Raw genomic sequence first — 110,698 nt, 5'->3', positions numbered from 1 at the left:
CAATGTGCGCCCGCAAGCGATGGCGCGGCTCGGCCTCGACTACGAGACGCTGGCCGCGATCAACCCATCGCTCGTCTATGTCGGCGCCTTCGGCTACGGCCAGTCCGGTCCCTACGCCGCAAAGCCCGCCTATGACGATCTGATCCAGGGCGCCGCCACCATTCCGACGTTGCTCGCCGCCGCCGGCGACGGCACGCCGCGCTACGTCCCGGTCACCATCGCCGACCGCATCGTCGGGCTGATGATGGTCAACGCGATTCTGGGCGGGCTGATGCACCAGCAGCGTACCGGTATCGGCCAGCGCATCGACGTACCCATGTTCGAATCGATGACGGAGTTCGTGCTGGTCGATCATCTGGGCGGACTCACCTATGATCCGCCGCTCGACCATGGCGGCTACGCCCGCCTGCTGTCGCGCTATCGAAAACCCTACAAGACCAGCGACGGCTATCTCTGCGTCCTCATCTACAACGACAAGCACTGGCGCAGCTTCTTCGAGGCGATCGGGCAATCGGAATTCCTCGACCAGCCGCGCTTTGCCAACCACGCGTCACGCACGAGGCATATCGACGAGATCTACGAGGAGATCGGCCACATCTTCCTCACACGCAGCACCGCGGAATGGCGCGAGCTCTTGGAGCGCGCCGACATTCCGGTGATGCCGATGCATACGCTGGAGACGATCCTGGACGATCCGCATCTGGATGCGGTCGGCTTCTTCAAGACGGTCGACCACCCCGTCGAAGGCCGTATCCGCCAGATGCGCGTGCCCTCGACCTGGAGCGTGACGCAGCCGGAAGCCGCCGGCCCCGCGCCGACGCTCGGCCAGCACGGCCGCGACATCCTGCACGAGGCCGGCTTCTCGACCGCAGAAATCGACCGGCTCGCAGAGCAGAAAGCAGTTCACCTGGCCGCGCCGCCTTGAGCGCGGGCGCAAGCCAAATCGCACGAGACAAAGGGAGGAAACCGCGATGGCCGGACTTTATTTCGAAGACTTTTCCGTGGGCCAGGAGTTCAGGCATCCGCTGACCCGGACCGTCACGGAAATGGACAACACCATGTTCAGCCTGCTGACGCTCAATCCGCAGCCGCTGCACATCGACGCGCATTTCGCCGAAAAGACCGAGTTCGGCCAGCGCATTTTCAACAGCCTTTACACCCTCGGCATCATGATCGGCATGACGGTCTATGATACGACCATGGGCACCACCGTTGCCAATCTCGGCATGACCGACGTCACGTTTCCAAAACCGGTCTTCCATGGCGACACCTTGCGGGCGACGACGAAGGTGCTTTCGTTGAGGGACTCCAAATCGCGCCCGAGGGCTGGCATCGTCGAGTTCGAGCACCACGCCCTGAACCAGAACGACGAGATCGTCGGAAAATGCCGCCGCATGGCGATGATGCACAAGAGGCCGGTCTGATGCGTTCGATGCTGTTCGTGCCGGGTGATTCCCCGCGCAAATTCGAGAAGGCGAGCGAAGGCAAGGCCGACGCGCTGATCATCGATCTCGAGGACTCCGTCGTCACCGAGAAGAAGGCGGAGGCGCGCGGGCTCACGCTCTCGATGCTGAAGAGCCGCCCCGGTCCGCACCAGCTCTATGTCCGCGTCAACGCGCTCGACACCGGCATGACGCTGGCCGACCTCGCCGCGGTGCTGCCCGGCAAGCCCGACGGGATCGTGCTGCCTAAATCGCAAGGCGGCGACGACGTGCGCCAGGTCGCGACCTGGCTCGAAGCCTTGGAAGCTGCGGCCGGCATCGCGGTCGGCACGACCCGTATCGTCTGCGTGGCGACGGAAACCGCAGGCTCGATCTTCGGCCTCGGCAGCTACAAGGGCTGCTCTCCCCGGCTCGCCGGATTGATGTGGGGTGCGGAAGACCTCTCGGCCTCGCTCGGCGCCACCGAAAAGGCCTCAGGCGGCGTGTTCCACAGCCCCTATCGCCTCGCGCGCGATCTCTGCCTGATGGCGGCGGCCGCGGCCGAGGTTGCGCCGATCGACACGGTCTATACCGACATCGACAATCTCGCCGGCCTCGAGCAGGAGACGCGCGCGGCGCGCCGCGACGGCTTTTCCGCCAAGGCACTGATCCATCCCAAGCACGTCGACATCGTCAATGCGGCGTTCGCGCCGACCGACGCCGAACGGAGCTGGGCGGAGAAGGTGATCGCGGCGTTCGCGAGCAATCCCAATTCCGGCACGCTGCGGCTTGACGGCCAGATGATCGACAAGCCGCATCTTCGCGCCGCGAAGAAGATCCTCGGCCAGCCCTAGGAAGGACGCAAAGCCCGCCATGATCGTTCGCCAAGCCGCAAACGTCCTGGAGATCATGGAATTCTTCGCGCAATCGAGGAAGCCGGCGACGCTTGCGGAGATCGCCGATCATTTCGGCTGGCCGCGCTCCTCGACCTTCAACCTGCTCGCGACGCTGTCGGAGAAGGGCTATCTCTATGAGCCGCGGCCGCGCGCCGGCTTCTATCCGACGCCGCGCTGGCTTGCGATGGCGCGGATGATCTCCGAGGTCGAGCCGCTGCCGCCATGGACGCACCAGCTGATCTCCGATCTCTCGGCCGAGACCGGCGAGACCGCCTCGATCGTGGCGCCGGCCGGCGTGATGGCCGTGTTCATCGACGTCGTCGAATCCGCGGCCGCGATCCGCTATTTCGCCACCATCGGCCACCGCGTGCCGATCCATGCGACGGCCAGCGGCCGCGCGCTGCTGCTGCAATATTCGCAGGAAGAGCGCGATTCCGTCTATCGCAAGATCGAGTTCAAGCAATACGGCCCGTCGACGCCGATCAGCATCGAGGCGGTCGAGACCGAGCTGCGCAATTCGATCGCGCGCGGCTATTGCCAGAGTTTTGGCGATTACAGCCGCGACCTCGCCGGCGCCGCGATCCCCTTGCCGATCGGCGACCGCCGCCTCTCGGTCGTCGTCGCCGGCCCGGAATTCCGCATCGGCCCCAAGGTCGGCGAGGTCGCCGCGCTGATCGCCCGCACGGTCGATCGGCTGCGGCCTAAGGCGTCGGCTTGAGGCTGCGGTCTCAGTCGAAGCCCTGAACCGGCGGTGTCGGGGCTTGCGCCGTGGCGGCAGGCGCAGCTTGAACCGGCGGAGCCTGAGTGCCGGCAGCTCTCATCGGACCGTTGGCATTCATGGCCTGCCGCGTGCGCGCTGGGCCGCCGGTCGCGGCCGCGCGCCGCGGCTGCCGGTGTCCTGCCGACCGCGAACCTCGCACGCCCCAGGACCGGGCGATCGAAGGCCCGGCGGTGTAGCCGATCAAGGCGCCGGCGACCGCACCGACCGGTCCCAGCACGACCGCACCGGATACCGCGCCAAGCGCCGCATCGCCTGCGCGCTCCTGCGCGAGCGCGCTCACGGGCACACAGGCCAGCATTGCGACAGCAGTGATCAGAGCTTTGGTCATCGGAGCGCCTCCCTCACGGGAAATCACTCGTGCTCAAATATGGCCACAGGAGGTTCGCTTGCCGGCCAACAAATGGCAATCGGCAGGTGGAACCCAGAAGCGACGATGGCAACCCGCTTCCCGTGTGGGTTACCGCACATGCTTTGCGGCGGCGCCTTGCCGCACGCCTCGTCCTTCGAGACGACCGCTTCGCGGCCCCTCAGCATGAGGCTAAGCGGCGTCCGCGCTCGTTGAAACGAGTGCCGCGCAGCCGGACCTCATCCTGAGGGCCCGCCAGCGGGGGGGCGTCTCGAAGGATGGCGACGGGCGAGATCACTCGCATATGCGATTGCTTCCCCGCGAGCGGGGAGAGGCAAAGAGCTACACGATCTTGATCGACATGTCCGGCAGGCCCTCGAGCTTGCACAGCAGCACGTCGCCCTTCACGACGGGGCCGACATTCTCAGGCGTGCCGGAATAGATGATGTCGCCGGCCTTCAATTCGAACGCTTCCGACAGCTTTGCGATCTGCTCGGCCACGCTCCAGATCATCTTGCTGAGATCCGAGTTCTGCTTCACCGTGCCGTTGACCGCCAGCGAGATCGCGCCCTTCTCGAAATGGCCGGTCTTGCTCGCCGGATGAATCGGACCGAGCACCGCGGCATGGTCAAAGCTCTTGCCGATCTCCCAGGGCTTCTTCTCCGCAGCCATGCCGTTCTGGAGATCGCGCCGCGTCATGTCGAGGCCGAGCGCGTAGCCATAGACATGGTCGAGCGCCTTATCGACCGGGATGTTGGTGCCCCCGGACTTCAGCGCCGCGACCAGTTCGACCTCATGATGATAGTTCTTGGTCAGTGACGGATAGGGATGGTCGGCGACCTCGCCGACCGCGACGTTCTGGATCGCGTCCGTCGGCTTCTGGAAGAAGAACGGCGGCTCGCGGTTCGGATCGGAGCCGCGCTCGATCGCATGTGCCGCATAGTTGCGGCCTATGCAGTAGATGCGCCGGACCTGGAACACCTGGGTCTCGCCGACGATCGGGATCGTCACCATCGGCACCGGAAAGATCGGCTTGGGTCCGGCCTGCGCCGCGGCCGGAGCGACCTCGGCCATGGAAACTGCGGTGGCGGCCACTGCGGTTGCGAGCAGATCGCGTCGCGTCGGTGAGGTCCGTTTCATCTCATGGGCTCCCTTCCTTGTCATTGGGCCGCGTCAAGCGCGCCAAGCCGGCTGATAGTCGATCTTCAGCGTGCCAGCAACAGAAACGGCTACGGTGCGAGCTTCGAGGATCTTGACACCGGTTTCGCGCTGAATATTTTTTCGGTCGAGAAGCACTTTCTCACCCCTAGAAATCAAAGGATCCAACGCGACCGTCTGGAGAGACGACGATGCTCGATGAGAATCTGGCCCGCATACGTGCGCACCGCAACAACATTCACCGCTACCGGCGCCTGCTGAAGACAAGGCTGTCGCAGCTGGAGCGCAATTTCATCGAGAGACGCCTGGCGGAGGAGAAGTCGGCGCTCGATGCGCTGACCGCGGCGACCTTCCCCCTTGACTTCCATGTCTCCGGAGTGCCGGCCGAGGCGATGGGGGTGGCGCGATGAACCGGCAACGGGAACTGCTCATCCGCGGCAGCGAGAAGGTGATCGGCCACTACGAGCTCCTGCTTGCAAGCGCGAAGACCGAGCATGAGCGCGAGCTTTATCGGCAACGCATCGAGCGCGAGCGTCGGCTGATCCGTGACCTTCAGGGCTATGCGGACCACCGCGCCGCCTGAGCCGGTAGCGAGCTTATAGTCAATCACCATTGCGAGGGGCGAACCGCCGTTCGCGAGCCGCCCCCGCATTCGATCTAGCGAACTAGGCGCTGAGGAGCTTCCAGCGCACCGCTGGATTGGGTCGCCGGCGCCACGCGCACGGTCGCGGTGAGCGGCGCGCCGTTGCGCAGCAGCGTGAGCCTCACCTCCTCGCCGACGCGCGCAAGGCCGATCGTGTTGCGAAGCTGAGCGGCGGTGCGGATCGGACGCTCATCGGCTGCCGTCACGACGTCCCCCTTGCGCAGGCCCGCCCTTTCGGCGGGCGAGTCTGCTGCGATCTCGGCGATGACGGCGCCTTGGTTAAGTCCCTTGTTGACCGACGGATGCAGGTCCTTCAGCGAGACGCCGATGCGGCCGCGCTCGACGCGGCCGCTCGCGATGATCTGCTCCATCACCTTGCGCGCCATGTTGACCGGAATGGCGAAGCCGATGCCGACATTGCCGCCGGCGGGCGAGATGATCGCCGAGTTGATGCCGACCAGTTCGCCGCGCAGGCTCACCAACGCTCCGCCGGAATTGCCCGGATTGATCGCGGCATCGGTCTGGATGAAATCCTCATAGCCCTGCTTGCCCAGGCCGGTGCGGCCCAGCGCACTGACGAGGCCGGACGTCACGGTCTGGCCGAGGCCGAAGGGATTGCCGATCGCGAGCACGAAATCGCCGACATCGAGCGCATCGCTGTCGCCGAAGGGGAGCGCCTTGAGGCCGGCCGGGTTCTGGATCTGGAGCACGGCAACGTCGGTCGGCGGATCGCGCCCGATGACCTTGGCGGAGAATTGCCGGCCGTCCTTGGTCGTGATCTGAACGACGGAGGTGCCTTCGACCACATGATTGTTGGTCAGCACGTAGCCGCGCTCGGCATCGACGATCACGCCGGAGCCGGTCGCGTTGACCTCCTTTTCGATCTGCCGGGGAACGTCGAAGAACTCGCGGAATAGCGGGTCGCGATAGAGCGGGTTGTCCTCCCGCACGCGGCCGTGCACGGAAATGTTGACCACGGCGGGCGTCACCCGGCGCACCAGAGGCGCCAGGGTCGGCACCGAGCCGCCGGTCTTCATGTCGGGGATTTGGCCGGCGGCAGGCTGTGACGCTGTCAGCGTCAGTACCAGCATCGCCAGCAAGAGCGGACGCACAGCATTCATCTTTCTTCCTGCCGCTTTGAAGGGATATCGGAGAACGGAGTGGCTTCAACCGCCGCGTGACGCGACGATCCAGCCTTGCATGGCCAGGAACGGAGCGGCGAAGACCGCCGAGGCCTGACCGAGCAGCACGAGTCCCAGAACAGTCTGCGTGAGCATCATGGGCTTCGCCCCTCTGCGGCGGCCCAGGGCCGCCGCAGCCGCATCGGCACGCCGCCGCCGCGCGGCGGATCGTCATCGTCGTTGTCGCCGTCGAGCTTGCGCAGCGCGGCCAGGATGTCGGCGAGCCGGACCGTGTGGCTCATCCCGGGAATCTCACGCAATCCGGGACAGGATTCGACCGCGTACATGTCGGACGCCCAGGACGACAGGATGATCCGCTTCTCCGGCGGAGAGAGCTCCGTCGCGTTCAGGACCTCGACGGGCGAGTCGTAATGGGCGGCGGGATGAAACAGCGGGTTGAGAGTGCCGCTATTGGAATTGACGTTGGTCATTGTTGGACCTCCCCTCATGCTCCTTTCCAAGGGACGGGCTTGTTGACGATGGGACGGCGACTCCGACCGCCGCCGTCCCTTTTGATGTCAGTGCGTGTTGATCGCGATGCGCTTGACGCCTTCACGCGCTTTCTCGGATTTCGGCAGCGACACGGTCAGAACGCCGTTCTTGAACGAGGCCTCGGCCTTGTCCTCCTCGACGCCCTCCAGCGGAATCTGCCGCTCGAACGCGCCGTAGTAGCGCTCGGTGAAGTATCTGCCCTCGCCGTTGCGCTCGGCCTTCTTCTCGCCGCGGAGTGTCAGCACGCCATTGGCGATCTCGACCTGGACGTCCTTCTCGCTGAGGCCGGGAAGCTCGGCCGAGACGGTCAGCGTCTTGTCGGTTTCGCTGAGCTCCACCTTCGGCCAGCCGAAGCGGCCCTCCATCAGCGGCGACAGGCTGGTCGGCCCGAAGCCGCGGAAGACGTCGTCGAACAGACGGTTCATCTCGCGATGAAGCGTCAGGAAGGGATCGAAATTGTCGCGCGCAGGCGCAAGCTCCTGTTTCCCTGACCAGGGAATGAGATCACGAAAACCCATGGCTCTCTCCTCCATGCATCGGGGAAGCGCGGCCCGCGCATCGCGCGCCGCGCTCCACTATCTCGCTTGCTCGAAAGCTCAAGCCGCTTTCTTCTGTTCGATCTGCGACGCCGCAGGCGCGGCACCCGCAATCGGGATCCTGCGCGGCTTCATCGCTTCCGGAACCTCGCGGACGAGGTCGATGATCAGGAGACCGTCCTGGAACGACGCCTGCTTCACCTGGACATAGTCGGCGAGGTTGAACACGCGCCGGAACGGCCGGGCGGCGATGCCCTGGTACAGATATTCCCGCGCGGCGGTCTCGGGTTTCCTGCCCTCGATCGTGAGCGCGTTCTGTTCGGCCGTCACCGTGATGTCGCTGGAGCCGAAGCCCGCCACCGCAAGGCTGATCCGGTAGTGGTCCTCGCCGGAGCGTTCGATGTTGTAGGGGGGATAATTGTCCTCGGTCGCCTGGCGCAGCGTGCTGTCGACGAGGTCGGCCAGATGATCGAAGCCGATGGTGGAGCGCCACAGGGGCGCGAAGTCGAAACTGGTCCTCATAACCAAGTCCTCCTGAGAGCAAGATGGATACGAAGGAGCGCAGGACTGGGTATCAGACAGGGTCCGAAGACCGGCCCGGCGCCCGTACCGGACCCGATCTGGCGTCCGGCACACCGCTCTCGCGGCGTAAAACGACTTAGAAAACCGAAAAACGCTTTCAAGGGGCCGGTTCGAAAAATTTTGAGGGCTGCTCGCAGGCGCGGGACACGTGTTGGAGTCAACCGCTGCCGTCCCCGCCATTCGTTATTGACAAACTAATTCGCCTATATCTAATTTACCTCCAGAGTGACCAGCCGCGCCTTGCGGCCAATAACAGAGAGGAAACAACCATGAGAGGGCTTCTGGCCTGCGCCATGCTCGCGGCCATGACGTCGGCTGCCATAACCACACTCGCGAGCGCGCAAGTCTCCGACGATGCGGTGCGGATCGGCGTGCTGACGGATCTGTCGAGCTGGGGCCGCGACAACTCGGGGCCTGGCTCCGTCGAAGCGGCCAAGATGGCGGTGGAGGAATTCGGGCCGACCGTGCTCGGCAAGCCGATCGAGATCATCAGCGCCGACCACCAGATGAAGACCGACGTCGGCGTGCAGATCGTGCGCGGCTGGTTCGACAACGGCAAGGTCGACGCCGTCGTCGACATCCCCAATTCCGGCATCGCGATCGCCGTGCACAACATGGTGCGCGAGCGCAACAAGATCGCTCTGCTGTCCGGCCCCGGCGCGAGCTCGCTGACCGACGAGCTGTGCAGCCCGAACACCGTGCATTTCACCTACGACACCTACGCGCTGTCGAAGGTGACGGCCTCCGCCGTGATCAAGGAAGGCGGAAAGTCCTGGTACTTCATCACCGCGGACTACGCCTTCGGCCAGCAGCTCGAGAAGGACGCGACGCGCTTCATCAACGAGATGGGCGGCAAGGTGCTCGGCGGCGTCAAGCATCCGACCAACACCGCGGACTTCTCCTCCTTCGCGCTGCAGGCGCAGAGCTCGAAATCCGACGTCGTCGCCTTCGCCAATGCCGGCCAGGACACCGACAACGCGATCAAGCAGTCCGGCGAGTTCGGCCTGGTCCAGGGCGGCCAGAAGCTGGTCGGCCTGCTGATGTTCGACACCGACGTGCACGCGGTCGGCCTCAAGGCCGCGCAGGGCACCTACATGACCACGGCGTCGTACTGGAACATGGACGAGGCGACGCGTGCCTGGTCGAAAAAATTCTACGAGCGCACCAAGGTGATGCCGACCATGATCCAGACCGGCGTCTACGGCTCGGTGCTGCATTATCTGAAGGGCATCAAGGCCGCCGGCACCGACGATCCGGCCAAGGTGATGGCCAAGATGCGCGAGCTGCCGATTGAGGATATCTTCGTTCACGGCGGCAAGCTGCGCGAGGACGGCCGCGTGATCCGCGACATGTATCTCGCCAAGGTGAAGTCGCCCGAGCAGTCGAAGGAGGCGTGGGACTATCTGGATATCGTCAAGACGGTGAAGGGCGAGGACGCCTTCCGTCCGGTTTCCGAGTCCAAATGCCCGCTCCTGAAGAAGTGAGGTGAACGATGACCGGCAACGAGCATAGCGCAATTGAGACTTACGAGTGCGACGTGCTCGTGGCCGGATCGGGTTGCTCCGGCATGTCTGCCGCGATCACCGCGCGCCATCGCGGCCTCGACGTGCTGATCGTCGAGAAAGAGCCGCGCTTCGGCGGCACCACCGCGCGCTCCGGCGGCTGGCTCTGGATTCCCGGCACTTCGCTGGCGAAGGCCTACGGCATCGCGGAGACGCCGGACCAGGCCCGCACGTATCTGCGGCACGAAGCCGGCAACAATTACGACGCGGCGCGGGTCGATGCGTTCCTGAGCGCCGGCCCCGAGGCGGTCGATTTCTTCACCACCAAGACGGCGCTCCGCTTCGACATGCCGCTGGTATTCCCGGACTATCATGCCGAAGCGCCCGGCGGCGCGCAGGGCGGCCGCTCCATGGTGACGCGCCCGTTCGACGGCCGCGAGCTCGGCGACCTCGTCAAGACGCTCGGCATGCCCCTGCCCGAGCTCACCGTGTTCGGCATGATGCTGGGCTCCGGCAAGGAGATCATCCATTTCATGCGGGTGACGAAGTCGCTGACGTCGGCGGTCTACGTCGCCAAGCGACTGTCGCGGCATCTCATGGACGTGCTGCGCCATGGCCGCGGCATGACGCTGACCAACGGCAATGCGCTGGCCGGACGCCTCGCCAAATCCGCGCTCGACCTGAAGATTCCGATGTGGCTGTCTTCGCCGGTGCGCGAGCTGACGATCGAGAACGGCACCGTCACCGGCGCCATCGTGTCGCGCGAGGGACGCGACGTCCGCGTCAAGGCGCGCCAGGGCGTCGTGCTCGCCTGCGGCGGCTTTCCGCATGACGTCGAGCGGCGCCGAAGGATGTTTCCGCACGCGCCGACCGGCGTTGAGCATTTTTCACCGGGTCCGACCGGCAACACCGGCGACGGTCTGCGGCTCGCAGAATCCGCCGGCGGCCACGTTGAGGATCGCCTGCCCAACGCGGCGGCCTGGGTGCCGGTGTCGCTGACGACGCGCAAGGACGGCTCGAAGGGCGTGATGCCGCACTTCATCGACCGCGCCAAGCCCGGCGTGATCGCGGTGATGCGTGACGGCAAGCGCTTTGCCAATGAGGGCAATTCCTACCACGACTTCGTCCAGGCCATGGTCAAGGCCTCCAAGCCTGGCGAGGAGATCGCGGCCTATCTCGTCTGCGATCACAAGACGCTGCGCAAATACGGCCTCGGTTGCGTGCCGCCGTTTCCGATGCCGCTCGGTCACCACCTCGATACCGGCTATCTCATGCGCGGCGACACGCTGGAGGCGCTGGCAGCGAAGGCCGGCATCGATGCGAAAGCGTTCGCCGAGACCGTCAGGCAGTTCAATGCGACGGCGCCGCTCGGACACGATGCCGCCTTCGGCAAGGGCTCGAAGGCCTATAACCGCTATCAGGGCGACGCCATGCACGGCCCCAATCCCTGCATCGCGCCGATCGAGAACGGGCCGTTCTACGCCATCAAGATGGTGATCGGCGATCTCGGCACCTATGCCGGCATCGTCACCGACGAGAATGCGCGGGCGCTGGACGCCGAGGGCCGGGTCATCCCCGGCCTCTATGCCGCCGGCAATGACATGGCGAGCATCATGGGGGGCAACTACCCCGGCGCCGGCATCACGCTTGGGCCGGCGCTGACCTTCGGCTACATTGCCGGCCGTCATCTCGCCGACAGCGCCGCCAAGCGCGACGCGGCGTAGCGCGATCGGAGGCGCATGAAGAGGGAAAGCCGCGGCATCCAGTCGATCGAGGTCGGCGGAGAACTGCTTCGCGCGCTTGCAAGGTGCGGCGAGCCGATGATGCTGCGCGATCTCGCGCGCGAGGCCGGCATGACGCCGGCCAAGGCGCACCCCTATCTCGCCAGCTTCTCGCGCATCGGGCTGATCGAGCAGGACGAGACCACCGGCCGCTACGAGATCGGCGCGCTGGCGCTGGAGCTCGGCCTCATCAGCCTGCGCCGGCTCTCCGGCGTGCGCATCGCAAGGCCGAAGATCGCCGCGCTCGCGAGCCAGATCGGACATGCAGTGTCTCTCGCGGTCTGGGGCACGCACGGCCCGACCGTGGTGCAACTCGAAGAGCCGGCTCAACCCGTCCACATCGTCATGCGCGCCGGCTCGGTGATGGCGCTGCTGGAGACCGCGACGGGCCGGGCCTTTGCGGCCTTCCTGCCGGAAAAGACGATCAACGCCGCGCTCGAGGGCGGCCTCGACCGTCACGGCGTCGGCTACAATCCGAGGCGCACCGTGAAGGGCGCCAAGCTCGCCGAGATGCTCGACGAGGCCCGCAAGCACGGCCTCGCCCGCGCGCTCGGCGATCCCCTGCCCGGCGTCAACGCGTTCTCGGCCCCGGTGTTCGACCATTCCGGCCATGTCGCGCTGGTCATCACTGCGATGGGGCCCGAAGGCACGTTCGACGCGCGCTGGGACAGCCCGATCGCGCACGCCTTGCGGGACTGCGCCGGCGGGATCTCGAAGCGGCTGGGTCACGGGATGACGGTCGCGGCGGAGTGAGCGCCCTACTTCTCCTTCACCGGCACCGTGTAGTTCAGGATCAGCCGGCCGCCATCCGGATAGATCGTCTGCCCCGTGATGTAGGACGCATCGTCGCTGGCGAGGAAAGCGACGACCGACGCCACCTCGCTCGGCTCGCCGCCGCGGCCGGCCGGCGTACGCGACATCACGGTCCTGCGGGCATCCTCGGAGGTGTAGATGGACGACGCCACCATATCGGTCAGGATCGTGCCCGGCCCGACCGCGACGACGCGGATGTTGTGGGGGGCGAGCGCGACGGCGGCCACTGATGTGAGCTGCTTCATGCCGCCCTTGGACATCGCATAGGTCGCCAGCGCCGGAATCGCCAGCAGCGCGTTCACCGAGGACATGTTGATGATGACCCCGCCGCCGCCTTGCGCGATCATCTGCCTGGCGGCGGCCTGCACACCGAAGAACGCGCCTTTCAGATTGATGCCGATGATCTCGTCGAATTCCTCTTCGGTGATGTCCAGGATGTCCCGGTTGCGGGCGACGCCGGCATTGTTGACCATGATGTCGAGCCGGCCGAACTCCTTCACGGCGGTGGCAACGAGCTCATCGACATCAGCACGCTTGGCGACATTGCCGACGACGGTGCGCAAGGCATCGGGACGCCCGAGCTCGGCGGCCGTCGCGGCGAGGCCCTCGGCATCGACGTCCGAGATCACGACCTTGACGCCGTCATCGAGCAATCTCTTCGCGCAGGCCTTGCCGATGCCGCGTGCCGCGCCGGTGATGGCGGCAACCTTACCGGATAGTTTCATGGGTTCGCTCCAGGACTTGTGACGATCTCATGGACGCGTTCACGCAAACACGCGCGGGCGCAGTCCGGCATGAAACCAGGTGATCATGGAATAGATGTCGTAAACCGGCAGCCCCACCTCGGCCTGGAGCGCGGCCGCGTAGGGCGGCATGTTGGTGCATTCAAGCACGATCGCGCCGACGTCGGGATTCTTGGCGACGAGCTGCTTGCCGGCCTCGACCACGTCACGCTCGGCCTGCGCGATGTCCATGTCGTCCTTCTCGGCCTTGATCAGGACGCGGAAAAACTCCTTGCCGTTCTCGGTGCCGACCAGCGGCGTGTCGAGCGGCACGCCGGCACCTTCCAGATGGGCCGGCGTCAAGGTCGAGCCCGACACCGTGACGAGGCCGACGCGCTTGCCCGGCGGCAGAGTTGCCTGCACCCATGGCACCTGCATCAGCGACGAGGTCGCGACGGGCACGCCGACGGCCGCTGCGATCTCCTTCTGGAACAGCGAGAGGAAGCCGCAATTGGTGGTGATGGCCTCGGCGCCGAGCCGCACCAGATCCTTGGCCGCATCGATGAAATCAGGCAGCAGTCCCGCCGCGCCCTTCAGCACCACCTTCTCGGGCGAGGCGCCGCTCACCACGCGATAGAGCACGGGGAACGGCCAGGTCGTGCCGTTGCCCATGTCACCGGGAATGCGGGGGAAGCGCGCTTCCAGCATCAAAATGCCGAGCGGCGCACCATAGATGGCCTTGCCGCCACGGGCGATGCGGGAGGGCGAATGGGCTGAGCTGGTCATGCTGCGATCTCAGAGGAAACGTTCGGGCGCGAAGGGCAGAAGCGGAATCTCGGGCTGCTTGCCGCTGAGGAGCTGCGCGACGAGCCGGCCGGTACGGGCCGAGCCGACCAGGCCGACATGGCCGTGGCCGAAAGCATAGACGATATCGCGCGAGGCGCGCGCATAGCCGATGCAGGGACGTCCGTCCGGCATGCTCGGCCGATGCCCGAACCAGGCTTTTATGCGCGAGGCGGGAATGTCCTTCGGCAGTTTCGGAAACATGCCGATGAGATGGTCACGCAGGATCTCGGCGCGTTTCCAGTTCGGTGCCGCCTCGAGACCCGCGATCTCGACCGTGCCGGCCGCGCGCAGGCCCTTGTTGGTCCAGTTCACCACCATCTTGGCGTCGGAGGCCATCATCGAGCTGCGCGGGCCGACTTCCGGATTCTCGATCATGACGTGATAGCCGCGCTCGGTCTCCAGCGGCAGGGGATCGCCGACCGATGCCGTGAGCTGCTTCGAGCGGGCACCGGCGGCAACCACGGCGGCATCGCAGGCGATCTCGCCGGTCTCGGTGACGACGGCGACGAGCTTGTCGCCGCTCAGCCTCAAGCCGGTCGCCTTGGCCCGCACATGTGTGACGCCACTGGCAATGGCATGATTGGCGAGCGCCGCGACATAGGCGCCGGGATCGCGACAGCGCCCGGCCTCCTCCACCACGACGCCAAAGGTGTAGCGCGGATGCAGGTCCGGCTCACGCTGGCGCATCTCGTCGGCGTTGAGCTCCAGCCATTCGACGCCGACCTTCTTGCGCAGGCGCCAGCCGAGATCGTTGTCGAAATTGCCGCGCGAGGGAAACACGTGCATCACACCGTTGCGCTCGATCAATTCGGGGACGCCAGCCTCTTCCGCGAGCTTCCGATGCAGCAGCGGCGCGTCCTTCAGGAGATCGCGCAGCGCAAACGCTGTCTTCTCGACGCGCGCGGGGGTCCAGCCCGAGAGCAGGTACCTGATCAGCCAGGGCAGCGCCTTCGGCAGATAAGACCAGCGGATCGCGAGCGGACCGAGCGGGTCCATCAGATAACCCGGCACCTTCTTCCAGATGCCCGGCTCGGCCGGAGGAATCACCGAATGCGAGGAGAGCCAGCCGGCATTGCCGTAGCTCGCCGCCTGTTCGCCGCCGGGCTCGCCGGGATCGATCAGCGTGACGCGATGACCCTCGCGCAGCGCCTCGATGGCGCTGATGACCCCGACCGCGCCGGCTCCGATGATCGCAACGTGGCGGCCGGTCGCCATCGCCCTACGCCTTCACCGCGGGCGTGAAATCCTTGCCGACAGAGATCGCGCGCGGGTCGATGATGCAATGGAGGATCGCCGGCTTGCCCGAGGCCAGCGCGCGCTCGAAAGCGGGTGCGAACTCTTCGGTGCGTTCGACGCGCTCGCCATGACCGCCGAACGCCTTGGCGTACATCGCAAAGTCCGGGTTCTTGAGCTGGGTGCCGACGACGCGGCCGGGATAATCACGCTCCTGATGCATGCGGATGGTGCCGTATTGCGAATTGTCGACGACGATGACGACCAGCGGCGCGTCGTATTGCACGGCGGTCGCGAACTCCTGGCCGTTCATCAGGAAGCAGCCGTCGCCGGCGAAGGCGACGACGACGCGATCCGGATATTGCCGCTTGGCCAGCACGCCCGCAGGCACGCCGTAACCCATTGAGCCCGAGGTCGGCGCGAGCTGCGCCGCGAAACTGTGGAAGCGGTGATGGCGATGGATCCAGCCGGCATAATTGCCGGCACCGTTGCAGACGATCGCGTCCTTCGGCAGCCGGTCGCGCAGCCAGGTCATGACCTGGCCGTACTGGAACGTGCCCGGCAGCTCGCGCGCCTTGTCGGTCCAGGCGAGATAATCGGCATGGGCCTTGGCGGCCTCACCCTTCCAGGCAACGGCGCCGGAAGGCTTCAACGTCTCGACGGCGGCGGCGAACGCGGCGGGCGTCGCCTGGATCGCCAGATCGGGCTGATAGATGCGGCCGAGCTCTTCGGAGCCGGGGTGAACGTGAACGAGCTTCTGCTTCGGATTGGGGATGTCGAGCAGCGTATAGGACGAGGACGGCATCTCCGACATGCGGCCGCCGATCAGCAGGATGACATCGGCATTGTCGATGCGCGCCTTCAGGCCCGGGCTCGGCCCGATGCCGAGATCGCCGGCATAGTGCGAATGGTCGGCGTCGATCAGCGAGGCCCGGCGGAACGACGTCGCGACCGGCAGGTCGAAGCGCTCGGCAAAGCGCGCGATGCTCTTGGTCGCCTCATCGGTCCAGCGCGAGCCGCCGAGGATGACGAGCGGCGCCTTGGCGCCCGCGAGCATGGTGCCGAGCTTCTCGATATCGGAAGGCGCGGGCCAGCTCACCGCCGGCTCGATGCGCATAGCGTCGGCAACGGCGGCGGTCTCGGTCAGCATGTTCTCCGGCAGCGCGATCACGACGGGACCGGGACGGCCCTGCATGGCGACGCGGAAGGCGCGCGCCACCAGCTCAGGGATGCGGTCGGGACGATCGATCTCGACCGCCCATTTCGCCATGGAGCCGAACACAGCCTTGTAGTCGAGCTCCTGGAACGCCTCGCGCTCGCGCATGCCGGTGTCGACCTGGCCGACGAACAGGATCATCGGCGTCGAATCCTGCATCGCGATGTGGACGCCATGGCTGGCATTGGTGGCGCCGGGGCCGCGGGTGACGAAGCAGACACCGGGCCGTCCCGTGAGCTTGCCATAGGCTTCCGCCATCATGGCAGCACCGCCTTCGGCACGGCAGATCACGACGTCGATCGGGCTGTCATGCAGCGCATCGAGCGCCGCCAGATAGCTCTCGCCCGGCACGCAGGTGACGCGCTCGACGCCTTGGGCGACGAGCTGATCGATCAGGATCTGGCCCCCGGTGCGGGTGTTGCGGATGGTCATGTCGGCTCCCTCAGGGATCTGGCGATGCGTCTATATTCGGAGACTGCGTAGGACAGGCCGAGAGGGCGCGCAAGATCGAAAGGCTTCTCGCAGCCTGCGCAGACGTCATGCCCGCCGGTGCCGTTTGCACGCCCGCCCGTTTGTCGGGCTTGATGGAATGATCGCCGTCGACATGATGCTACCACGATGTCCCGGATGGCTGGATCGCCCGCGTCAAACGCGCAATGACCGAATGTTTGCGGCGGACACGGTGCCGGAGGGTGGGCGAGGCGCGCTTGCGCCGTGCCCACGATCTCCCTCCATGAGCAACAGGTGCGTGGGCACGCTGCGCTTTGTCCATCCTACGAAGTCGGAGGTTGTGACTCGCAGATATGCCTTCACCTTCTCGCGGCGCTTCCGCCCGAGTTTTGCTCTCCTCTTCGCGCCCTCTAACAGAAAGGGCGCAGGGAAGGCCGGGCGCCGGCTGGCACCCGCAAGACCCCCGTGCGAAAACATTGCACACGCAATGCACGAGGGAGACACAGGGCAGCCGCAACATCCGGCCTTCCCTGCGCGATGTTTGACGGCGTATGGCGCGCTCTCCCCGGAGACGAGTTCCTGCTTGCCTCCGTCACCCCGCGAATTGACGGCGCGCTTTGCCCGGTCGGGCTCGGCGCACCTCCGCAGGGCTTGGCTGTAGCAACGACAGCCAGGACCACGCGATTTGGCCGTACGCTTCAGCGCCGTTCGTCCGCACGAAGCCTTGAGCTCACGGGGTTCATCCCGCCCTGCTCCCGCCTCCCGTGCACGACGCTGATAGCGTCCACCGCTCCCCGATCCGCGGCTCGTTGCGACGTACGACCGCCCCTTTCGCCGGATCAGGATGGGCAACACATACGCCGAAACCGAATTTCGGTAAAGTGGAATATTTTTGGTGGGCGCGATTGACAGGCCCGCGAAACAGGGACGTCGGCGACCATCGTCTTTGCCGTCATTCCGGGGCACGCCACTCGGCGCGAGCCCCGAATCCATTTGACCGCATAGCGCGCTGCTCGATGGATTTCGGGCTCGCGCTTCGCGCGCGCCGGAATGACCTAGACTGTTGCGTCTTGACATCCACTCCGCTTCCACGGCTGGTAGCCCTGCCGGACCACCGAACCTTCCACGGGGACTCTCTTATGCGATCAACATCGGTCGGCGTCTTCAAGGTCGCCACCAAGGGCCCTGGCGACGTCTCCGGCCTCATCAGCCTGATCGTTTCAGGCGCGATCGATCCAGCCGCAATCCTGGCGATCCTCGGCAAGACCGAGGGCAATGGCGGCGTCAACGACTTCACGCGGGAATATGCCGTTGCGGCGCTGTGCACTGCCCTCGCGCCGAAGCTCGGCCTGACGCCACATGAGGTCGAGCAGCGCATTGCGTTCGTGATGTCGGGCGGCACCGAGGGCGTGCTCAGCCCGCACATCACGGTGTTTACCCGCGCGGAGATCCGTAGTCCGCCCGGCATCTCAGGCAAGCGCCTGAGCATCGGCATGGCGCAGACCCGGGATTTCCTACCTGAAGAGCTTGGCCGCTCGGCGCAGATCGCCGAGACCGCCAAGGCCGTGAAGGCCGCGATGGCGGATGCCGGCATCAGCGATCCCGCCGACGTCCATTTCGTGCAGATCAAGTGCCCGCTGCTCACCAGCGAGCGCGTCGAGGCGGCGGCCGCGCGCGGCAACAAGACCGCGACGACCAGCTCTTACAGCTCGATGGCCTATTCGCGCGGCGCCTCCGCGCTCGGGGTTGCGGTCGCGCTCGGCGAGGTCACATCCGACATCCGCGACGAGGACGTGCTGCGGCGCCATGATCTGTTCTCGAAGGTCGCCTCGACCTCGTCCGGAATCGAGCTGATGCATAACGTCGTCATCGTGCTCGGCAATTCGGACACTTCAGCCAGCGCGTTCGAGATCGGGCATGCCGTGATGAACGACGCGATCGACGCGCCCGCGGTGGTCTCGGCATTGCAGAGCGTCGGGCTCGAGGTCGCGCCGCAGGCAAAAGCGGGCCGCGAGCTCGTCAACATCTTCGCCAAGGCCGAGGCTTCGCCCGATGGCAGCGTGCGCGGCTTCCGTCACACCATGCTGGAAGATACCGACATCAGCTCGACACGTCATGCCCGCGCTGCGGTCGGCGGCCTGATCGCGGGCCTTGCCGGCACCGGAATGGTCTATGTCTCCGGCGGCGCCGAGCATCAGGGGCCGGCCGGCGGCGGCCCGGTTGCGGCGATCGCGCGACTGTTCTAATGACGCCGACCTCTCCGCCCGGCGCAACCCTGCCCCTCGTGCCGGCTCAGTTGATTCACGCGGGACCTTGCTCAAAAGCTGACGCCGCACCTCAAGGGATTTGACTTCATGACTTTGCCGATGAGCTGGACGGAATGGGCGCAGCACGATGGCGTCGCGCTGGCGGGACGGGTCCGCAAGGGCGAGCTGACGGCGAAGGAGCTGGCGCGGCAGGCCGCCGCCGGCGTCGCCAAGGTCAATCCGGCGCTGTCGGGCGTGGTCGAGCTGTTCGAGGACGTGATCGCCGATCCCGCCAAGGACGGCGCCAATCTCGCAGGTCCCTTCGCCGGCCTGCCGTTCCTGATGAAGGATCTCGGGCCGACCATGAAAGGCCGGCTGCAGGAGATGGGCTCGCTCTTGATGCGCGGCAACCGCGCCGCGGCCGATACCTTCCTCACCGGTAAATTCCGCCAGGCGGGGCTCAACCTGATCGGACGCACCACGACGCCGGAATTCGGCGTGTGCTCTTCGGCCGACAATCCCGCCGTGTACGTCACCCGCAATCCCTGGAATACCGACTACACCACCTGCGGCTCGTCGGCGGGCAGCGCGGCGATGGTCGCCGCCGGCGTGGTGCCGATCGCGCATGCCACCGATGGCGGCGGCTCGATCCGCATTCCCGCCGGCGTCAACGGCAATATCGGATTGAAGGTCTCGCGCGGCGTGTTCTCGCTCGCGCCCCACATGTCCGACCTTACCGGCCTCGTCTCGATCCAGGGCTGCCAGTCGCGCAGCGTGCGCGACACCGCCGCCTTCGTCGATCACGCCCGCGGCCCTGCGCCCGGCGAGTTCATGCCGTTCTGGACCACGGCGCAGCCTTATTCGGAGATGATCAAGCGCGATCCGGGCAAGCTGCGCATCGCGTTGTCTCACACCTGGGGCGACTACACCGCGACGCCTGAACTCGCAGCCGAGCTGGAGAAGACCGGCCGCTTCCTCGAAGGCCTCGGCCATCATGTCGACTACGCGCTGCCGGAGCTGGATTTCCGCGCCGCGTTCGAGGCACAGACGATGTGCTACATCTCGAACTTCGCAGTGGTGATCTCCAACATGCTCGCCGCGCGCGGGCTGGAAAAGCCGCCCGAAGACCTGATCGAGCCGATGAACATCCGGATCTGGGAAGCCGGCCGGCACACGACATTCGCCGAGCGCGCGAAGATGCAGGGCGTGTTCAACACCACCTCGCGTGGCTTCGGCGCCTTCTTCGAGCAGTGGGACGTGATCCTGACGCCGATCACCGCGCTGCCGACGCCCAAGGTCGGCACCAGGGAATATCTCACCATCTCCGACAATCCCGATGTGCTCGACTGGTTCGGCAATCTCTGGCGCTTCTTCGCCTTCACCCCGCTCGCCAATCTCTGCGGCATGCCCGCAATCTCGATGCCGATGGCGAGCCAGGACCACGGCCTGCCGCTCGGCATCCAGGCCATCGCCAAGCAGGCCAATGACGGCCTCTTGCTGCAACTCGCCGCCCAGATCGAGCGCGCGCTCGACGGCAAGTGGAACGGCGGCAAGAAGCCGAAGGTGCATGTGATGAACGGGTGAGCGGAGGCCCGATCAGGGCTTCGGCTTGGGACTCTCGGTCGGCGGCCAGGTGCCGGTCGCCTTCGTGTATTCGCTCTTCATCCGGTCGTATGTCTGGGCCCCGATCATTCCGTCGGGCGTCAGGTTCTGCGCGGTTTGAAAGTCGACGATCGCTTTGAAATAGGCTTCGTTCGCCTCGTCGTCGATCGCACCTTGATAGGTGCCGATACGTGACAAGATCGTCTTGCCCTGCCGCACCGGTACAAACCCGGGCACGCCGAGGAAGCTGGGGAGCGTTTTCGGATTGGCCGCCAGCTTGGCGATCTTCTCCGAGTTGAACTGGTTGATCAGCCCTGCCTCGACCAGGAATTTGAGATTTTGTGCGGCCTCGTCCTTGGTGGGGGCTGTCAACGCCTTCGCGATCAGGGAAAACTCGAACTTCTCGCGCTCGAGCCTGGTATTCCAGAAACCTTGCAGGACGGCGCCGGTACCCGTTCCGATCAGGCCGACCACGGCCAGCACCAAGGGAGACGTGAGCCAGGCTGGCGCGACAGATCTGCCTTCCGCATCCGCCATGAGAATTCTCCAGTCCGCGTGTCTTGCCGCGAGACTAGCGCAGGCCGGGAGGCAACGGTAGTGGCCTTGCCATGCTGCACGCTCTCGATGTCCCGTCGCGTGCCGTGGCCCGATGACGGGTTCGCGGAAGTCTCGAACCATGAGGGCCGAACACGATCTCCCAAAAGCGAGATCTCAGTTCTTCACTGCCGGGATGTCCTCCGCCGGCGGTTGCTGCTGGCCCTGCTGGTACATCGCCAGCGCCTTGTCGAGGGCTTCGCGCAATGCCAGCGCGGCGGCGACGCTGCAGCGCAGATGCGCGGTCTGGACCACGTCGACCCTGACGGCGGCACCGACCGGCATCAACAGGTTGGCGGCGAGCTCGATCTGGATCGCGCCGTTGTGATGGCCGAAGCACGACGCGCCGTCGAAATAGATGATCGGCGCCCGCTCCGAGCTGGAGCTCGAAATGATGACGGGCCCCTGATTGGCGGCGGGCGTTTCGGGGTCGGCCATGGGCGCTCCTTGCAGTTCGTCGACGAACGAAGCGCCCACCATCGGCGCTTCGGTCCGCCCTGTCGAGGCCAAACCGGCCCGCGCGGGACCTATCCGGGGTTTTGCGCGGCGCCCGACTGGTCTAGAACCTCCCCATGAGCACCACACCAACCACGCTTGCCTTCGAGGAACTCGCGGAGGCGATCAAGGGCCGCCGCTCCGACTACGGCCACATCAGCGGGCTCCAGCTCGACCGCTTCGCGCCCAGCGAAGCCTGGTCCAGCCTGCCCTATCGTCCCGTCTTCGTCGGCGACACCGAGACCGGCGTGCTGCATGGCGGCGTCGTCACCGCGATGCTGGACGAGAGCTGCGGCATGGCCGTGCAGCTTGCGCTCGACGGCACCCGCGCGATCGCGACGCTCGACCTGCGCATCGACTACCAGAAGCCGGCGACGCCCGGCCTCGACATCAAGGCGCATTCGGTCTGCTACCGCACCACGCGCTCGATCGCTTTCGTGCGCTCCACCGCCTATCAGGAATCCGAGGACGATCCGGTGGCGACCGCGACCGCCTGCTTCATGGTCGGCGCCAACCGCACCAACATGCTCGCCGATCGCCGGATGAGTGCGCTGGATATACCGGCGCTGGAGGCGCCGGAGGATCCCGCTGGGCCGTTCGCACGCAGCCCCTTTGCGCGCTGGCTCGGCATCCGCGTCAACGACGATGGCACGCTGACGATGCCGTTCTCACCAAAGATCATCGGCAATCCGATCCTGCCCGCGATCCATGGCGGCATGACCGGGGCCTTCCTCGAAACCACCGCCGTCATCGGCGTCGGGCGCGAGCTCGCCACGGCCGCGCCGCCCAAGCCGATTGGGCTCACCGTCAACTATTTGCGCTCCGGCCGCGCGCTCGACACGTTCGCCGACGTCTCGATCGTGAAGCAGGGCCGCCGCATCGTCGCCTTCGAGGCGCGCGCCTGGCAGGACGATGCGGACAAGCCGATCGCCACCGCTTTCGGTCATTTCATGCTGCGCCCGACGCCGGGACATGACGAGGAATGAGCGCATTTTGACTTGACGGCCGCGGCTCCGGCCACAACGATAGTACGTCTCCGCGAGAGGTATTGGATTGCGGCATCCGCTCGACATCGTTGCCATGTTCGCCGCGCTGTGGCTGCTGGCCTCGATGATGCTCGACGCGTTGACGCCGAAGGAGCTGACCGCGATCATGATCGCGGTGGCAATCGGCCCCGCGATCGTCATCACCGCCGTGTTCTATTACCTGCGCTGCCCGCGCACCGACTTCGCGGTGATCTTCGCGGCGCTGTGGCTGATCTCGGACATCGCCATCGCCTTCGTCTCACCGACGCAGCTGCCGCATTTCCTGATCGTGCTCGGCTTCCTGCCGGCCCTGGTGATCGGCGCCGTGCTGCACTGGCAGCGCTTCCAGCGCCGCCACGAGCAGCTGCCCGCGCCGTCGGTGAAGCGCAGCTAACGCGGCAAGAGGTTCGTCTTCGCAAGATCCAGCACCTCGTCGCCGCGGCCGTTCATCACCGCGCGCAGCACCCAGAGGCTGAAGCCCTTGACCTGCTCGGCCGTGATGGTCGGCGGCATCGACAGCTCCTGCTTGGCGGTGACGACGTCGAGCAGCGCCGGCCCGTCGTGCGCCAGCATCTCCTTGACGGCACCGGGGAGCTCGCCGGGATCCTCGACACGCCTTGCAAAGATGCCCATCGCGCGCGCCATCGCCGCGAAATCAGGGTTCTGCAGGTCGACATTGGTGTCGACGAAGCCCGCGGCCTTCATCTCCAGCGCGACGAAACCGAGCACGCCGTTGTTGAAGACGACCACCTTCACCGGCAGCTTCTCCTGCGTCAGCGTGATGAGATCGCCCATCAGCATGGTGAAGCCGCCGTCGCCCGACAGCGAGATCACCTGGCGGCCGGGCTGCGCGGCCTGCGCGCCGATCGCCTGCGGCATCGCATTGGCCATCGAGCCGTGCACGAAGGAGCCGATCAGCCGGCGACGGCCGTTCATGCCGAGATAGCGTGCGGCCCACACCGTCGGCGTGCCGACATCGGCGGTGAAGACCGCATCGTCGGAGGCATGGTCGCTGATCACCTTCGCGAGATATTGCGGATGGATCGGTTTGCTGCCAGGCGTGCCCTTCGCCAGTGAATCCAGTCCCTCTCGCGCCTTCTTGTAATGCGCAACGGCATCGTCGAGATGCTTGCGCTGCGCCTTCGCCTTCAGCAGCGGCAGCAGGGCCTCGATGGTCAGCTTGACGTCGCCGACGAGGCCGAGATCGATCTTGCAGCGCCGTCCGAGACTTTCGGGGCGGATGTCGACCTGTGCGACCTTCGCGTCAACAGGGAAGAACTGCTTGTAGGGAAAGTCGGTGCCGAGCATCACCAGCGTGTCGCAGGCATGCATGGCGGCATAGCCGGAGGAGAAGCCGATGAAGCCGGTCATGCCGACGTCGTAGGGGTTGTCGTATTCGACATGCTCCTTGCCGCCGAGCGCATGCACGATCGGGCTCTTCAGCGTCTCGGCGAGCTGCATCAGCGGCGCATGCGCGCCGGCGCAGCCGCGGCCGCAGAACAGGGTGACGCGGTCGGCGCTGTTGAGGAGATCGGCCAGCGCCCGCAGCTCATCGGCATGCGGCACCACCTTCGGCGCGGCCACGCTGAGGCCGCGCGTCGTCGACAGCGCGCGCTTCGGCGGGCTGCGGAAGGCGACGTCCCCGGGCATGGCGACGACCGCGACACCGCGCAGGCCCACCGCCGCGCGGATCGCGTTCTCCAGCACGAAAGGAAGCTGGCTCGGATCGGAGACCAGCTCGCAATAATGGCTGCATTCGCGGAACAGGTTCTGCGGATGCGTCTCCTGGAAATAGCCGCCGCCGATCTCGGCAGTCGGGATCTGCGCGGCGATCGCCAGCACGGGAACGCGGCTGCGATGGGCGTCGAACAGCCCGTTGATCAGATGCAGGTTGCCGGGGCCGCAGGAGCCGGCGCACACCGCAAGGCTGCCGGTCATCTCGGCTTCGCCGGCGGCGGCGAAGGCGGCGACCTCCTCGTGGCGGACATGGACCCATTCGATCGTGCCGCGGCGGCGCAGCGCCTCGGTCAGGGCGTTCAGGCTGTCGCCGACGATGCCGTAGATGCGCTTGACGCCGGCCTGCTCGAGCGTTTCCACGAACAGATCGGCCACGTTGTTGATCGCCATGTCGGTCTCCTGATGCGCCGGTCACACTGCGCGATGTATCAACATCAGCATCGCGGCAATATGAGGCACAATAGGCTATGACAGGTTCACGGCTAGTTTATTGACGGATCAGTCTTTCGCAATTGCCCGATCATAGGCGGTGATCGTCGCCTTCGCGCGCGATGCGACGTCGGCGGCGCTCATGCCGGGCTTGTAGAGGCTGGAGCCAAGCCCGAAGGCGGTGACGCCGCCCTTGATGTATTCGGCAAAGTTCTGGTCGGAGACGCCGCCGACCGCGGCGATCATCACGCCAGCCGGCAGCACGGCGCGGATCGCGGCGATGCCGGAGGCGCCGAGCACGCTCGCCGGAAAGAATTTCAGGCCCGATGCGCCCGAGCGCGCGGCGAGCAGCGCCTCGGTCGGCGAGAACACGCCGGGCAGCGTGATCATGGCGTATTGATGCGCACGCGCGAGCACCTGCGTATCCACGTTCGGCGAGACCATCAGTCTGCCGCCGACGTCATTGAGACGATCGACATCCGCGGTGGTCAGCACCGTGCCGGCGCCGATCAGCACGCCTGGAGCTGCCTGCTTCACGGCCATTGCGATGGAGCGGAACGGATCGGGCGAGTTCAGGGGAATCTCGATCGCGGTCAAGCCGGCCTCGATCAGGACGCCGACGATGGCTTCGGTCTCCTCGGGCTTGACGCCGCGCAGGATCGCAACCAGCGGACGCTTCATCGGCGGAAAGACAACGCTCATCTCAAAGATCCCTTGACTTCGTCCAGATCGCGGCAGCCGCCATCGACAAGCCGCGGCGGACGGCTTCATCCGCATCGACCGGCTGCACGGTGACTGACAAGGCGTCGAAAGCGTGGCGGTACAGCGCGGCCAGCCGGCCCGATGCGATCAGGGTGACGCCCGCTCTCGGCACGACGCCGGAGAGCCCTGCCGCGAGCTCCACGCCGATCAACGTGCCCGACAACGTCTCGCGCGCGGCACTCGGCGTGCCGCCGAACAGCAGCTGGCGCGAGCGTGCCGTGAACAGGAGATTGGCGGCGAAGGCCGGCGCTGCATAGGCGGCTTTCACGGCGGCCTTGAAGCTCGCGACGTCCTCGGCCTCGTCGGCGCCGGCGACCGCGAACGACAAAATGGTCTCGCGCGAGACCACGCTGAACAGCTCGCCGGTCATGAAGGTGGAGAAACCCTCGACGATGCCGCCCCTGGCGCGCACCCATTTCGAATGCGTGCCGGGCATGCAGACCAGCGCCTCGCCCGCGACTTCAAAGCCGAGCGCGCCGAGCAGCTGCGTTTCCTCGCCGCGCATGACATCCGGCGCGGCTGCATCGCGCTGCGCGATGCCGGGCAGGATGCGGATGTCGCGCGCCTCGCCGGGCACGCGCACGGCCTGCTTCAGGACGGCCGCGAGCGGCGCCGGCGTGTCGACATAGCCGGCCTCGACCCAGCCGGTCCTGGCGCCAGCCATGCCGCAGACGAGAACCGGCAGATGATCCGGCGCTTCGACTGCCGCAAGATGCGATCGCAGCACGGCGGGAAAGCCGGTCTTCGCCGCCGCCAGCATGCCCTCATCGCTGCGGCGCTGGGCCAGCACCTCCCCGGCGCGATCGACCAGCCACAGGCGAAAGCTGCTGGTGCCCCAGTCCACCGCGGCATAAGCGGGTTCGGTCATGCGAAACTGTCCTCGTCTCACGGCCGAGACGCCGTCTCGCGACAATGAGACGACGACGCGGACATCTGCCCCGGGATATCGGCTCTTGCCGCTCCAAACCAGCCCTTTCTCGCAAGTTCGGACACGTCTCGCGCTGGCACACCGCTTGCTGAAGCTCTCCCACTCACATCCGTGAACCGCGCGACAAGACGCGTCAATTATGGAGAGGAAACCCATGGAGATCGGCTATTTCACGATGCCTTCGCATCCGCCGGAGTGCGGCCTGAAGGAAGGACATGATTGGGACCTGCAGGTCCTGCGCTGGCTCGACGAGCTCGGCTATCAGGAGGCCTGGATCGGCGAGCACCACACCGCGCCCTGGGAACCCAATCCCACGCCGGACCTCTTGATCGCGCAGGCCTTGATGCAGACCAAGAAGCTGCGCATCGGACCGGGCGGCTTCCTTTTGCCCTATCACCACCCTGCCGAGCTCGCCAACCGCGTCGCGATGCTCGACCATCTCTCCGAGGGAAGGCTCAATTTCGGCGTCGCCGCGAGCGGCCTGCCGAGCGACTGGGCAATGTTCAACGTCGACGGCATGAGCGGGCAGAACCGCGACATGACCCGTGAGGCGCTCGAGATCATCCTGAAGATGTGGAGCGATCCCGCGCCCTGGACCTACAAGGGCAAGTTCTGGACGGTGACCAAGCCGGACACGATGTTCGACTTCCTCAAGCCCCACATCAAGCCGCTGCAGGCGCCGCATCCGCCGATCGGAGTCGCCGGGCTTTCGAAGAACTCGGACACGCTGAAGCTTGCCGGCGAGCGCGGCTTCATTCCGATGAGCCTCAACCTCAACCCGGCCTATGTCGGCAGCCACTGGGACTCGGTCGAGATCGGCGCCGCCAAGACCGGGCGCAAGCCGAACCGTGCCGACTGGCGCCTCGTGCGCGAGGTGTTCGTCGCCGACACCGACGAGGAGGCGTGGAGGCTCTCGACCGGCGACATGATGGGCCGGATGATGAGCGAGTACTTCCTGCCGCTGCTCGGCCATTTCGGCTTCAAGGACTATCTGAAGCACGCGCCCGACGTGCCCGACAGCGATGTCACCGTCGAATATTGCGCCAAGCGGAACTGGATCGTCGGCTCGCCGGCGACGGTCGCCGAGAAGATCGAGAAGATCTACGACGAGGTCGGCGGCTTCGGCGTGCTCTGCGTGTTCGGCTTCGACTACAAGCACAAGCCGGAAGCCTGGCACCACTCGCTCTCGCTGCTCAAGAACGAGGTGATGCCGCGCGTTGCGCATCTCGGCTCCGCGAAGAAGGCGGCTTGACGCATCGCGGGTGCGGCGCGAATCTGCCGCACCCGCTTCTATCTCGGAGATTTCCGCGTGACGGTCGACGGCAGTCCTCTGGACGCAAAGGATTTCAAGCAGGCGATGCGGCAGTGCGCCGGCGCCGTGGCACTGGTGACGGTCGGGGCCGAGCACGGCAAGCGCACCGGATTGACGGTGACCTCGGCCTGCTCGCTGTCGGACAAGCCGCCCTCGCTGATCGTCTGTGTCAACCGCAATGCCAGCGCTCATGCGCGCATCCGCGAGGAAGGCGCGTTCGCGATCAACTTCCTGCACGAGGATCACGCAATGCTGGCGCTGACCTTCAGCGGCCAGAAAGGCGTCAACGGCGACGACCGCTTTGCGTTCGGACAGTGGACGCGCGGCATAACGGGCGCACCGGTGCTGACCGATGCGGTCGCCGCGTTCGACTGCGTTCTGGCGCAGGAGTTCGAGACGACGACGCATTCGATCTTCGTCGGCGAGGTGCGCAGCGTCTCGCACGGCGCGGAATCGACCCCGCTGATCTATCTCCGCAGCAGCTTCCACACGCCGCGCGAGATGCGCGGCACCGTCACGGTTGGCGATCTCGACTCGCGGCATCTGAGCTGGAGCGATTTTTCGTAAAGGCGGCGACTTTGCAGGGTGGGCAAAGGCGCAGTTGCGCCGCGCCCACGATCTCTCGCGATGGCAAAAAACGCGTGGGCACGTTTCGCTCTGCCCACCCTACGATATCAGCGGTCGCGGCAGAGACTTCTAACCTCTCTTGCCGCATGCCATCGACACTACTGCGCCGTCTCGATCTTCAACTGCTTGATCTTCCGGTACAGCGTCGCGCGGCTCAACTTCAGCGCGCGGGCAGCTTCAGTGACGCGGCCGCCATGCTTGCGCAGGGCCTCGACGATGGTGGCGCGCTCGGAGGCTTCGAGGTCGGGCTCGGTCCGCCCGCCGAACGGCGGCAGATCAAGATCCGCATCGGTGATCACCCCATTCTCCGCCGTGCAGCCGGCGAGCCGCAGCACGTGGCGGAGCTGGCGCATGTTGCCGGGGTAAGGATAGGCCGCAAGCTGCGCCCAGGCTTCGCTGGAGAGCCGGCAGCCCGGCGCCTCCTCGCGCGCGATCTGGCGGATGATATCGTCGCGGTCGGCGCGGTCGCGCAGGGCCGGGAGCCGCACCTCCATGCCGCGCAGGCGGAAATAGAGATCGGCGCGGAATGCGCCCTCTTCCGCCATGCGGCCGAGGTCGCGGTGGGTGGCGCTGATCAGGCGGATGTCGACGGCGACAGGCTTGAGCGCGCCGAGCGGCCAGACCTCGCGGTTCTCCAGCACGCGGAGCAGCCGCGTCTGCAGGGCGATCGGCATGTCGCCGATCTCGTCGAGGAACAGCGTGCCGCCATGGGCCTGCACGATCAGGCCCTTCGAGCCGTCGCGGCGCGCGCCGGTGAAGGCACCGGCCTCGTAGCCGAACAGTTCGGCATCGATCAGGCTCTCCGGCATCGCGGCGCAGTTCAGCGCGACGTAATCGTTGCGCGCACGATTGCTGGCGGCGTGAATGGCGCGCGCAAACACGTCCTTGCCCACGCCTGTCTCGCCCTGCAGCAGCACCGGCAGATCGTGATCGATGACCGCGCCGAGCCGCTTCACGCTCTTGACCATCGCGGGATCGTGGCCGGCGAGCCGATGCAACGCGTCGAAGCGGCCGACGGGCGCCTCGCGGCGCGGCGCCATCGACTTCGCGCGCAGCGGCGGGGCAACATGGCTCCGCCCGACCGGCCGGCCATCGGCACGGCGCAGCTCGACGAGTTCATCCACGCCGCGCGAATGATCGAACTTGACGTAGCGCGACAGGTCGATCCCGGATGCGATCAAGCCGTCGGTGAGGCCCAGCAGTGCGCGCGCCGAACGGCAGGCGCCGACGATGCGGCGATCGTCGTCATAGGCAAGCAGACCGCTGCCGCCGTCGCCCGGCACGGTCGCGATCCAGGCGTTGCGGAAATGATCGCGGAAGATCGCCCCTTCCATGCGCCGGGTCGCCTCCATCGTCACCGCGAGCGCGAGCTGATGCGCAGCGCGCTCGAGATCCTCTCGGCAAGAGGTGATGTTGATGGCTCCGGCGAGGTGGCCGGCATGGTCGAACAGCGGCGCGACCGCGCAGGAGAACATGTGCCACTGCGCGCGAAAATGCTCGTCGCGATGCACCAGGATCGGCTTCTGCTCGGCGAGGCAGGTGCCCAGACCGTTGGTGCCCTCGCAGGCCTCGGCAAAATTCGAGCCGGTGTAGATCTTCCAGTCCATGAACAGGCGCGCATCCGCCTCGCCGGGCAGGCGGCTGAACAGCATGGTGGCGTTGGCGTCAGCGAGATTGACGCAATAGCCGGCGTCACGCAGCACGCGGGCGAGGTCATCGAGTTCAGGCGTTGCGAGCCTGATCGTCTCTTCCATCGGCCCGGCAACGTGCCGGATTTCGGCTTCGGTCAACGTCTGCGGCGGTCCCTGCCGGGCCGGATCGAGCTTGTGATTGACCAGGCACCGCCGCCAGGAATTGGCGATCCGCGAAGAGGCATCGACGTCGGCCACATGATTGGCGACGGACAAGACACGGGCGACATGGTTCGAGGCCGAAAGGCTGGCCATCGCGGACGTCTCCACCCTGTATTATTGTGCAAAGTCTGGCACCACAGGCGGGGATGTCAATCGGGAACCGGTCGCAGGCAGATGGCACACTGTCTCAGTGTCGTCATCGCCGAGCATAGCCGGCCGAAGGACGGCGTCGCGTCCGCTCGCCTATGTCCCGGCCATCCACGCATTGCCGCGCGTGCGAAAGAACGTGGATGCCCGGGACAAGCCCGGGCATGACGATGTGGACACAGCTCGCTTCGACGGCCGGACGCGGAATTGCTGCACCGCACTTACCAGGTGTCGAAGCAGAGCCCTTCTCCTTGTCCACTCCGGGGACAGGCGCGGCCGTTTCGCTGGTCTCCGTGGTCCTACGGAAGATCGCTCCCACGGGGTCGCCCCATCCTCGGTGAAGTACGGACGCGATATTCAGCCCGGCTTAACCGCGGCAATTAGAAACTATGTGGGCGCCGGTCAATCTGAAATTCAGAAGGAGGCCCGCGCAACACCGAAGCCCACTGCAGACGCTGTTCGGCAACCGGAGGACACATGAACGCTCTTTCCCGCTTTCGCGTGCTCACCAAAATTCTGGCCGTGATCACGATGCTGTCGACGATCGCGGCAATGCTCGCCTGGTTCGGCGCCAGCTCACTGGCCCAGCTCAACGAGGGCGCCGACAACATGGCAAAAGCCGCACGCCGGTCGCTTCTCGCCGCGCGCGCCAACCAGAATGCTCGTGACTTCAACCGCGCGGAGCTGCGTGGCGCGCTCGACACCAGCGAAGCGAGCCGTCAAGCGGTCCTGAAGATGATCGACGACCAGCTCAAGCAGTTTGATGAGCGACTCGACGAGGTCGGCAAGACGCGCGACGAGAGGGCCCAGCAGCTGCTCGCCAACGTTCGCCAATCCTACGCGGACTACAAGGTCCAGCTCGGTCAGACGCGCGCACTGCTGGCGCAGGCAAAGGAAGAGAAGAAGAGCGCTCAGGGCGACGAACTGACGGCCGCCGTGATGAAGAGCTGGTCTGCTTCGGAGAAGCTTCAGGCTTCGATCAAGGTGGTCGCCGACCGCCTGAACGACCGCGTCGAGGAATTCGCCAAGGCCGCAAGCGACGAATACCAGTCGAAGTCGCGCCTCATGGTCGGCCTCGCAGGATTTGGCATCATTTCCGGCCTGCTGCTCGGCTTCGTCATCGGTCAGTTCGGCATCGCCAAACCGATGCGAAGCCTCGTCGGATTGCTGCAAAGGATGGCCAAGGGCGATATCGTGGACATGATCGGTACCGAACGCAGGGACGAGATCGGCCAGACCGCCCGCGCGGTCGAGGAAATCAAGTTGATGCTCGCGGAGAAGGCACGCCAGGAAGCCGCTACGAAAGCCGAACAGGACCGTCTCCAGGCCGAACTGCGGCGTCAGGAGATGCACCGCCTCGCCGGTGAATTCGAGGGAACGGTCGGCGAGATCGTTCACACGGTCTCTTCAGCCTCGACGGAGCTGGAAGCATCCGCAGGTACCCTCACGACCACGGCGGAACAGACGCAAACCATCAGTGCGGCGGTGGCGGCGGCGTCCGAAGAGGCCTCAACAAATGTGCAATCTGTCGCCTCGGCAAGTGAGGAGCTGAGCTCGTCGGTCAACGAAATCGGCCGTCAAGTGCAGGAGTCCTCGCGCATCGCCAGTGAGGCCGTTCAGCAGGCGACCAGGACGAACGGAGACATCGCCCGTCTCGCCGAAGCCGCAGGGCGCATCGGGGATGTCATCGAGCTGATCAATAACATCGCCGCTCAGACCAACCTACTTGCGCTGAACGCAACAATCGAGGCCGCACGCGCCGGAGAAGCCGGACGCGGCTTCGCGGTCGTCGCATCTGAAGTGAAGGCGCTCGCCGAGCAGACCGCGAAGGCTACCGAGGAAATCAGCCGCCACGTCTCGGGCATGCAATCGGCAACCGACAACTCCGTGGCTGCGATCCAGGGCATAGGTGACACCATTACACGTATGTCGGAAATCGCCTCCGCGATCGCTTCCGCCGTGGAGGAACAGGGCGCCGCCACCCAGGAGATCTCGCGCAACATTCAGCACGCGGCCAAGGGCGCCGAGGAGGTCAGCTCCGGTATTACCAGCGTACAGCGCAATGCCGCCGAAACCGGCTCTGCGTCCGTTCAGGTCTTGTCCTCAGCCCAGATGCTGTCGCGTGACAGCACACGCCTCAAGGACGAGGTCAGCAGATTCCTCGGCTCCGTAAGAGCGGCCTGATCGCGGCCTATTTGGCAACGCGCAACGCGCCCGATGGGCCCCTGGCCGTGCACGCCCAGGGGGCAGCGCCGCGACTCCTCACCATGTATCGATGCACGGCCGCTTCTTCCCCGTCCTCGGCTCAGGCTTAGGCACGGACCGCAGGCCCGCCATGATCCAGCGCCGGGTCTCGGCGGGGTCGATGACGTTGTCGATCTCGAACACCGAGGCGATCGAGACGGCCTTGCCGTTGGCGTAGAGCTCGGCGACCTTGTTGCGGTAATAGGTCTCGCGCTCCTCGGGGTCGGCGATCGCCTCCATCTCCTTGCGGAAACCGAGCCGGACATAGCCTTCCAGGCCCATGCCGCCGAACTCGCCGGTCGGCCAGGCCGCGGTGAAGAAGGAGGCGTGGAAGCCGCCGCCGATCATCGACTGCGCCCCTAAGCCATAGCCCTTGCGCAGCACGATGCCGAACAGCGGCACGGTGAGGCTGGCGCCGGTGACGAACATGCGCGAGACGTGGCGCACGATCGCGGTCTTTTCGGCTTCGGGGCCGACCATGAAGCCGGGCGTGTCGCAGAGCGAGACCACGGGCAGATCGAAGGCATCGCACAGCTGCAGGAAGCGCGCGGCCTTGTCGCCGGCATCGGCGTCGATGGCGCCGCCGAGATGGCGCGGGTTGTTGGCAATCAGGCCGAACGGCTTGCCCTCGATGCGGATCAGCGCGGTGATCATGCCGACACCGTAGTCGCGGCGCAGCTCGAGCACGCTGTCCTTGTCGGCGACGAGATCGATCACGCTGCGGATATCGTAGACGCGCAGCCGGTTCTCGGGGATGGCCCGGCGCAGCAGGCGCTGATCGGCGGCCTGCCACTCCGTCACCGTGCCCTGGAAATAGGACAGGTATTTTTGCGCGACGGATGTCGCCTCTTCTTCGTCCTCGACCAGGATGTCGATGACGCCGTTCGGCGACTGGAACGAAACAGGGCCGACCTCGGCGGGGTGATAGACGCCGAGCCCGCCGCCTTCGATCATGGCGGGGCCGCCCATGCCGATCGAGGCGTTCTTGGTGGCGATGATGACGTCGCAGCAGCCGAGCATCGCGGCGTTGCCGGCGAAGCAATAGCCGGAGACAACGCCGATGACCGGCACGAGGCCGGAGAGCCGTGCGAACTGCACGAAGGACGGGCCGTCGAGGCCGGTCATGCCGAGCCTATCGGTGTCGCCGGGCCGGCCGCCGCCGCCCTCGGCGTAGAACACCAGCGGCACGCGCCAGTCTTCCGCCAAGGTCAGCATGCGGTCGATCTTCTTGTGGTTCATGTGGCCCTGCGTGCCCGCGAGCACGGTGTAGTCGTAGGCCACGACGATGCAGCGCGCGCCCTCGGGCCCGAACTTCTCGCCGTTCACGGTGGCGACGCCCATGACGAGGCCGTCGGCCGGCGTGTTCTTGATGAGGTCATCGAGCTTGCGGCGGCGACGCTGCGCCGCGATCGCAAGGCTGCCGTACTCCATGAACGAGCCGTCGTCGACGAGCTGGGCGACGTTCTCGCGCGCGGTGCGCTGGTTGGTGTTGCGGCGGCGTTCGACCGAGGCCGGGCGGTTCGCATCCAGCGTGTTGGCCTGGCGCGCGATCAGCTCGGCAAGATCGGGGCGAATATGGTCGAGATCGACATCGGCTTCCGCCGCCGTGCTGTCGGCCGCGACGTCGAGCGGCTCGAGATACATGATCGGCTCGCCATGCAGCAGCGTGACGCCATCGCCAGCCACGAGCTTCATGACGCGGCCGCCCTGCTCGGCCATCACCAGATGCTCCATCTTCATGGACTCGATCACGGCAAGCTGCTGGCCCGGGCGCACGATCTCGCCCTCCCTGACCTGGATGGTGACGATGGTGCCTTGCAAGGGCGCCGCAACCATCACCGTGCCCTCGGGCACGATCTGTGCGACGTGCGCCTCGGTGCCGTGAGCACCACTGTGCTCCGTCGCCGCGAAGTAGAGAGGCTTGGCGGCACCATCGGCGGCTTCGACCAGCTTTGCGATGTTGCGATCGATGAAGTCGGTCGCGATGCGGTTGATCCTGAAATCGGGATGCGCCAGCACCGCCTGGAGGAAGGCGATGTTGGTGACGACGCCGTCGATGCGGAATTCGCGCAAGGCGCGCGAGGCTTTCGCGACCACGTCGTGCCAGGCTTCGCCCGGCGTGTGCACGATGACCTTTGCGAGCAGCGAGTCGAAGGCCGCGCTGGTCTTGTAACCGGCGTAGCCGAAACTATCGACGCGGACGCCGGGACCCGACGGCGGCTCGAACACCGCGAGCACACCGCCGGTCGGATGCGTCGCGCCTGACACGTCCAGCGTCTCCATGTTGACGCGCAGCTGCATGGCATAGCCGCGCGGCTTCGGGATCGATCCCTGCGCCAGGCCAAGCGAGGCCAGCGAAGCTCCCGCAGCGACCGCGAGCTGGGCGCGGACGAGATCGAGGCCGAGCACCTCTTCCGTCACGGTGTGCTCGACCTGCAGCCGCGGATTGGCCTCGATGAAGGCAAAACTGTCCTCGGCGGTGCCGTCGACCAGGAACTCGAAGGTGCCGAGATTGTCGTAAGAGGCCGCCGTCGCAAGCTGCTTCGCCGCCTCGATGATGCGGCCGCGCAGGGGATCGCTCAGCGACGGGCTCGGGGCGACCTCGACCAGCTTCTGGTGCCGGCGCTGGATGGTGCATTCGCGCTCCCAGAGATGGGAAATCGCGCCGTGCTTGTCGCCGATGATCTGCACCTCGATATGGCGCGCCTGCCGGATCAGCCGCTCTGCATAGACGCCGTCGAAGCCGAACGCGGCCTTGGCCTCCGACTGGCAGCGCGCATAGGCTTCCGCGAGATCGGATGCGTTCTCGACCACGCGCATGCCGCGCCCGCCGCCGCCGGCCATCGCCTTGATCACGATCGCCGCGTTGCTGCCGAGCGATGTGAAGAATGCCGTGATCTCCTCCATCGAGGAAGGCCCGCTGGTGCCGGCGATGATCGGCACGCCGCAACGTTTCGCCAATTGCCGGGCCGCCACCTTGTCGCCGAACAGTTCGAGCGCCGCCGGTTTCGGCCCGACGAAAGTGAGGCCTGCGTCAGCGCAGGCCTTTGCAAACGCCGCATTCTCGCTGAGGAAGCCATAGCCGGGATGCACGGCATCGCAGCCGACGCTCTTCGCCGCCTTCACCACTGCCTCGATGTCGAGATAGGCCCGCGCGCCGCGGCCGGCGATTTCGACGGCGTCATCGGCCACGCGCACGTGCAGCGACAGCGCATCGTCGGCGGGATGGATCGCCACCGTCGCAATGCCGGCGTCGGCCGCAGCACGCGCGATACGGATGGCGATCTCGCCGCGATTGGCGATCAGGAGTTTCTTGAACGACATCGTCTCTCTCACTCAGACAGCAGCAGGCGCATTGGGATCGAGATCCTGCTTCTTCACCTTGCCCGTCGCCGTCAGCGGCAGGGCCTCGATCATACGCACTTCCGGAACCTTGTAGACGGCCATGCGCTCGGCGCACCAGGCGCGAATATCCGCGGCGGTCACGGTGCCGACCGCTTCCGGCTTGAGCTGGATATAGGCCACCGGCACCTGGCCCTTGTCCGCGTCGTCGCGCCCGACCACGCCCGAGCCCAGCACCTTCGGATGCTGTCCGAGCAGCGCCTCGATCTCCGGCGGAAACACGCTCATGCCCTTGACCTTCAGCATCTCCTTGCGGCGGCCGAGGAAGTGCAGGAATCCGTCCTTGTCGATCGTGCCGATGTCGCCGGTGCGCAGCCAGCCGTCGATCAGCGATTCCGCGGTTGCTTCGGGCTTGTTCCAGTAGCTCTTGAGCAGCGAGGGCGTCCGCACGCGGATCTCGCCCTCGGCGCCGAGCGGCAGCAGCGCGCCGGTCTCGAAATCGGTGATCTTGAACTCGGCGCCGGGCACCGGCAGGCCGACGAAGATCGGCTGGTTGTTGAGATCGAAATCGTCGTCCTGGAAGCCTGACGTGAAGGTGTTGGAGGTGTGGGTCTCGGTCATGCCCCAGGCCGCCTCCATCAGGATCGTGCCGGTGAGATCCTTCCAGCGCTTGCGGTAATCGGCATTGAGCTTCTTGACGAAGGAGACGACGCGCACCTGCCTCAAGGACGACAGGTCGAATTCGCGCCAGCGCGGATGATCCATCAGCTCGACCGCGCCGTCGACCGGCATCGCGGTGATCGTGACCTTGTACTTGTCGATCGCCGCCATCGCGCCGACGGCGTCCCAACGCGCCAGCAGCACCAGCGTGCCACCCGAGAACAGCGGGAAGATCAGGCCGAAATTCTCGCCGGCGATCCAGAACTCCGGGAAGAACGACAGGAACACGCTGCTCTCGTCCGACAGCACCGAGATGTTGTAGTTGGCGGCGGCGGTGTAGACCATGTCGCGGTGGGTGTGAACGCAACCCTTGGGCATGCCGGTGGTGCCGCCGGTGTAGTTGAGCGCGGCGACGTCATCGAGGCGGGGCGGCGGCAGCGGCGTTGGCGCGGGCTGCGCGGCAAGCGCCGGCAGCAGATCGGTCGCGCCTGCGACCGCAACGCGTGGCGTGCGGATCGAGTCCGGCGCGGGAAAGGCAGGTGAAGCCGGAACGACGTCGGCAAAGCTGGTGACGATGATCTCGCGCAGGCGCACCTCGCCGCGGACCTGCTCGACGACGGGGATGAGCTGGTCGAGCGCCACGATGATTTCTGCCTGGGTGTCGTTGAGCTCGTAGGACAGCTCGAACGCGCGCGACAGCGGGCTGACCGGGACATGGACGGCGCCGAGCTTCAAAATGCCGAAGAACACGATGTGGAATTGCGGACAGTTCGGCAGGAACACGGCGACGCGATCGCCCTTGCGCACGCCCTTGGCGGCCAGCAGCGCCGCAAAGCGGTCGCTCTGTTGGTCGAGCTCCGCATAGGTCGTGACGTGTCCGTAGAAGATCACCGCGGGACGATCGGGGCTCCGCTTCGCCCAGGCGCGCAGATATTCCGTCAAGGGAACTTCGCCGTGCAGATAGTTCGGCGAGCGCGGCACGCCCTGCGGCCAGGCCTTGTCCCACAGACCGCGCAAAGTGGCGAGGTAGCTGTTCTCGTCGAGACCCGCGTTCATGGCGTCTTTCCCGTGCTGCTTTTCTCGTCGCGACGGCACGCAATGTGGCGTCGCGCGACGTCGTTACACGTCGAGCACGGCAGAGGTCATGTCAAGGAAAACAGTTTTCCGCGGCGCGGCCGATGCCGCGGCGCGGAAAAATCACGCTACGCCTCAACGAGGCGAATGATCCGCCGCACGGCTGACGGGATCGGCGTGATGACCGGCACGGCGAACATCGGCTGAAGCTCGCGTGCCGCTTCACCCAGCGGCCCGCCGCCGATGATGACCGCCTCCGCTCGGTCCTGCGCGATGCAGGCCTCGACTGCGCCGGCAAGAGCCGTGCGCAGCTGCGCCGGATTGCGCAGAAGCTCAAGCGGATCGCCGTCGGCAAAGCGCGTGCCGGTGTAGAGCGATCGCAACCCCAGCGCATCAGGCAATGCATCGATCTTCGCATTGAGCAGCGGCGTCGTGGTCGCCACGCCGAACCGGCGACCGTCCCCGGCAGCTTCCAGCATCGCGGATTCGCCGATGCCGACGGCGGGCAGCTTCATCGCGGCCTTTATCGCAGCGAGCCCGGGATCGCCAAATGCCGATACGATGATGCCGTCGCACTGACAGCTGTTGACCCGCGCGATCTCCTCAACCTCCGGCGCTGCCGCCTCCAGCGCATCCGCCGAGAGAATCATCGCGGGCGCACGCTTCGCGGTGGCGCCGACAATGTCGAAACCATCGGCGGCAGCTGACCTCGCAATCGCCACCATCATCGTGGTGGTCGCCTCATTGCTGTTCGGATTGATCAGGAGGATGCGCCGGCCGGTCATGCTATCCGCCCGCCCGCGCCCGTGCGCCGATCTCCTGGAAGATTGCGGTGAGCTCGTCGACCTCGTCTTCACCTTCCTTCGGCCGGATCCGTTGCTCCATCTCCTCTATGTGATGACGCATGGCGTGGATCGCACCGGCCTTGTCGCGGGCGAGGATCAACGCGCCGATATCGGGATGCGCATCGGGCGAGCAATCCGGCTCGCCCGGCTGCTCGAAGGTCGCGATCGCCAGCGATGTTCGCAGCATCAGCTCGCGCGACATCTCCAGCAGCACACGGTTGCCCGCAAGCTTGGCGACCAAGACGTGGAATTCCGCCGTCAGCGACAGCGAGGCCCAGCGGTCGTTGCGATCGTGGCGCGCTTCACGATCCATATGCGCCTTCAGCTCGGCCCTGCCGGCTTTGTCCAGCCGGTCGATCGCGGCGCTCACAGCCGCGGTCTCGATGATGCGGCGCGCGGCAAAGATGTCCTGCGCCTCCTCCCAGCTCGGCCGATACACGAAGGCGCCGCGGTTGGGAATCTGCATCACGACCTTGCGCGAGGCGAGATAGGCCAGCGCCTGGCGGATGTGAATCCGCGTGGTGCCGAACGCCGCCGCGAGCTTGTCCTCGCCGAGCTTGGCACCCGGCTTGAGCCGCTTCTGGCTGATCGCGGTCAGGATACCCTGAACCACCGGATCGTCGTCGATGCTGCGCGGATCGACGGCCTCCGGCTCCCTGTGCTTCGGCTCGGAGCGCTTCGGCTTGCGCTTGAGGGTACGGGTTCGCTTCATGTCTCGCTTTTACAGGATTCTGGCAGGCCGCCGCAGCCCATTTTTCATACAAACCTGCCGTATATTTGTTCACAATACATACATCAAATTGGCGCCAATTATTGGCGCCAATATATTGCAGCAACGTTTCCAAGGCCTTAGCAAGCGAGCCGCGCTGGCACGGCGATTGCTACCCCCCTCGCGCAGGACAGCGCGAAGGATGGAGCTGGCGTTGAGTGACGTGCGCGGACATTCGCTTGATCTGAAAGGCATCGGCCACGCCTTTGGCGCGACGGTTGCGCTGGACGAAATCAATCTCACCGTCGCTGCCGGCGAGCTGATCGCGCTGCTCGGGCCCTCCGGCTGCGGCAAGACCACGATGCTTCAGATCATCGCAGGCTTCCTGCGTCCATCCAGGGGCGAAGTCCGCTTCGATGGCGCGCGGGTCGAGCACATCCCCGCCAATCGCCGCCGCATCGGCATGGTGTTCCAGAACTATGCGCTGTTTCCGCATCTGTCCGTGTTCGAGAACGTCGCCTACGGACTGCGCGCACGCAAACGGCCTAACGCCGAGATCGCGGCGAAGGTCGAGCAGATGCTCGGCCTCGCCCAGATGGCGACCTACGCACGACGGCTTCCGGGGGAACTCTCCGGCGGACAGCAGCAACGCGTCGCACTGGCGCGGGCGCTTGCAATCGATCCGGGCCTCGTCCTGCTCGACGAGCCGTTCTCGGCCCTCGACAAGAATCTGCGCCTGGACATGCAGATCGAGATCAAGAGCCTTTTGAAGACGTTCGGCGTCACCTCCATCATCGTCACGCACGACCAGGAGGAAGCGCTGTCGATGGCCGACCGCATCGTCGTCCTCAACAAGGGGCGCATCGAGCAGATCGACAGCCCGGATGCGCTCTACGACCGCCCGGCGAGCCTGTTCATCTCGAGCTTCATCGGCCACACCAATCTCCTTCGCGGCACCGTCACCGACGCCGACCGCGTGCAGCTGGACGCCGGCCCCGAGATCGATCTCGGCCGTTCGGTTCAGCGCAGGCGCGGCACGCCGGTGACGCTCTCCGTCCGGCCTGAAAACATCGCGTTCGGCGCCGAACGGACCGGCGCCATCCCCGTCACGATCCGCGCCACCGTGCCGCTCGGCGCCATCAGCGTCACCGAAGGCGTCACCGCGAGCGGGGAGGCCGTGAAGATCAGTCAGGCCCGCGCAGCCGGCACTGCAAGAGCGCGGGCCGGAGAGACGGCCTGGCTCGCGATCTCCGATGTCTCGCGCGTCAGCATCTTCAGCACGCCGGTCGACGACGTTTCCAAGCATCAGCAAAGGAGTGTTTGATATGAGCCTGTCCCGTAGATCGCTGCTCACCTCGGGTTCGGCCGCGCTTGCGGCGGCAGGCCTGGGATGGCCGACATCGTTGCGCGCCGCCACTTCGATCGTGGCGACGACCTATCCCGGCAGCTTCGACGAAGCCTTCCGTTCGGTGGTCGGGCCGGCCTTCAAGAAGACCGGCGACGGCGGCGTCACCTTCACACCGCTCTTGGGTGTCGACCAGATCGGCAAGATCCAGGCCTCGCGCAACGCCCCGCCGTTCGACGTGGTGCTGTTCGACGAGGGCCCGCTGATCCCGGCGATCGCGAGCGGTGTGCTGGAGAAATTCCCGGCCGAGCAGTCGAAATCCCTTGCCGACATTCCGAGCGCGTTCCGCCATCCCGACGGTTACGCGCCTGTCATCACCTGTCAGTTGATCGGCATCGCCTACAATCCGAAGAAGATCACGACGCCGCCGACCTCGTGGGAGGATCTGTGGAAGCCGGAATACAAGGGCCGCGTTGGCATCACCGGGCTCGGCTCCAGCCTCGGCACCGCCTTCATGGTCGAGATCGCCAAGCTCAACGGCGGCTCCGAGACCAATATCGAGCCGGCCTTCGAGGCCATGAAAAAGCTGCTGCCGAATGTCGGGGCGATCGCCGCGTCGCCCGGCGCGCTGGCGGCGCTGTTCCAGCAGGGCGAGATCGATATCGCCTTCAATTTCTGGAACAACGTCGCGCTGCTCGCCGCCAAGGGCGTCGACATCGCCTTCGCCAAGCCGAAGTCCGGTGCTGTCGTGATCCGCACCAGCGCGCAGATCGTCAAGAACAACCAGGATCCGAAGGCGGTGCTCGACTATCTCGACACGGTGATGTCGGTCGAGACGCAGAAGGGCCTGGAGGCAGCGCCCTGGATGATGATGCCGACCAACGGCAAGGTGGCGCTGACCGGCGCCAACCTCACGGTGGCCAAGAGCGTCGACGACCTCGTCGCCAACAACGTGCTGCTCGACTGGACCAAGTTCCAGCCGCTGCGCGGCGAATGGATCACCCGCTTCAGCAAGGAAGTGAAGATCTAGATGTCGTCAGCCAGCGCGAATGCATCGAGACAATTGTTGCCGGTGATCCCGCTGGCAGCGCTGTTCTTCGCAGCCTTCGTGCTGCCGCTGGCCGCACTCGTGCTGGTCAGCCTGTTCCGCGATCCGCAATTCTCGGGCCTATCGCTGGCCCAATATTTGCGATTCCTGTCTGATCCGTTCAGCCTCAAGGTGCTGTCGGACACGCTTTGGTTGGGAGCGGAGGTCGCGCTGGCGACGCTGATCCTCGCCTACCCGCTCGCGCTCGTCTATGTCGCGAGCGGCCCGTTCATGCGCACCCTGATCACCTTCCTGATCATGCTGCCGCTGTTGACCAGTACGGTGGTGCGAACCTTTGCCTGGATCGTCATCCTCGGCCGCGACGGCATCGTCAATTCCGCCATGCTGTCGCTGGGACTGTGGCAGGCCCCGGCACGCCTGCTTTACTCTTGGGAGGGCATGGTCCTGGCGCTGACGCAAATCCAGCTTCCCCTGATGGCGCTGCCTGTGATCAACAGCCTGCTGCGGCTCGACGGCAATCTGACGCGCGCGGCAGAGGGGCTGGGCGCGAGCCGCGCCCGGATCTTCATGACCGTCATCCTGCCGCTGACGCTGCCGGGCGCCATCGCCGGCTGGCTGCTCGTCTTCGCTGCCGCCGCGACCGCCTTCATCACCCAGACATTGGTCGGCGGCGGACGCATCATTTTGATGCCGTCCTATATCTACCAGCAGGCCGTCGGCGTGCAGGACTGGCCGTTCTCGGCCGCGCTGTCGCTGATCTTCACGCTGGCAGTGACCGGAATCGTGTTTGCCATCGGTGCCCTGTCCCGCCGCTTCGTCCGAGGCGTCGATGCAGCGTAGTCTCGTTGACCGGATCTACTCCGCCGTCGTCGGTACAATCACCGGCTTCGGCATGCTGCTCTTGCTGGGGCCGACGCTGGTCGTGCTGATCATTTCCTTCACCGGCGGCATCACGCTGAAATTCCCGCCGCCGAGCTGGTCGCTGCGCTGGTATGTCGAGCTGCTCCAGTCGCAGGAGATCGTCGAGCCCGCGCTGACCAGTCTCAAGGTCGCCGCGGCCGCGACGATCCTCTCCGCCGTTTTGGGCGGCGCCGCGGCGCTCGGGCTTGCGCGGAGCAAGTTGAAGATGGCGCGGTTCCTTGATGCGCTGTTCATGTCGCCGATGGTGCTGCCCGCGATGGCGTTCGGCCTGTCGCTGCTGCTGGTCTTCAATCTGCTCGGCATCCGCCTGTCAGCGGCGACGCTGGTGCTTGGCCATACCATCATCTGCGTGCCCTTCGTGATCCGGATGGTCGGAGCGTCGGTGCAGCAGCTCAATCCGGTGCTGATCACCTGCTCGCTCAGCCTTGGCGCCAGCCGCTGGTACACTTTCCGCCGCGTCACGTTGCCGCTGATCCGCCGCGGCATCGTCGCGAGCTGTTTTGTTGCGTTTCTCACTTCATTCGACAACGTCCCGGTGTCACTGTTCCTGGCCGATGCGCGCACCGAGGTGTTGCCGATCAAGCTCTGGGCCATCCTCGAAGGCAGCCTCGACGTGCGCGTCGCCGCCGTCTCCGGCGTCATCGTGCTGCTGACTCTGGCAGGTCTCGTCTGCGCCGAAATTTTCGGCGGCGTCAGCCGCCAGATCGGAAGCCGCTGACCATGCCGATCGAGCGCGATCTTCGCGGATATGGAAGAGCACGACCCGATATCGTCTGGCCCAACGGCGCCCGCGTCGCGGTGTCGCTGGTGGTGAATTTCGAGGAAGGCGCCGAGCTCGCGATCGAGCAGGGCGATGCCGAGACGGAGCGCTATGGCGAGGTCGCCTCGACATCACCGCCGGGCGTTCGCGATCTCGCCCAGGAGCAGGTGTTCGACTACGGCCTGCGCGCGGGCCTGTGGCGCTTCCTCGACGTCTTCACTGACGCGAACATCCGCTCCACCTTCATGATGTGCGGCCGCGCCGTCGAGCGCGTGCCGGATCTTGCCCGTGCCGTGGCCGAGGCTGGGCACGAGCCGGCGGTGCATGGCTGGCGCTGGCTGCCGCACGCGCTCTATGGCGATGCCGAAACCGAGCGTCGCGAGATCGAGAAGACGCGCGACGTCATCGCCCGCGCGACCGGCGTCACGCCGGTCGGCTTCATGTCGCGCGGCAGCCAGAGCATCTGGACACGCGATCTGCTGACCCAGCTCGGCTTTGCCTATGATTCCAATGCACTCGACGACGATCTGCCGTATTGGAGCCGGTCGCCATGGGGATCCATGCTGGTCCTGCCCTACGGCTTCGACACCAACGACATGAAGTTCTTCCACCCGAACGGTTTCGTGCAGCCGGAGGATTTTTCGAACTACGTTGGCGCCGCGCTTGCGACGCTGGCCGAGGAGGCCGAGCGCGGCCGATCCTCGATGCTGTCGATCGGCTTTCACCTTCGCATATGCGGCCGGCCCGCACGCTTCCGTGCCGTGCGCGCCATTCTGGCCCAGCTGGCGCAACTGGAGGGCCGGGTCTGGGTTGCAACGCGCGCCGACATCGCGAAGCATTTTCGCGATGTCGCAGAGAAGAAGTCGCGCTAGGCCGCGCGCACGCCTGCGACTTCACTTCGCTCGCCTCCCGGCCGGGCCCCCCCCCCGCGTCCGAACATCGAACGCTTCAAATCTAGAAGCCCTCGATATCGCCCCTGCCCGCGTTGACTTGGAGAGGGCTCTGGCAGAACGATCGATGCACACATCCAGCGCCGGCGATGGCGCACGCGCTGCAGAGGCCAGAGGCTCCATGCATCCATCGACACATCACGAAACGCTCGACCTGCCGGCGCTGAGCGCCGCGGAACGGCTGTTCATCTGGGGATTCCGGGCCAAGGCGCGCAGCGGAGGCGCGGTTCCGACCGCAGCCGATATCCAGCAAGTGTACGACCATTTTCGCGTGGGCGATGCCGTGCTCTCGCTGGAATCCATCATCGAGATCTTCGCCTGCACCGCCCATACCGCCATCGAAGTGCACTGTCCGACTTGTCCGCGCATGTCGGACAGCGAGCACGGAATTCTGCACGCCATCGCCGCGGCACAGCAGGATCGCATCGACATCGTGCGCGAGCGGTTCGAGAGCTGGCTGCCGCCAGTCGGCGCCGATTGGGCGCTCGCGCCGGTGCGCGGTCTCGCCACGATCTTCCGCATGGCGGGCCTCATCCTGCCCGACCGGCAGGTGCGGTCCTTCGAGCATGACCGCACCATGGCGATGAAGAGCTGGCTGGTCGGAAGCCCGACATTGCACTGACGAGATCGTTGATGACCCCGGATATTTGCGGTTCTGTGACGGTCCCGGACGCCGGCCAGCCGCGGCTTTGTCCGCTCCAGGCCGCGCTTGCGGCGCGTCCCGGCGTCGAGAGCTACGATGATTTCTGCCGCGTCGCGCTGTCGCTGTTCCGCTTCATCGGCGCGGCCTATTCGACCGGCGCGTCCGATTGCTGGGAAGCGGCCTATCGCTTCGCCGACGAGGCGCCTGATATTGCCGACAGTCCGCTGCTGGTGGCACGGGCTGCAGCGCTGGTCCGAATCCTGCGCAGCGGCCGGCCATGCGAGCTGTGCTTCATGCCGCCGTCGTGCCGGCGCCTGTCCAAGGACGAGGCTGAATTGATGCGCCTCTTGACGGTCGCGCGCCGCAACCAGCCGGGCGAGCTCGAATCCATCGTCGGCCAGTTCGTCGGCTCCGGCAAGGAAGATGCGGCGACACGGGCGGTCAACGCGCTCGCGTTGTGCTGAGAGCTGTTGTTTGCGCATGATCTTTCCGGAAAACCGCTTCACACTTTTCCGGATCATGCGCTACCTCCCTTCCTGCCGAGCACGAGATCGATCGTGTGCCCGGCGATCTTGCGCAATTGCGGCTCGTCACCGAAGGCGCGTTCGAGCACGGCGAGGCCGCGCGTCACCGTGATGATGTGCAGCGCCGCGGCCGCGGGATTGCCGTCGAATTCGCCGCGCGCCGCACCCGCCGCCAACGTGTCCTGCACCAGTGCGGTGATGCGCGAGATCAAGCTTGCAAACGCCTCGCGTGCGTCTTCATCCAGCCCCTCGCCTTCGGCAGCGCCGAGCTCCATCAGCCCGCGCGTGGTCGGACATCCCCGCGGCGGCGTGCCCGAGCGGAAATTGGTGATGGTGAGATCGAAGAATGCGGTGAGGCGCTTGCGCAGGGAGCCTGTGCCGAGCGCCTTTTGCAGCGCTGCGAGATAATCCCCCGCATAGCGTTCATAGGCCTGCAGGAACAGCGCCTCCTTGCTGCCGAACGCATTGTAGAGGCTGCCGCGCTGCACGCCGGCATCGCGCGCGATGTCCGACAGCGAGGTGCCGCGCACCCCCTTGCGCCAGAACTGGTCGAACGCGATGCGCAGGACATCGTCGTGGTCGAACTCGCGCGGCCTCAAATCCCGCCTCTCAAAATATTTGACACAGTGTCAAGAACATGCTTTCTCGACATCGTGTCAAAAACTGATCGGGATTGATAGCCCGTTTCGTCAATGAGCCGACGGCCGGCGCGGATGATGCGCCTGGCTGATCGAGCCTGCATGCAGAGGGACGTACGATGCCTCTCCTCCACATCTCCATGCGCGAAGGAAAGCCCGACGTCTATCGCCAGGCCATCCTCGACAGTCTCTACCGCGCCATGCGCGAGGCGCTGAACGTGCCCGAGGGCGACGAGTTCATGACCATCAGCGAGCTTTCGCCCGCAAACTTCCGCTGCGGCAATGCCTACGGCGTCGACCGCAGCGAGGATGCCGTGCTGATCCAGATCACCGTGTTCGCCTCGCGCACCACCGAGCAGAAAAAAGCGCTGTACCGGCGCATCGCAGACCTGCTCGGCGAAAGTCCGGGCATCCGGCCCGAGGACGTGTTCATCAACGTGCTCGACGCTCCCGCGGAGAACTGGTCGGTCGGACACGGCGTCGCCCAATTCGCGTGAGCTTGGCGGATCTGCCGATCCCCTCTTGAGAATTGCCGGCCGGAAGGGTCTGATAGGCGCGGGAGTACACTCTGCCCCACGCAGCCCAGGGACCTGAACGGCATGACAATGTCGGTCGAGCAATTGTGGAGCCTGCCGGAAACCGCGCTGGTGGGCGCCTATGCGGAAGCGCGGCGCCGCTACGCGGAGAGGAAATTCGAGCGAGACACCCAGCGGGCGCGGCTCGAATGGATGCGGGCAAAGCTGTTCGTCAACACGCAGGGCAACGTGACGGAACGCAAGATGGCGGTCGACGTCTCCGAGGAGCTGGCGCGCAAGGGCCAGGAGGTGCGCGAGATGACGCGCGATCTCGACATGCTGAAGATCGAGGTCGACGTGATCGACACCATGATCCGGCTGCGCGGCGCACACGGCGCTCCGGCGGTCCACGCCGAGGAGGCCGCCGAGAAGCCCGCCGAGCCGGAGGGGGAATGAGATGGCCGCATTCCGCGGAAGCTGCCTGTGCGGCGAGGTCGCGTTCGAGGTCGAGGGTCCGTTCGACCGCTTCCTCAACTGCCATTGCTCGCGCTGCCGCAAGGCGACCGGCACCGCGCATTCCTGCGAGGTGATCGTGAAGGCGGGCGCGCTGCGCTGGCTGCGCGGGGAAACATCCGTGCGACGCTTCGACCTGCCGAACGCGCGCAGCTTTGCCACCGCGTTCTGCGGGACTTGCGGCAGCCCGATGCCGCATCTCACGCGCAGCGGGCGCGAAGCCATCATCCATGCCGGCGCGTTCGACCAGCCGCTGGGCGCGACACCCGACCGGCATGTGCATTGGGCGTCGCGCGCGGAATGGTATGCGCACGGCGACGGATTGGCGGTCGAGGATTGAGGCTGCGCCCGATCTGATCTGGCACGCCTGCAATTGGCGCGAACCACTCTAGCTGCCGGCAACACAAGCCTCCATGATCGCGTCGAGCTCCGCCTTCGAGAGCACACCGAGCTCGGCGATGAAGACGATCCGCGCGCGCGGCGCGCCTGCCGCCGGCGCATCATCGCCAGGGGCCAGCGTGGCGCGGCCGGCGGCGAATTGAAACACCATCTGGCGGCCGGGCTGCTCGATCGTCTCGAACAGGCCCTTTGCGCGCGCAAGTTTTGGTGCCAGCTTGCCGATCGCCTGCTGCAGACGCGGCAGCGAGAGCGGCCGGTCCGAGGTCCAGCTCAGCGTCTCGAAGCGGTCCTCTGCCGGGCGCTTTGGCCCCGGCGCGCGCGGCGCGGGGGCGCGCGCAACATGCGCGGGAAACAGCAGGGCCGACGGAATTGCGCCGTGCTTCGCATCGACCACCACGGCAGGGACGCGTTGCGCGCGGATGGCCTCGCGCATCCGCACGCCTGCGCCCTCGTCCGCGAGATCGAGCTTGCTCAGCGCGACGATGTCGGCGACGCGGAGCTGCGAACGATGCAGCGCGTCATCCAGCGCGGACGGCGGTGTCGCCGCGTCCATCACGCAGAGCACCGTCTCCAGCGGCGCCTCGCGCAGGATCACGGGGTCCATGAGGTTGCGCACGATGTCGGCGGGATCGGCGACGCCACTGGTCTCGATGACGATATAGTCCGGCTTCGGATCGCGCCGCAGCAGCGTCGACAGCGTGCGCAGCAGATCGCCTTCGAGCGAACAGCAGATGCAGCCATTGGCAAGGCTCACGACGCCGTCGCTGGCACCCGCGATCAGCTCGGCGTCGATGTTGATCGCGCCGAAATCGTTGACCACGGCGGCGATCCGCCGCCCCTCCGCATGCGCCAGCAGCCGGTTCACGACCGTGGTCTTGCCGGCCCCCAGAAAACCCGTGACCAGGAGAATGGGGACCGGCATCGATCAGCTCGCGACGACCGGACGGCGCACCGGCTTGCCGGGCCGCGCGTCCACGTCGAGGATGCCGTCGCTGATCAGCGGCTGGCCGCTGACGACGAGATGCCGCACGCCTTCGGATGGACGGTTCATCGCCGTGAACGTGGCGCGATCCGAGAGCTTTTCGTAGTCGAACACGACGATGTCGGCGTCCGCATCTTTCGCAAGCCGGCCCTTGGCGCGCATCGCAGGCGTGCTCTGCGACAGGATTTCCGCCGGGATCAGCGCGCATTTGCGCACGCCTTCCAGCAGCGACACGGTCTTGCGCTCGCGCACCCATTCGCGGATGAACTTGGTGAAGCAGCCGGCCGAGCGCGGATGGGAGGTGGCATCGTCGGGCAGCGGCCAGGCATCGCCGGTGTAGGTCTTGCCGTCCGACGTCGTCCACGGCATCGCATCGGAGGCGATGGCGCCGCCGGGATACAGCACCGACATGTCCAAGAGGTCACGGTGATGCGCGTTGTGCTCGGTGTCGAGGATGTGCCAGAGCACCAGCGAGGACGGCTCTTCCGCCTGCGCCTTCAGGAGCTCCTCGCGGTCGTGGAAGCGATAGCCGTCGGTCACGCGCTGCACGGAATCATAGCCGGTGCCGTTGCGTTCGACGAATTCGGGATCGCTGAAGAAGGCGGCGGCCAGCACGGTCGAGCCGGTGCCGTAAGGATAGGCCTCGACCGTGATGGGCAGGCCCTGCGCCTGCGCCTTCTCGATCAGCCCGCGGCAGCGTTCGACGTCGGTCTTGCTCGACGAGTTGAAATGGCAGATGTGCATATGCGCGCCGGTGGCGCCGGCATAGCCGATCAGGCGAACATAGGCCTCCACCGCGCTCTCGGGGTCGATCCGCGACATGAACGCGACATGGGTGAAGGTCGGCACGTCCTTGGCCGCCGCGAGCTGGCACACCGCGGTCAGTTCCTGCACGCCGGCACCCGGCGCGTAGGCGTTGAGGATGCCGATACCGATGCCGCCTTCGTTCAGGCCGCGCGAAAGCCGTTCGAGAATGCCGGATACCTCCGCATCGGTCGCGACGTTGTCCATCCAGCGGCGATCGCGCATCGCATTGCCGAACGCCTCCAGGGAGCTCTCGGCATTCGAGCCCGTCATCGCGCCGATGCGCGCGAACGCCCAGTTGGTGGCGGCGCCGTAGTTCAGCACGCGGCCTTTCCTGGCCTGCCGCTCATACCACGACCCGACCGGCAGCACGCCGGCCTCGAGATCGAGCGTGGTGGTGACGCCGTCGAATGCCTGCATGCGGTCGGCCGGGATCGACTGGCCATGGGCATGCAGGTCGATGAAGCCGGGCGCGACCACCAGCCCGGTGGCGTCGATCACCCGCTCGGCCCCGCCGAGGCCCGTGCCGACCGCGGCGATCCTGCCGTCCACCACCGCCACGTCGCCGATCGCGTCCATCCCGCTCGCGGGATCCACCACCCGACCGCCGCTGATTACCAAACCGCTCATATCGTCACCCCGAAAAACGATTGCCAAAACCCCCAAAGGCCCGGCAGCAGCTTTGGAGGCGGAGACCGGCCGCATCGCGTGCCGTCCCGGCGCGCATAGAGGCAGATTTTCGGGGGAGCGACTACCGCCGCCAATGCCGACGCATCATGCGGAATCGCGCGCGCCGTCAGAGCCCGTCAAACCAGGTTTTCCACTTCGGCACGGCCGTCGCGAAGGTGCCGCGATGGCTGGTGCTGCCGGTCGAGACCGCCTCCACGGCCTGGTTGCCGCTGCCGATCGCGCGCTGATAGGTCATGGCGAGCTGGCCCAGCCCGACGCTGATGGCTTCGTCGCTCTCGCCGTAATAGTTGCGGACCGGGCTCTTGACGATCCAGCGATACGCCTGCGTCTGCGCGACCAGGCGCCCGTAGGCCGATGCCGCAAAGAACTGCGGATCGAAATAGTCGGCGCGGATCAGCTTGTGCAGGTCGGTGGGGACGTCGGCCGGATTGAAGGGTTCGCGCATGTAGGCCTTGCGCGATACGTCGTAATAGGCATCCGCGATCAGCGAGCGCGCAAGCCCCGGCACGCCGTAATAATTCTCGAAGGAGAACGCCGTCAGGATGAACAGCGAATTCACCCAGCTCGCATCGTTCTTGCGCGGGAAATTGAGAAAGCCGTTGAGCGCCACGAACGCGTCGACCGGCGCGCTCGCGGTGGCGACCGCATCGACCTTGACGCCCGATTGCTCGAGCTTCTCGAGCATGGCCATGGTCACGAACCCGCCCTGCGACCAGCCGGCGAGAAACAGTTTCGTCGTGGTGAGCTTGAGATGATCGAGCACGGCGCGGCTCGCCGTCAGCATGTCGGAGGTCGCCTGCTGGTGGCTCGCCTTCACCATGTAGCCTTCCGGCTCCGACGACGTGCCCAGCCCGAAATAGTCGGCGCCGATCACGACGTAACCCTGGCCGGCGAACTGGGCGATCATCAATTGCGTTTCCGGCGACTGCTGCGGAAACGAGGGGACCTCCTGCTTCCCGTAGACGGTGCCGTGCTGATACGACACCATCGGAAATGAGGTGCCGCTGTCCTCGGGGATCGCGAGCAGTCCGGAGGCGGTCGTCGGCTTGTTGCCGCGCTCGGGCACGACGGACGAATAGGTCACGCGATAGAGCTGGACGGCGTTGCGCGCCGGGCTGTAGGCCGTGGTGATCCCGGCGAAGGCAGGCGTGTCGACCTGCAGGATCTTGTTGAGCTGATCGGCATCCCAGCGCGCGATGCGCTGATATTCGATGCTGGCCGACAATTTGACGATTTGGCCTTCCTGCCCATGGGCGGAGCCCCCCGCGAGAAGCTGGACGAGAAGCAGGAGAGAGAAACGCCAAGCCGATGTCATGCAGGAGACCCGTCGCAAAAGACTTTGGAATGAACAGGCGACAGGCCTAAGCCGGTTCGGTTGAGATTGTGTTGCACCTGGCCTCGCGCCGGGCTGGAACCGGCCCGTCGAACCGTGCGCGATTGTCGCAGGTCGGTTTGAGGCACGCGGTCGCGGTCTCGCAGCAATGATTTGCCCGAGTTGTGCTCCTCGTCACACCCTCTCGAAAGAAAGGGTGCAGGGAAGGCCGGGCGCCGGCTGGCACCCGTGAAGACCCCCGTGCTGAACAGATGCACACGCCGTGCACAGGGGAGATACAGGGCAGCCGATACCAGGCCTTCCCTGCGCGATGGTCTGACGGCCAGTATGCCGCGCTCTCCCGGGAGCCGAACTTTCCTTTTGGCCTCCCTCGCCATTCGAATTGACGATGCCGTTCGCCCGGTTGAGCTCGCGCATCTTCGAACAGCTTGACCGTGGCAACGACGGCCAGGACGACGCGGTTTTGCCGTACGCAAGCAGCGCCGTTCGTCTTCGCGGATCACGCGCGCTCACGAGGTTCTCTCGCCCTGCACGCGCAAGCTCCGCCTTTAACGCCGCCCGCGTCCACCGCAACTCCCAGCCCGCGTTCGAAACGACGTACGACCGCCCCTTTCGTGGGCCGGGATGGCCACCACATACGATAAATCCGAATTTCGGTAAAGTGGAATATTTTCGCGGAAAGGGGTTGACAGCACGGTGCGCTGTTTCGCCCAGCATTGGAAATCCATCCGCGCTCCGGCCGATACCGCACTCCGACTCGGTCGCTCCCGAGCGCCAGCGCGACGCAAGGCCCTGCGCGTGACCGCACAAAGCAGGCTCCGCCGTCTTCTCGCCCCCATTGTCATTCAGGGACAGGGCGGGGCGGCGTTATGGCGGGCAAAGTTCCCAAAGGTTCCATGTGATCGTCAGATCTCTTCTGCAACGCGACCCCCGCCATGCTGTTTCGCGCCGCGCCGTCCTGGGCGGACTTCTGTCGGCAGGGAGCGCCGTTGCTCTCGGCGGATGCGCAGGTCTCGGCGCGACCGGCGCGCACTTCGACGCGTCGTCGCTATCGGCCGATCCCACATTGCTTGTCGCCACCACGCGCAAGGCTGTGAATGGCGGTCGCGCCAAACCCTGGTTCGGGCCGGAGCGCGCGTCCAGCATGACGCTCGCGCGCGCCAGGCTGGTGGCCCCGGACGAGAGCCGCCTGTCGCTCGCTTCGGTCGGAATCGGCGATTGGCGTCTTGATCGGATCGAACCGGTGCCGGCCGACGCCGGCGATCTCGCTGCGCAGACCGGCGGAGGCGACGTGCTGATCTATGTGCACGGCTTCAAGCAGACCTTCGAGACGGCGGTGCTGGATGGCGCTCATCTCTCCGATGGGATCAGGTTCCGCGGCCGGACCATGGTGTTCTCCTGGCCTTCCAAGGCCGGACTGTTCGACTATGCCTATGACCGCGACAGCGCGATGTGGTCCCGCGACGATTTCGAGCGCGTGCTCTCTGCGCTGGTGTCGGCACCAAGCGCCGGCCGCGTGCACATCGTCGCGCACAGCATGGGAACCATGCTGACGCTCGAAAGCCTGCGCCAGCTCTATGCGAAATACGGCGACACGGTCACCGGCAAGATCGGCGCGGTGGTGTTCGCCGCGCCCGACATCGACATGGACGTGTTCTCGTCGGCGGTGCAGCGCATCGGCCCGCTGGCCGGCAAGATCACCGTGATCGCCTCGACCAACGATCGCGCATTGGCGCTGTCGGGGCAGCTCGCCGGCGGAATGACCAGGGTCGGCGCGGCCGAGAAAGCCGCCATCGCAAAGCTCGGCGTGCGCGTGGTCGATGCCTCAGCGGAAGGCTGGGGCATCATCAACCACGACCTGTTCCTGTCGAACGCGGAGGTGCAGAAGGTGATCCGGCGGTCGATTGATGGGACGACGGCGTGAGAGAGCGGCTGGGCGGCGTGCGATAGGCGCCTTGCAATCGAGGACGCTCAAGCGAAGATCAACTAGGACGGCAAGTCATCGATCCCAAATGTAGAATGCGGCCGGTAGCCGAGCGCCCGCATCGAATTGAGTGAACTGGACTGCACCCCTGAAGTGAGACACGATAATTACAGTGACAGTGCGGTTGCCACGGTACGTTATCGTGCTTTGTTTTGCGCGAACGCGGTTTCGAACTCAAGAGGCGATTGGTATCCGAGCGCCGAGTGCAGGCGCTCCTTGTTGTAGACCTCCGCGATGAAGCTGTTGATGCGGCGGCGGGCGTCGTCGAGATCGACGAAGGTCTTCCCGTTGATCTCCTCGGCCTTGAGCGTCTTCATGAAGCTCTCGGCCTTCGCGTTGTCGAAGGGGTTGCCGGGTCTGCTCATGCTCAACGTGATATCCCGATCGGCAAGCCGCTGGCGATAGGCGATCGATGCGTATTGCACGCCGCGATCGGAATGGTGGATCAGGCTGCCACGCGCTGGCCGTCTCGCGGCAATGGCCTTCTCCAAGGCGCTGATCGCAAGCGAGGTGTCGAGCGTGTCGTCGAAGGCCCAGCCCACAGCCTTGCGCGAGAATGCGTCGAGGATGACGGCGAGATAGGCGAAGGTCCTGGCGAGATGGACGTAGGTGATGTCCGCCACCCAGATCTGGTCGGGCGCAGACGGCACCAGGCCACGAACCAGATTGGGGACGACGAGAAAGCCCGATGGCCGCTCCGAGGGCGGCTTCAGGAATGGTGTCTTGCGCTGCGCGAGCAGATTGTCTTCGCGCATAAGTCTTTGAACCTTCTTGGCATTCACGACCATGCCCTGACGCCTGAGGGCCGCCGTCACCCGCCGATAGCCGTAGAACACGTGCTTGAGGCAGATGCGCTGGATCACGTCGCGCAGTTCGCAATCTGCTGCCTTGGGATCGTGTCTGGCGAGGTGCCGGTAATAGGTCGCGCGCGGCAAGCCCGCGAGGCGGCACAGGCGTTGGACATCGGCATAGGAATCGGTCGTCTCCATCGTCATGGCTTTGACGACTTCGACGATGCGGGTACGGGTTTGCCTTGCGCGGCCGGCCGCTCCAATGCGCGCAAGGCTTGCCGAAAAAAATCGAGATCCATCTGCTGGCGGCCCACCAGCCGCTCGAGTTCGGCGATGCGGGCTTTGGCGAGCGCGAGGGCGGAGCGCTTGTCGTCGTACGTCGGTAGTGGCTTGAGCTTGCGGGGGCCAGGCTTGGGTCCGGGCTTCCGGTTCAAACCATCCGGCCCTTCGGCGTTCCAGGCCTTGATCCAGTCATGGAGAATCTTGCGGGAGATTCCAAGCTCGCGGGCTACAGGGAGGACGCCTTCGCCTCGCTCAACACGCTTGATCGCCTTCAATTTGTAAGCCGTCGGAAACTGACGCTTCTTTCCTCGTCCTGCCACAGGTCATCCTCGAAATGCCTGTCACTGTAATTATCGTGTCTCACTTCAGGGGTGCAGTCCAGCACTGTCACCGTAATTCCACCAACAGGCTATCCATAAAACGGGTTTGCAGTATTGTTGGTGGGTCCTGTGAGAAATAGGCCATTGGCGCGGCCATCACCATACAGAGAACCATAAGTACAAGAATGAGCTTTGGTACATTCATGTCCGCCCTAGCTATACCCGCTCAAGCAATTTTTCTTCTACAACTTGCACACCGCGCGGAGAAATTCGAGCAGTGCCGCGAAAAAGATCGAATTCGATGAGACGAGCTTTGTGCAAAGGCAAAAGGACCTTGCTTCGAAAGACGCTTGCATTCGAGTATTCGATCCACTTGAACAGATCGGCCACCGGAACGGCACCAGTGCAGTGGTGCAGCAGCACCAACACTTGATCCTTGGCACTCAATTCGACGTCGAGTACGCGCCTGACTCCCGCCACTTCCCAAATCAATGGCGATCTTCTTTCTACTAAAGCGTCGACGGCCTCTTGAGCCTCCTCAGTCGAAACGCCGTGAAAGATGCGGACGAGTTCGGCTAGCACCCAGCTTGCCATAGTGTGAACCGCCTCAGCGTCCATGTGATTGGGATCTACATCGCCACCCACATGGCCCACACCACGGTTGTTGCGAATTTCGTACAGCACAGGCAGCAGGCGTGGAATAAGGACACGCAAGCTACGGTCACCAACACGGCTCGGCACCGCCGGCTCTCTTTCAAGCGCCTGACAGGCGGCTAGCATGTTGCTTGGCTTGCTTGCAGATGATGGGTAATTGCCTCTAACCGCGCCATCGACAATCGAGTACGCAACCTCGCAGAATTTCCCACCATTGAGCTCTGATGGCTCCCAGCGCCGCTCTAGATAGTTGGAAGCGATCTTCCGATAGCTGTCGAGCAATTCTTCTCGCAGCGCCTGTGGCAGAGCCGTCAGTACATTGGATGGATCGATCACCTACGTGCTCGCCGAGTTTGACACTTCTTTAACGAGAGCTGCTCCGCGCCTAATTCCAGGATTTGTGAGACCATACCCTCGGCCTTTTTCTCCCGTGAATTCCGGCCCTCTGCTTTTCAGGTGCGCAGCATGATTAGCTTGATCATAGCAGCCGATCCTCTCACAGAAGGCGCGCGCGGTTACGTCATCAAAGCTTCGATCACCGCTGCTTGCTAGATAATGTCCGAGGCCGGTCAGGATGTAAGTGTTCAGGGTCTGCTCTTTCTTCCACTTGCCCGGCGCGTGCAGCAGGTCGAATGAATTCTCTGGCCCAAAATGAAAGACTTGGTCCAACTCTTCGGCGGAAACGCTGTGTTGCTTCATCCACTTCAGAATGAAAGGCGAGTACTGGCCATCGGTATCGTCATCGTCTGACGGCTTGTCGCCTGTCTCCCCCGCTTCCGCATTCTTGCGGTGAGGCGCGACGACGGTCTCCCCCAAGAAAATCATTGCTGCACCCACCGTGCGGTGCCGCTCTTCGGAGGAAAGAGGAGTGAGCGCATCGATGATGGTGGTGAGAGCCTTCGTGGTTGGGTCTGCGACATTTGACATTCCGAACCTCATTTGAATATGGAAAATGTATGGAATATGGACAGATATATGGAACTCAATATCGAAATGGAAGAGGCCCGGGAACAAATACAGTGGAAACCCGTATTCGCCCGGGCAACCGAACAATCGCCAGAAGGTCCAAGGTGCCCGGTGAATTCTTACCGAAGCGCTGGGATCGCGCGATCAGGCCATCAAGCCTGTGTAAGTCGGAGCGCGAACCAACGGCGGGCGAAGCGCGTGAAGCGGTACCCGGCTCTAACTTGGTCGGCGAAGATGGGGAAAGAATGAGGCCAGCTAAATCACTGAAATCGCTGGCGCTCCCTAGGGGAATCGAACCCCTGTTTCAGCCTTGAGAGGGCCGCGTCCTAACCGCTAGACGAAGGGAGCGTGTGGGCTAGCCAATAACCTCGAAATTTGTCCGCCGCAAGGACCCCGATGGGGCTTTTACGGCTCATTGGCGAATTTCAGCTTTCCGGTCGGCTTCAAGGTGCGGGCGTCGAAGGTGCGGATCTCGACGACCCCGCCGAGGTCCAGGGTGACCACGAGGCGGTCGCCGGCGATCCCGGTGGAGACGATTTTGGCGCCCTTGGGCAGGATGGCCGTGACGTCTCCGACCGCCTCGACCACCCTTCCCTCCGACTTGAAAAGGCGGTAGCCCACCGCGATCAGCACGGCGCAGACAGCCAGCGCCGTGGTCAACCCCGCGATCAGCATCATCCGCCGCACCCGCGCGAACAGCGCGGCCTGCTCGGGGGTCGGTTCGGGAACAGCGGTATCAGACGTCGTCATGGAAAGCCCGGGTTCAGCGCAGAGGTTAGAGGTCGTGGTCGAGGGCGACGAGGGCTCGGCCCGGCTCGACCGCGTGCTGGCGGCGCGCCTGCCGGACCTGTCGCGATCAAGGCTCAAAACCCTGATCCTGGCGGGCGCGGTGAGCCTGAAGGCCACCCCCGTCCGCGACCCCGCTTATCACGTCGCATCCGGCGATACGATCACAATCGAGGTGCCGGAGGCGGCGCCCGCCGAACCCAAGGGCGAGAAGATCGCCCTCGATATCGTGTTCGAGGACGACGACATCATCGTCATCAACAAGCCCAAGGGCCTGGTCGTCCACCCCGCCGCCGGCCACGAGACGGGGACGCTGGTGAACGCGCTGATCGCCCATTGCGGCGCCTCGCTCTCGGGCATCGGCGGCGTGCGCCGGCCCGGCATCGTGCACCGGCTCGACAAGGACACGACCGGGCTGATGGTGGTCGCCAAGAACGACATGGCCCACGCCTCGCTGTCGGCGCAGTTCGCCGATCACGGCCGCACCGGCGAGATGCGGCGCGGCTACATGGCCTTTGCCTGGGGCGTGCCCGGCCGGCATCGCGGCACCGTCGATGCCCCGATCGACCGCCATCCCCATGCGCGCGAGAAGATGGCGGTGCGCCAGGGCGGCCGCGAGGCGGTGACGCATTGGGAGATCCTGGAGAGCTTTACGGGGCGCGACGGCAAGCCGATCGCAACGCTGCTCGCCTGTGAGCTCGAGACCGGGCGCACCCACCAGATCCGCGTCCACCTCGCCCATATCGGCCATCCCCTGATGGGCGATGCGGTCTATGGCCCGCATTTCAAGACCAAGGCCAACCAGCTTGGCCCCGAGTCGCAGGCCGCCCTCGCCGCGCTCGGACGGCAGGCCCTGCATGCCTATCTGCTGGTATTGGAGCACCCGAGAAGCGGAGAATTACTCCACTGGGAGGCGCCTTTGCCGGAGGATTTGCTTCTCCTGCAGAGTGCCCTCAAAGCGGCGCTATGACGCAGGGCTCTTAAGAAAAGCGTTACATTACAAAAAGTTATAGCTGCCACACGGGGACGTGACGTCAGCAATCCTTCCCTTTTCGACCCCCGATGGGGTATATTGCGCCTGCGTTGGAAATGACCGACGCGGAACATCGCAGCCCGACCGGCTTTGACACAGCGGTCGTCTGCCTGGCCCGCCGCTATCGGGGGCCTGAACCTTTGGAGGGCGCACAATGGCCCGTACCGCTGCTTTGCCGGTCCTCAATGGAGAATCCGGCCTATCTCGCTACCTCGCCGAGATCCGCAAATTCCCGATGCTGGAACCCCAGCAGGAATACATGCTCGCCAAGCGTTGGCGCGAGCATGACGATCGCGACGCGGCGCACCAACTCGTCACCAGCCATCTCCGGCTCGTCGCCAAGATCGCCATGGGCTATCGCGGCTACGGCTTGCCGATCTCCGAGGTCGTCTCGGAAGGCAATGTCGGCCTGATGCAGGCGGTGAAGCGTTTCGAACCCGAGAAGGGATTCCGTCTCGCCACCTACGCCATGTGGTGGATCAAGGCGTCGATTCAAGAGTACATCCTGCGTTCCTGGTCGCTCGTGAAGATGGGCACCACCGCGAACCAGAAGAAGCTGTTCTTCAACCTGCGCAAGGCGAAGAGCAAGATCAACGCGCTGGACGAAGGCGATCTCCGCCCCGACCAGGTGAAGATCATTGCCAAGCGCCTCGGCGTCACGGACCAGGACGTGATCGACATGAACCGCCGCCTCGGCGGCGACGCGTCGCTCAACGCGCCGATCCGCGACGACGGCGAAGCCGGCGAATGGCAGGACTGGCTGGTCGATAACACGCCCAACCAGGAAGCCATGATGGCGGAGCACGAGGAGTATGATCACCGCCGTGACGCCCTGAACGGCGCCATGGGCGTGCTCAACCCGCGCGAACGCCGCATCTTCGAGGCGCGCCGCCTCGCCGATGAGCCGATGACGCTGGAAGACCTTGCCGCCGAGTTCGGCGTGTCGCGCGAGCGCGTCCGCCAGATCGAGGTCCGCGCCTTCGAGAAGGTGCAGTCCGCGGTCAAGGGCACGATCGCAAGGGCCGAGCAGGCCGCGCTGGAAGCCGCGCATTAAGCGGGGCTTCGTCGCAAAGAGAGATTGGCGGATCGAAAGAGAGAAAAAGCCGGCGGCAACGCCGGCTTTTTTGCGTGTGATGTCCAGCATGTTCGCGGACGCCAATGCCAGGCATCTTGAACCCGCCCCGCCGGTCAACCGACCCAAATTGAGAGCGGCCAGCATCAAGCAAACGGACACTTGCCGTGTCGATTATCCTGCAATCCACCGTCGGCGGCTTCTCCGCCCAGTTCATGCGCAAGCTGCCGCTGGTCGAGCGGGCGATGCGCGAGCACGGGCTCGAGCCGTCGGAGTTCGTGATCTCCAAGGACTACGCCTCGACCGCGACGATCCCGATCATGGGCCCGTTCTTCTTCAGTTACAGCGTGTTCTTCGGCGAGGAGCAATTCACCGTCACCGAGCCGAACGACATGGTGTTCCTGGATTACTTCTTCAAACGCGTGCTGGCGGCGGACGGCCCCCCGGAAGTGCCGGGGCGGCCGGGTCTGATGCGGCGACTGTTCGGCTGGATGTCGCAGCCGGTGTGAGATTGCGCTCGGCGTGCCCCCGTCATCCCGCTTGTCGCGGCGGTCCGGCTGGTGTATGTGCTGCGCCCCGGCGCAATAGTGCGCCGCCTTGTTCACGCTCATCAAGGGAGGCGGCATGAAGTTGAGATCGACACGTTCCGACCGCCGCCCTCCCCGGGTCGCCGGCAGCCGGCCATGAGCTGAACGCCGCTTCGCGGCTGTTCTTCCGTTCATTCAATTCACGAGGGGCGTGACGCAACAGCGTCGCGCCGTGTCGTCATGTATTTGCGGTTCGTTACACCGCTCATCCACCCGCACAGCCGCGTGGAGAGCGGCTTCTTTCGTGCGTCCTGGTATCTCGATCGAACCAACTGTCCCGACTGGATTCGGCACGAGCTATCGGACCAGTTCGCCTGGTTCGGGCGACATCTGCCGATCCCTGGCCGGATCGCGCGGCACTTCAAGCGGCGCGAGACGATCTGGGGCATTTGCTGGTTCGATCCTCAGGCCCGTGAGGCGGTCAGCCGCGCGCGCTATTGCGCCTGGCTGCTCGAGGAAGGCGGCCTGCCGGTGCGCGCGATCACCACGTCGCACCAGCGTGAAGTGATCTGGCGCGATGCGCATCAGATCGTCACGAAGCCTTCGGCCGACCTTCCCAAGGCATTCTCCTGAACGGAGGATGGCGCGCTCACGTCGGCCGTCCGGCGCCGGCGGCTTCGGCCGCCGGTTGCCCGAACGCCGTCACTCCCCCCACACCTTCGCCAGCGTCGCGAGCCAGCAGCCTTCGCAATAGCGCGCGTCCTTGTAGTCGATCCAGTTGTGCGCATAGACGTGATCGAGCGGGATGCCGTAGCGGGCGCGCAGCACCTTGACGAGGGTCTGCCATGCGGCAACCTGCGCTGCGGTCGGGCCCGTCGTCACATCAGGGTAATTGCCGGCGAACTCGACACCGATCGAATTGTCGCGCACCACCTGCCGATAGGTCGTGCTGTTGTCGATGTACTTGTTGTCGTTGCGGTTGGCGCCGTCGCCATGGGTCGGCACCAGGTTTTCGGCGACCGCCCAATAGACCGTGCCGTCGGTCTCGACCCAGACCGTGACGCCGCGCCGCGTCGGGGTCTTGGCCTGCGCCTGCGCGCCGCCGCGCGCCGAGCCCGCCGGCCCTTCGGTCTGGTGCACGATGACGTTGCGCCAGGGCCTTGCATTGGCGACGTCACCCCATGGCGCCAGCCAGACGATCTTCAGGCCGGGAATCTCGGGCGTGCCGGAGGCGCGCGCGAGTTTTGCCAGCTCGGCATCCTCAGCGATGGCAGGGGCGATCAGAAAGAGCGCGGCCAGGGCGGCTGCGAGCAGGCGGGCAATCATCATGCGGGGTCCAGTCACGGACCCTGATGTAGCACGGGCCTACGCAAATGTGCGCGCGGTCTCGCCGCTGCCGATCGGCTCGGGCGACAGCGGCGGCACCGGATCGTAGACGGCAAAGTCGTTCTTGCCGTTCTTCTTGGCGGCATAGAGGGCGTGGTCGGCATTGGCCATCAGGCGGTCCGGGAACGCGCCGATGCCGCGATCCCACTGCGCGACGCCGATCGAGATCGCGATCGGGATGTCGCTGCCGGTGCAGGCCTCGGCATCCTGGCGGCAGACGTCGAGCACGCGGCGGGCGATCGCGGCGGCCTCGCGCAAGGACGAGGACGGCAGCACGACGCAGAACTCGTCGCCGCCGGTGCGGGCGAGCATGTCGCCGGGCCGCAGCCGCGTCTGCGCCATCAGGGTGAAGTGCTGCAGGCAGGCGTCGCCCGCGGCATGGCCGTGGGTGTCGTTGATCATCTTGAAGCCGTCGAGATCGATCACCAGCAGCGAGAACGGCGTGCCGCTGCGCTCGGAGCGCGCGCATTCCTCGGTGAGGCGCTGCAGCAGGTGGCGCCGGTTGGCGACGCCGGTGAGATCGTCGAGCAGCGCGAGGTCGGCAACCTCGTTGCGCAGCCGCTCGATCGCCATCAGCAGGCAGGCGAAATTCCAGCCCATGGCCAGGAACACCAGGAGCAGGATCATCAGCGACTGCAAGCCGTTGAAATTGATCGCCGTGATGGCGCCGCCATAACCGAGCAGCGCCGCGCCGGAGCGGACGGCGTGAATGGACAGGAGCATAAATCCCACGATCGCAGCGAGCCGTGCGCCGGGGTTCTCCCGCCCGTTCTGCTGGCCGAGCAGCAGCGGCAGCGTCAGCACGATCGGCGTCGACTGAGCCAGCGAGTAGATCACGACCCGCATCGCAATGTTGTCGGAGACGGCCAGGAAGTAGGCAAGGCCGGCGCTGCAAAGCACCGAATTGGCGATCGCCGCCGGCCAGGACACCGGCCGGTGATAGAACCGCGCCACGCCCATGCAGGCGAGCCAGGACGAAAAGATCATCAGGCCGCCGCCGCCGATCAGGGGAAAGCGCGGGTCCATCACGTCGCGCAGCATCGAGATCGCCGCGCCTGCCGCGGCCAGCACCGCCGCCGCCGTCCAGTACCGCGCCGCCTCGAACTTGGGATAGGCGTGCGCCACATAGGCCCACACCAGGCCCAGCGCCAGGAAGTTGATGACGATGACGGTCCAGAGTGTCGGCACGCTCAGCATGGCGACTGCGGGACGCGCATGGTCCCGCCCTCTTCGTTTGGCAAACGTCCGTACATACCGCCCCCGTGTTCTTGCGGGCGATCATGCGCGCGACGCGCTTAATGGAGTCTCACTGCGAGCCTCGAAAGTTCCGCCTTTGGTTTTGGATTCATGAACGGCGCGGGGTCGTTGGCGGATCGTTAAGTCTGTCACTGGCAGGGCATCGCCGGCGCGGCGATGCGGATTCGCGCACCAAAATCACCCGAAAACGCATCTGAGCTGTGGATAACATGATGACAGCGATGTGACTGCGCGGGGCAGTCGCCTGCGAATCTGCTGAGTTCATCATCGAGGATGTTGCGAGGCTGGCCCTCCGCCGAGCATCCCTCGTGTCGCGTTCCACCATTAACCCTTAAGAGGATCCTATGGCTAAGAAAGCGAAGAAGGCGGCGAAGAAGAAGGCGAAGAAGGCCAAGAAGGCGAAGAAGAAGTAACGAGGCTTGTTCTTTGCCCGGGTGGAGCCTCGCTCCGCCCGGGCGTCGGGTCGAGATGTGGCGGGCGCGAAGCCCGCTTTTTTATTGGGTGGAGAAGTTACCGCTCCGCAAACGCCAGCTTGGCGCCGAGCGCGGCGAAGCCCGCCGCAAAACTGCGGCGCAGCCAGGCCATGACGCGCGGGCGGGAGATGACGCGCTCGCGCACCGAGGCGGCGCAGAGGCCGTAGACGACGAACACCGCAAAGGTCATCGCCATGAAGGCGCCGCTCAATTCCAGCATGCGCGCCAGCACATGGTGCTCGTCCGCGGCGATGAACTGCGGCAGGAAGGCGAGGAAGAAGATCGACAGCTTTGGATTGAGGATGTTGATCAGAAAGCCGGTGACGATGACGCGGCCGCTCGAACGCTCGCTTATGTTGCCCTCGACCGAAAGCGCCCCGCTCTCGCGCAGCGCCTGCCAGGACATGTAGAGCAGATAGGCGACGCCGCCCCATTTCAGCGCGGCGAAGGCGAGCGCGCTGGTGTGCAGCACGGCGGCGAGCCCCAGCATCGCCGCAACCATGTGCGGCACGATCCCGAGCGTGCAGCCGAAGGCGGCGGCGACGCTTGCGCGCGAGCCGCGCGTCAGCGCCGCGGCCAGCGTGTACAGCACGCCGGTGCCGGGCGAGGCGACGACGATGAGCGAGGTAAGCATGAAGGACCAGGACATGGGCGGACGCTATCACCCGGCATCGCGGCGGGGAAGCCAGGGTCGGCCCATTGGCACCTAACGGCAGTCAACCCGTCACCCTGAGGTGCTCGCCTCTTCGGCGAGCCTCGAAGGGCGACGGCCCGGCTGCATCGGGGCCGTGCATCCTTCGAGGCTTGCGCGACGGCGCTATCGCGCCGCCGCGCGCGCACCTCAGGATGACGGGTTTGATTTGGACCTGCTGGGAAACAAGTGAAGCCTTCGTCTCACGACAGCTGCGCGATCTCGGCTTCGCGCAGCACGTCGAGCGGCGCCCAGGGCTTGGCCCAGAATTTCGCACCGTCGGGCAAGGGCTGCCGCAACGGGCGGCCGGAGGTGACGACGACGTCGAGCCTGGGATTGCGGTGCTTGGCGACATGCGCGAGCTCGACCCCGGTCATGCGGCCGGCGAGCTGGACGTCCGTCAGCAGCAGGCAGAGCGCGCCGGCGTCCTTGTCGAGGACGTGTTCGGCGGCCTCGGCGCTTTCGCACTGGATGACCTGGTAGCCGCTCTCCTCCAGCAGGAGACTGAGCATCTCCCGCTGCATGACGTCGTCCTCGACGATCAGCGCGGTGGCACGAAATGGTTGTGCTTGTCCCATGAGCGCTCCCAAGGCTTGCTCGCGTAACGTATGTTAAGGAGCCAATTGGCCTGCGGTTCGGTTCCATTCTGAAAAAATGTAAAGCATAGTTCCGGCATCAGGGGCTTGACGGGGGACATCATGACTGCGATTCGCGGCGCCGCCGCCATCACGGGAGCGGCCAGCGGCATCGGCCGCGCGCTGGCCATCGAGCTTGCGCAGCGCGGCTGCGATCTTGCGCTCGCCGATCGCGACGAGGCCGGGCTGAAGACGCTGGCTGCGGAGATCGGCGCGACGCGCAAGGTCAGCGTCCACCGCGTCGACGTCGGCGAGGCCGCCGACATCGCGCAGTTCGCGAGCGAAGCAATCTCGGCGCATCCCGCGCTCGGCATCGTCGTCAACAATGCCGGCGTGGCGCTGATGGGCTCGTTCGAGGAGATCGACCAGGCGCAGATGGACTGGCTGTTCGACATCAATTTCTGGGGCGTGGTGCACGGCACGCGCGCCTTCCTGCCGCATCTGAAGACGAGGAGCGAGGCGCACATCGTCAACCTCTCCTCGATCTTCGGCATCATCGCGCCGCCGGGACAGTCGGCCTATGCCGCGGCGAAATTCGCCGTGCGCGGCTTTTCCGAGAGCGTGCGGCATGAGCTCAGCGTGGCGGGCAGCCCGGTGAAACTGTCGGTCGTGCATCCCGGCGGCGTCGCCACCGCGATCGCGCGCAACTCCCGCACCGGCGTCGGCGTCACCGACAATGCCCGCCGCGCGCAGTCGATCGAGCGGTTCGAGAACGCGGCGAAGACCACGCCGAAAGACGCCGCGCTGCGCATCATCAAGGGTATCGAAAAGAACGAGCCGCGCATCCTGATCGGCAACGACGCCCGCTTCATGGACCTGTTGCAGCGTTTTCGCCCGGGAACGTATTGGGCGCCGCTGCAGCGGAAGCTGGAGAGGATGGCGAAGGGGACGTAGGCGCGTGGCGCTTCACCCTCCCCCTCCAGGGGAGGGTGCCCTCACTGCCCCGCCAGCCGGTCGGCAAAATAGCCGATCGTCTTCCGGTAGATCACCGCCCTGTTCCACTCGCGCATCGCCTCGAAATTGGCGGTGCCTTCGCCGTAGGGCTGGCCCATCTTGAAGCCATTGGTGTGGAGCAGGTTCGCGGTCGAGGCGAGCACGTCGGGGACGCTGTGGCGGAGATCGACATGGCCGTCGCCATCGAAATCGACGCCGTATTTGATGTAGGAGGACGGCAGGAATTGGGTCTGGCCGATCTCGCCGGCGAAGGCGCCGATGAGGTCGCGCAGCGGCAGGTCGCCGCGCTGCACGATCTTGAGCGCGGCGAGCAGCTCGCCCTGGAACAGATCGGTGCGGCGGCAATCATGCGCCAGCGTCGCCAGCGTGCGGACCACCGGCATCTTGCCGATGTCGCCCTTGCCGAAATCGCTCTCCAGGCCCCAGATCGCGACCAGGATGTAGCGCGGCACGCCGAACTGCTGCTCGATGCGCGAGAGCAGCGCGGCGTGGCGCTGCAGCAGCGCGCGGCCGCCATTGATGCGGCCGGGACCGACGCGGGTCGAGACATACTGCTCGAAGCTCTTGTTGAAGGTGTGGCGCTGGCGCCGGTCGAAGGCGAGCACCGCGCCATCAGGGGTCACGCCGCTGAGCGCCGCATTGGTCACACTCGCCGAGACGCCGGCCGCCTGGGCCTCCTGCGCCATGGTGGCGACAAACGCGTTGAAGTCGCCGCCGCAGCGCGCGGCCTGCGCCGCCCCGCCGGCCAGACACAGGATGGACGCGGCGGCGAGAAGCAGTCTCAGCATGTGGAGCAATCCCTTGAAGGAAAATCGTGGCGCGAAGCAGCGCGCGGATCATGCCCGGGAAAGCAGCGAGCGTCAAAGCACCAAGTTTAAAGGCACACGGCTTGATCCGCATCAAACTGTCTCACGCCCTGCTTTCTAGATTGAAAGCGAAGAGAGCCACCCAGGAGAGGCACCCATGACCGGAATTACCTTGACCGCCGAGCAGATCCGCAATGCCCCCGCAGCGGTGCGGCAATGGATCGAGCAGGAGGTGATCGGTTCGCTCGGCCTCAGCCCGCGCGCGCCCGTCACGATCCCTCCCCAGGCCTCCCACCTCGTCGCCTGCAGCGTGGAGGACGTCGCCGGCGTGCTGGAGCACATCAGGGGCGTGCTTCCGGCCGTGAACGTGCTGCTCGAGCTCGGCCGCCCCGGCATCAATTTCGGCCAGCCCGCGGTGATGACGTTCCGCCTGATGGATATCTTGCATCACACCCGCCTGCCCGACATCGGCGGGGTCATCACGTGCCTGGAGATGATCAACCAGGCGCTGACGGAGGTGAAGAAGGACCCCTCCGTTCGGTTCTGCGGCTTCGACAATGAAGGCCACTGCCTGATCGCGCCGCAGACGCAAGCCAGCATCGCAACACTGTGGCAGACCATGATGGAACGCCAGCAAGCGGCGCAGCAGCGCGAGGCGGCCGGGCGCGCCGCTCCGGCGGCGTAAGTCGGCAGCAGCGAATTTCGGAACGATCGGCTCGAGAAGGATGCGCCGGTTAGAACCGGCAGGGCGGCGCGCGAGACTAATGTCTTGCGTCCCATCCCTCCCGCAACCGACAGAGAGTGCCGATGTCCGCGCCGCAAAACATCCCGGGAATGCTTGTCCTTGCCGTCCTGCTCTCCCTGCACGCAGTTCCCGCCTCCGCGCAGACGCGCGACGTGGCGGGCGCGCGCGACTATCCCGGCATCGGCCGGTTCGCCGGCAGCGTCGTCACCGGCTATGTCGTGAAGGATTTCGACGCGGCGCGGATGCAGGCGGCGAGCTTCAGGGACGGCCAGCCGACCGATGCGCGGCGGCTCGAAGGCCGCATCATCCGCATCGCCTATCGCACCAATCCCGGGCCCTCGATCCTGGAGGTGTCGCGCAATTTCGAGACGCAGCTTGCCAAGGCCGGCTTCGAGACCTTGCTGGCCTGCGACACCGACGCCTGCGGCGGTATTCCCTTCACCGAGAGCATCGACGCGCTGCCAATGCCGCAGATGTGGGTCGATGGTTTCAACTACCGCTATGTCGCCGGCCGCAAGGTCGAGGGCGGACGCGAGACCTATGCCAGCGTCATCGTCAGCCAGAACAACCAGGACGTCACCGCGCAGGTCACCGTCGCCGAGGTCGGGGCCATCGCGAACAAGATGGTCGACGCCGCCGCGATGGCGAAGGGCCTCGGGGAGACCGGCCACATCGCACTCTACGGCATCTATTTCGACACCGACAAGGCGGTGCTGAAACCGGAAAGCCGCCCGACACTGGAGCAGATCGCAAAACTGCTCGCGAGCCAGCCGCAGCTGAGCGTCTTCATCGTCGGCCACACCGACAGCCAGGGCGCCTATGAATACAATCTCGATCTGTCGAAGCGCCGCGCGGAAGCGGTCGCAGCCGAGCTGGCGAAGAGTTTTCGGATCGTGCCGACACGCCTGCGCACCGCCGGCGTCGGATTGCTGGCGCCGGTCGGGTCCAACGCTACGGATGCGGGGCGCGCACTCAACCGGCGGGTGGAGCTGGTCGCGCCATGAAACATTGCGTCCGGGTTTGATGCGGGTCAATATCGCCGCACGGATGACATGAGATGGATGACAGACATCCATTCCCTCCGTCATCCGGGCTCGACAAAGTCCGAGGCAACCGGCCATGCCCGACCATCAGAACAGGCCAACTAGCGCCCTGCTCCGCATTCCCCTGTTTCGCCTGCTCGCCATCAACCTTGCGATCGGCGCCTGCGCGGCGACAATTCTCGTCGGCGGCCTGCTCTGGCTCAATCCCGGACATCTGCGCGAATTGATCTTCGCCGACTCGTCGCCCGGCATCGCGCTCGCACTGCTGCTAGCGTCCTTTCTCATCACCTTTGGCTCGGCCGCGATGGGCAGCGCGATCATGGCGCAGGGGCGCAAGGAGGACGACGGCAAAGGCGGCGGACACGGATCGCGACTCGCTATGCAGGAAGTGGCGCAGCGCACGCGCACGCATTGAGACATGCGCGGCGACGGTGGAGCCGCCTCGCGCCCAGGGGATCACAGTATCTGCACGCAGGCGGGAAGATATGCAGGCTGGTGCGCCCTCCGACGCGACGCACGTCACGCACTGCGTTGCGCGGGCCTCGCGAAGATGAACAAAGTGGTTCGATAATCCAAACAATTGCTTCGACATGCGCGAGTACCGGATATCGCAACCAGCGCATATCTGCTGCGCTCGCTGCGACACCAGCACGCCTCGATTTGCCTTGCCATCGCAGGGCGCTTTCTATAACCTTCTATTTTAGGTTGTCGCCCCGCCAGCCCCGGGCGACACTGAAGACCAAAATAAACGGCGGGCTCCGAGCCCGCCGTTTATTGAGGCAGGGTCTTCAGCGAAGGAACCCAGCAGACGGCATCAACGCCTGGCAGCCGCCCCGCAGCCCGTTCAACCAGCCGCACCATGCCCCGTCGGGGGCCGCAGCCAAGGTCGATCGCTGCCAAAGTCATTTGACTGCGGCGCTCCAATCGACGAAAAGCCGGCCATGGCCAAGAAACCCGGAACCAATCCCAAAGGCGAATTTGCCTTCTTCAACGTCGTCTATGAGGACGATTCCCAACGCTCCAACCGCCGCGTCCCCTCCGAGCTGCTCGGCGGCCTCGACGGCGACGAACCCGCGCGCAACTTCATCATGGAGCAGGACCGCGAGATCGCCGAAAAGGGCGGCCGCCCGGCGCTGGAGATCAAGCGGCTCGAGCGGGTCGGGGCGAAGAAGAAGTAGGGGCCACCGCCGCCAACGCGGGCATGGCCGGAGCCGTCTTGCTCGGCCCACTCCGAACCCGCGGTTTGTTGATCAGGCTCACCAGCGTGTAGCTGATGATCAGCAGCAGGAACCACGAACCGGACTTGGCGGGCGAGACCATCGCCCAACCGTGCTGCTGGGACGGATAGAGCCATGTCCGCGTGAAGGTGCCGATATTCTCGGCGAACCAGATGAACGCCGTCACCAGCATAAGTCCGAGCAGCAGCGGCATCGAACGGTCATCGTTCCAGACCCTGAAATAGACCGTCGTGCGCGCGAACAACAGCGCGGCTGCGCCGAACAGAACGAGACGCAGGTCCGGCACATAGTGATGGCTGAAGAAGTTGACGTAGATTGCCACGCTCAGCGCCACCAGCGCCCAGCGCGGTGGATGCCGCTCGAAACGGAAATCGAATAGGCGCCACACGCGGCAGAGATAGCTGCCGATGCATGAATACATGAAGCCGGTGAACAGCGGCACGCCGGCGATCCTGAAGAAGCTCGGGTCGGGGTAGATCCAGGAGCCGACCGACGTTTTGAAGATCTCCATCGCCGTGCCGACGACGTGATAGATCAGGATGATTTTCGCCTCGTCCAGCGTCTCCAGCCGCGTCGCGAGCAGCATGATCTGGACCACGATCATGCAGAGAAACAGGAAGTCGTATCGGGCCAGCGGCGCTGCTGCCGGATAGTAGCGCCAGGTCGCGATCATCAGCGCAACCGCGATGCCGCCGAACAGACAGGCCCAGCCCTGCTTGATACCGAAGCGAAGGAATTCATAGGCAAACGCCGTCGCTCGGCGGCGGGCCATGAAGCGACCGAGCCGCCGTTCGCCGACGATGAAGCGACGCAGGGGCGGCCAGATCGCGGCGGCGCTCGGCGGCGTGACGCCGGGTGCAGACGCTTCGGGCAGAGGTGATTGATCGGAGGCATGAAACACGGTCGAGATATGGCGGTGGACCGCGGTCAAAGCATGACGTTTTCATGCAAGGTTTGAGCAGACCAAGCAATGTGGCGGGAACAGCCTGCCTATGAAGCAACGGCTGCTTGCGTGGGGACGCAAGCCTCTCAGCCCGTCATTGCGAGCGCAGCTAAGCAATCCCAGAATCCCTCCGCTGAGACGGACTGGATTGCTCCGCTGCGCTCGCAATGACGGAGAGAACGGGATCGAAACAAAAACGGCGGGCTTTCGGCCCGCCGTTTTGCTCTGGATTGGTATTTGCGCTCAGTTGTCGAGGAACGACCGCAGCTTCCGGCTCCTTGACGGATGCTTCAGCTTCCGCAGCGCCTTCGCCTCGATCTGACGGATACGCTCGCGCGTCACGCTGAACTGCTGGCCGACTTCTTCCAGCGTGTGGTCGGTGTTCATGCCGATGCCGAAGCGCATGCGGAGCACGCGTTCTTCGCGCGGGGTGAGCGAGGCGAGCACGCGCGTGGTGGTCTCGCGCAGGTTCGACTGGATCGCGGCGTCGATCGGCAGGATCGCGTTCTTGTCCTCGATGAAATCGCCGAGGTGTGAATCCTCTTCGTCACCGACCGGCGTTTCGAGCGACAGCGGCTCCTTGGCGATCTTCAGGACTTTTCGCACTTTCTCCAGCGGCATGCCGAGCTTTTCGGCCAACTCCTCAGGAGTGGGTTCGCGGCCGATCTCGTTGAGCATCTGGCGGGACGTGCGCACGATCTTGTTGATCGTCTCGATCATGTGCACGGGGATGCGGATGGTGCGGGCCTGGTCGGCAATGCTGCGCGTGATCGCCTGCCGGATCCACCACGTGGCGTAGGTCGAGAACTTGTAGCCGCGGCGGTACTCGAACTTGTCGACCGCCTTCATCAGGCCGATGTTGCCTTCCTGGATCAGGTCGAGGAACTGCAGGCCGCGGTTGGTGTACTTCTTCGCGATCGAGATCACGAGACGGAGGTTGGCTTCCACCATCTCCTTCTTGGCCTGGCGGGCTTCGCGCTCGCCCTTCTGCACGGAGTGCACGATCTTGCGGAACTCGATGATCTCGAGGCCCGTCAGCGCCGCGAGCTGATGCACCTCGTGACGGAGGTCCTTGATGCGGTCCTTCTCGTGGTGGACGAAGTTCTTCCAGCCCTTGGCGGACAGCTTCGAGACACGGTTGAGCCAGCGCGGATCGAGCTCCGAGCCGGTGTAGTTGCGCAGGAAATCCTCGCGCGCGACGCCGTGGCTGTCGGCGAGGCGCATCAGGCGGCCCTCATGCGAGACGAGGCGCTTGTTGATGTCGTAGAGCTGCTCGACCAGTGAATCGATACGCGCCTGGTTGAGGCGCAGCGACTTCACCTCGACGATGATCTCGTCCTTGAGCTTGCGGTACTTGCGCTCCTGGTGCGGCGACAGCGAGGGACCGTGCGAGGTGCTCTCGAGCTGGTTCTGGATGTCCTGCTCTTGCAGCTTGCGCAGCTTCTTGTAGCTCTCGGCGATCTTGTCGAAGATCTCGACGACCTTCGGCTTGAGCTCGGCCTCGATCGCCGCAAGCGACATCTGGTTCTCGAACTCGTCGTCCTCGTCCATGTCGGCTTCGGCCGCGGACTCGGCGGGATCCTTCTCGGCTTCGCCACCGGCGGGCGCCGCGCGGAACGGGGTCGGCGCCGGAGGCGCCGCGGGCGGGGCGACATGCGCGGGCGCGCCGGCGGCAGCGGCAGGCTGGCCACCCTCGGCGGAGGCTTCACCGTTCTCGCCGGTGGGACCTGCGATCATCGCATTGTTCATGCCGCCCTTGGCGTCGGGGCCGGCATAGGTGGCTTCGAGATCGATGATGTCGCGAAGGAAGATCTTGCCTTCGTTGAGCTCGTCGCGCCAGATGATGATGGCCTGGAAGGTCAGCGGGCTTTCGCAGAGGCCCGCGATCATCGCCTCGCGGCCGGCCTCGATGCGCTTGGCGATCGCGATTTCGCCTTCGCGGGACAAGAGCTCGACCGTGCCCATCTCGCGCAGATACATGCGCACGGGATCGTCGGTGCGCTCGCCCGGCTCGCTCTTCTTGACCTCGGTGACGGCCTTCTGGGTGACCTCGACGAGCTCGTTGTCGGTCTCGTCCTCGCCCTCGTCCTTCTCCTCCTCGCCTTCGCTATCGTCGGCTTCGGTGACGTTGATGCCCATGTCCGAGAGCATCGACATGATGTCCTCGATCTGTTCGGGCGAGGTCTGGTCGGACGGCAAGACTTCGTTGAGCTGATCGAAGGTCACGAAGCCGCGCTTCTTGGCCTGCTTGATCATCTTCTTCACGGCCGCGTCGGACAGATCGAGCAAGGGCGAGGGCGCGTCCTGGGAATCCTTCTCCGGAGCATCCGCTGCCTTGTCGTCTTTTTCCTTGTCCTTCGCCTGCAGCGTCTTTGCCTTGGTGGCCATCCATTGCTCCTAAACGCGCTTCATGCGAGGCGTCGCCGCGCCTTGCGTGAATTCACATGAACCTGTTGCCCGACGCTCTCGCTTCGGCAGCTCTCGACACGGAAAGGGCGGCGCACATGTCTCTCGCCACCCCCAACTCTCTCTCGCCGGAATTGCCTAACGCTTCGTCAGCCTCTTTGTCGCAGCGGATGCAGGTGTAGTGCCAACAGCGATTGCGCGGATTCATTCCTGACGCGTCTGTTCTGCCTGCGGCCGCCTCTGGGCCAAAGTGCTACAAGACCGTTAAGCCTCGATTAACCCTGTTTTGTCGCCAAACCTTGGATTTGGCGAGTCTTTTAGCGGTTCCGGCTTCGGCCGTCCGCATGATTCTTTCATCACACGCTCTTCTGGAACCGGCCCGACAGCTCGCCAAAACCCTCGATCAGGGCCTCGGTGCCATCGACCTCGGCCAGCCGAGCCTTGATATCACGCAGCCACGTCCAGTCAGCCTCGCTTGGGTCGTCCCCCAAGGCCAGCTCGGCATCCTTCAGCTCTCTAAGTAGTGAATGGTATTGGCGATGCAAGGCAACCAGCTGATGCCAGGTGGCAAGAACGTCGTCCCGCGCCGCGCCCTCACGGGCGCCAAACACTGCCGCGGTCGTGATACCGTTTTCAACCCTTTGAAGAACCTGCGAAAATCCTCCCTTCACGAGATCGCCGCGCATCTTCTCGGCCTGCTCCTCGGGGTCAGGCGAATGGTGATGGTCGTTGGCGAAGGCGGCGATGATGCCGGCCCTGAGCTTGTGGGCCTCGGGGTGGGCAAGCTCCAGCGCCGCGACCTCCTCGAGGTGGTCGTGCAGCAGCCAGGGGTGGTTGATCAGGCATTGCAGGATCAGGGCCTCCCGGCGGGAGATGGCGCTGCGCTGGCCCTTCATGATCGGGCTGGCCGCCAGCTGGGGGCTGGCCGCCTGGTAGGGGCCCGACGGTAGCGGGGTGGGGCCAGACGGCCCGCGGCGCCCGCCGCCAAATCCTCCGCCAAATCTCTGGCCGCCGAATCGATTCGCGCCTCCCCCACCCCCGGACTGGAATGGGCGGCCGCCCTGGCCCTGGCGGAAAGTGCCGCGGCCGCCGAAGCCGCCGCGCCCGCCCTCGGGGGCGAAGGTACGCTGCAGCCGCTCGACGAATTCGTCGCGATAATAGCGCCGCACCACCTCGTCGCGGATGCCGTTGGTCAGCTCCTTGATGCGCGCTTCCAGCGCGGCACGCCGCTCGGGCGTGGCAAAATTGCCGCCTTCGAGCTCGCGCGACCAGATCATGTCGGCGAGCGGACGGGCAGCTCCGATCACCTCCTCGATCGCGCCCCGGCCGCCGGAGCGGGCGAGATCGTCGGGGTCCTGCCCTTCCGGCAGCAGCGCGATACGAAGACTCTTTCCGGGCGCGAGGTAGGGCAGGGCAAGATCCGCGGCACGATAAGCCGCCTTCTGCCCGGCGCGGTCGCCGTCGAAGCAGAGGATCGGCTCGTCCGCCATCTTCCAGAGCAGCGCGAGCTGGCTTTCCGTGAGCGCGGTGCCGAGCGGCGCGACAGTGCCGGCAAAACCCGCGGTGACCATCGCGATGACGTCGACATAGCCCTCGACCACGATCAGCGATGCGCCGTCATGGGTGGCTTTGCGCGCGGTCTGGTGGTTGTAGAGATTGTCGCCCTTGTGGAAGAGCGGCGTCTCCGGCGAGTTCAGGTATTTTGCCGGAACGTCCTTTTCCAGCGCACGCCCGCCGAAGGCGATGACACGGCCGCGCAGATCCGTGATCGGAAACATCACGCGGTCGCGGAAGCGGTCGTACGGAACGGGAATGTCGTCGCCGCCGATCAACAGGCCGGTCTCGACCATGTCCTCGACGGAGACGCCGAGCTTGCCGAGATGCTCCTTCAGCGCGAAGCGATCGGGCGAGGCGTAGCCGAGGCGGAACTGCAACTGCGTCGCCGGCGAGATCGCCCGATCGGCGAGATAGCCGCGCGCTTTCGCGCCCAAGCGCGAGGCCAGCGTCTCCGCGAAATAGGTCGCGGCGAGATCCATGACGTCATGCAGCGTGCGGCGCCGCTGCTCCTGCCGCGCCGCATCGGGCGTCACCGCCGGCAGCGCCAGCCCCGCCATGCTGGCGAGCCGCTCCACGGCTTCCGCGAACGGCAGGCCGTCGGTCTCCATCACGAAGGAGATGATGTCGCCGTGCTTGCCGGAGGAGAAGTCGTGGTAAAAGCCCTTCTGGTCGTTGACGTAGAAGGACGGCGTCTTTTCCTGCTGAAACGGCGACAGCCCCTTCCACTCCCGCCCCGCCTTCTTCAGCTTGACGCGCTTGCCCACGACTTCGGAGACCGAAAGCCGGGCACGAAGCTCGTCGAGGAACTGGGGCGTGAAGCGCATGGGCTGTGTCTAGCGCAATCCAAAGTGAGTCGGGCGAAGGATCAGGGATATAGGTGCGGCGGGCCTAAAAGTTAGGTTTGTCAGGATTATGCGCGTTGTTCACAGCCCACTCTGTCATTCCGGGGCGCGCGTAGCGCGAGCCCGGAATCCATTTCTCCCAGTTTTCCGGCGGCGCGATGGATTTCGGGCTCGCCCCTTCGAGGAGCCCCGGAATGACAGAGCCACTTGAACCGCGCCCGGTTCCACGCTTCCATAGCGCCATGTTCAGGACCTTTCGAGGCGGCCAGAGCGGGGGCTGGCGGGTGACCTCGATTGCACCGGTGACGGGCGAGCCCCTGCCCTTCGTCCCTGCGCTGTCGGTGACCGACAGCGAGGCCGTCTCTCTGCCGCTGGTGCCCTCGCGCAATGCCTGGCGGCTGGTCGGCGTGGCCAGCAGCCTGCGCTACACCGAACGGGCCGAGAAGGAGCAGCTGGTGGCGGTGCAGGCCGGGCTCGGCCGAGTGGAGGCAACCAGCGCGGCGCTGATCCCGATCCGCAAGTCGCAGGCCTGGTGGGATTTGACGCAGGAGGAGCGCCGCAGGATCTTCGAGGAGAAGTCGCACCACATCGCGAGCAGTCTTCGCTTCCTGCCCGCGATCGCGCGCCAGCTCTATCACTGCCGCGACCTCGGCGAGCCCTTCGATTTCCTGACCTGGTTCGAATTCGCGCCTGCGCACGCCTCGCTGTTCGAGGAGCTGGTGGGCATGCTGAGGCGGACCGAGGAGTGGAGCTACGTCGAGCGCGAAGTCGACGTGCGCGTGGTGAAGGAAGTGCTGTCGGCCTAGTGATTCAGAAAGCGCCCGGACTCGATGCGGGGCAGATCGGTGACCGGCCAGTTGTAGACATAGGTCCAGGCCTTCCCGACGCTGCCATCGGTGCGCGTCACATCGACCAGCTGGCGCAGATATTCGGTCGGCTCCGGAAAGCCCTCGCCGCAGGCTTCGTACATGTCGAGCTCGCCCAGCAGCTCGTCAGGCACGCGCATCTGAAAGAGCTCGCCATGGACGATGTCGGAGGCCGCGTCCGACAGCAGCAGTCCCGGATAATGCTTCACCAGGACGAGCCGGCCGCGGCAGGTCGCTTCACCCAGGAAATCCGCGTGGCCCGCCAGCAGCCGCGCCATCGGATGGTCGAAGCCGCGCATCAGGGTGCCGTAGACGAAGAGGCGATCGGAGGTCATGCTGGTCTAACGTTGCGAGGTCCGTGCAATCAGGTTACTCCGTTTAGACAAATTATCGTTTCATAGGCAACCAGGATGGATTTGCAGACGGCCGAGACGGCCGATCAACTGCTCGGCGAGGGCGATATTTCTCCCGTGCATGAGGTGAATGCGTCAGGGACATCGCCTTTCCTGCTCACCTCGGATCACTACGGACGGGCGCTGCCACGCGCGCTCGGCGATCTTGGCATCGCGGAAAGCGAGCTCGTCAGGCACATCGGCTGGGACATCGGGATTGCCGGCGTCGCCGACCGGCTGGCCGAGATGCTCGATGCGCATCTGATCGCGCAGCGCTATTCGCGGCTGGTGATCGACTGCAACCGCCCGCCCGCGGCGGCAAGCTCGATCCCCGTCATCTCCGAAGCCACCGCGATCCCGCGCAACGAAGGGATTTCGGACAGGGAGCGCGCGGCGCGGCGCCGCGAGATCTTCGAGCCCTATCATGATCGCATCGGTGCCGCGATCGACACCCGCCTGCACGACAGACGGCCGACGGTGCTGGTGTCGCTGCACAGCTTCACGCCCGTCTATGCCGGCGTCGCGCGGCCCTGGCACATCGGCGCGCTGTACAACCGCGACACCGTGCTGCCGCATCTGCTGCTGAAGCATCTGCGCGGGCAGGGCGACCTCGTCGTCGGTGACAACGAGCCCTACGCCGTCAGCGATCTCACCGACTACACCATTCCCGTGCACGGCGAAGGGCGCGGCCTCGTCAACACCGGCATCGAGATCCGGCAGGATCTGATAGCGGACCACGCGGGCCAGCAGCAATGGGCCGAACGGCTGGCAAGGATCCTTGGCGAGATCGAGGTGGAGTTGCGGACCGAGCTGCCGGTCGATTAGCCGCCGCGCGTTGCGACGAACAGTGCAAGCGCGGCGAAGATCGCGGCGATGCCCCACAACACGTAGGCCATGCGGCCGTCGGCGCGAACGTCGAGCGTCGCCTCCGCCGGATTGTCGGGATTGACGCGCACCTCGACGGTAGCGCCGTCCTGGTAGCGCGACATCAGCTTCTTCAGCATCTCGTCGGAGGCGTCAGGCGTTTCCGCCGCGACGCGCGCGCATTCATTGGTGTAGCAGATGTTCTGATAGCGATAGGTGTAGGTCACGCGCTTGCCGAACATCTCGAGGCCGCGCGCCTCGCCCGCCTCGCTGGCCTCGTGATACTCCTCGACGCCCGACAGCTTGATCGTGCCCGGCACGACCGGCCAGCGCGTCGCCATCGAGGCCTGCCGCCGCACCGCCCAGGCCATCAGCGCGATGACGAGGCCGAACGCGCCGAAGGCGACGACGAGGCCGGCAAGATCCGGCCGGCCGATGTGATGGGCGAGATATTGGTAGCCCTGGTTGAGGCCGAAGACCGAGCCGAAGATGATGGCGAGCACGATCGCCGTGCCGATGCCGAGGCAGCCCCACAGGCCCTTGGGCAGGTCGCGCTCCAGCACGGCCTGATCGGGATGGCGCGGATTGTAATAGACGGTGACGATGCTGCCGGCGGGATATTTCGCCAGCTTCTCGGCGACCTGGAAATTGCCGAGGTCCTCGCCGATCGAGATGCGGTTGCAGCGCAGCTTGCAGCCACCGACGGAATATTCGTAGGTGACGTTCGCGAAATTGCGGCTCTCGGTGCGATAGCCGTCCTCGCGCTCGTCATCGGACACCCTGACCTCGCGCACCTCGGCCACCGAGGTGACGACCTTGCCTGCCGCTTGCGGCCAGCCTCGCGCCTCGCGCACCTGCCAGGTCTTGACGATCGCGGCAATCAGGACGAGCGCGAGCGGCGCGAGCAGCATCGCGTAAACCAGCGGGGGCAAATTCGGCACGGCAAAAATCCTTCGTCGGCGGCAATGCCCGATTGGACGCTGTGCCGCCGCGAAGGGTTCAAGCCGGTCCGGCCGGCCTGGAGGTTATTTTGCCCGGGTCAGCGCCAGCCAGATGCCGCCGCCGATCATGAAGCCGCCGGAGATGCGCGACATCATCCGGGTGCGGCGGGCCGAGAAGAACTTTCGCGCCCGCCCGGCGGCGATGGCATAGAGCGCGTCCGTCATCACGGCGGTGACCATGAAGGTCGCGCCGAGAAGCGCGACCTGCGGAAAGTGCGGCTGGCTCATGTCCATGAATTGCGGGATGAACGCGCCGAAGAACACCAGCACCTTCGGGTTCGACAGCAGCACAAGGAACCCTTGCAGGAAGAAGCCGCCGCGCGGCGGCGGAGGCGGCGTGTCGAGCTCGACGCCCTCGACCGGCGCCCAGATCAGCTTGATGCCGAGCCAGACCAGATAAGCGGCGCCGGCAAAACGCACCCAGTCGAACCAGTAGCCCATGGTCGCCATCAGCGAGGTCAGGCCGATTGCGACGATGCCGATCACGATGGCGAGACCCGCCTGGGCGCCGGCCACGTTGGTGAGCGCGGCGCGGGTGCCATGGCGCAGGCCATTGGCGATGACGAGCGTGACGATCGGCCCCGGCAGCAGCGCCAGCGCGATGCAGGCGGCGAGGAAGGCGAAATAGGCTTGCATGGACATCATGGGAGGGACTCGGGCTCGGGAGCGGTTTGGAGGTATTAATGCATGGGACGGGCGGGAACGGAAGCGCGCTCATCTTCTCCGCGCGCGCTAGCGCCCCGCGCCGCATCGTCAGTTCTTCGGCAGGCCGGCGGCCGCGCGCGCTGCCCCCGTCAATTCGAGGATGTGCAAACCGGTATTGGCGCGGTCGACGATGTAGATGTAGCCGCGGTCATCGGTCTCGACGTTGTTGGTCTGGATCGCGACCTTGCAGCGCTCGCCGCCCTCGATCGGGATGCAGCGCTTGTCGGTCGCAGCCGTGATCGCCGGGATGAAATGGCCGACTTCCTTGGGATGATAGGGATCGCGGATGTCGAGCGCGCGCACGCCGGCATTGAAGAAGGCGATGAAGGCCATCTTCTTGTAATAGACCGGCGCCATGCTCTCGTTCGAGGAATGCGCGCCGAAGCGGCCGCCGCGCTGGCAGAACCGCCCGCTGGCCTCCGGCACGGTGTAGCTCGAGATCATCATCGGCCGCGTCTCGGTGGTCACGTCGGCGAACCACACCATCTGCCTGGCCTCACCGCATTCGTTGAGGATCGCTTCATTCACGATCATCACGATGTCGCGGGTCTTGCCGTCCTTGTCCTCGGAGAATTCGGCGATGGGCATGTCGAGCATCGGAAACGTCGTGTGCGCGCCGTTGAAGGCGGACATCGGCATGCGCGCAATCTCGGGATAGCGCAGATTGTCCGGCGTCGGCTCCTTTGCCCCGTTCAGCAGCTTGTCGCGATCGACGATCTGCAGAATGCCGTCCTTGTCGGTGCCGTAGCCGAAATAGACGCGGTTGCCGTTGGGCCCGGTCGAGATCGGCCCGTGCAACTCGGTCGGCACCGCGCCGGTCGAGCCGGGCTCCTGACCCGGCAGGCCGAAGTCGCGGATCTTGTGCGGGCGCGCGGGATCGGAGAGATCATACACTTGCGTCATGCGCCGCGTGCGCCAGTCCGGCGCGCCCGAGACGAGATAGGCAATGCCGGTGTCGCATTCCCACCAGCTCTTGTGCGTGTCCTTCAGACCGCCGATGCGCGTGATCAGCACGGGACTGGCGGGATCGGTGACGTTCCAGATTTCATGCGCCTCGCCGCCGAAGGTCCTGAGCATGTAGACCGCGGTGGGATCGCCCTTCGGCAACGACTTGCCGTCGCAGACCCGCACCATCTGCGCGCCGCCGGATTCGTACTTGCCCTCCTGTCCCGGCAGATGCCGCAGATATTTCGGACGGGCGGGATCGGTGACGTCGACGATCGAGGTTCCGTTCGGCTCGGCCTTGCCTGTCATCGGATTGACGGGTGCGGGAACGTCGTCGGTGCCGCCGTGATGACCGATATAGGCGATCCAGCGATCGCCCTGGTGATGGATGGTCGGCTGATAGGCGCTGCGGGCCTGCAGATCATTGCTGCCGACGAGCTTCATGTTGGAGGCTTCAGGCGGCGCGCCGATCGTTTGCTGCTGCGCGTAGGTCGCAGAGCTGCACGCGAAAAGGACGAGGACGGCAGCAGGCAAGATGCAGCGGAACATCAATGTCCTCCCGGAACCAATCTGTGCTGGCTGAGCTTCGACGCTAACACAGCCGAATACGCGTGCCCAACACACCATCTTGACATGCAACCATTTAGTTGCCTATTATCGCTGCCATGGATGAGGTCTTCAAAGCGCTCGCCGATGCATCACGACGCTCGCTCTTGGACAGGCTTCACGCCAGGAACGGCCAGACGCTGAACGAACTCTGCGAGGGCCTCGCCATGACGCGGCAGGCCGTCACCAAGCACCTTGTCATTCTCGAAGAGGCCAACCTCGTCACGACCATCAGGCATGGCCGCGAGAAGCTGCACTATCTCAATCCGGTGCCGATCCATCAGATCGGCGAGCGCTGGATCAGGAAATTCGAGCGCGGCAAGCTCGCCGCGCTCGGCGAGTTGAAACGTCAGTTGGAGAAGCGCGATGAGTAAGCCCGAGTTCGTCTACGTGACCTATATCGAGACCACGGCGGAGAAGCTGTGGGAGGCGCTGACGTCGAGCGAGTTCACGAGGCAATACTGGTTTGGCGCCGAGGTCCGCTCGGACTGGAAGCTCGGCTCGCCGTTTGCGCTGCTGCTCGACGGCGAGATCACCGATTCCGGCGAGATCCTGGAATCCGATCCACCGCGACGACTGTCCTACAGCTTCAAGCACCACAAGTTCGAGGAGCTCCGCCGCGAGCCGATCTCGCGCGTCGTCTTCACCATCGAACCGTTCGGTTCGCTGGTGCGTTTGACCGTGCTGCATGACGGCTTCGTCGAGGGCGGAAAGTATCTCGGCGCCGTCTCCAATGGCTGGCCGGCGATCCTGTCCGGGCTGAAGAGCCTGCTGGAGAGAGGCCAGGTGCTCGCCATCCCGCGCGCAGCTCTCAACAAGGGATTCGACGCGAAATGAAGCTCGATCAGTTCAAACCGCTGACGGTCTACACCATCTACATCGCCTCGACGCCCGAGAAAGTATGGGACGCCCTGACCTCGGCCGAGTTCAGCAGGCAGTATTTCTTCGGCAATACCGTGGAGGTCGAGCCTCGCCTTGGCGGTGCGTTCATCGTGCGCACGCCCGACGGCGCCTTGCACATCAGCGGCGAGGTCCTCGCCTACGATCCACCGCGGAAGCTCTCGGTCACGTTCAACGTGAACTGGCCTGAGCTGATCGAGAAGCTGGGGCCGACCCTCGTGACCTACGAGATCGAACAGGCCGGCGATGCGGTCCGGCTCACCATGAGCGAAGGCCACGACCGGCCGCTCAGCGACGATATCCTCGCCGGGGGCCGGTCCGGCTGGCCCGCGATCCTGTCCAGCCTCAAGAGCCTGCTGGAAACCGGCAAGCCGCTGGCGGTGAAGATGGGCCCGCCCCAGCGCATGCTCGATGCGTTGAAGGCGATGGGGATCAAGACGCCGTAGGCGAGACCGGGTCTGCATCCGCGAACTCGGAATCGTAGGTAGGCAAAGGCGCACGAAGCCCCCGCCTTCGCGGGGGCGACGACCTATTCCGAGGCAACGACTTTACACCGGCGCCACCAGCCGCCGATACAGATGCCAGGTCGCGTGGCCCAGCACGGGCAGCGTCACGATCAGGCCGAGAAAGTAAGGCAGTGCCGAGACGATCAGCAGCATCACGATGACGGCGGCCCAGCCGATCATCGGCAACGGACTGGTGACGACCGCGCGCACGCTCGTCACCATCGCCGTGACGAAATCGACCTCGCGGTCGAGCAGCAGCGGAAACGACACCACGGTCAGCGAGAACAGGATCAGCGACAGCACGGCACCGACCGCATTGCCGATGGCGAGGAACAGCAGGCCCTCATTGGTCGTCAGCACCACCGTCATGAATTCCTGCAAGCTCGAGAACGAGGCGTGCAGGCCGAGCAGCAGCGCGATCAGGAGCCGCACCTGGTACATCCAGACCACGAACACGAACAGCGTGACGAATGCCATCCATCCGATCTCGCTGCGCGAGCGCACGGCCGACCAGATCGCACCGAAGGAAACCGGCTCGCCGCGCTCGCGGCGGCGGCTGACCTCGTAGAGGCCGATCGCCACGAACGGTCCGATCAGCGCAAAGCCTGCCGCCAGGGGATAGACGAGATAGACCATGCCGAAGGCGGTCAGGCACAGCATGATCGCGATGCCGCCGGCCGTGTAGAGCGCGCCGAAGCAGAGCCCGTAAAGCGGCACCGCCTGGAAATCGCGCAAGCCTTCGACCAGTGCCTCGGCGATGTCAGTCGTCGCGACTGGACGCACCACCGGATCGACCTTGCCCGAGATGGACATCAGCTTCCTCCGCGCATCGGCGCGATCTTTCGTCGCGCGCATGCCGCGATATTAGCGCGGCCGCGCGGAGGCGCAACTTGATGCCGGCCGGCGCGAAAAGTGGCGGCGAAGCAACCATGCTCGCGATGCGAAATCTTTAGCCTTTGGTGCGATTTTCGGGCCGACGGCTATGGACGGGGCAGATGATCGTGCCTCAAATTGTACCTCCGAGCACCCTCGCCTGAGAGCGGATCGCCTACCGATGAGCCTGCGTACCCGGTTACTGATCCTCGTCATCGCGGCCATGCTGGTGCCGGCGAGCCTCGTCGGGCTGCGTTTCGTCCAGAACAGGTCCAGCGAGATCAACGCCGCCCTGGCCAATCTGGCAGCATCCTCCGACGACATCGCCAGCGATCTGGACGAGAAGATTCAGGGCACCGCCCAGCTCCACTACGGTTTAGCCCGGGCCCGCGACCTCGACACCCGCGACAAGGCGGCGTGCTCGGCGTTTCTGTCGGATGTCCGCGAGGAATATCCGCAGTTCACGGGTATCCTGACGATTGATCCCGACGGCAGCTTGTTCTGTGACTCGCTGCGGACCAACCGCACGCTCGACCTGAACGACCGCGGCTATTTCAAACAGGTCAAAGGGCTTGAGGGCGTCGTCGCGGTGGAGCCGGTGTTCGGCCGTCTCACCGGACTGTCGGTGCTCCAGATCGCCTACCCCGTGCGATCGGATGCGGGCGCGCTGAAGTTCGTGCTGCTCGCATCGTTCAACCTGAACAAATTCGCGGAGTTTCACGACAAGCGGCTGCTCGGCAAGAAGGACATCCTCTTCGTCGATGCCAAGGGTACGGTCCTGGCTGCACCCAAGGGTGGCGGCTCGAGCGTGCCCGTCGGCGGATCCATTGCGGGCTCCGACCTGTTCCGCTTTGCCGCAGCGCCCGATGGCGAACCGTTCCGGGAGATCACCGACGGCGGCGGCCGCACGCAGATCTGGGGCGTTGCCCGCTCGCCCTCGATCCGCAAGGCCGGCCTCTACATCCTGGTCGGACGATCCAAGGACGAACTGGTCGCGGCGGCCAACCGCCGGCTCTACGAGGACATGGCGATTCTCGCGGTGGCCTCGCTGCTGCTGCTCGCCGGACTATGGATCCTCACGACCGTGAGCATCGGACGACAGGTCGGGCGGCTCGCGGCGATGGCAAAGAGCCTTGGGCGCGGCGATCTCAGCGCGCGTATTCCGGAGCCCCATCCGGGCGGCGAGCTCGGCGGCTTGATGAGTTTGCTCAACAGCACGGCCGAGTCGCTCGAGCAGCAGCGCGCCGCCATCGCGGATCTCAGCCACAAGCTCAGCCAGTCCCAGAAGATGGAAGCCATGGGCCAGCTCACCGGCGGCGTGGCGCACGATTTCAACAATCTGCTGACCGTCATTCTCGGCAACTCGGAGCACCTCGCCGATCGGCTTGCGGGCAACAAGGAGCTGCACCGGATCGCCAACGACATCGCCACCGCTGCCGAGCGCGGTTCCGACCTGACACGGAGCCTGCTCGCCTTCGCGCGCAAGCAGCCGCTGCGGCCGCGCGAGATCGACATTGCCGAGCAGGTGACCGGCATGAAGCAGCTGCTGCGGCGAACCCTGGGCGAGCACATCGAGTCGAGCTTCACTTTCGCGCCGGATCTATGGATTGCCAGCGTCGATCCCGGCCAGTTGGCGACGGCCGTGCTCAACCTCGTGCTCAACGCGCGCGATGCGATGCCTGACGGCGGCAAGCTGATGGTCGAGGTGTGCAACGCCTCGCTTGGCGACTCCGATCTCGACGTCAACGGCGAGCCGCATCCGGGCGATTACGTCATGCTGGCTGTGAAGGATACCGGAACCGGCATGAGCAACGAGGTGTTGGGGCGCGCGTTCGAGCCGTTCTTCACCACCAAGGAGGTCGGCAAGGGAACGGGCCTTGGCCTCAGCATGGTCTATGGCTTCGCGCAACAATCCGGCGGCCTCGTTCAGATGCAGTCCGAACCGGGTCAGGGCAGCGTCGTCAGGCTGTTCTTTCCCCGCCTTTCGACGCCGCCGAACGAGGAGCCGCGGCCGGCAGAGCGCGTCACCGCACCCGACGGGCACGAGACTGTCCTCGTCGTCGAGGACGACGACATGGTGCGAGCCTATGTCGAGAGCGAGCTGAAGGCGCTCGGCTACCGCGTCATCGTGGCGTCGAACGGGCCTGCGGCGCTGGACGTGCTGCGCCAAGCGGGGGACATCCAGCTGCTGTTCACCGACGTCGTGATGCCCGGCGGCCTGTTCGGGCCGGAGCTGGCGCGGCAGGCGATTCAGTTGCGGCCTGGTCTCAAGGTGCTCTTCACCTCCGGCTACAGCCAAAATCCGGTCAAGACGCCCGACGGGATCGACGCGCGCATTCTGACCAAACCGTTCCGGCGCAAGGATCTCGCCGCGATGCTGCGGGCCGCGCTTTCGGAGCCGCCGCGGTAGATCAGGGCGCGATCGCGGGCCGAAGCGCCACGGCGAGATTGGCCGCGAACAGGCCCGCGTCGACGACGAAGATCCGCAGCATCGGCCCCTTCAACACCGGCCAGTAGGCCACCCCGACCCGGCCGCCGCGCATCAGGACCGGGAGGTTGTAGGCGAACTGGCTGAAATGGCAGGCCGAAAAGAACAGGAACAGCGCAAGCTGCGCCTCGACCGGCTGGAAGAAAGCCGGACGCGCTGCGAGAAGATAGAGTGACAACAGCCCGATCGGCAGGTTCATTCCGCCCAGGAACGCAACGCTGGCCGCCAGGGTCGGCGCAATCGGATTGCCGCGCTCTTCCCGCGGCAACAGGATCTTCAGCGTGTTGCGCTGCGCGATGCTGAACTGGATGAAGGCGCCGACGAACCAGAGCGTGTTGAGCAGCAGGACGATATCTGAAAGACGCATGGTTATTTTCCGTAAAAGGCTTCGCTGCGGACGACGCGCCCCGTTTCGTCGAAGTCCATGAATTCGCTGGCGCGCGTGTCGCCGAGCTGCCACCACACGGTCAGCCGAGCGATCGTCTCGTCCCAGCTCCAGCTCAATATCTTGAGGTCCGCGCTTTCGACGTGACCATAGGCCTTCCGCCAATAGGCGCGGATGTTGTCGGCGCCGCTCACCACCGGCGAACCGGTCAGCGTCAACGCCAGCGGGCTGCGCATCTGCGCGTCATCGGCAAAATGCGCGACGACGGCGTCGATATCGACCTTGCACCAGCTGGCGCACCATGCCGCGACAAAGGGTCCGGCCGCCGCGCGATTCATCGTCTGTCCGCTCATGACGCGGCCTTCCCCTCGCTCGTCGGCGAGGAAGGTGGCAAAGCCGGCTCCTCATGTCAACTATATTGACTTGAGATTCGTCAATTGTGGTCGGCGATCGCCTCCATGACGGCCATCCAGGCCGCTGCGCTGGATGCCCCGGCCCGATCGAACGCCTGTCGCATGACGTTGCGTTCGTGGTCGGACGCGCGCTGCTCGATACGCTGCCCGGCAGCCGTCAGGCGCAGCAATTTCGAGCGGTGCTGCTCGGGCGAGCGCCTGGACGTCACGAATTTGCGCTCCAGCAGCAGATTGAGCGGCCGGTTGAGCGCCTGCTTGGAAATGCCGAGGACCTCGAGCAGCGAGCCGATCGCGATATCGGGACGGCGCGCCACCACGTAGAGGATGCGATGGTGCGGACGCGACAGGCCCTGCTTCGCAAGGTATGCGTCGGCCTCCAGCGTCATGCCGCGCCAGCCGTAGTACATGAGCTCCAGCGCCGCATCGAGATCGTGCAGCTTGTCGAGCGAGGCGCGGTGAAGTCCCGCGGCTTGAGACGTCTTGGCCATGTCGGGAAGTTAACCTTTCGCGCGCAGCTCGCGCCGCAGCACCTTGCCCGTCGCCGTCATCGGCAGCGTCTCTGCGAATTCGACGAAGCGCGGATATTCGTGGGCGGCGAGCTGCACCTTGACGAACTCCTGGATTTCTCGCGCGAGCGCATCGTTGCCGGTAAAGCCCGGACGCAGCACGATCCAGGCCTTGATCGATTCGGTGCGGATCGGGTCGGGAATGCCGACGACCGCGGCCATGGCCACCGAGGGATGCTTCATCAGCGTGTGCTCGATCTCGGACGGGCCGACGCGATAGCCGGCGGTGGTGATGACGTCGTCCTCGCGGCTGACGTACCAGAAATAGCCGTCCTCGTCCTGCACGCCGAGATCGCCGGTGAGCAGGAATTCGCCGGCATATTTCTTCGCGGTCGCCTCGGGATTGCGCCAGTATTCGAGCATGGTGACGGGGCATGGCTGGCGCACGCCGATGATGCCGCGCTGGCCGCGCGGCATCTCCTCGCCCTTGTCGTTGACGATGCGAACGTCGAAGCCCGGCGTCGCCTTGCCCATCGATCCCGGGCGGATCGGAAACAGGTTGGAGTTGCTGCCGATCACGAGATTGCACTCGGTCTGGCCGAACACTTCATGCGCGTCGATACCAAAGGTCTCGCGCACCCAGCCGAGCAGCTCGCCGCCGAGCGATTCCCCGCCCGTGAAGATGCTGCGCAGCTTGACGCCCGGATGCTTCACGCCGGCCTGCCGCATCAGCTTCAACGCGGTCGGCGGCAGGAAGACGTTGCGCACGCCAAGATCGGCCATCATCTGCATCGCCGCCTGCGGCTCGAACTTTCGCGCACGATGGCCGACCAGGGGAATGCCGTGATACCAGAATGCGAGCAGGCCATTGACGAGGCCGCCGATCCAGGCCCAGTCCGCCGGCGTCCACATGAGATCGCCGGGCCTGGGCAGGAAGTTGTGGCACATCTCCACGTTCGGCAGATGACCGAGCACGACACGGTGCGCATGCAGCGCGCCCTTCGGATTGCCCGTGGTGCCCGAGGTGTAGATGATCAGCGCCGGATCGTCGCACGACGTATCGACCCGCGTGAAGTCCGGCGATGCGGCCTTCACCGCGTCCCAGAACGAGGTCGTGCCCGAAGGCGCGCGTGCGCCGACGACATAGACATTCTTCAGATCCGGCAGGCGGTCGCGGATCTTCGCGAGCTTCTCCCAGCCGCCCTCGTCGGTCACGATGGCCTTGGCTTCGGAGTTCGACAGGCGGAATTCCAGCGCGTCCTCGCCGAACAGCGCGAACAGCGGGATCGAGATCATGCCGGAGCGGAACGCCGCCATATGCGTAACAGGCAATTCCAGCGACTGCGACAGGAACACCGCGACGCGGTCGCCGCGGACAAGCCCGTCCGCCTTCAGCACATTGGCGAAGCGGCGCGACATCTCGGCGACCTCGTCGAAGGAGGTGCGGCTGGTCGCGCCGTTCTCGTCGACATAGATCAGCGCCAGGCGGCCGGTGCCGTCGGCATGCCGGTCGCAGCAGGCTTCCGCCATGTTGAAGCGATCAGGAATGTCCCAGCGGAAATTGCGGACGAGCTCGTCGTAGGTCTTGGCTTCGGTGAGCATGGCTTGGTCGTTTCCCAGCAACTCCGTCATGGCCGGGCTTGTCCCGGCCATCCACGTTCTTCTTGCTTTGGCGACACTCTAAAGCCGTGGATGCCCGGGACAAGCCCGGGCATGACGGCCGAGCGCGTAGCTACCGCAACGTCGCAAAGAACTTCCTGACATCGCGCACGAACAGCTCGGGCTGCTCGAAGGCGGCGAAGTGCCCGCCCCGCTCCATCTCGCTCCAATGCGTGATGTGATGGAAGTTCGGCTCCATCCAGCGCCGCACCGGCGTGATGATCTCCTTGGGAAACACGGCGACGCCGGTCGGCACCTTGACCACAGGCGTCGTACGGCGCTTGCCAAAGCTCTCCCAGTAGAGCCGAGCCGAGGAGGTCGCCGTCTCCGTCGCCCAATAGAGCATGACGTTGTCGAGCAGCTCATCCTTGGTGAAGATGTTCTCGGGGTGTCCGTCGCAATCGGTCCAGGCCCAGAATTTTTCCAGGATCCAGGCCGCCTGCCCGCTCGGCGAATCCGTCAAGCCATAGCCGAGCGTCTGCGGGCGCGTCGACTGCTGCTTGGAATAGCCGGAATCGAGATCGACATAGTGCTTGAGGCCGGCGAGTGCGCGCTTCTCCTCCGCCGTCGGCTCGCCCTCGACTTTCGGTGCCGCGTTGAAGGCGAGCGTGATGTGAATGCCGGCGCAATGCGTGGGGTCGTGGGCGCCGAGCGAGGTCGTCACCGCCGAGCCCCAGTCGCCGCCTTGCGCGCCGTAACGCGTATAGCCCAGCCGCTCCATCAGCTTCGCCCAGGTCGCGGCGATGCGGTCGACGCCCCAGCCGGTTGTCTTGGGCTTGGCCGAGAAGCCGAAGCCCGGCAGCGAGGGACAGATCACGTGAAAGGCATCGGCGGGATTGCCGCCATGCGCGGCCGGATCGGTGAGCGGCGCGATCACCTTCTGGAATTCGACGATGGAGCCGGGCCAGCCATGGGTGATGATCAGCGGCAGCGCGTTCGGCTGCTTCGCGCGCACGTGGATGAAGTGGACGTCGAGCCCGTCGATCTCGGTGGTGAACTGCGCGAAGCGGTTCAGCTTCGCCTCGCGAGCGCGCCAGTCATAGCCATTCGCCCAGTGGTTACAGACCTCCCGGATCCATTTCAGCGGCGCGCCCTGGCTCCAGTCGTCGACGAGCTCAGCGTCAGGCCAGCGCGTGCGCGCCAGGCGCGACTTGAGGTCGGCGAGGATGTCGTCGCTGATCGCGATGCGGAACGGTTTGACGGCGCCGGTCATCGGTTGCCTCCCTTGTTCTTCTTGTCATTCCGGGGCGCGCGTAGCGCGAGCCCGGAATCCATTAAGCAACGGACTCAGCAGCGCGATGGATTCCGGGCTCGCGCTACGCGTGCCCCGGAATGACGACTTAGCCCGACAGCGCCGCCTTCACCAAGCCGCTGGCCTTGCCGAAATCCATCTGCCCTGCGTACTTCGCGCGCAGCACGGCGATCACCTTGCCCATGTCCTTCATGCCGGCAGCGCCGGTCTCGCCGATCGCGTCCGCGATCGCCTTCTTCACCTCGTCATCGGCCATCTGCTTCGGCAGGTAGGCCGAGATCACCGCGATCTCCTCGCGCTCCTGGGCGGCGAGCTCGGCGCGGCCACCTTTTTCGTAGAGCTCGACCGATTCCTGTCGCTGCTTGATCATCTTCTGAAACACGCCGAGCAGGTCGGCATCCGAGAGCGGCGGCTTGCCCTGGCCGCGGGCGTCGATGTCGGCGTTCTTGATGGTGGAGTTGACCATGCGCAGCGTGGACAGCTTGCGCTCGTCCTTGGCCTTCATGGCCTCCTTGACCGCATTGTTGATGTCGTCGCGCAGCATGATCGTGATCCCTTCGAATATTTGACGCCTGATCTAGGCCGTTCGCGCCCCTGAGACAACCTCGGTTCCAAGCCATTCGGTCAGCGCCCGTGCCGTCGCTTCCGGCTGTTCGGCTTGCGGCAGGTGCCCGCAGCGCTCGAGGATTGCGAGCCTTGCACCGGCGATGCCCTCGGCCATCTCCTTCGAGAACGCGTTGGGAATGGTGTTGTCGGCATCGCCCGTCAGCACCAGCGTCGGGCAGGTGATCGTCGCCAGCGTCGGCCGGGAATCCACCCGCGCGATGATGGCGGTCTGCTGCCGCAGATAACCCTCGACGCCGACGTCCTCGTCCTGCGCGTGCACGAGCTTGAGAATATCGGCATCGTCGCGCCGCGACGGATGCACGAGCTCCGGAAAGCTCTCCTCGCGAATGGCTCGGAGCTCGCCGCGCCTGGCGCGCTCCATCAGGCCGCGGCGGCGCGTGGTCGCCTCCGGCGTATCGGGCCGGGCCTGGGTGTTGATCAGCGCGAGCTTCACCACCCGCTCGGGCGCCTGGCGCATGATCTCGAGCGCGATGTAGCCGCCCATGGAATGGCCGGCCAGCGCGAAGCGCGGCGGCGCCTCGCTCAGCACCCGGGCGGCGATATCAGCCATGCTGTCGTCGCGAATATGATTGGCGATCATCACGGGACCAAACCGCCATAGAGCGGGCACCACAGGGGCATAGATCCGGGCTGACGAGGCCAGCCCCGGAACCAGCAGAATCGGGATGGTCTGGTCCATTATTGCCTCGCAAGCCCAGGAAATTGCCGGAAATTGTGCGGCCGAGCTTAAGGGCGGGAGGAGGCCTGTCAAATATGCAAAAACGCATGTGAATCGGCGCATCTGCGCTTTGACGGCGGCGCTCGCGGGGACTATGAAACGCGCTCATGACACAACATGACAACGATCCCGCCTGGCCGGACCACAAACCGACCGCGCTCCTCGTGCTTGCCGATGGCACGGTGCTCGAAGGCTTTGGTCTCGGCGCCGAAGGCCACGCCGTCGGCGAGGTCTGCTTCAACACCGCGATGACCGGCTATGAGGAGATCCTCACCGATCCCTCCTATGCCGGCCAGCTCATCACCTTCACCTTCCCGCATATCGGCAACGTCGGCACCAACGACGAGGATATCGAGACGGTGAACATGGCGGCGACGCCGGGCGCGCGCGGCGTGATCCTGCGCACCGCGATCACCGATCCCTCGAACTACCGCGCCACCAAGCATCTCGACGCCTGGCTCAAGGCGCGCGGCATCATCGGCCTCTCCGGCATCGACACCCGCGCCCTGACCGCGCTGATCCGCAGCAAGGGCATGCCCAATGCCGTGATCGCGCACGCCAAGAACGGCGAGTTCGACCTGCACGGCCTGAAGGAAGAAGCCCGCGAATGGCCCGGCCTCGAGGGCATGGACCTCGTGCCGATGGTGACGAGCGGCCAGCGCTTCACCTGGGACGAGACGCCCTGGATCTGGGACAAGGGCTTTGGCCGCCAGGACAAGGCTGAGTTCAACGTCGTCGCCATCGACTACGGCATCAAGCGCAACATCCTGCGCCTGCTCGCCGGCGTCGGCTGCAAGGTGACGGTGGTACCGGCGACGACCTCGTCCGCAGACATCCTGGCGATGAATCCGGACGGCGTGTTCCTGTCCAACGGTCCGGGCGATCCGGCCGCAACCGGCAAATATGCCGTGCCCGTGATCCAGGACGTCATCAAGTCAGGCACGCCGACCTTCGGCATCTGCCTGGGACACCAGATGCTCGGCCTCGCCGTCGGCGCCAAGACCAAGAAGATGCATCAGGGCCATCACGGCGCCAATCATCCCGTCAAGGACGAGACCACCGGCAAGGTCGAGATCACCTCGATGAACCACGGCTTTGCCGTGGACGAGGCGACGCTGCCGAAGGGCGCAACGCAGACCCACATCTCGCTGTTCGACGGCTCCAATTGCGGCATCCAGCTCGACGGCAAGCCGGTGTTCTCGGTGCAGTACCACCCCGAGGCCTCACCGGGGCCGCGCGACTCGCACTATCTGTTCCAGCGCTTCGCGGATCTGATGCGGCAGAAGAAGCGCGCATAGGACGAGAACGCCGGCGGACGATGCCGCCGGCTACGGGGCCCGTCACGGGCGCATGAACATGAAGTCCGTGTCGGGGTCGCAATTCTCGGCGATGAAGCGCAGCTCCGCCTGGATGTCGGCGACGGACCTCGTTTCCAGATATTTCGAGATCACGAGACCCAGCAAGGCGCGGCAGACGGCTTCGTGCCCAAGGCCGGACGTCTCCGCCTCGTCGACGGCCGCCGAAAAATGCCGCTGCGCAACGTCGGATGCGTACATGGCGTTCCCTTTTTCTTTCGGTTCGATTTGCGTGCCCGCCATTGGCTGCCCGTGCCTTGATCTCCGTCAAGCCGGCGCGGAGCGGCGCAGGAACAAGGGGACGTGCATCGTCTTGATCCCCAAACGCTTGTTACCCGGAGCCCCGCCATGTCCGCCGTCCGCGACAATGCCGAGCCGCTCTCCATCGTATTCGAGGATGACGGGCTCGTGCCGAACAACATCCGTCCCTTCCTGGTCTACCAGGGCGCGGTGAAGCTCGATCCCGAGCGACCTGAGGAGACCATCGAAGATCTGTTCGAAGCGAACGGCTGGGGCGGCACGTGGCGCAACGGCATCTACGACTATCTGCACTACCACGCGACGGTGCATGAGGTGCTCGGCGTCGCCCGCGGCAGCGCGCGCGTCCGCTTCGGCGGCGACCACGGCCAGGAGCTGGACATCAAGGCCGGCGACGTCGCGATCCTGCCGGCGGGCACCGGTCATCAATGCATCAAGGCGAGCCGTGATTTCTGCGTGATCGGCGCCTATCCGCCCGGCGCGAAGATGGAGATCACGCGCGCAACGGCAGAGAACCACGCGAAGGCGCTGAAGATGATTCCGCAAGTCGCAATGCCGCCGGCTGATCCCGTGACGGGGAAGGACGGGGCATTGATGCGGCTGTGGCGGTAGCCAGGCGCGCGTGTGGGCAAAGCGGAGCGTGCCCACGCATTTCTCGCGATCGTGAGGGATGGTGGGCACGGCGCGCAAAGAAGCGCGCCTTTGCCCACTCTACGATATCCCGGTTACGCCTCGTTGCCGCCTTCCTGACGCGTCGCCTCGAACAGGAACCAGGTTCGGCGCTCGGTCTCGTCGATGAAATTCTCGAGCAGGCTGGCGCTCGCCACGTCTTCGGCCTTGTCGCAGACGTCGTGCGCTTTGCGCATCGCGGCCGCGACGTGCTTGTTGTCCTGCATCAGCTCGCGCAGCATCTCGCGCGGTGGGACGTAATCTTCGTTGTTGTCCTTGATGGTCTGGAGCTTGGCGATCTGGCCGATCGACTTCAGCGTGGTGCCGCCGATCTTGCGGACGCGCTCGGCGAGCTGGTCGGTGGTGGCGAAGATCTGGTCGGACTGCTCGTCGAGCAGCAAATGGTAGTCCCGGAAGTGCCGCCCACTGATGTGCCAGTGGAAGTTCTTGGTCTTCAGATACAGCGCGAAGGCGTCGGCCAGTAGCACGTTGAGCGCCTCAGAGACCTTCTTGACCCCGTCGGGCGACAGATCGGTGGGGGTATCGAGATCGGGCGAGACCTTGTTGTTGGTTTTGCTCACGGGAAACCTTCCTGTTAGGACGCGGACATTGACGGCGCGCCGTCGCACCCCTAACGCAAGGCGGGCAGCGCGGTTCCAAGCCGGGGAACCGCTGGGCGGGATACCATGGACGATTGGATCGATTATTACGACTCCACGCACACGATCTATGTCAGCAAGCTGCATCGCGACTTGCACTTCCAGATCATCGCGCGGGACATCATCGGCTACATCACCTCGCCCGACGCGGTCGTGCTGGACTATGCCTGCGGCGAGGCGCTGTCGGCGAGCCAGGTGGCAGCCGCCTGCGGCAAGCTGATCCTCGCCGAGCCCGCGCCGGGCGTACGCGGCCGGTTGATCGCGCGGTTTGCGCCGAACACCAAGATCCGCGTCCGCTCGCTCGACGACGTCCGCAAGATGCAGGACCAGTCGATCGACCTCGTGGTGATGAACTCGGTCGCGCAGTACATGACGCCGGACGAGCTCGATGCCGCGCTTCTCAACATCCGCCGGATCCTGACGCCATCAGGCAAGCTGGTGCTGGGGGACATCCTGCAGCCCAATGTCGGCATGTTCAGGGACGTCGTGGCGCTGCTCGGCTTCGGCCTGCGGCACGGCTTCCTGAAGGACGCACTGATCGGGCTGATCAGCACCGCGCTGTCGGATTACCGCCATTTGCGCACGCGCATCGGGCTGCAGCGCTACAGCGAGCACGAAATCACCGCCAAGCTGAGGGCCGCGGGCTTCGCGGTTCAGCGCGCCCACACCAATATCGGCCATAATCGCTGGCGAATGACCTTCGTCGCCCGGCCGCCGCTGGTTCGTTAAGCATAACAATTCACCGTTGTAGCTTGCCGCACTGCAATCGGACATGATGGCGACGGCCCGGTGGCGGAAGCGTCTACGCGAGGGCGGTGCAACGCTCTTCATCCTGGTTCAAATCCAGGCCGGGTCTCCAGCCTTCGCTGGCTTCGCCAGCTTCGGCTCGGCAAGCCCTATCGTGCGAAGGCTGCCGCGGCGAAGCCCGAAGGGCGAAGCCGGGCATGACGGATCTCATCCGCGACCTCAATCCGCCTCAACCACCTCACACCCAGCCATCAGCTGCAACCTGTCCGCATCCTTCGCCGCTGATTTGATCACGGCATCCAGCAGGCCGGGAAAGCGCGCGTCCATATCCTCACGGCGCAGCCGCATGAAGCGGTTGGTGCCGGCGACGCGCGTCTGCATCAGGCCGCATTCGCGCAGCTTGGCGAAGTGGTAGGCGAGATTCGACTTGCCGCTGAGGCCATTGAAGTCGCCACACCGCAGCTCGCTGCTGACACGTTCCTGCTGGGCGAGCTGGTAGACGATCGCGAGCCGGATCGGATCGCTCAGGCAATCCAGAACCATCGGCAGCTCGATCTGCTCGCGGGTGGGATGAAGCGGGGTGCGGCTCATGACGGGAATAATAGTGAGGCGGCGGCAATGTTCAATAGTTCTTGAACTGATTGACATCGTCCATCTGTGCATTCAATTGTTCAATAAACATTGAACATAGGGATTGTTTCCAATGAGCGTGTTCTGGCTGGCCCTGGGGGCCTTTGCGATCGGCACTGAAGGCTTTGTGATTGCTGGTCTTTTGCCGTCGATCGCTGCCGATCTTTCGATTTCGGTCTCGGCTGCCGGCCAGCTCGTGACCGCCTACGCCCTCACCTATGCCGTGGGATCCCCGATCCTGGCGGTGGCGCTGAACAATATCGACCGCCGCACCGTGCTGGCCCTGGCGCTGACGACCTTCGTTGCCGGAAACCTCGCGGCGATGGTGGCGTCAAATTACGCCCTGTTGCTGGCCTCACGGATGCTGATGGCGCTCGGCTCAGGCCTGTGCATGCCGACGGCGCTGGCCGTATCGGTGGCCGTCGCCTCCCCTGAAAGGCGCGGCCGCGCCGTGGCACTGGTCACCTCGGGCCTGACGATTGCCACTGTCATCGGTGTCCCCCTCGGCAATCTCGTCGGCAGCTGGCTCGGCTGGCGCGCGACCTTTGCCATGGTCGCCCTGATCGGCACTGTCGCGCTCGCGGGCCTCCTGCTCGGCCTGCCCCGCGGCCTGCCGCGCAACACGGCTTCGCTCGGCGAGCGGTTGGCGGTGGCGCGCCATGGGCATGTCGTGGTCGCACTTCTGATCACGATCTTATGGGCGCTCGGCGGCTTCACCGTGTTCACCTATTTCGCGGTTCCACTGCGCAGCCTCGGCTTCGACGCCTCGCAGATCAGCCTGGCGCTCCTGGTGTTTGGCGGCGCGGCGGCGATCGGCAACATGCTCGGCGGCGTGCTGGCCGACCGGCTCGGCACGCTCGCCACCGCCGGCCTCGGGCTTGCCGGCATGGCGGCGGCGCTGATCCTGCATTCGCTGGTCCTGAAGCTGATGCCTGGCCAGGCCCATTACGCCGTGCTGGGCGCGATCTTCCTCTGGGGTATCTCGGGCTGGGCGTTCTATCCGGCCCAGATCGCCAGCATCATCCGGATCGAGCCGCAGGCCTCGATGATCGCGCTCTCGCTCAACGCCTCCGCCATGTATCTCGGCTTCGCCATCGGCGGAGCACTGGGTGGCGCGGTGCTGGCCACCCTCTCCCCGAACGACCTCGGCTGGATCGGCGGAACGAGCGTTGCAGCCTCGCTTCTGGTCCACTTCGCCCGTGGCTGGCAGGCCCGGCCAAAACCGGTCAAAATTGCCGGTTGATGGGCATTTTTCGGGGTTTCGCCGCCCCGAAAACTGGTCTAAGACCCACCCGCGCGCGAGGGAGACCACCGCGCTCTCGGCCACAGGGACGCGCAGCAGCGCGCCCTTTTTTTGTGCCCAAATCCGACTTCGGCGAGAGTTGATGCCCAAACGTACAGACATCACCACCATCCTGATCATCGGCGCCGGTCCCATCGTGATCGGCCAGGCCTGCGAGTTCGACTATTCGGGCACACAGGCGGTGAAGACGCTGAAGGAAGAGGGCTATCGCATCGTCCTCGTCAATTCCAATCCGGCCACCATCATGACCGATCCGGAATTGGCGGATGCGACCTATATCGAGCCGATCACGCCCGAAATTGTTGCGAAGATCATCGAAAAGGAACGTCACGTCATTCCCGGCGGCTTCGCGCTGCTGCCGACCATGGGCGGGCAGACCGCGCTGAACTGCGCACTCTCGCTGCGCCGGCAGGGCACGCTGGAGAAATTCGACGTCGAGATGATCGGCGCCACCGCCGACGCGATCGACAAGGCGGAGGACCGCCAGCTCTTCCGCGAGGCCATGACCAAGATCGGGCTCGAGACGCCGAAGTCGCGGCTCGCCAACGCCTCCGCGCTGAAGAAGTCGTTCCGCGACAAATACCTCGCCGAGCGCGAGAAGCTCTCCGGCGCAGCTCTCGAAGAATGCGAGCGGCAGTGGACGCTGGGCGAGAGCGAGCGCCGCAAGCGCTATCAGGAATACGCCTTCGGCCAGGCCATGATGGCACTGTCCGAGATCGGCCTGCCCGCGATCATCCGCCCCTCCTTCACCATGGGCGGCACCGGCGGCGGCATCGCCTACAACAAGGAAGAGTTCCTCGACATCATCGAGCGCGGGCTCGACGCGTCTCCCACCAACGAAGTGCTGATCGAAGAATCCGTGCTCGGCTGGAAGGAGTACGAGATGGAGGTGGTGCGCGACAAGAAGGACAATTGCATCATCGTCTGCTCGATCGAAAACCTCGACCCGATGGGCGTGCACACCGGCGATTCCATCACGGTGGCGCCGGCGCTGACGCTGACCGACAAGGAATACCAGATCATGCGCGACGCCTCGCTGGCGGTGCTGCGCGAGATCGGCGTCGAGACCGGCGGCTCCAACGTGCAGTTCGGCGTCAATCCCGAGGACGGCCGCATGGTCGTCATCGAGATGAACCCCCGCGTGTCGCGTTCCTCGGCGCTGGCCTCCAAGGCCACCGGCTTTCCGATCGCCAAGGTCGCGGCCAAGCTCGCGGTCGGCTACACGCTCGACGAGATCGCCAACGACATCACCGGCGGCGCGACGCCCGCTTCGTTCGAGCCGACCATCGACTACGTCGTCACCAAGGTGCCGCGCTTCGCCTTCGAGAAATTCCCGGGCGCCTCGACCACGCTGACCACGTCGATGAAATCGGTCGGCGAGGTCATGGCGATCGGCCGCACCTTCCAGGAGAGCCTGCAGAAGGCGCTGCGCGGGCTCGAGACAGGATTGACCGGCCTCGACGAGATCGAGATCGAGGGCCTCGGCCGCGACGACGACAAGAACGCGATCCGCGCGGCGCTCGGCACGCCGACGCCGAACCGCATTCTTCAGGTCGCCCAGGCCATGCGGCTCGGCTGGTCGAACGAGGAGATCTTCAACTCCTGCAAGATCGATCCGTGGTTCCTCGGTGAGATGCGCGGCATCGTCGACATGGAGGAGAAGGTCCGGAAGAACGGCCTGCCCGGCAACGCCTTCGGCATGCGCACGCTCAAGTCCATGGGCTTCTCCGACGCGCGCCTTGCGGTGCTGGCCGAGACGACGGAAGCCGAGGTGACGGCGAAGCGCCACGCGCTCGGCGTTCGTCCCGTCTACAAGCGCATCGACACCTGCGCGGCGGAATTCGCCTCGCCCACCGCCTACATGTACTCGACCTACGAGCCGCTGTTCGCGGGCGCGCCCGCGGACGAGAGCACCCCGTCCGACAAGAAGAAGGTCATCATTCTCGGCGGCGGGCCGAACCGCATCGGCCAGGGCATCGAGTTCGACTATTGCTGCTGTCACGCCTGCTTCGCGCTGCATGACGCCGGCTACGAATCCATCATGGTCAACTGCAATCCGGAGACGGTGTCGACCGACTACGACACCGCCGACCGGCTCTATTTCGAGCCGCTCACCGCCGAGGACGTGCTGGAGATCATCGCCAAGGAGCGCAGCAACGGCACGCTGCACGGCGTGATCGTGCAGTTCGGCGGCCAGACGCCGCTGAAGCTCGCCCGCGCGCTGGAAGCTGCCGAAGTGCCGATCCTCGGCACCTCGCCCGATGCCATCGACCTTGCCGAGGACCGCGACCGCTTCAAGCGCGTGCTCGACAAGCTGCGTCTCAAGCAACCGAAGAACGGCATCGCCTATTCGGTCGAGCAGGCAAGGCTCGTCTCCGCCGATCTCGGCCTGCCGCTGGTGGTGCGTCCGTCCTACGTGCTCGGCGGCCGCGCGATGCAGATCATCCGCGAGGAGAACCAGCTCAACGACTACCTGCTCGGCACGCTGCCGGAGCTGGTGCCGGCCGACGTCAAGGCGCGCTATCCCAACGACAAGACCGGGCAGATCAACACCGTGCTCGGCAAGAACCCGCTGCTGTTCGACCGCTATCTGTCGGATGCCACCGAGATCGACGTCGATTGCCTCTGCGACGGCAAGGACACCTTCATCGTCGGCATCATGGAGCACATCGAGGAAGCCGGCATCCATTCCGGCGACAGCGCCTGCTCGCTGCCGCCGCACTCGCTCGACGCGAAGATGATCGAGGAATTGGAGCGGCAGACCCGCGAACTTGCGCTCGGCCTCGACGTCGTCGGCCTGATGAACGTGCAATACGCGATCAAGGACGGCGAGATCTACGTGCTCGAGGTCAACCCGCGCGCCTCGCGCACCGTGCCTTTCGTCGCCAAGGTGGTCGGCACGCCGGTCGCCAAGATCGCCGCGCGCATCATGGCCGGCGAGAAGCTCGCCGATTTCAAGCTGAAGAAGGCCAAGCTCAAGCACGTCGGCGTCAAGGAATCGGTCTTCCCGTTCGCGCGCTTCCCCGGCGTCGACACCGTGCTCGGCCCCGAGATGCGCTCGACCGGCGAGGTCATGGGTATCGACCGCAACTTCGAGGTCGCCTTCGCCAAGAGCCAGCTCGGCGGCGGCACGCGAGTACCGCGCAAGGGCACGGTGTTCGTCTCGGTGCGAGAGAGCGACAAGACGCGTATCGCCGAGGCGGTTCGCGAATTGCATTCGCTCGGCTTCAAGGTGCTGGCGACCTCGGGCACCCAGCGCTTCCTGGCTGATCAGGGCATCCCGACCGAGAAGGTGAACAAGGTGCTGGAGGGCCGGCCGCACATCGTCGATGCCATCACCAATGGCGACGTCCAGCTCGTCTTCAACACCACCGAAGGTCCGCAGGCGCTGGCCGACAGCCGTTCGCTGCGGCGCGCGGCCCTCTTGCATAAAGTGCCGTATTACACCACTCTTTCCGGGGCCGTGGCGGCCGCGCAGGGCATCCGCGCCTATCTGGGTGGGGACCTTGAGGTTCGTACCCTGCAGAGCTACTTTTCGGAAACCTGATTGCTAGCGGCGGTAAACCCGCCGCTAAGTGATTGGCAATGAAGCCACAATGGCCGGAGGAACTGTCCGGCCATGTGGTTGTTCTGTTCCGGCGCCAGACCCACATAACACCCCGGTGGGCGCGTGTTCAGCCCCGGGAGTACCGACGAATCAAGGTTGCCGCGCCCGGTCTGTGTGGGGCGCGCAGCTGAAGGACGAGAGAAGAGATGGAAAAGGTTCCGATGACCCAGGCCGGCTTTGTCGCGCTCGGGGAAGAATTGAAGAAGCGCCAGTCGGAAGATCGTCCGCGCATCATCGAGCATATCGCGGAAGCGCGCTCGCACGGCGACCTGTCGGAGAACGCGGAATATCATGCCGCGAAGGAAGAGCAGTCCCACAATGAGGGCCGCATCGCCGAACTCGAGGACAAGCTCGCGCGCGCCGACATCATCGACATTTCCAAACTCTCCGGCGACACCATCAAGTTCGGCGCCACCGTGACGCTGGTCGACGAAGACACCGAGAAAAAGGCGGTGTGGCAGATCGTCGGCGAGGTCGAGGCCGACGCCAAGAAGGGCCGCATCTCCATCACCTCGCCGCTCGCGCGCGCGCTGATCGGCAAGAAAAAGGGCTCGACCGTCGAGGTCAATGCCCCCGGCGGCGCCAAGGCGTACGAGATCACCAAGGTGGAGTGGCGGTAGGATTTGCCGTTGCGCGTTGATTGGGAAAGGCCGCGCATTGCGCGGCCTTTTCATTTCGGGACCCGGCTCGCAATGACGATGTGAAAGCAGCGCGCCCAACTTAGTCACCGTCACCCTGAGGTGCTCGCCTCTTCAGCGAGCCTCGAAGGGAGACGGCCCGGCTGTTGCCGCACGCGGATGGACGCGGGCCGTGCATCCTTCGAGGCTCCCGATGGGCGCTCCGCGCCCCATCACTCGCGCCTCAGGATGACGGAATAGATAGGCCGCGCTGGCGCCTTATCTCCGCCCCTTCACCTCGAGCGGCACGGCCGCTTCATACTTCGAATTGTGCAGCACCAGCGAGGTCCGCACGTTGCGCACATGGGGTGCCGCCGTCAGATGCGTGACGAAATCCTGGAAGGTCGCCATGTCGGGCGCGACGCATTTGAGGATGAAATCGACCTCGCCCGACAGCATCCAGCATTCGCGCACCAGGGGTTCGGCGCGGACGAACTCCTCGAAGGCGCGCAAATCCGCCTCGGCCTGGCTGGACAGGTGCACGGCGGCGAACACGGTCACGTCGAAGCCGAGCTTGCGGGCATCGAGCAGGCCGCGATAGCCGTGGATGTAGCCCTCCTCCTCCAGCGCCCGGACACGGCGCAGGCAGGGCGGCGGCGAGATGCCGACACGCTTGGCCAGCTCGACATTCGTGATTCGACCGTCGGCCTGAATCTCGGTGAGAATTTTCAGGTCGATCTCGTCTAGGTTCCGCGACACGTGATTGGAACTCCTGGCCTTTGAGGCCGCGTTGGTGGGTTTGTCGCAATCCTCATAGCCTAGTCCGCACCGCCAGCGCAATTTTATTGCGCGTGCACCGCAATCGACTTTTGTTCCTTGTTGGAAAAATCCGCCGAGAGGGAATGCAATTCTTGCATAGCTCACCAGAAGGCTTAGATTAGCTCTGATATTTCAGCGCCTCCGCCACGCCTCCCGGCATGTTCCGCGCCCGCGCTGCAGATCCCCCGTGAAAGGCGTCCATCGAAATGTCCGGTCCTGTTCATGCAAAGGTCGTCATTATCGGCTCCGGCCCCGCCGGTTACACGGCGGCGATCTACGCCGCGCGGGCGATGCTGGAGCCGATCCTGATCCAGGGCATCCAGCCTGGCGGCCAGCTCACCATCACCACCGACGTCGAGAACTATCCGGGCTTCGCCGACGTGATCCAGGGCCCCTGGCTGATGGAGCAGATGGAGAAGCAGGCGGTCCATGTCGGCACCAAGATCGTCTCCGACCTCGTCATCAAGCTCGACACCTCGCAGCGGCCGTTCCGCCTCACCTGTGACAGCGGCGACGTCTATCTCGCCGACGCCGTGATCCTCGCCACAGGCGCGCAGGCGCGCTGGCTCGGACTGCCGTCCGAAGCCAAGTTCCAGGGCGGCGGCGTGTCGGCCTGCGCCACCTGCGACGGCTTCTTCTACCGCAACAAGGAGGTCGTGGTGGTCGGCGGCGGCAATACCGCGGTCGAGGAAGCGCTGTACCTCACCAACCATGCCTCTCAGGTCACCATCGTGCACCGCCGCGACCACTTCCGCGCCGAGCGCATCCTGCAGGAGCGCCTGTTCAAGCACCCGAAGATCAAGGTGATCTGGGACTCCGCCGTCGACGAGATCTGCGGCACCGAGAACCCGAACAAGGTGACCCATGTGCGTCTGAAAAACGTCAAGACCGGCGCGCTGACGGACGTGAAGACCGACGGCGTCTTCATCGCCATCGGCCACGCGCCGGCGACCGAGCTCGTGAAAGACCAGATCAAGCTGAAACCGTCGGGCTATGTCGAGGTCGCCCCGAACTCGACCGCCACCTCGGTGCCCGGCCTGTTCGCCGCCGGCGACGTCGCCGACGAGACCTATCGCCAGGCCGTGACGGCCGCAGGCCTGGGCTGCATGGCAGCGCTCGAGGCCGAACGTTTCTTGGCCCTGCGCGCCAGCGAGCGCGCGGCAGCGGAATAACGATCATGCCTCGAACACGCGACGGATTTACGGATATGGACTGGGACAAGCTGAAGGTGTTTCACGCAGCGGCGGAAGCGGGCAGCTTCACGCATGCGGGCGAGCAGCTCGGCCTGTCGCAATCGGCGGTCTCGCGCCAGGTCTCGGCGCTGGAGCAGGAGCTCTCGGTCTCCCTGTTCCACCGCCATGCCCGCGGCCTGATCCTCACCGAACAGGGCGACCTCTTGTTCCGCACCGCGCATGACGTGTTCATGCAGCTCCAGGCGGCGCGCGCCAAGCTCACCGACAGCCGCGAGCGGCCGAGCGGCGACCTCAAGATCACCACCACGCCCGGCGTCGGCATCAACTGGCTGATCCCCCGCCTCGGCGAGTTCACCGCGCTCTATCCCGAGATCCGCATCTCGCTGATCGTCACCGACGAGGAGCTCGACCTCTCCATGCGCGAGGCCGACGTTGCGATCCGCACCCGCAAGCCGACGCAGCCGGATCTCATCCAGCGCAAGCTGTTCGCGATGGGCTTCCACGCCTATTGCTCGCCGGAATACATCAAACGCTTCGGCACGCCGCGCACGCTGGAGGAGCTGGACTCCCACCGCATCATCACGCTCTCCGACGGCAACTTCGCGCCGCATCTGCAGAACCGCAACTGGCTGGTCGAAGCCGGTCGCAACGGCTCCGGTCCGCGCGAAGCTTATTTCAGGGTCAACAACATTCTCGGTCTCGTGCGCGCCTGTCAGCAGGGCCTCGGCATCGCCGCCCTGCCCGACTATCTCGTCGAGGAGCAGAGCAAGCTGGTGCAGCTGTTCGGCGAGTCGGATTCGATCCAGCTCGATACGTACTTCGTCTATCCCGAGGAGTTGAAGACGGTCGCGCGCGTGCAGGTGTTCCGCGACTTCGTCGTCAGCAAGGCGCAGCGCTGGCCGTCCTGATTTCCGCATGACTGACATGCGGCCTCGGCTGTTGCTGCAGGCCGCTCGTCAAGCCCATACTGTTTGCACGCTGAGCCTTCGCGTTGCGCATTTGTCCCCCTCCTCCAGTGGCGCGGGAGTTCAGTAATCCCTCTTGGAAGGTGATTGTGTCGGCCTCACGTGGCCAATACCTTAAGCCGGGCTCTTTGGGCCCGGCTTTTTTTCTGTCTAATCGACCTTCGCCCTCCGCGTGTATTGACAGTTCCGCGCATACCTCGCATCATTTGCCGATGATCACGAAGTCGTGCGCAATCTCTTTCAAGGCCATCGCCTCGAAAAAAGGCCCCCATCCCGGGGCCTCGGATTTTTGCGCGCGCTAGCTACGCTTCGTCATCGCAAGCAAATCCCGAAAACCCCGCCGCCTGGACGGGGTTTTTTCATGTGCCCTCCGTCTCAGGTTTCCCGAGAAGGAGATGGAAACATGACCGGACTTGAAGATCAATTGCACGGGCTGTGGCTGCCGCTGGTGACGCCGTTTCGCGATGGCGCGCTCGACGAGCGGTCGTTGCGGCGGCTGACGCGGCACTACAGCGCACAGGGGATCGACGGCTTCATCCTGGGGGCGACTTCCGGCGAAGGCATGACGCTGCGCGAGGCCGAGCTCGAACGCCTCGTCGCGATCGTGCGCGACGAGATGGCGGCAGGCCGCCACAACCAGCCGATCTGCCTCGGGCTGTCGGGTGCCGACACCGCGCGGCTGCAGGAACGCCTCGACGAGACTGCGGACTGGCCGATCGACGGTTACCTGATCGCGAGCCCCTATTATGTGCGGCCCTCGCAGCGCGGATTGCTGGCGCATTTCGAGACGCTCGCCGATCACGCCGCCTGGCCGCTCGCGCTCTACAACATCCCCTATCGCACCTCGGTCAACATCACCAACCAGACGATGCTTCGGCTGGCCGAGCACAGGAACATCGTCGGCCTGAAGGATTGCGGCGCGAGCCGCGAGCAGTCGATCGCGCTGCTGCGCGACAGGCCGAAGGATTTTCGCGTGCTCACCGGCGAGGACGCGAGCTTTTTCGAGGCGCTCGGCGACGGCGCCGACGGCGGCATCGTGCTGTCGGCCCATGTCGAGACCGCGACGTTTGCGGCGGTGTATGCCGAGATGAAGCGCGGCAATCATGATGCAGCGCAGGCGCGCTGGCACGAGGTCGCCGAGCTCACGCGCCTGTTGTTCACCGAGCCGAGCCCCGCGCCGGCAAAGTACTGGCTGTGGCGCAGCGGCCTGATCGACAGCCCCGAAGTGCGCCTGCCGATGGTGGAAGTGAGCAGCGAGCTCGCCGCGACGATCGATCGCGAGATCGAGCGACGGGTGAAGGTCGCAGCGTAGCGGGGTTCTCTCCGCGCCACCTCCGTGTCATTCCGGGGCGCGCGCAACGCGAAACCCGGACTCCATCGGACAGCGGAGTTGGCGGATGAATGGATTCCGGGTTTGCGACTTCGTCGCGCCCCGGAATGACGTCCGTGCGGGGGTGACAGAGCGCTCCTTGGTTAACCGCGCCCCAACGCCCTTCGCGCACGCCGCATGGCGCGTCCACGCCTCGTTTACGCTTCAAGGCCTATCGTCGTCCTCTAAGGGCTTCTCATAGGGGGAATGACCATGGGGCATCGCACCCGGCCTACGGCCGCGCAGCAATTCGCGCCCGCCGATCTTTTGCAGGGAATTCTCGTCGTTTCGTCGTTCGGGTTCTGGGCCGTGATGCTCGGCCTGATGCCGGTGCTGCTGTATCGGGTCTGGCTCGCCTGAGCCGGCGGCCCAGCGCGGATGGTTAAACCGCCGTCACAAATGCGTTCAAAATGCGAGCGGCGTCGCAAGCCGGAATCTTAAAACATCCCAGGTATGGTTCACGCCCATAAGCGAAGAAATCGCGGGGGCATTTGTGAATAGTCAGAATGAAATGGCGTCGTATTTCGGCGCCGGACAGGAGCAGCTGTCCAACGAGCAGCGCTTTACCACCGAAGACATCCTCTGGGCCGTCGGCATCTGGTCGGTGATCCTCACGCTGTCGCCGGTCATCGTGTTCTACATGCTGATGGTGGCGTAACCTCCTTCAGCAGATCCCGAAAACGCAAAACGCGCGGACACCGCGCGTTTTTTCGTCCGGGGAATGATTTAAAGAATTATGCCGCCTGCTTGTGCATTGCGCCGGATGCCGACGCCGTGCCGCGAATGGCCTTCACTGAACGCTCGATCGCCGCCCACAGCCTTGCGATTTCCTGGGCCGCACGGCTCTCGGCCTGGTACTCCCGCGCGCCTTCGCCATGGCTCAGCGCCATCAGCAAATCCGAACGGTTGGTGATCTGGCCGCCCCACACCGGCGCACGGAATTTCGCCAGCGCTTCGCGGGCGATGGTGACGATCGGGCTTTCGGCTTCGTCGCGCTTGGCCGGCGCACCGTTGAGCACGACCGCATAGGGCTTGCGCGCGGCGCGGCACATCTGGATGGTTTCCTGCACCGCGTTGACGTCGAACACGCCGGGACGGGCGGGAATCACCACCATGGTGGCGTTCTTGATCGCGTCGTCGACCACGGCCGACAGGTTCGGCGGCGTGTCGATCAACACCCATTCATAACCGTCGCGCTTGGCGGCGGAGACGATGCCGCTGACGGAGTTCACGGCCGTCTTGATCGGCGGTTCGTTGGTGCCGCGCAGCTTGTGCCAAAGCGTCAACGAGCCCTGCGGGTCCGCGTCCACGAGCATGACCTGCTTGCTCGCCTTGATCTGTGCGGCAAGATGTGCGGCGAGCGTACTCTTGCCCGAGCCGCCTTTACGCGAAGCGAAAACAATAACGTTCATACCTTCGGCCTCCAGATTGACCCCAGGCCGCGAAAATGAATCACCACGCTGATTCGCGAAAGAAAAATTTATCGAGAGTTGCGTTACGGCCACGAAATAACACGGCGTGTTGGCTTTTGAGTCACACTGCGATGTGCGAGGCGCGACACGAACCGCAATGAAGCGCTACGCGCGTCACTTCTGTGCGTTTTTTGAGCAGTCGTTCGGGAGAAGACGGAATGCAACCTCGCCGCGCAAAACGACATCCGACTCTTTTTCGTCGCGCCTGCCCGTCGCCCGCAAGCCTCGCGCCAGCTCGCGAACAAAAGGAGTCCGTCACGTCGAGGGGGTTTCGAGATGGGAACGCGGCCGTGCCCCGCGCTCAGCCGTCGCTGGTCTTTTTCTTCCTGGTTGCCGTGGCCGGCTTGGTGCTCTTCTTCGCGGTCTTGGGCGCGATGTTGGTCGGCTTGCCGGCGCGCTGCTCGCCCGGCTCCGGTCCGCGGCGGAAGAACACCGCGCATTGCGGCGAGAGCTGCGCCTTCTTCTTGATCATGCAGGCGGTGATGGCATCGACGTTCGGAACGAACTCGCTGCACAGCCGCATCGCATCCGGCGTGCAGGCCTGCTGCTCCTCCGGGGTGTAGGCGAAGCCGGCACCGGGCTGCACCAGCACGGAAAGAGCCATCCCGAGGGTCGCAGCAACCAAGGATGTCTTGAAATGAAGCGCCGGCATCTCGTCCCCCACATGTCGAGTCGGAGGGAATAGTGGGTGAACGGCGGTTCGTTGGCAACGAGGGCAGATGCGAAAGGTCGGACCTGTGCGGTCTCGGCAACAGGGCGGGCGGCTCGGCCGCCCCACCAACAAAAACGCGAAAACAACCCCATGCACAGTAGCCAAGTCCCGGTCATTCCACGGCTTTTCTTAGGATTTGGCGAAGCCAAGTTTGACTCGTCGGGCAAAACAGGGGCATGATGCCAACATCAAGAAGATGCGCGTGGGGTGGTTCGACTGGTCTCCTGCGCTGGCCGAAAAGCGCACGAGGGGAAGCGATCTCATGACAGGGAATGAGGCGGAGCTGCCGCTTTCGGGCGTCACGGTGGTCTCGCTGGAGCAGGCGATCGCAGCGCCGCTGGCGAGCCGGCACCTGGCGGATTGGGGCGCGCGGGTGATCAAGATCGAGCGGCCGGGCACCGGGGATTTCTGCCGGGACTACGACCACGTCATGAACGGCCTATCGAGCCAGTTCGTCTGGACCAACCGCTCCAAGGAGAGCCTTGCCATCGACATCAAGAGCGAGGACGGCCGCAGGGTGCTCGACGCGCTGCTGCCGCAGGCCGACGTGTTCATCCAGAACCTCGCGCCCGGCGCCGCCGAGCGGCTCGGCCTCGATGCGGCATCGCTGCTGCGCAAGCATCCGCGCATCATCGCCTGCGACGTCTCGGGCTATGGCCCAGGGGGCCCCTACAGCGACAAGAAGGCCTATGATCTCCTGGTGCAGTGCGAGGCCGGCGTGCTCGCCATCAACGGCACCGAGGCGGAGCCCGCCAAGGTCGGTCTCTCCGTGGTCGACATCGCCACCGGCATGTACATCCTCAACGGCGTGCTGATGGCGCTGTACCGCCGCGAGCGGACCGGCAAGGGCACGGCGTTCCAGGCCTCGCTGTTCGACTCCATCACGGACTGGATGAGCTATCCCGCCTTCTACACGCACAGCACCGGCCGGCCGCTGCCGCGCACCGGCGCCAAGCATGCGACCATCGCGCCCTATGGCCCGTTCCGGGTCGGCGACGGAACGACCGTCTTCTTCGGCATCCAGAACGACCGGGAATGGCGCTCGCTGTGCCGCATCGTGCTCGGCGATGCCGGCTTCGCAGACCATCCGAAGTTCCGCACCAATCCGCTGCGCATGCAGAACCGCGACGAGCTGCAGGCGCATATCGAGCAGCGCTTTGCCGCGATGACCAGCGAGGAGGTGCTGCGGCTGCTGGATGAGGCCGGGGTCGCCAACGCGCATCTGAATTCGGTCGAGGCCTTTCTGGCGCATGAGCAGTTGCACACGCGATCGCGGGTGCAAAGCGTGGGCTCGCCGTGTGGGCCGGTGCTGAGCTTCCTGCCCGCGCTGACCATTCCGGGCCTGAGGCCGCGGATGGATCCGGTGCCGGATGTCGGCCAGCACAATCAGGCCATTCTCGGCGAGCTCGGCCTTTCCAAGGACATGTGACGATGGTTTCGCTGCGGCCCACGCGGGCCACTCTCGCCGTCCCCGCGCATCGCGCCCGTCTTGTCGCCAAGGCGGCGGCTTCAAGCGCCGATGCGGTATTCATGGATCTCGAGGACGCGGTGCCGCCGTCCGAGAAGGGTCTTGCGCTGGAGGAAGCCGTGCGCTCCCTCGCCGCGCTCGACTGGGGCAACAAGCGCGTCACGGTGCGGATCAACGCCGTCGATAGCCCGTTCATCGCGGAAGAGATCCGCGCGCTCGCGGCGCTGCCGCGGCTGGATGCTTTGATCGTGCCGAAGGCGGAGCGCCCCAGTGACATCGTCGCGATTGCCGATCGCTTGCGCGCCGCCGCGCCGGATCGCGCCGCGCCGGTGGCACTGGACTTGCTGATCGAGACCGCGCTCGGCCTCGTCAATGTCGATGCGCTCGCCGCCTGCCACGACAGCGTTGCCGCGCTGCATCTCGGCGTCGGCGATTTCGCGGCGTCGATCGGCGCCCGCTCCTCCGACATCGGGGTGTCGCCGGATGGCTACCGCCATGTCGGATCGGCGCAGAGCGGCTACGCCGCCGCCCCGCTCGACCTGTTCGCCTATCCCATGATGCGCGTCCTGGTGGCGGCCCGCGCGCATCGCCTGATCGCCATCGACGGCCCCTGCGGCGCGTTCCGCGACGAGAGGCTCACCGAGAGCAGCGCGCAGAAGGCCGCCGCGATGGGCTTTGACGGCAAGCAGGTCATCCACCCCGACCAGATCGCGCCGACGCTGCGCGCCTTCATGCCGTCGGAACGGGAGCTGGACGAGGCGCGGCGGATCGTCGAGGCCATGGAGCAGGCGGAGGCGCAAGGCCAGGGCGCGGTGACGCTGGACGGCAAGATGATCGACTACGCCAATGTGCGCATGGCGCGCCGGATCATCTCCCTGGGGTCGTAACCGGGGCCATCGTACATGACTTGTAGCGGCGGCCGGTGCGCACGCCTCGTCCTTCGAGACGGCGCTGAAGCGCCTCCTCAGGATGAGGCTCATCAGCGTCGGTTAAATTGCAACCACACACTCCGTCCTCATCCTGAGGAGCCCGCTTAAAGCGGGCGTCTCGAAGGATGGCCGCAGGAAAAGTTCTGCGATAACCCTGAGGTCTTAAGCGCGCATGGCCACCTTGCTGATCGTCGCACCGGTGTTCGCGCTGATCGCGGCCGGTTACGCCGCGGTGCTGTTTCGCTTCGTCTCGGAAGGCGCGCACAAGGGCATCAGCGAATTCGCCTTCAGCATCGCGATCCCTGCCCTCTTGTTCCGCACCATCGTCGTCTCGGAATTCCCCGACGTCAGCCCTTACAGGATGTGGGGCACCTATTACGGCGCGCTGGCGCTGACCTGGATCGTGGCGCTCGCGATCTCCGCGCTGCTCCGCGCGCGGCGCGAAGAGCGCGAGGACGGCGTCGTGTTCGCGATCGGCTCGGTCTACGGCAACATCGTGATGCTCGGCATTCCCCTCGTGCTCTCCGCGCTCGGCAATGAGGCGGCGGGCCCGATGGCGCTGATCCTGTCGGTGAACACGCCGCTGCTCTGGCTCTGCGGCATCCTGCAGATGGAGCTGGTCAGCAGCAAGCGCACCGGCTCGCCGCTCTCGGTGCTCCGCCCCGTGATTGCCGACCTCGCCCGCAACCCCCTGATGCTCGCGATCGGTTTTGGCGTGATCTGGCGCTTCACCGGCCTCGGCCTCACCCCCGTCGTCGACCGCACCATCGAGCTGCTCGCGCAGGCAGGCTCGCCGGCGGCGCTGATCGCACTCGGCATCAATTTGTTCCGCTTCGAGGTGAAGGGCGAGAAGCTGAGCATTTTTGTGATGTGCGCGCTGAAGCTGGCGGCGATGCCAGCGGCGGCGTTCGTGCTGGCGAAGCTGCTGGGCCTGCCGCCGGTCGCGGCGGGTGTCGTCGTGCTGTTCGCGGCGATGCCGACCGGCGCGAACGCCTACATTTTTGCTGTGCAGTATCAGCGGCTGGTGAACCCGGTCTCGGGCGCGGTGGCGCTGGGGACGCTGCTGGCGGCGGTGACGTTGCCGGTGGTGGTGTGGGTGGTGACGGGAGGGAGGTAGGGGCGCGACCACCTTCGCACCGCAACGAAGGAGCGTTGCGGCGTTGTCCTTAGTTGCAAGCCAATACGGTGATCATCCACCGAAGATGCGCGCTCTCAAGCGGAGATCGGTCGGTTCTTTGATCTTTTCGCAACAACTATAAGATGATATCATAAGACATTTCTACGATCAATGACTCATTCATTTCAGGAGTCTGCACAATGAATATCAAGGAGATTGCTGATAGCCTGAGCACCGTCTTCAAGCTCGTTTCAGATTCATCATTCAGCTCGTTTCTTTCAGTCGTTGGACTGACGCTACTCGCGGTCGCAGTGTTTCTTACTTACAAAGCGGTGACATCCAAGCCGGATCAATTTCCGTTTTCAATGAAGATCATCCTGTATCTCTCACTCATAGGCGGGATGGTCTTCTCCGCCG

112 protein-coding genes, 2 tRNA genes and 1 pseudogene (2 of these 115 cut by a window edge) are annotated in these 110,698 nt (G+C 65.2%); 58 read left to right on the top strand and 57 right to left on the bottom strand.

Going from position 1 to position 110,698, the window contains the following annotated elements; translation table 11 throughout:
• The 4 genes and pseudogenes from TSA1_RS22860 to TSA1_RS22845 form a co-directional block, all read left to right on the top strand.
• Positions 1 to 925, top strand: partial view of a CaiB/BaiF CoA transferase family protein gene (locus tag TSA1_RS22860; RefSeq protein ID WP_100178300.1) — the 3' portion only. 278 nt of this gene lie to the left of the window's left edge; 925 of the gene's 1,203 nt are visible here — the last part of the coding sequence; its start codon lies beyond the left edge, outside the window; the stop codon is at positions 923 to 925.
• A gap of 28 nt (positions 926 to 953) precedes the next feature.
• Positions 954 to 1,424 (top strand): annotated as a pseudogene (locus TSA1_RS22855) (MaoC family dehydratase); the annotation flags it as partial.
• Positions 1,424 to 2,275, top strand: a complete 852-nt coding sequence (locus TSA1_RS22850; RefSeq protein WP_174719031.1) for an HpcH/HpaI aldolase/citrate lyase family protein — start codon at positions 1,424 to 1,426, stop codon at positions 2,273 to 2,275. The pseudogene TSA1_RS22855 and the gene TSA1_RS22850, both read left to right, overlap by 1 nt.
• 19 nt (positions 2,276 to 2,294) lie before the next feature.
• Positions 2,295 to 3,035, top strand: coding sequence for an IclR family transcriptional regulator (locus TSA1_RS22845; RefSeq protein ID WP_100178297.1), 741 nt, complete (start codon positions 2,295 to 2,297; stop codon positions 3,033 to 3,035).
• Between the two features lie 10 nt (positions 3,036 to 3,045).
• On the opposite strand, the gene TSA1_RS22840 is transcribed toward TSA1_RS22845, so the two are convergent.
• From TSA1_RS22840 to TSA1_RS40940, 3 genes are all read right to left on the bottom strand, one after another.
• Positions 3,046 to 3,426, bottom strand: coding sequence for a hypothetical protein (locus tag TSA1_RS22840; RefSeq protein WP_174719030.1), 381 nt, complete (start codon positions 3,424 to 3,426; stop codon positions 3,046 to 3,048).
• A 360-nt stretch (positions 3,427 to 3,786) separates the two neighbouring features.
• Positions 3,787 to 4,584 (bottom strand): fumarylacetoacetate hydrolase family protein, encoded by a 798-nt coding sequence (locus TSA1_RS22830; protein ID WP_100178294.1) that lies wholly within the window; start codon positions 4,582 to 4,584, stop codon positions 3,787 to 3,789.
• A 33-nt stretch (positions 4,585 to 4,617) separates the two neighbouring features.
• The gene (locus TSA1_RS40940) at positions 4,618 to 4,740 is read right to left on the bottom strand and encodes a hypothetical protein (protein ID WP_283814381.1); all 123 of its coding nucleotides are present in this window, start codon (positions 4,738 to 4,740) and stop codon (positions 4,618 to 4,620) included.
• A gap of 53 nt (positions 4,741 to 4,793) precedes the next feature.
• Between TSA1_RS40940 and TSA1_RS22825 the strand changes: the two genes are divergently transcribed.
• Positions 4,794 to 5,012, top strand: coding sequence for a hypothetical protein (locus TSA1_RS22825; RefSeq protein WP_100178293.1), 219 nt, complete (start codon positions 4,794 to 4,796; stop codon positions 5,010 to 5,012).
• Entirely contained in the window at positions 5,009 to 5,185 is a 177-nt protein-coding gene (locus tag TSA1_RS39830; RefSeq protein ID WP_174719029.1) for a hypothetical protein, read from the top strand. Before TSA1_RS22825 ends, TSA1_RS39830 begins: the two co-directional genes overlap by 4 nt.
• A gap of 74 nt (positions 5,186 to 5,259) precedes the next feature.
• Here the strand turns inward: TSA1_RS39830 and TSA1_RS22820 are convergent, their stop codons facing one another.
• The 4 genes from TSA1_RS22820 to TSA1_RS22805 all read right to left on the bottom strand — a co-directional run bounded on the left by TSA1_RS22820 (position 5,260) and on the right by TSA1_RS22805 (position 7,976).
• Positions 5,260 to 6,366, bottom strand: a complete 1,107-nt coding sequence (locus TSA1_RS22820; protein ID WP_100178292.1) for a trypsin-like peptidase domain-containing protein — start codon at positions 6,364 to 6,366, stop codon at positions 5,260 to 5,262.
• Between the two features lie 155 nt (positions 6,367 to 6,521).
• A complete protein-coding gene (locus tag TSA1_RS22815) occupies positions 6,522 to 6,857 on the bottom strand; it encodes a hypothetical protein (protein ID WP_100178291.1) in 336 nt (111 codons plus the stop codon).
• An 87-nt stretch (positions 6,858 to 6,944) separates the two neighbouring features.
• Positions 6,945 to 7,436 carry an Hsp20/alpha crystallin family protein gene (locus TSA1_RS22810; protein ID WP_100178290.1) on the bottom strand — a complete coding sequence of 164 codons (492 nt, stop codon included), beginning with the start codon at positions 7,434 to 7,436 and terminating at the stop codon, positions 6,945 to 6,947.
• Between the two features lie 78 nt (positions 7,437 to 7,514).
• Positions 7,515 to 7,976 (bottom strand): Hsp20 family protein, encoded by a 462-nt coding sequence (locus TSA1_RS22805; RefSeq protein ID WP_100178289.1) that lies wholly within the window; start codon positions 7,974 to 7,976, stop codon positions 7,515 to 7,517.
• Between the two features lie 329 nt (positions 7,977 to 8,305).
• Between TSA1_RS22805 and TSA1_RS22800 the strand changes: the two genes are divergently transcribed.
• Genes TSA1_RS22800 through TSA1_RS22790 form a run of 3 tightly spaced genes read left to right on the top strand, consistent with a single transcriptional unit; the run spans position 8,306 to position 12,072 of the window.
• The gene (locus TSA1_RS22800; RefSeq protein ID WP_100178288.1) at positions 8,306 to 9,520 is read left to right on the top strand and encodes an ABC transporter substrate-binding protein; all 1,215 of its coding nucleotides are present in this window, start codon (positions 8,306 to 8,308) and stop codon (positions 9,518 to 9,520) included.
• 8 nt (positions 9,521 to 9,528) lie between these two features.
• Positions 9,529 to 11,262 (top strand): FAD-dependent oxidoreductase, encoded by a 1,734-nt coding sequence (locus tag TSA1_RS22795; protein WP_100178287.1) that lies wholly within the window; start codon positions 9,529 to 9,531, stop codon positions 11,260 to 11,262.
• 15 nt (positions 11,263 to 11,277) lie between these two features.
• Complete coding sequence (locus TSA1_RS22790; protein ID WP_100178286.1) at positions 11,278 to 12,072, top strand: IclR family transcriptional regulator; 795 nt, start codon at positions 11,278 to 11,280, stop codon at positions 12,070 to 12,072.
• Between the two features lie 5 nt (positions 12,073 to 12,077).
• Here TSA1_RS22790 and TSA1_RS22785 read toward each other — a convergent pair whose 3' ends face one another.
• The 4 genes from TSA1_RS22785 to TSA1_RS22770 are packed head-to-tail and all read right to left on the bottom strand — an operon-like array spanning position 12,078 to position 16,581.
• On the bottom strand, positions 12,078 to 12,857 hold the full coding sequence (locus TSA1_RS22785; RefSeq protein WP_100178285.1) for an SDR family NAD(P)-dependent oxidoreductase: 780 nt from the start codon (positions 12,855 to 12,857) through the stop codon (positions 12,078 to 12,080).
• 39 nt (positions 12,858 to 12,896) lie between these two features.
• Positions 12,897 to 13,640, bottom strand: a complete 744-nt coding sequence (locus tag TSA1_RS22780) for an aspartate/glutamate racemase family protein (protein ID WP_100178284.1) — start codon at positions 13,638 to 13,640, stop codon at positions 12,897 to 12,899.
• Positions 13,641 to 13,649: 9 nt separating this feature from the next.
• Positions 13,650 to 14,915 carry an NAD(P)/FAD-dependent oxidoreductase gene (locus TSA1_RS22775; RefSeq protein ID WP_100178283.1) on the bottom strand — a complete coding sequence of 422 codons (1,266 nt, stop codon included), beginning with the start codon at positions 14,913 to 14,915 and terminating at the stop codon, positions 13,650 to 13,652.
• A 4-nt stretch (positions 14,916 to 14,919) separates the two neighbouring features.
• Positions 14,920 to 16,581 carry a thiamine pyrophosphate-binding protein gene (locus tag TSA1_RS22770; RefSeq protein WP_100178282.1) on the bottom strand — a complete coding sequence of 554 codons (1,662 nt, stop codon included), beginning with the start codon at positions 16,579 to 16,581 and terminating at the stop codon, positions 14,920 to 14,922.
• A 1,157-nt stretch (positions 16,582 to 17,738) separates the two neighbouring features.
• Here TSA1_RS22770 and atzD point away from each other — a divergent pair.
• Positions 17,739 to 18,845 (top strand): cyanuric acid amidohydrolase, encoded by a 1,107-nt coding sequence (gene atzD / locus TSA1_RS22765; protein WP_100178281.1) that lies wholly within the window; start codon positions 17,739 to 17,741, stop codon positions 18,843 to 18,845.
• Between the two features lie 108 nt (positions 18,846 to 18,953).
• On the top strand, positions 18,954 to 20,429 hold the full coding sequence (locus TSA1_RS22760; RefSeq protein ID WP_174719028.1) for an amidase: 1,476 nt from the start codon (positions 18,954 to 18,956) through the stop codon (positions 20,427 to 20,429).
• Positions 20,430 to 20,441: 12 nt separating this feature from the next.
• On the opposite strand, the gene TSA1_RS22755 is transcribed toward TSA1_RS22760, so the two are convergent.
• Both TSA1_RS22755 and TSA1_RS39825 read right to left on the bottom strand, forming a co-directional pair.
• Positions 20,442 to 20,984 (bottom strand): peptidoglycan-binding domain-containing protein, encoded by a 543-nt coding sequence (locus tag TSA1_RS22755; protein ID WP_142252501.1) that lies wholly within the window; start codon positions 20,982 to 20,984, stop codon positions 20,442 to 20,444.
• 174 nt (positions 20,985 to 21,158) lie between these two features.
• The gene (locus TSA1_RS39825) at positions 21,159 to 21,479 is read right to left on the bottom strand and encodes a hypothetical protein (RefSeq protein ID WP_174719027.1); all 321 of its coding nucleotides are present in this window, start codon (positions 21,477 to 21,479) and stop codon (positions 21,159 to 21,161) included.
• Between the two features lie 134 nt (positions 21,480 to 21,613).
• Here TSA1_RS39825 and TSA1_RS22745 point away from each other — a divergent pair, with 134 nt between their 5' ends.
• Both TSA1_RS22745 and TSA1_RS22740 read left to right on the top strand, forming a co-directional pair.
• Entirely contained in the window at positions 21,614 to 22,522 is a 909-nt protein-coding gene (locus tag TSA1_RS22745; RefSeq protein WP_100178278.1) for a PaaI family thioesterase, read from the top strand.
• Positions 22,523 to 22,589: 67 nt separating this feature from the next.
• A complete protein-coding gene (locus tag TSA1_RS22740; protein ID WP_174719026.1) occupies positions 22,590 to 22,955 on the top strand; it encodes a hypothetical protein in 366 nt (121 codons plus the stop codon).
• On the opposite strand, the gene poxB is transcribed toward TSA1_RS22740, so the two are convergent.
• From poxB to TSA1_RS22725, 3 genes are all read right to left on the bottom strand, one after another.
• A complete protein-coding gene (gene poxB / locus TSA1_RS22735) occupies positions 22,952 to 24,688 on the bottom strand; it encodes a ubiquinone-dependent pyruvate dehydrogenase (protein WP_100178277.1) in 1,737 nt (578 codons plus the stop codon). The two genes, TSA1_RS22740 and poxB, sit on opposite strands and share 4 nt — an antisense overlap.
• A 108-nt stretch (positions 24,689 to 24,796) precedes the next feature.
• A complete protein-coding gene (locus TSA1_RS22730) occupies positions 24,797 to 25,429 on the bottom strand; it encodes a 2-dehydro-3-deoxy-6-phosphogalactonate aldolase (protein WP_100178276.1) in 633 nt (210 codons plus the stop codon).
• A gap of 1 nt (position 25,430) precedes the next feature.
• Positions 25,431 to 26,357, bottom strand: a complete 927-nt coding sequence (locus TSA1_RS22725; protein WP_100178275.1) for a 2-dehydro-3-deoxygalactonokinase — start codon at positions 26,355 to 26,357, stop codon at positions 25,431 to 25,433.
• Between the two features lie 214 nt (positions 26,358 to 26,571).
• On the opposite strand from TSA1_RS22725, the gene TSA1_RS22720 reads away from it, so the two are divergent.
• Together TSA1_RS22720 and TSA1_RS22715 are read left to right on the top strand one after the other, a co-directional pair.
• Positions 26,572 to 27,669, top strand: a complete 1,098-nt coding sequence (locus tag TSA1_RS22720; protein ID WP_174719025.1) for an LLM class flavin-dependent oxidoreductase — start codon at positions 26,572 to 26,574, stop codon at positions 27,667 to 27,669.
• Positions 27,670 to 27,726: 57 nt separating this feature from the next.
• Complete coding sequence (locus TSA1_RS22715; protein WP_174719024.1) at positions 27,727 to 28,296, top strand: flavin reductase family protein; 570 nt, start codon at positions 27,727 to 27,729, stop codon at positions 28,294 to 28,296.
• 158 nt (positions 28,297 to 28,454) lie between these two features.
• Here the strand turns inward: TSA1_RS22715 and TSA1_RS22710 are convergent, their stop codons facing one another.
• Complete coding sequence (locus TSA1_RS22710) at positions 28,455 to 30,302, bottom strand: sigma-54-dependent Fis family transcriptional regulator (protein ID WP_174719023.1); 1,848 nt, start codon at positions 30,300 to 30,302, stop codon at positions 28,455 to 28,457.
• Between the two features lie 531 nt (positions 30,303 to 30,833).
• Here TSA1_RS22710 and TSA1_RS22705 point away from each other — a divergent pair.
• The gene (locus TSA1_RS22705; RefSeq protein ID WP_100178272.1) at positions 30,834 to 32,540 is read left to right on the top strand and encodes a methyl-accepting chemotaxis protein; all 1,707 of its coding nucleotides are present in this window, start codon (positions 30,834 to 30,836) and stop codon (positions 32,538 to 32,540) included.
• Positions 32,541 to 32,618: 78 nt separating this feature from the next.
• On the opposite strand, the gene TSA1_RS22700 is transcribed toward TSA1_RS22705, so the two are convergent.
• From TSA1_RS22700 to TSA1_RS22685, 4 genes are all read right to left on the bottom strand, one after another.
• Entirely contained in the window at positions 32,619 to 35,924 is a 3,306-nt protein-coding gene (locus TSA1_RS22700; RefSeq protein WP_174719022.1) for an acetyl-CoA carboxylase family protein, read from the bottom strand.
• Positions 35,925 to 35,936: 12 nt separating this feature from the next.
• On the bottom strand, positions 35,937 to 37,658 hold the full coding sequence (locus tag TSA1_RS22695) for an AMP-binding protein (RefSeq protein WP_100178270.1): 1,722 nt from the start codon (positions 37,656 to 37,658) through the stop codon (positions 35,937 to 35,939).
• A 146-nt stretch (positions 37,659 to 37,804) separates the two neighbouring features.
• Positions 37,805 to 38,461 carry an aspartate/glutamate racemase family protein gene (locus TSA1_RS22690; protein ID WP_100178269.1) on the bottom strand — a complete coding sequence of 219 codons (657 nt, stop codon included), beginning with the start codon at positions 38,459 to 38,461 and terminating at the stop codon, positions 37,805 to 37,807.
• 1 nt (position 38,462) lies between these two features.
• Positions 38,463 to 39,233 (bottom strand): GntR family transcriptional regulator, encoded by a 771-nt coding sequence (locus TSA1_RS22685; protein WP_100178268.1) that lies wholly within the window; start codon positions 39,231 to 39,233, stop codon positions 38,463 to 38,465.
• Positions 39,234 to 39,432: 199 nt separating this feature from the next.
• Between TSA1_RS22685 and TSA1_RS22680 the strand changes: the two genes are divergently transcribed.
• The 7 genes from TSA1_RS22680 to TSA1_RS22650 all read left to right on the top strand — a co-directional run bounded on the left by TSA1_RS22680 (position 39,433) and on the right by TSA1_RS22650 (position 45,361).
• Positions 39,433 to 40,554, top strand: coding sequence for an ABC transporter ATP-binding protein (locus TSA1_RS22680; protein ID WP_100178267.1), 1,122 nt, complete (start codon positions 39,433 to 39,435; stop codon positions 40,552 to 40,554).
• A 1-nt stretch (position 40,555) separates the two neighbouring features.
• On the top strand, positions 40,556 to 41,605 hold the full coding sequence (locus tag TSA1_RS22675) for an extracellular solute-binding protein (protein ID WP_100178266.1): 1,050 nt from the start codon (positions 40,556 to 40,558) through the stop codon (positions 41,603 to 41,605).
• Positions 41,606 to 42,463 (top strand): ABC transporter permease, encoded by an 858-nt coding sequence (locus TSA1_RS22670; RefSeq protein ID WP_100178265.1) that lies wholly within the window; start codon positions 41,606 to 41,608, stop codon positions 42,461 to 42,463. It begins immediately after the preceding gene.
• Positions 42,453 to 43,262: an ABC transporter permease gene (locus TSA1_RS22665; protein ID WP_100178264.1), complete on the top strand. Its 810-nt coding sequence runs from the start codon at positions 42,453 to 42,455 to the stop codon at positions 43,260 to 43,262. Before TSA1_RS22670 ends, TSA1_RS22665 begins: the two co-directional genes overlap by 11 nt.
• Before the next feature lie 2 nt (positions 43,263 to 43,264).
• On the top strand, positions 43,265 to 44,176 hold the full coding sequence (locus tag TSA1_RS22660) for a polysaccharide deacetylase family protein (protein ID WP_100178263.1): 912 nt from the start codon (positions 43,265 to 43,267) through the stop codon (positions 44,174 to 44,176).
• 199 nt (positions 44,177 to 44,375) lie between these two features.
• On the top strand, positions 44,376 to 44,876 hold the full coding sequence (locus TSA1_RS22655) for a hypothetical protein (RefSeq protein WP_100178262.1): 501 nt from the start codon (positions 44,376 to 44,378) through the stop codon (positions 44,874 to 44,876).
• Between the two features lie 11 nt (positions 44,877 to 44,887).
• Complete coding sequence (locus TSA1_RS22650; RefSeq protein WP_100178261.1) at positions 44,888 to 45,361, top strand: hypothetical protein; 474 nt, start codon at positions 44,888 to 44,890, stop codon at positions 45,359 to 45,361.
• Between the two features lie 53 nt (positions 45,362 to 45,414).
• On the opposite strand, the gene TSA1_RS22645 is transcribed toward TSA1_RS22650, so the two are convergent.
• Positions 45,415 to 46,020, bottom strand: a complete 606-nt coding sequence (locus tag TSA1_RS22645; protein WP_100178260.1) for a TetR/AcrR family transcriptional regulator — start codon at positions 46,018 to 46,020, stop codon at positions 45,415 to 45,417.
• Positions 46,021 to 46,178: 158 nt separating this feature from the next.
• Between TSA1_RS22645 and TSA1_RS22640 the strand changes: the two genes are divergently transcribed.
• The 3 genes from TSA1_RS22640 (at position 46,179) to TSA1_RS22630 (ending at position 47,427) form a co-directional block, all read left to right on the top strand.
• Complete coding sequence (locus TSA1_RS22640) at positions 46,179 to 46,556, top strand: tautomerase family protein (protein ID WP_100178259.1); 378 nt, start codon at positions 46,179 to 46,181, stop codon at positions 46,554 to 46,556.
• Positions 46,557 to 46,658: 102 nt separating this feature from the next.
• Positions 46,659 to 47,030, top strand: a complete 372-nt coding sequence (locus TSA1_RS22635) for a hypothetical protein (protein WP_100178258.1) — start codon at positions 46,659 to 46,661, stop codon at positions 47,028 to 47,030.
• Position 47,031: 1 nt separating this feature from the next.
• The gene (locus tag TSA1_RS22630) at positions 47,032 to 47,427 is read left to right on the top strand and encodes a GFA family protein (protein WP_100178257.1); all 396 of its coding nucleotides are present in this window, start codon (positions 47,032 to 47,034) and stop codon (positions 47,425 to 47,427) included.
• Positions 47,428 to 47,475: 48 nt separating this feature from the next.
• Here TSA1_RS22630 and TSA1_RS22625 read toward each other — a convergent pair whose 3' ends face one another.
• The 3 genes from TSA1_RS22625 to TSA1_RS22615 form a co-directional block, all read right to left on the bottom strand.
• Positions 47,476 to 48,408, bottom strand: coding sequence for a CobW family GTP-binding protein (locus tag TSA1_RS22625; protein WP_100178256.1), 933 nt, complete (start codon positions 48,406 to 48,408; stop codon positions 47,476 to 47,478).
• A 3-nt stretch (positions 48,409 to 48,411) separates the two neighbouring features.
• Positions 48,412 to 49,902, bottom strand: a complete 1,491-nt coding sequence (locus TSA1_RS22620; protein ID WP_245448394.1) for an amidohydrolase family protein — start codon at positions 49,900 to 49,902, stop codon at positions 48,412 to 48,414.
• Positions 49,903 to 50,068: 166 nt separating this feature from the next.
• Entirely contained in the window at positions 50,069 to 51,187 is a 1,119-nt protein-coding gene (locus TSA1_RS22615; RefSeq protein WP_100181284.1) for an alpha/beta hydrolase family protein, read from the bottom strand.
• 1,006 nt (positions 51,188 to 52,193) lie between these two features.
• On the opposite strand from TSA1_RS22615, the gene TSA1_RS22605 reads away from it, so the two are divergent.
• Positions 52,194 to 53,219, top strand: a complete 1,026-nt coding sequence (locus TSA1_RS22605) for an alpha/beta hydrolase (RefSeq protein WP_100178255.1) — start codon at positions 52,194 to 52,196, stop codon at positions 53,217 to 53,219.
• A 197-nt stretch (positions 53,220 to 53,416) separates the two neighbouring features.
• Here the strand turns inward: TSA1_RS22605 and TSA1_RS22600 are convergent, their stop codons facing one another.
• The 6 genes from TSA1_RS22600 to TSA1_RS22575 form a co-directional block, all read right to left on the bottom strand.
• Positions 53,417 to 54,274 carry an IS3 family transposase gene (locus TSA1_RS22600; RefSeq protein WP_100176498.1) on the bottom strand — a complete coding sequence of 286 codons (858 nt, stop codon included), beginning with the start codon at positions 54,272 to 54,274 and terminating at the stop codon, positions 53,417 to 53,419.
• Complete coding sequence (locus tag TSA1_RS22595; protein ID WP_100176497.1) at positions 54,271 to 54,672, bottom strand: helix-turn-helix domain-containing protein; 402 nt, start codon at positions 54,670 to 54,672, stop codon at positions 54,271 to 54,273. Before TSA1_RS22595 ends, TSA1_RS22600 begins: the two co-directional genes overlap by 4 nt.
• A gap of 216 nt (positions 54,673 to 54,888) precedes the next feature.
• Entirely contained in the window at positions 54,889 to 55,662 is a 774-nt protein-coding gene (locus TSA1_RS38975) for a hypothetical protein (protein ID WP_145984359.1), read from the bottom strand.
• Entirely contained in the window at positions 55,663 to 56,253 is a 591-nt protein-coding gene (locus TSA1_RS22585) for a hypothetical protein (protein WP_145984358.1), read from the bottom strand.
• Positions 56,254 to 56,565: 312 nt separating this feature from the next.
• A tRNA-Glu gene (locus TSA1_RS22580) sits at positions 56,566 to 56,640 on the bottom strand.
• Between the two features lie 57 nt (positions 56,641 to 56,697).
• Entirely contained in the window at positions 56,698 to 57,042 is a 345-nt protein-coding gene (locus TSA1_RS22575; protein ID WP_100178252.1) for a hypothetical protein, read from the bottom strand.
• On the opposite strand from TSA1_RS22575, the gene TSA1_RS22570 reads away from it, so the two are divergent.
• From TSA1_RS22570 to TSA1_RS22555, 4 genes are all read left to right on the top strand, one after another.
• Positions 57,041 to 58,048, top strand: a complete 1,008-nt coding sequence (locus TSA1_RS22570; protein WP_100178251.1) for an RluA family pseudouridine synthase — start codon at positions 57,041 to 57,043, stop codon at positions 58,046 to 58,048. The genes TSA1_RS22575 and TSA1_RS22570 overlap by 2 nt on opposite strands.
• 217 nt (positions 58,049 to 58,265) lie before the next feature.
• Complete coding sequence (gene rpoH / locus TSA1_RS22565) at positions 58,266 to 59,165, top strand: RNA polymerase sigma factor RpoH (protein ID WP_100178250.1); 900 nt, start codon at positions 58,266 to 58,268, stop codon at positions 59,163 to 59,165.
• A 185-nt stretch (positions 59,166 to 59,350) separates the two neighbouring features.
• The gene (locus TSA1_RS22560; protein ID WP_100178249.1) at positions 59,351 to 59,692 is read left to right on the top strand and encodes a hypothetical protein; all 342 of its coding nucleotides are present in this window, start codon (positions 59,351 to 59,353) and stop codon (positions 59,690 to 59,692) included.
• A 258-nt stretch (positions 59,693 to 59,950) separates the two neighbouring features.
• Positions 59,951 to 60,343 carry a hypothetical protein gene (locus TSA1_RS22555; protein WP_100178248.1) on the top strand — a complete coding sequence of 131 codons (393 nt, stop codon included), beginning with the start codon at positions 59,951 to 59,953 and terminating at the stop codon, positions 60,341 to 60,343.
• 69 nt (positions 60,344 to 60,412) lie between these two features.
• Here TSA1_RS22555 and TSA1_RS22550 read toward each other — a convergent pair whose 3' ends face one another.
• The 4 genes from TSA1_RS22550 to TSA1_RS22535 form a co-directional block, all read right to left on the bottom strand.
• Entirely contained in the window at positions 60,413 to 61,039 is a 627-nt protein-coding gene (locus TSA1_RS22550; protein ID WP_100178247.1) for a peptidoglycan recognition protein family protein, read from the bottom strand.
• Positions 61,040 to 61,075: 36 nt separating this feature from the next.
• On the bottom strand, positions 61,076 to 62,293 hold the full coding sequence (locus TSA1_RS22545) for a GGDEF domain-containing protein (RefSeq protein WP_100178246.1): 1,218 nt from the start codon (positions 62,291 to 62,293) through the stop codon (positions 61,076 to 61,078).
• A 570-nt stretch (positions 62,294 to 62,863) separates the two neighbouring features.
• Positions 62,864 to 63,475, bottom strand: a complete 612-nt coding sequence (locus TSA1_RS22540; protein WP_100178245.1) for a LysE family translocator — start codon at positions 63,473 to 63,475, stop codon at positions 62,864 to 62,866.
• A 245-nt stretch (positions 63,476 to 63,720) separates the two neighbouring features.
• Entirely contained in the window at positions 63,721 to 64,095 is a 375-nt protein-coding gene (locus TSA1_RS22535; protein WP_100178244.1) for a response regulator, read from the bottom strand.
• A 120-nt stretch (positions 64,096 to 64,215) separates the two neighbouring features.
• Between TSA1_RS22535 and TSA1_RS22530 the strand changes: the two genes are divergently transcribed.
• Positions 64,216 to 65,046 (top strand): SDR family NAD(P)-dependent oxidoreductase, encoded by an 831-nt coding sequence (locus TSA1_RS22530; RefSeq protein WP_100178243.1) that lies wholly within the window; start codon positions 64,216 to 64,218, stop codon positions 65,044 to 65,046.
• Positions 65,047 to 65,087: 41 nt separating this feature from the next.
• On the opposite strand, the gene TSA1_RS22525 is transcribed toward TSA1_RS22530, so the two are convergent.
• The gene (locus tag TSA1_RS22525) at positions 65,088 to 65,894 is read right to left on the bottom strand and encodes a lytic murein transglycosylase (protein ID WP_100178242.1); all 807 of its coding nucleotides are present in this window, start codon (positions 65,892 to 65,894) and stop codon (positions 65,088 to 65,090) included.
• A 175-nt stretch (positions 65,895 to 66,069) separates the two neighbouring features.
• Between TSA1_RS22525 and TSA1_RS22520 the strand changes: the two genes are divergently transcribed.
• The 4 genes from TSA1_RS22520 (at position 66,070) to TSA1_RS22505 (ending at position 68,878) form a co-directional block, all read left to right on the top strand.
• Positions 66,070 to 66,597 carry a hypothetical protein gene (locus TSA1_RS22520; RefSeq protein WP_100178241.1) on the top strand — a complete coding sequence of 176 codons (528 nt, stop codon included), beginning with the start codon at positions 66,070 to 66,072 and terminating at the stop codon, positions 66,595 to 66,597.
• A 122-nt stretch (positions 66,598 to 66,719) separates the two neighbouring features.
• Positions 66,720 to 67,661, top strand: coding sequence for an OmpA family protein (locus tag TSA1_RS22515; RefSeq protein ID WP_174719021.1), 942 nt, complete (start codon positions 66,720 to 66,722; stop codon positions 67,659 to 67,661).
• 115 nt (positions 67,662 to 67,776) lie between these two features.
• Positions 67,777 to 68,115, top strand: coding sequence for a hypothetical protein (locus tag TSA1_RS22510; protein ID WP_100178239.1), 339 nt, complete (start codon positions 67,777 to 67,779; stop codon positions 68,113 to 68,115).
• 526 nt (positions 68,116 to 68,641) lie between these two features.
• Complete coding sequence (locus TSA1_RS22505) at positions 68,642 to 68,878, top strand: hypothetical protein (protein ID WP_100178238.1); 237 nt, start codon at positions 68,642 to 68,644, stop codon at positions 68,876 to 68,878.
• On the opposite strand, the gene TSA1_RS22500 is transcribed toward TSA1_RS22505, so the two are convergent.
• The 3 genes from TSA1_RS22500 to dnaG all read right to left on the bottom strand — a co-directional run bounded on the left by TSA1_RS22500 (position 68,841) and on the right by dnaG (position 74,668).
• On the bottom strand, positions 68,841 to 69,869 hold the full coding sequence (locus TSA1_RS22500) for a DUF817 domain-containing protein (protein ID WP_245448392.1): 1,029 nt from the start codon (positions 69,867 to 69,869) through the stop codon (positions 68,841 to 68,843). The two genes, TSA1_RS22505 and TSA1_RS22500, sit on opposite strands and share 38 nt — an antisense overlap.
• Positions 69,870 to 70,124: 255 nt before the next feature.
• Positions 70,125 to 72,269 (bottom strand): RNA polymerase sigma factor RpoD, encoded by a 2,145-nt coding sequence (gene rpoD, locus TSA1_RS22495; RefSeq protein WP_097657651.1) that lies wholly within the window; start codon positions 72,267 to 72,269, stop codon positions 70,125 to 70,127.
• A 374-nt stretch (positions 72,270 to 72,643) separates the two neighbouring features.
• A complete protein-coding gene (dnaG, locus tag TSA1_RS22490) occupies positions 72,644 to 74,668 on the bottom strand; it encodes a DNA primase (protein ID WP_100178237.1) in 2,025 nt (674 codons plus the stop codon).
• A 260-nt stretch (positions 74,669 to 74,928) separates the two neighbouring features.
• Between dnaG and TSA1_RS22485 the strand changes: the two genes are divergently transcribed.
• Positions 74,929 to 75,492: a chlorite dismutase family protein gene (locus tag TSA1_RS22485; RefSeq protein WP_100178236.1), complete on the top strand. Its 564-nt coding sequence runs from the start codon at positions 74,929 to 74,931 to the stop codon at positions 75,490 to 75,492.
• On the opposite strand, the gene TSA1_RS22480 is transcribed toward TSA1_RS22485, so the two are convergent.
• The gene (locus tag TSA1_RS22480; RefSeq protein ID WP_100178235.1) at positions 75,489 to 75,887 is read right to left on the bottom strand and encodes a gamma-glutamylcyclotransferase family protein; all 399 of its coding nucleotides are present in this window, start codon (positions 75,885 to 75,887) and stop codon (positions 75,489 to 75,491) included. The two genes, TSA1_RS22485 and TSA1_RS22480, sit on opposite strands and share 4 nt — an antisense overlap.
• A 75-nt stretch (positions 75,888 to 75,962) precedes the next feature.
• On the opposite strand from TSA1_RS22480, the gene TSA1_RS22475 reads away from it, so the two are divergent.
• Positions 75,963 to 76,769, top strand: a complete 807-nt coding sequence (locus tag TSA1_RS22475) for an N-formylglutamate amidohydrolase (RefSeq protein WP_100178234.1) — start codon at positions 75,963 to 75,965, stop codon at positions 76,767 to 76,769.
• On the opposite strand, the gene TSA1_RS22470 is transcribed toward TSA1_RS22475, so the two are convergent.
• The 3 genes from TSA1_RS22470 to TSA1_RS22460 all read right to left on the bottom strand — a co-directional run bounded on the left by TSA1_RS22470 (position 76,766) and on the right by TSA1_RS22460 (position 80,008).
• Positions 76,766 to 77,749, bottom strand: a complete 984-nt coding sequence (locus TSA1_RS22470) for a DUF3592 domain-containing protein (protein ID WP_100178233.1) — start codon at positions 77,747 to 77,749, stop codon at positions 76,766 to 76,768. The two genes, TSA1_RS22475 and TSA1_RS22470, sit on opposite strands and share 4 nt — an antisense overlap.
• An 84-nt stretch (positions 77,750 to 77,833) precedes the next feature.
• A complete protein-coding gene (locus TSA1_RS22465) occupies positions 77,834 to 78,454 on the bottom strand; it encodes a LysE family translocator (RefSeq protein WP_174719020.1) in 621 nt (206 codons plus the stop codon).
• A 108-nt stretch (positions 78,455 to 78,562) separates the two neighbouring features.
• Positions 78,563 to 80,008: an LVIVD repeat-containing protein gene (locus TSA1_RS22460; RefSeq protein ID WP_100178232.1), complete on the bottom strand. Its 1,446-nt coding sequence runs from the start codon at positions 80,006 to 80,008 to the stop codon at positions 78,563 to 78,565.
• 116 nt (positions 80,009 to 80,124) lie between these two features.
• Here TSA1_RS22460 and TSA1_RS22455 point away from each other — a divergent pair, with 116 nt between their 5' ends.
• From TSA1_RS22455 to TSA1_RS22445, 3 genes are read left to right on the top strand one after another with little or no spacing between them, the layout of a single operon-like run.
• Positions 80,125 to 80,439, top strand: coding sequence for an ArsR/SmtB family transcription factor (locus TSA1_RS22455; protein ID WP_063687468.1), 315 nt, complete (start codon positions 80,125 to 80,127; stop codon positions 80,437 to 80,439).
• Positions 80,432 to 80,902, top strand: coding sequence for an SRPBCC family protein (locus tag TSA1_RS22450; RefSeq protein WP_100178231.1), 471 nt, complete (start codon positions 80,432 to 80,434; stop codon positions 80,900 to 80,902). The genes TSA1_RS22455 and TSA1_RS22450 overlap by 8 nt, the downstream gene beginning before the upstream one ends.
• Positions 80,899 to 81,411, top strand: a complete 513-nt coding sequence (locus TSA1_RS22445; RefSeq protein ID WP_100178230.1) for an SRPBCC family protein — start codon at positions 80,899 to 80,901, stop codon at positions 81,409 to 81,411. The genes TSA1_RS22450 and TSA1_RS22445 overlap by 4 nt, the downstream gene beginning before the upstream one ends.
• A 102-nt stretch (positions 81,412 to 81,513) precedes the next feature.
• Here TSA1_RS22445 and TSA1_RS22440 read toward each other — a convergent pair whose 3' ends face one another.
• Entirely contained in the window at positions 81,514 to 82,284 is a 771-nt protein-coding gene (locus TSA1_RS22440; protein ID WP_100181281.1) for a DUF2189 domain-containing protein, read from the bottom strand.
• Positions 82,285 to 82,525: 241 nt separating this feature from the next.
• Between TSA1_RS22440 and TSA1_RS22435 the strand changes: the two genes are divergently transcribed.
• Positions 82,526 to 84,754: an ATP-binding protein gene (locus TSA1_RS22435; RefSeq protein WP_100178229.1), complete on the top strand. Its 2,229-nt coding sequence runs from the start codon at positions 82,526 to 82,528 to the stop codon at positions 84,752 to 84,754.
• A gap of 1 nt (position 84,755) precedes the next feature.
• Here the strand turns inward: TSA1_RS22435 and TSA1_RS22430 are convergent, their stop codons facing one another.
• From TSA1_RS22430 to TSA1_RS22400, 7 genes are all read right to left on the bottom strand, one after another.
• Complete coding sequence (locus TSA1_RS22430) at positions 84,756 to 85,199, bottom strand: hypothetical protein (protein WP_100178228.1); 444 nt, start codon at positions 85,197 to 85,199, stop codon at positions 84,756 to 84,758.
• Between the two features lie 2 nt (positions 85,200 to 85,201).
• Positions 85,202 to 85,570 carry a nuclear transport factor 2 family protein gene (locus TSA1_RS22425; RefSeq protein ID WP_100178227.1) on the bottom strand — a complete coding sequence of 123 codons (369 nt, stop codon included), beginning with the start codon at positions 85,568 to 85,570 and terminating at the stop codon, positions 85,202 to 85,204.
• Between the two features lie 80 nt (positions 85,571 to 85,650).
• Positions 85,651 to 86,118: a MarR family winged helix-turn-helix transcriptional regulator gene (locus TSA1_RS22420; protein WP_100178226.1), complete on the bottom strand. Its 468-nt coding sequence runs from the start codon at positions 86,116 to 86,118 to the stop codon at positions 85,651 to 85,653.
• A gap of 9 nt (positions 86,119 to 86,127) precedes the next feature.
• Complete coding sequence (locus TSA1_RS22415) at positions 86,128 to 87,738, bottom strand: acyl-CoA synthetase (protein ID WP_100181280.1); 1,611 nt, start codon at positions 87,736 to 87,738, stop codon at positions 86,128 to 86,130.
• 130 nt (positions 87,739 to 87,868) lie between these two features.
• On the bottom strand, positions 87,869 to 89,008 hold the full coding sequence (locus TSA1_RS22410; protein WP_100178225.1) for an epoxide hydrolase family protein: 1,140 nt from the start codon (positions 89,006 to 89,008) through the stop codon (positions 87,869 to 87,871).
• Between the two features lie 127 nt (positions 89,009 to 89,135).
• Positions 89,136 to 89,591, bottom strand: coding sequence for a GatB/YqeY domain-containing protein (locus TSA1_RS22405; RefSeq protein WP_100178224.1), 456 nt, complete (start codon positions 89,589 to 89,591; stop codon positions 89,136 to 89,138).
• 33 nt (positions 89,592 to 89,624) lie between these two features.
• Complete coding sequence (locus tag TSA1_RS22400) at positions 89,625 to 90,353, bottom strand: alpha/beta fold hydrolase (RefSeq protein WP_100178223.1); 729 nt, start codon at positions 90,351 to 90,353, stop codon at positions 89,625 to 89,627.
• 146 nt (positions 90,354 to 90,499) lie between these two features.
• On the opposite strand from TSA1_RS22400, the gene carA reads away from it, so the two are divergent.
• Positions 90,500 to 91,690 carry a glutamine-hydrolyzing carbamoyl-phosphate synthase small subunit gene (gene carA, locus TSA1_RS22395; RefSeq protein ID WP_100178222.1) on the top strand — a complete coding sequence of 397 codons (1,191 nt, stop codon included), beginning with the start codon at positions 90,500 to 90,502 and terminating at the stop codon, positions 91,688 to 91,690.
• A gap of 42 nt (positions 91,691 to 91,732) precedes the next feature.
• On the opposite strand, the gene TSA1_RS22390 is transcribed toward carA, so the two are convergent.
• A complete protein-coding gene (locus TSA1_RS22390; RefSeq protein WP_100181279.1) occupies positions 91,733 to 91,948 on the bottom strand; it encodes a hypothetical protein in 216 nt (71 codons plus the stop codon).
• A gap of 147 nt (positions 91,949 to 92,095) precedes the next feature.
• Between TSA1_RS22390 and TSA1_RS22385 the strand changes: the two genes are divergently transcribed.
• Complete coding sequence (locus tag TSA1_RS22385) at positions 92,096 to 92,617, top strand: hypothetical protein (RefSeq protein ID WP_100178221.1); 522 nt, start codon at positions 92,096 to 92,098, stop codon at positions 92,615 to 92,617.
• A 113-nt stretch (positions 92,618 to 92,730) separates the two neighbouring features.
• On the opposite strand, the gene TSA1_RS22380 is transcribed toward TSA1_RS22385, so the two are convergent.
• Complete coding sequence (locus TSA1_RS22380) at positions 92,731 to 93,255, bottom strand: Dps family protein (RefSeq protein ID WP_100178220.1); 525 nt, start codon at positions 93,253 to 93,255, stop codon at positions 92,731 to 92,733.
• A gap of 105 nt (positions 93,256 to 93,360) precedes the next feature.
• Between TSA1_RS22380 and TSA1_RS22375 the strand changes: the two genes are divergently transcribed.
• Entirely contained in the window at positions 93,361 to 94,062 is a 702-nt protein-coding gene (locus TSA1_RS22375) for a class I SAM-dependent methyltransferase (RefSeq protein WP_100178219.1), read from the top strand.
• Positions 94,063 to 94,116: 54 nt separating this feature from the next.
• Positions 94,117 to 94,192: transfer RNA gene (locus TSA1_RS39210), tRNA-OTHER, on the top strand.
• A gap of 107 nt (positions 94,193 to 94,299) precedes the next feature.
• Here TSA1_RS39210 and TSA1_RS22370 read toward each other — a convergent pair.
• On the bottom strand, positions 94,300 to 94,671 hold the full coding sequence (locus TSA1_RS22370) for an ArsR/SmtB family transcription factor (protein ID WP_174719328.1): 372 nt from the start codon (positions 94,669 to 94,671) through the stop codon (positions 94,300 to 94,302).
• A gap of 112 nt (positions 94,672 to 94,783) precedes the next feature.
• Here TSA1_RS22370 and TSA1_RS22365 point away from each other — a divergent pair, with 112 nt between their 5' ends.
• The 3 genes from TSA1_RS22365 to greA all read left to right on the top strand — a co-directional run bounded on the left by TSA1_RS22365 (position 94,784) and on the right by greA (position 100,240).
• On the top strand, positions 94,784 to 95,953 hold the full coding sequence (locus TSA1_RS22365) for an MFS transporter (protein ID WP_100178217.1): 1,170 nt from the start codon (positions 94,784 to 94,786) through the stop codon (positions 95,951 to 95,953).
• Between the two features lie 142 nt (positions 95,954 to 96,095).
• A complete protein-coding gene (gene carB, locus TSA1_RS22360; protein WP_100178216.1) occupies positions 96,096 to 99,560 on the top strand; it encodes a carbamoyl-phosphate synthase large subunit in 3,465 nt (1,154 codons plus the stop codon).
• Positions 99,561 to 99,766: 206 nt separating this feature from the next.
• Entirely contained in the window at positions 99,767 to 100,240 is a 474-nt protein-coding gene (gene greA, locus TSA1_RS22355; protein ID WP_097657627.1) for a transcription elongation factor GreA, read from the top strand.
• 276 nt (positions 100,241 to 100,516) lie between these two features.
• Here greA and TSA1_RS22350 read toward each other — a convergent pair whose 3' ends face one another.
• A complete protein-coding gene (locus TSA1_RS22350; protein WP_008135853.1) occupies positions 100,517 to 100,996 on the bottom strand; it encodes an Lrp/AsnC family transcriptional regulator in 480 nt (159 codons plus the stop codon).
• A gap of 266 nt (positions 100,997 to 101,262) precedes the next feature.
• Here TSA1_RS22350 and trxB point away from each other — a divergent pair, with 266 nt between their 5' ends.
• The 5 genes from trxB (at position 101,263) to TSA1_RS38970 (ending at position 105,241) form a co-directional block, all read left to right on the top strand.
• Entirely contained in the window at positions 101,263 to 102,228 is a 966-nt protein-coding gene (trxB, locus tag TSA1_RS22345) for a thioredoxin-disulfide reductase (protein ID WP_100178215.1), read from the top strand.
• A gap of 5 nt (positions 102,229 to 102,233) precedes the next feature.
• The gene (locus tag TSA1_RS22340) at positions 102,234 to 103,157 is read left to right on the top strand and encodes a LysR family transcriptional regulator (protein WP_026201990.1); all 924 of its coding nucleotides are present in this window, start codon (positions 102,234 to 102,236) and stop codon (positions 103,155 to 103,157) included.
• 460 nt (positions 103,158 to 103,617) lie between these two features.
• The gene (locus tag TSA1_RS22335) at positions 103,618 to 104,526 is read left to right on the top strand and encodes a 4-hydroxy-tetrahydrodipicolinate synthase family protein (protein WP_100178214.1); all 909 of its coding nucleotides are present in this window, start codon (positions 103,618 to 103,620) and stop codon (positions 104,524 to 104,526) included.
• Positions 104,527 to 104,796: 270 nt separating this feature from the next.
• Positions 104,797 to 104,943, top strand: coding sequence for a hypothetical protein (locus tag TSA1_RS39820; RefSeq protein ID WP_174719019.1), 147 nt, complete (start codon positions 104,797 to 104,799; stop codon positions 104,941 to 104,943).
• Between the two features lie 133 nt (positions 104,944 to 105,076).
• The gene (locus tag TSA1_RS38970; protein WP_174718670.1) at positions 105,077 to 105,241 is read left to right on the top strand and encodes a hypothetical protein; all 165 of its coding nucleotides are present in this window, start codon (positions 105,077 to 105,079) and stop codon (positions 105,239 to 105,241) included.
• Positions 105,242 to 105,317: 76 nt separating this feature from the next.
• Here the strand turns inward: TSA1_RS38970 and TSA1_RS22330 are convergent, their stop codons facing one another.
• Both TSA1_RS22330 and TSA1_RS22325 read right to left on the bottom strand, forming a co-directional pair.
• Complete coding sequence (locus TSA1_RS22330) at positions 105,318 to 105,995, bottom strand: ParA family protein (protein ID WP_100178213.1); 678 nt, start codon at positions 105,993 to 105,995, stop codon at positions 105,318 to 105,320.
• A gap of 361 nt (positions 105,996 to 106,356) precedes the next feature.
• A complete protein-coding gene (locus TSA1_RS22325; protein WP_100178212.1) occupies positions 106,357 to 106,707 on the bottom strand; it encodes a hypothetical protein in 351 nt (116 codons plus the stop codon).
• A 322-nt stretch (positions 106,708 to 107,029) separates the two neighbouring features.
• On the opposite strand from TSA1_RS22325, the gene TSA1_RS22320 reads away from it, so the two are divergent.
• From TSA1_RS22320 to TSA1_RS22305, 4 genes are all read left to right on the top strand, one after another.
• Positions 107,030 to 108,196, top strand: a complete 1,167-nt coding sequence (locus tag TSA1_RS22320; protein ID WP_100178211.1) for a CaiB/BaiF CoA transferase family protein — start codon at positions 107,030 to 107,032, stop codon at positions 108,194 to 108,196.
• Positions 108,197 to 108,198: 2 nt separating this feature from the next.
• Positions 108,199 to 109,122, top strand: coding sequence for an HpcH/HpaI aldolase/citrate lyase family protein (locus tag TSA1_RS22315; RefSeq protein WP_100178210.1), 924 nt, complete (start codon positions 108,199 to 108,201; stop codon positions 109,120 to 109,122).
• Positions 109,123 to 109,336: 214 nt separating this feature from the next.
• The gene (locus tag TSA1_RS22310) at positions 109,337 to 110,281 is read left to right on the top strand and encodes an AEC family transporter (RefSeq protein ID WP_100178209.1); all 945 of its coding nucleotides are present in this window, start codon (positions 109,337 to 109,339) and stop codon (positions 110,279 to 110,281) included.
• 200 nt (positions 110,282 to 110,481) lie between these two features.
• Positions 110,482 to 110,698 carry the 5' portion of a hypothetical protein gene (locus TSA1_RS22305; RefSeq protein WP_100178208.1) on the top strand. It continues 827 nt past the right edge of the window, so 217 of the gene's 1,044 nt are visible here — the first part of the coding sequence; it begins with the start codon at positions 110,482 to 110,484; its stop codon lies off the right edge, out of view.

This window comes from Bradyrhizobium nitroreducens, assembly GCF_002776695.1.
GTDB classification, from domain to species: Bacteria; Pseudomonadota; Alphaproteobacteria; order Rhizobiales; family Xanthobacteraceae; genus Bradyrhizobium; species Bradyrhizobium nitroreducens.
This window is presented reverse-complemented; position numbering and strand designations above follow the sequence as displayed.

Bases quoted from the DNA above. Each gene is read 5' to 3' on its own strand.
- TSA1_RS22850 (WP_174719031.1), top strand. From the start codon at position 1,424: ATGCGTTCGATGCTGTTCGTGCCGGGTGATTCCCCGCGCAAATTCGAG.
- TSA1_RS22845 (WP_100178297.1), top strand. From the start codon at position 2,295: ATGATCGTTCGCCAAGCCGCAAACGTCCTGGAGATCATGGAATTCTTC.
- TSA1_RS22840 (WP_174719030.1), bottom strand. From the start codon at position 3,426: ATGACCAAAGCTCTGATCACTGCTGTCGCAATGCTGGCCTGTGTGCCC.
- TSA1_RS22830 (WP_100178294.1), bottom strand. From the start codon at position 4,584: ATGAAACGGACCTCACCGACGCGACGCGATCTGCTCGCAACCGCAGTG.
- TSA1_RS22825 (WP_100178293.1), top strand. From the start codon at position 4,794: ATGCTCGATGAGAATCTGGCCCGCATACGTGCGCACCGCAACAACATT.
- TSA1_RS39830 (WP_174719029.1), top strand. From the start codon at position 5,009: ATGAACCGGCAACGGGAACTGCTCATCCGCGGCAGCGAGAAGGTGATC.
- TSA1_RS22820 (WP_100178292.1), bottom strand. From the start codon at position 6,366: ATGAATGCTGTGCGTCCGCTCTTGCTGGCGATGCTGGTACTGACGCTG.
- TSA1_RS22815 (WP_100178291.1), bottom strand. From the start codon at position 6,857: ATGACCAACGTCAATTCCAATAGCGGCACTCTCAACCCGCTGTTTCAT.
- TSA1_RS22810 (WP_100178290.1), bottom strand. From the start codon at position 7,436: ATGGGTTTTCGTGATCTCATTCCCTGGTCAGGGAAACAGGAGCTTGCG.
- TSA1_RS22805 (WP_100178289.1), bottom strand. From the start codon at position 7,976: ATGAGGACCAGTTTCGACTTCGCGCCCCTGTGGCGCTCCACCATCGGC.
- TSA1_RS22800 (WP_100178288.1), top strand. From the start codon at position 8,306: ATGAGAGGGCTTCTGGCCTGCGCCATGCTCGCGGCCATGACGTCGGCT.
- TSA1_RS22795 (WP_100178287.1), top strand. From the start codon at position 9,529: ATGACCGGCAACGAGCATAGCGCAATTGAGACTTACGAGTGCGACGTG.
- TSA1_RS22790 (WP_100178286.1), top strand. From the start codon at position 11,278: ATGAAGAGGGAAAGCCGCGGCATCCAGTCGATCGAGGTCGGCGGAGAA.
- TSA1_RS22785 (WP_100178285.1), bottom strand. From the start codon at position 12,857: ATGAAACTATCCGGTAAGGTTGCCGCCATCACCGGCGCGGCACGCGGC.
- TSA1_RS22780 (WP_100178284.1), bottom strand. From the start codon at position 13,640: ATGACCAGCTCAGCCCATTCGCCCTCCCGCATCGCCCGTGGCGGCAAG.
- TSA1_RS22775 (WP_100178283.1), bottom strand. From the start codon at position 14,915: ATGGCGACCGGCCGCCACGTTGCGATCATCGGAGCCGGCGCGGTCGGG.
- TSA1_RS22770 (WP_100178282.1), bottom strand. From the start codon at position 16,581: ATGACCATCCGCAACACCCGCACCGGGGGCCAGATCCTGATCGATCAG.
- atzD (WP_100178281.1), top strand. From the start codon at position 17,739: ATGCGATCAACATCGGTCGGCGTCTTCAAGGTCGCCACCAAGGGCCCT.
- TSA1_RS22760 (WP_174719028.1), top strand. From the start codon at position 18,954: ATGACTTTGCCGATGAGCTGGACGGAATGGGCGCAGCACGATGGCGTC.
- TSA1_RS22755 (WP_142252501.1), bottom strand. From the start codon at position 20,984: ATGGCGGATGCGGAAGGCAGATCTGTCGCGCCAGCCTGGCTCACGTCT.
- TSA1_RS39825 (WP_174719027.1), bottom strand. From the start codon at position 21,479: ATGGCCGACCCCGAAACGCCCGCCGCCAATCAGGGGCCCGTCATCATT.
- TSA1_RS22745 (WP_100178278.1), top strand. From the start codon at position 21,614: ATGAGCACCACACCAACCACGCTTGCCTTCGAGGAACTCGCGGAGGCG.
- poxB (WP_100178277.1), bottom strand. From the start codon at position 24,688: ATGGCGATCAACAACGTGGCCGATCTGTTCGTGGAAACGCTCGAGCAG.
- TSA1_RS22730 (WP_100178276.1), bottom strand. From the start codon at position 25,429: ATGAGCGTTGTCTTTCCGCCGATGAAGCGTCCGCTGGTTGCGATCCTG.
- TSA1_RS22725 (WP_100178275.1), bottom strand. From the start codon at position 26,357: ATGACCGAACCCGCTTATGCCGCGGTGGACTGGGGCACCAGCAGCTTT.
- TSA1_RS22720 (WP_174719025.1), top strand. From the start codon at position 26,572: ATGGAGATCGGCTATTTCACGATGCCTTCGCATCCGCCGGAGTGCGGC.
- TSA1_RS22710 (WP_174719023.1), bottom strand. From the start codon at position 30,302: ATGGCCAGCCTTTCGGCCTCGAACCATGTCGCCCGTGTCTTGTCCGTC.
- TSA1_RS22705 (WP_100178272.1), top strand. From the start codon at position 30,834: ATGAACGCTCTTTCCCGCTTTCGCGTGCTCACCAAAATTCTGGCCGTG.
- TSA1_RS22700 (WP_174719022.1), bottom strand. From the start codon at position 35,924: ATGTCGTTCAAGAAACTCCTGATCGCCAATCGCGGCGAGATCGCCATC.
- TSA1_RS22695 (WP_100178270.1), bottom strand. From the start codon at position 37,658: ATGAACGCGGGTCTCGACGAGAACAGCTACCTCGCCACTTTGCGCGGT.
- TSA1_RS22690 (WP_100178269.1), bottom strand. From the start codon at position 38,461: ATGACCGGCCGGCGCATCCTCCTGATCAATCCGAACAGCAATGAGGCG.
- TSA1_RS22685 (WP_100178268.1), bottom strand. From the start codon at position 39,233: ATGAAGCGAACCCGTACCCTCAAGCGCAAGCCGAAGCGCTCCGAGCCG.
- TSA1_RS22680 (WP_100178267.1), top strand. From the start codon at position 39,433: ATGGAGCTGGCGTTGAGTGACGTGCGCGGACATTCGCTTGATCTGAAA.
- TSA1_RS22675 (WP_100178266.1), top strand. From the start codon at position 40,556: ATGAGCCTGTCCCGTAGATCGCTGCTCACCTCGGGTTCGGCCGCGCTT.
- TSA1_RS22670 (WP_100178265.1), top strand. From the start codon at position 41,606: ATGTCGTCAGCCAGCGCGAATGCATCGAGACAATTGTTGCCGGTGATC.
- TSA1_RS22665 (WP_100178264.1), top strand. From the start codon at position 42,453: ATGCAGCGTAGTCTCGTTGACCGGATCTACTCCGCCGTCGTCGGTACA.
- TSA1_RS22660 (WP_100178263.1), top strand. From the start codon at position 43,265: ATGCCGATCGAGCGCGATCTTCGCGGATATGGAAGAGCACGACCCGAT.
- TSA1_RS22655 (WP_100178262.1), top strand. From the start codon at position 44,376: ATGCATCCATCGACACATCACGAAACGCTCGACCTGCCGGCGCTGAGC.
- TSA1_RS22650 (WP_100178261.1), top strand. From the start codon at position 44,888: ATGACCCCGGATATTTGCGGTTCTGTGACGGTCCCGGACGCCGGCCAG.
- TSA1_RS22640 (WP_100178259.1), top strand. From the start codon at position 46,179: ATGCCTCTCCTCCACATCTCCATGCGCGAAGGAAAGCCCGACGTCTAT.
- TSA1_RS22635 (WP_100178258.1), top strand. From the start codon at position 46,659: ATGACAATGTCGGTCGAGCAATTGTGGAGCCTGCCGGAAACCGCGCTG.
- TSA1_RS22630 (WP_100178257.1), top strand. From the start codon at position 47,032: ATGGCCGCATTCCGCGGAAGCTGCCTGTGCGGCGAGGTCGCGTTCGAG.
- TSA1_RS22625 (WP_100178256.1), bottom strand. From the start codon at position 48,408: ATGCCGGTCCCCATTCTCCTGGTCACGGGTTTTCTGGGGGCCGGCAAG.
- TSA1_RS22620 (WP_245448394.1), bottom strand. From the start codon at position 49,902: ATGAGCGGTTTGGTAATCAGCGGCGGTCGGGTGGTGGATCCCGCGAGC.
- TSA1_RS22600 (WP_100176498.1), bottom strand. From the start codon at position 54,274: ATGACGATGGAGACGACCGATTCCTATGCCGATGTCCAACGCCTGTGC.
- TSA1_RS22585 (WP_145984358.1), bottom strand. From the start codon at position 56,253: ATGTCAAATGTCGCAGACCCAACCACGAAGGCTCTCACCACCATCATC.
- TSA1_RS22570 (WP_100178251.1), top strand. From the start codon at position 57,041: ATGGAAAGCCCGGGTTCAGCGCAGAGGTTAGAGGTCGTGGTCGAGGGC.
- TSA1_RS22575 (WP_100178252.1), bottom strand. From the start codon at position 57,042: ATGACGACGTCTGATACCGCTGTTCCCGAACCGACCCCCGAGCAGGCC.
- rpoH (WP_100178250.1), top strand. From the start codon at position 58,266: ATGGCCCGTACCGCTGCTTTGCCGGTCCTCAATGGAGAATCCGGCCTA.
- TSA1_RS22555 (WP_100178248.1), top strand. From the start codon at position 59,951: ATGTATTTGCGGTTCGTTACACCGCTCATCCACCCGCACAGCCGCGTG.
- TSA1_RS22550 (WP_100178247.1), bottom strand. From the start codon at position 61,039: ATGATGATTGCCCGCCTGCTCGCAGCCGCCCTGGCCGCGCTCTTTCTG.
- TSA1_RS22545 (WP_100178246.1), bottom strand. From the start codon at position 62,293: ATGCTGAGCGTGCCGACACTCTGGACCGTCATCGTCATCAACTTCCTG.
- TSA1_RS22540 (WP_100178245.1), bottom strand. From the start codon at position 63,475: ATGTCCTGGTCCTTCATGCTTACCTCGCTCATCGTCGTCGCCTCGCCC.
- TSA1_RS22535 (WP_100178244.1), bottom strand. From the start codon at position 64,095: ATGGGACAAGCACAACCATTTCGTGCCACCGCGCTGATCGTCGAGGAC.
- TSA1_RS22530 (WP_100178243.1), top strand. From the start codon at position 64,216: ATGACTGCGATTCGCGGCGCCGCCGCCATCACGGGAGCGGCCAGCGGC.
- TSA1_RS22525 (WP_100178242.1), bottom strand. From the start codon at position 65,894: ATGCTGAGACTGCTTCTCGCCGCCGCGTCCATCCTGTGTCTGGCCGGC.
- TSA1_RS22520 (WP_100178241.1), top strand. From the start codon at position 66,070: ATGACCGGAATTACCTTGACCGCCGAGCAGATCCGCAATGCCCCCGCA.
- TSA1_RS22515 (WP_174719021.1), top strand. From the start codon at position 66,720: ATGTCCGCGCCGCAAAACATCCCGGGAATGCTTGTCCTTGCCGTCCTG.
- TSA1_RS22510 (WP_100178239.1), top strand. From the start codon at position 67,777: ATGCCCGACCATCAGAACAGGCCAACTAGCGCCCTGCTCCGCATTCCC.
- TSA1_RS22505 (WP_100178238.1), top strand. From the start codon at position 68,642: ATGGCCAAGAAACCCGGAACCAATCCCAAAGGCGAATTTGCCTTCTTC.
- rpoD (WP_097657651.1), bottom strand. From the start codon at position 72,269: ATGGCCACCAAGGCAAAGACGCTGCAGGCGAAGGACAAGGAAAAAGAC.
- dnaG (WP_100178237.1), bottom strand. From the start codon at position 74,668: ATGCGCTTCACGCCCCAGTTCCTCGACGAGCTTCGTGCCCGGCTTTCG.
- TSA1_RS22485 (WP_100178236.1), top strand. From the start codon at position 74,929: ATGTTCAGGACCTTTCGAGGCGGCCAGAGCGGGGGCTGGCGGGTGACC.
- TSA1_RS22480 (WP_100178235.1), bottom strand. From the start codon at position 75,887: ATGACCTCCGATCGCCTCTTCGTCTACGGCACCCTGATGCGCGGCTTC.
- TSA1_RS22475 (WP_100178234.1), top strand. From the start codon at position 75,963: ATGGATTTGCAGACGGCCGAGACGGCCGATCAACTGCTCGGCGAGGGC.
- TSA1_RS22465 (WP_174719020.1), bottom strand. From the start codon at position 78,454: ATGATGTCCATGCAAGCCTATTTCGCCTTCCTCGCCGCCTGCATCGCG.
- TSA1_RS22460 (WP_100178232.1), bottom strand. From the start codon at position 80,008: ATGTTCCGCTGCATCTTGCCTGCTGCCGTCCTCGTCCTTTTCGCGTGC.
- TSA1_RS22455 (WP_063687468.1), top strand. From the start codon at position 80,125: ATGGATGAGGTCTTCAAAGCGCTCGCCGATGCATCACGACGCTCGCTC.
- TSA1_RS22450 (WP_100178231.1), top strand. From the start codon at position 80,432: ATGAGTAAGCCCGAGTTCGTCTACGTGACCTATATCGAGACCACGGCG.
- TSA1_RS22445 (WP_100178230.1), top strand. From the start codon at position 80,899: ATGAAGCTCGATCAGTTCAAACCGCTGACGGTCTACACCATCTACATC.
- TSA1_RS22440 (WP_100181281.1), bottom strand. From the start codon at position 82,284: ATGTCCATCTCGGGCAAGGTCGATCCGGTGGTGCGTCCAGTCGCGACG.
- TSA1_RS22435 (WP_100178229.1), top strand. From the start codon at position 82,526: ATGAGCCTGCGTACCCGGTTACTGATCCTCGTCATCGCGGCCATGCTG.
- TSA1_RS22430 (WP_100178228.1), bottom strand. From the start codon at position 85,199: ATGCGTCTTTCAGATATCGTCCTGCTGCTCAACACGCTCTGGTTCGTC.
- TSA1_RS22425 (WP_100178227.1), bottom strand. From the start codon at position 85,570: ATGAGCGGACAGACGATGAATCGCGCGGCGGCCGGACCCTTTGTCGCG.
- TSA1_RS22420 (WP_100178226.1), bottom strand. From the start codon at position 86,118: ATGGCCAAGACGTCTCAAGCCGCGGGACTTCACCGCGCCTCGCTCGAC.
- TSA1_RS22415 (WP_100181280.1), bottom strand. From the start codon at position 87,738: ATGCTCACCGAAGCCAAGACCTACGACGAGCTCGTCCGCAATTTCCGC.
- TSA1_RS22410 (WP_100178225.1), bottom strand. From the start codon at position 89,008: ATGACCGGCGCCGTCAAACCGTTCCGCATCGCGATCAGCGACGACATC.
- TSA1_RS22405 (WP_100178224.1), bottom strand. From the start codon at position 89,591: ATGCTGCGCGACGACATCAACAATGCGGTCAAGGAGGCCATGAAGGCC.
- TSA1_RS22400 (WP_100178223.1), bottom strand. From the start codon at position 90,353: ATGGACCAGACCATCCCGATTCTGCTGGTTCCGGGGCTGGCCTCGTCA.
- carA (WP_100178222.1), top strand. From the start codon at position 90,500: ATGACACAACATGACAACGATCCCGCCTGGCCGGACCACAAACCGACC.
- TSA1_RS22390 (WP_100181279.1), bottom strand. From the start codon at position 91,948: ATGTACGCATCCGACGTTGCGCAGCGGCATTTTTCGGCGGCCGTCGAC.
- TSA1_RS22385 (WP_100178221.1), top strand. From the start codon at position 92,096: ATGTCCGCCGTCCGCGACAATGCCGAGCCGCTCTCCATCGTATTCGAG.
- TSA1_RS22375 (WP_100178219.1), top strand. From the start codon at position 93,361: ATGGACGATTGGATCGATTATTACGACTCCACGCACACGATCTATGTC.
- TSA1_RS22370 (WP_174719328.1), bottom strand. From the start codon at position 94,671: ATGAGCCGCACCCCGCTTCATCCCACCCGCGAGCAGATCGAGCTGCCG.
- TSA1_RS22365 (WP_100178217.1), top strand. From the start codon at position 94,784: ATGAGCGTGTTCTGGCTGGCCCTGGGGGCCTTTGCGATCGGCACTGAA.
- carB (WP_100178216.1), top strand. From the start codon at position 96,096: ATGCCCAAACGTACAGACATCACCACCATCCTGATCATCGGCGCCGGT.
- greA (WP_097657627.1), top strand. From the start codon at position 99,767: ATGGAAAAGGTTCCGATGACCCAGGCCGGCTTTGTCGCGCTCGGGGAA.
- trxB (WP_100178215.1), top strand. From the start codon at position 101,263: ATGTCCGGTCCTGTTCATGCAAAGGTCGTCATTATCGGCTCCGGCCCC.
- TSA1_RS22340 (WP_026201990.1), top strand. From the start codon at position 102,234: ATGCCTCGAACACGCGACGGATTTACGGATATGGACTGGGACAAGCTG.
- TSA1_RS22335 (WP_100178214.1), top strand. From the start codon at position 103,618: ATGACCGGACTTGAAGATCAATTGCACGGGCTGTGGCTGCCGCTGGTG.
- TSA1_RS39820 (WP_174719019.1), top strand. From the start codon at position 104,797: ATGGGGCATCGCACCCGGCCTACGGCCGCGCAGCAATTCGCGCCCGCC.
- TSA1_RS22330 (WP_100178213.1), bottom strand. From the start codon at position 105,995: ATGAACGTTATTGTTTTCGCTTCGCGTAAAGGCGGCTCGGGCAAGAGT.
- TSA1_RS22325 (WP_100178212.1), bottom strand. From the start codon at position 106,707: ATGCCGGCGCTTCATTTCAAGACATCCTTGGTTGCTGCGACCCTCGGG.
- TSA1_RS22320 (WP_100178211.1), top strand. From the start codon at position 107,030: ATGACAGGGAATGAGGCGGAGCTGCCGCTTTCGGGCGTCACGGTGGTC.
- TSA1_RS22315 (WP_100178210.1), top strand. From the start codon at position 108,199: ATGGTTTCGCTGCGGCCCACGCGGGCCACTCTCGCCGTCCCCGCGCAT.
- TSA1_RS22310 (WP_100178209.1), top strand. From the start codon at position 109,337: ATGGCCACCTTGCTGATCGTCGCACCGGTGTTCGCGCTGATCGCGGCC.